The organism is Pseudoflavonifractor hominis (genome assembly GCF_014288125.1).
Classification (GTDB): domain Bacteria; phylum Bacillota; class Clostridia; order Oscillospirales; family Oscillospiraceae; genus Pseudoflavonifractor_A; species Pseudoflavonifractor_A gallinarum.
In genome coordinates this window covers 1-96271 of sequence record NZ_JACOPR010000010.1, presented here as the reverse complement: position 1 = coordinate 96271, position 96271 = coordinate 1, and the positions used below count along the sequence as shown (strand labels likewise).

99 protein-coding genes and 1 tRNA gene are annotated in these 96271 nt (G+C 59.4%); 60 read left to right on the top strand and 40 right to left on the bottom strand.

Features of this window, described 5'->3' with window-relative positions; translation table 11 throughout:
• Window positions 1-138: 138 nt before the first annotated feature.
• The 20 genes from recN to H8S34_RS13570 form a co-directional block, all read right to left on the bottom strand.
• On the bottom strand, window positions 139-1839 hold the full coding sequence (recN, locus tag H8S34_RS13665; RefSeq protein WP_186964283.1) for a DNA repair protein RecN: 1701 nt from the start codon (window positions 1837-1839) through the stop codon (window positions 139-141).
• Window positions 1840-1867: 28 nt separating this feature from the next.
• On the bottom strand, window positions 1868-2320 hold the full coding sequence (locus tag H8S34_RS13660; RefSeq protein WP_101693051.1) for an arginine repressor: 453 nt from the start codon (window positions 2318-2320) through the stop codon (window positions 1868-1870).
• Between the two features lies 1 nt (window position 2321).
• A complete protein-coding gene (locus H8S34_RS13655; RefSeq protein ID WP_186964282.1) occupies window positions 2322-3185 on the bottom strand; it encodes an NAD(+)/NADH kinase in 864 nt (287 codons plus the stop codon).
• Window positions 3182-3991, bottom strand: a complete 810-nt coding sequence (locus H8S34_RS13650; protein WP_101693049.1) for a TlyA family RNA methyltransferase — start codon at window positions 3989-3991, stop codon at window positions 3182-3184. Before H8S34_RS13650 ends, H8S34_RS13655 begins: the two co-directional genes overlap by 4 nt.
• Window positions 3972-5882 (bottom strand): 1-deoxy-D-xylulose-5-phosphate synthase, encoded by a 1911-nt coding sequence (gene dxs, locus H8S34_RS13645; RefSeq protein ID WP_243208033.1) that lies wholly within the window; start codon window positions 5880-5882, stop codon window positions 3972-3974. Before dxs ends, H8S34_RS13650 begins: the two co-directional genes overlap by 20 nt.
• Before the next feature lie 29 nt (window positions 5883-5911).
• The gene (locus tag H8S34_RS13640) at window positions 5912-6379 is read right to left on the bottom strand and encodes a divergent PAP2 family protein (protein WP_101693048.1); all 468 of its coding nucleotides are present in this window, start codon (window positions 6377-6379) and stop codon (window positions 5912-5914) included.
• A gap of 17 nt (window positions 6380-6396) precedes the next feature.
• Window positions 6397-7275, bottom strand: a complete 879-nt coding sequence (locus H8S34_RS13635) for a polyprenyl synthetase family protein (RefSeq protein WP_186964281.1) — start codon at window positions 7273-7275, stop codon at window positions 6397-6399.
• Window positions 7272-7511 (bottom strand): exodeoxyribonuclease VII small subunit, encoded by a 240-nt coding sequence (gene xseB / locus H8S34_RS13630; protein WP_101693046.1) that lies wholly within the window; start codon window positions 7509-7511, stop codon window positions 7272-7274. Before xseB ends, H8S34_RS13635 begins: the two co-directional genes overlap by 4 nt.
• Window positions 7493-8731, bottom strand: a complete 1239-nt coding sequence (xseA, locus tag H8S34_RS13625) for an exodeoxyribonuclease VII large subunit (protein ID WP_101693045.1) — start codon at window positions 8729-8731, stop codon at window positions 7493-7495. The genes xseB and xseA overlap by 19 nt, the downstream gene beginning before the upstream one ends.
• Window positions 8728-9675, bottom strand: a complete 948-nt coding sequence (locus tag H8S34_RS13620; protein WP_243208032.1) for a Kae1-like domain-containing protein — start codon at window positions 9673-9675, stop codon at window positions 8728-8730. The genes xseA and H8S34_RS13620 overlap by 4 nt, the downstream gene beginning before the upstream one ends.
• On the bottom strand, window positions 9672-10163 hold the full coding sequence (gene nusB, locus H8S34_RS13615) for a transcription antitermination factor NusB (RefSeq protein ID WP_101693044.1): 492 nt from the start codon (window positions 10161-10163) through the stop codon (window positions 9672-9674). Before nusB ends, H8S34_RS13620 begins: the two co-directional genes overlap by 4 nt.
• Window positions 10164-10341: 178 nt before the next feature.
• Complete coding sequence (locus tag H8S34_RS13610; protein ID WP_101693043.1) at window positions 10342-10725, bottom strand: Asp23/Gls24 family envelope stress response protein; 384 nt, start codon at window positions 10723-10725, stop codon at window positions 10342-10344.
• A 109-nt stretch (window positions 10726-10834) separates the two neighbouring features.
• A complete protein-coding gene (locus H8S34_RS13605; protein WP_186964280.1) occupies window positions 10835-11437 on the bottom strand; it encodes a SpoIIIAH-like family protein in 603 nt (200 codons plus the stop codon).
• Window positions 11438-11448: 11 nt separating this feature from the next.
• Window positions 11449-11973 carry a SpoIIIAG-related protein gene (locus H8S34_RS13600; protein WP_186964279.1) on the bottom strand — a complete coding sequence of 175 codons (525 nt, stop codon included), beginning with the start codon at window positions 11971-11973 and terminating at the stop codon, window positions 11449-11451.
• Entirely contained in the window at window positions 11970-12464 is a 495-nt protein-coding gene (locus tag H8S34_RS13595) for a stage III sporulation protein AF (RefSeq protein WP_101693040.1), read from the bottom strand. The genes H8S34_RS13600 and H8S34_RS13595 overlap by 4 nt, the downstream gene beginning before the upstream one ends.
• Before the next feature lie 2 nt (window positions 12465-12466).
• Entirely contained in the window at window positions 12467-13636 is a 1170-nt protein-coding gene (locus tag H8S34_RS13590; protein WP_366485993.1) for a stage III sporulation protein AE, read from the bottom strand.
• Entirely contained in the window at window positions 13579-13965 is a 387-nt protein-coding gene (locus H8S34_RS13585) for a SpoIIIAC/SpoIIIAD family protein (RefSeq protein WP_101693039.1), read from the bottom strand. The genes H8S34_RS13590 and H8S34_RS13585 overlap by 58 nt, the downstream gene beginning before the upstream one ends.
• Before the next feature lie 6 nt (window positions 13966-13971).
• Window positions 13972-14166, bottom strand: coding sequence for a stage III sporulation protein AC (gene spoIIIAC / locus H8S34_RS13580; RefSeq protein WP_101693038.1), 195 nt, complete (start codon window positions 14164-14166; stop codon window positions 13972-13974).
• A gap of 24 nt (window positions 14167-14190) precedes the next feature.
• Window positions 14191-14703: a stage III sporulation protein AB gene (gene spoIIIAB / locus H8S34_RS13575; RefSeq protein ID WP_101693037.1), complete on the bottom strand. Its 513-nt coding sequence runs from the start codon at window positions 14701-14703 to the stop codon at window positions 14191-14193.
• Window positions 14697-15635, bottom strand: coding sequence for a stage III sporulation protein AB (locus tag H8S34_RS13570; protein ID WP_101693036.1), 939 nt, complete (start codon window positions 15633-15635; stop codon window positions 14697-14699). The genes spoIIIAB and H8S34_RS13570 overlap by 7 nt, the downstream gene beginning before the upstream one ends.
• 272 nt (window positions 15636-15907) lie before the next feature.
• Between H8S34_RS13570 and yfmF the strand changes: the two genes are divergently transcribed.
• From yfmF to H8S34_RS13550, 4 genes are read left to right on the top strand one after another with little or no spacing between them, the layout of a single operon-like run.
• Window positions 15908-17188 carry an EF-P 5-aminopentanol modification-associated protein YfmF gene (yfmF, locus tag H8S34_RS13565; protein ID WP_101693035.1) on the top strand — a complete coding sequence of 427 codons (1281 nt, stop codon included), beginning with the start codon at window positions 15908-15910 and terminating at the stop codon, window positions 17186-17188.
• 5 nt (window positions 17189-17193) lie between these two features.
• Window positions 17194-18477, top strand: a complete 1284-nt coding sequence (gene yfmH / locus H8S34_RS13560) for an EF-P 5-aminopentanol modification-associated protein YfmH (RefSeq protein ID WP_186964278.1) — start codon at window positions 17194-17196, stop codon at window positions 18475-18477.
• Entirely contained in the window at window positions 18474-19370 is an 897-nt protein-coding gene (gene lgt, locus H8S34_RS13555; RefSeq protein ID WP_101693034.1) for a prolipoprotein diacylglyceryl transferase, read from the top strand. The genes yfmH and lgt overlap by 4 nt, the downstream gene beginning before the upstream one ends.
• Window positions 19357-19797 carry a hypothetical protein gene (locus tag H8S34_RS13550; protein WP_186964277.1) on the top strand — a complete coding sequence of 147 codons (441 nt, stop codon included), beginning with the start codon at window positions 19357-19359 and terminating at the stop codon, window positions 19795-19797. Before lgt ends, H8S34_RS13550 begins: the two co-directional genes overlap by 14 nt.
• 89 nt (window positions 19798-19886) lie before the next feature.
• Here the strand turns inward: H8S34_RS13550 and H8S34_RS13545 are convergent, their stop codons facing one another.
• The 3 genes from H8S34_RS13545 to H8S34_RS13535 form a co-directional block, all read right to left on the bottom strand.
• Window positions 19887-20573 carry a YetF domain-containing protein gene (locus H8S34_RS13545; protein WP_186964276.1) on the bottom strand — a complete coding sequence of 229 codons (687 nt, stop codon included), beginning with the start codon at window positions 20571-20573 and terminating at the stop codon, window positions 19887-19889.
• A 71-nt stretch (window positions 20574-20644) separates the two neighbouring features.
• Window positions 20645-22621 carry an MATE family efflux transporter gene (locus H8S34_RS13540; protein WP_186964275.1) on the bottom strand — a complete coding sequence of 659 codons (1977 nt, stop codon included), beginning with the start codon at window positions 22619-22621 and terminating at the stop codon, window positions 20645-20647.
• A gap of 3 nt (window positions 22622-22624) precedes the next feature.
• On the bottom strand, window positions 22625-23083 hold the full coding sequence (locus tag H8S34_RS13535; protein WP_186964274.1) for a MarR family winged helix-turn-helix transcriptional regulator: 459 nt from the start codon (window positions 23081-23083) through the stop codon (window positions 22625-22627).
• Between the two features lie 300 nt (window positions 23084-23383).
• Between H8S34_RS13535 and H8S34_RS15490 the strand changes: the two genes are divergently transcribed.
• Complete coding sequence (locus H8S34_RS15490) at window positions 23384-26314, top strand: S-layer homology domain-containing protein (RefSeq protein ID WP_186964273.1); 2931 nt, start codon at window positions 23384-23386, stop codon at window positions 26312-26314.
• Between the two features lie 174 nt (window positions 26315-26488).
• Here the strand turns inward: H8S34_RS15490 and guaA (H8S34_RS13525) are convergent, their stop codons facing one another.
• Window positions 26489-27778 carry a glutamine-hydrolyzing GMP synthase gene (gene guaA, locus H8S34_RS13525; RefSeq protein ID WP_186964272.1) on the bottom strand — a complete coding sequence of 430 codons (1290 nt, stop codon included), beginning with the start codon at window positions 27776-27778 and terminating at the stop codon, window positions 26489-26491.
• An 82-nt stretch (window positions 27779-27860) separates the two neighbouring features.
• Window positions 27861-28424 carry a biotin transporter BioY gene (locus tag H8S34_RS13520; RefSeq protein ID WP_101693026.1) on the bottom strand — a complete coding sequence of 188 codons (564 nt, stop codon included), beginning with the start codon at window positions 28422-28424 and terminating at the stop codon, window positions 27861-27863.
• A 174-nt stretch (window positions 28425-28598) separates the two neighbouring features.
• Between H8S34_RS13520 and H8S34_RS13515 the strand changes: the two genes are divergently transcribed.
• The 11 genes from H8S34_RS13515 to H8S34_RS13460 all read left to right on the top strand — a co-directional run bounded on the left by H8S34_RS13515 (window position 28599) and on the right by H8S34_RS13460 (window position 41439).
• A complete protein-coding gene (locus H8S34_RS13515) occupies window positions 28599-28961 on the top strand; it encodes a PadR family transcriptional regulator (protein ID WP_186964271.1) in 363 nt (120 codons plus the stop codon).
• Window positions 28952-30199: a DUF2812 domain-containing protein gene (locus tag H8S34_RS13510; protein ID WP_186964270.1), complete on the top strand. Its 1248-nt coding sequence runs from the start codon at window positions 28952-28954 to the stop codon at window positions 30197-30199. The genes H8S34_RS13515 and H8S34_RS13510 overlap by 10 nt, the downstream gene beginning before the upstream one ends.
• Window positions 30200-30496: 297 nt before the next feature.
• Window positions 30497-31210 carry a GntR family transcriptional regulator gene (locus H8S34_RS13505; RefSeq protein ID WP_186964269.1) on the top strand — a complete coding sequence of 238 codons (714 nt, stop codon included), beginning with the start codon at window positions 30497-30499 and terminating at the stop codon, window positions 31208-31210.
• A gap of 36 nt (window positions 31211-31246) precedes the next feature.
• Window positions 31247-31735: a (2Fe-2S)-binding protein gene (locus H8S34_RS13500; RefSeq protein ID WP_101693022.1), complete on the top strand. Its 489-nt coding sequence runs from the start codon at window positions 31247-31249 to the stop codon at window positions 31733-31735.
• 20 nt (window positions 31736-31755) lie between these two features.
• Entirely contained in the window at window positions 31756-34005 is a 2250-nt protein-coding gene (locus H8S34_RS13495; protein ID WP_101693021.1) for a xanthine dehydrogenase family protein molybdopterin-binding subunit, read from the top strand.
• Window positions 34006-34206: 201 nt separating this feature from the next.
• Window positions 34207-34827, top strand: coding sequence for a flavodoxin family protein (locus H8S34_RS13490; protein ID WP_101693020.1), 621 nt, complete (start codon window positions 34207-34209; stop codon window positions 34825-34827).
• A gap of 174 nt (window positions 34828-35001) precedes the next feature.
• A complete protein-coding gene (locus H8S34_RS13485) occupies window positions 35002-35235 on the top strand; it encodes a hypothetical protein (protein ID WP_101693019.1) in 234 nt (77 codons plus the stop codon).
• 103 nt (window positions 35236-35338) lie between these two features.
• Window positions 35339-36622, top strand: coding sequence for a metalloregulator ArsR/SmtB family transcription factor (locus H8S34_RS13475; RefSeq protein ID WP_346728014.1), 1284 nt, complete (start codon window positions 35339-35341; stop codon window positions 36620-36622).
• Between the two features lie 16 nt (window positions 36623-36638).
• The gene (locus H8S34_RS13470; RefSeq protein WP_101693018.1) at window positions 36639-36881 is read left to right on the top strand and encodes a thioredoxin family protein; all 243 of its coding nucleotides are present in this window, start codon (window positions 36639-36641) and stop codon (window positions 36879-36881) included.
• A gap of 165 nt (window positions 36882-37046) precedes the next feature.
• On the top strand, window positions 37047-37646 hold the full coding sequence (locus tag H8S34_RS13465; RefSeq protein WP_186964268.1) for a Crp/Fnr family transcriptional regulator: 600 nt from the start codon (window positions 37047-37049) through the stop codon (window positions 37644-37646).
• 163 nt (window positions 37647-37809) lie between these two features.
• Window positions 37810-41439, top strand: coding sequence for an S-layer homology domain-containing protein (locus H8S34_RS13460; protein ID WP_186964267.1), 3630 nt, complete (start codon window positions 37810-37812; stop codon window positions 41437-41439).
• A gap of 137 nt (window positions 41440-41576) precedes the next feature.
• Here H8S34_RS13460 and guaA (H8S34_RS13455) read toward each other — a convergent pair whose 3' ends face one another.
• A complete protein-coding gene (gene guaA, locus H8S34_RS13455) occupies window positions 41577-43118 on the bottom strand; it encodes a glutamine-hydrolyzing GMP synthase (RefSeq protein WP_101693015.1) in 1542 nt (513 codons plus the stop codon).
• 195 nt (window positions 43119-43313) lie between these two features.
• Between guaA (H8S34_RS13455) and H8S34_RS13450 the strand changes: the two genes are divergently transcribed.
• Window positions 43314-43997: a DUF421 domain-containing protein gene (locus H8S34_RS13450; RefSeq protein WP_101693014.1), complete on the top strand. Its 684-nt coding sequence runs from the start codon at window positions 43314-43316 to the stop codon at window positions 43995-43997.
• Window positions 43994-44374, top strand: coding sequence for a DUF4363 family protein (locus H8S34_RS13445; protein WP_186964266.1), 381 nt, complete (start codon window positions 43994-43996; stop codon window positions 44372-44374). The genes H8S34_RS13450 and H8S34_RS13445 overlap by 4 nt, the downstream gene beginning before the upstream one ends.
• A gap of 57 nt (window positions 44375-44431) precedes the next feature.
• Here H8S34_RS13445 and trxA read toward each other — a convergent pair whose 3' ends face one another.
• The 3 genes from trxA to H8S34_RS13430 all read right to left on the bottom strand — a co-directional run bounded on the left by trxA (window position 44432) and on the right by H8S34_RS13430 (window position 45973).
• Window positions 44432-44749, bottom strand: coding sequence for a thioredoxin (gene trxA, locus H8S34_RS13440; protein WP_101693012.1), 318 nt, complete (start codon window positions 44747-44749; stop codon window positions 44432-44434).
• Window positions 44750-44811: 62 nt separating this feature from the next.
• Window positions 44812-45681 (bottom strand): NAD(P)/FAD-dependent oxidoreductase, encoded by an 870-nt coding sequence (locus tag H8S34_RS13435; RefSeq protein ID WP_186964265.1) that lies wholly within the window; start codon window positions 45679-45681, stop codon window positions 44812-44814.
• The gene (locus tag H8S34_RS13430) at window positions 45671-45973 is read right to left on the bottom strand and encodes an ArsR/SmtB family transcription factor (protein WP_101693010.1); all 303 of its coding nucleotides are present in this window, start codon (window positions 45971-45973) and stop codon (window positions 45671-45673) included. Before H8S34_RS13430 ends, H8S34_RS13435 begins: the two co-directional genes overlap by 11 nt.
• A gap of 183 nt (window positions 45974-46156) precedes the next feature.
• Here H8S34_RS13430 and H8S34_RS13425 point away from each other — a divergent pair, with 183 nt between their 5' ends.
• The 36 genes from H8S34_RS13425 to H8S34_RS13250 all read left to right on the top strand — a co-directional run bounded on the left by H8S34_RS13425 (window position 46157) and on the right by H8S34_RS13250 (window position 79916).
• Entirely contained in the window at window positions 46157-47770 is a 1614-nt protein-coding gene (locus tag H8S34_RS13425) for a potassium/proton antiporter (RefSeq protein ID WP_101693009.1), read from the top strand.
• A gap of 103 nt (window positions 47771-47873) precedes the next feature.
• Complete coding sequence (locus H8S34_RS13420; RefSeq protein ID WP_101693008.1) at window positions 47874-48818, top strand: L-lactate dehydrogenase; 945 nt, start codon at window positions 47874-47876, stop codon at window positions 48816-48818.
• Between the two features lie 129 nt (window positions 48819-48947).
• Window positions 48948-49023: transfer RNA gene (locus H8S34_RS13415), tRNA-Thr, on the top strand.
• Window positions 49024-49373: 350 nt separating this feature from the next.
• Window positions 49374-50714, top strand: coding sequence for a D-serine ammonia-lyase (gene dsdA / locus H8S34_RS13410; RefSeq protein WP_101693007.1), 1341 nt, complete (start codon window positions 49374-49376; stop codon window positions 50712-50714).
• A gap of 34 nt (window positions 50715-50748) precedes the next feature.
• The gene (locus tag H8S34_RS13405) at window positions 50749-52071 is read left to right on the top strand and encodes a GntP family permease (RefSeq protein ID WP_366485984.1); all 1323 of its coding nucleotides are present in this window, start codon (window positions 50749-50751) and stop codon (window positions 52069-52071) included.
• Between the two features lie 123 nt (window positions 52072-52194).
• Entirely contained in the window at window positions 52195-52749 is a 555-nt protein-coding gene (locus H8S34_RS13400) for a cupin domain-containing protein (protein WP_101693005.1), read from the top strand.
• Window positions 52750-53422: 673 nt separating this feature from the next.
• A complete protein-coding gene (locus H8S34_RS13395; RefSeq protein WP_186964263.1) occupies window positions 53423-54538 on the top strand; it encodes a hypothetical protein in 1116 nt (371 codons plus the stop codon).
• Window positions 54539-54552: 14 nt separating this feature from the next.
• Window positions 54553-55935: a DUF6138 family protein gene (locus H8S34_RS13390; RefSeq protein WP_186964262.1), complete on the top strand. Its 1383-nt coding sequence runs from the start codon at window positions 54553-54555 to the stop codon at window positions 55933-55935.
• 10 nt (window positions 55936-55945) lie between these two features.
• A complete protein-coding gene (locus tag H8S34_RS13385) occupies window positions 55946-56788 on the top strand; it encodes a DUF2262 domain-containing protein (RefSeq protein ID WP_186964261.1) in 843 nt (280 codons plus the stop codon).
• An 18-nt stretch (window positions 56789-56806) separates the two neighbouring features.
• Window positions 56807-57040: a UbiA prenyltransferase family protein gene (locus H8S34_RS13380; RefSeq protein ID WP_006572423.1), complete on the top strand. Its 234-nt coding sequence runs from the start codon at window positions 56807-56809 to the stop codon at window positions 57038-57040.
• A 13-nt stretch (window positions 57041-57053) separates the two neighbouring features.
• Window positions 57054-57266: a hypothetical protein gene (locus H8S34_RS13375; protein WP_055270385.1), complete on the top strand. Its 213-nt coding sequence runs from the start codon at window positions 57054-57056 to the stop codon at window positions 57264-57266.
• Window positions 57263-57667, top strand: a complete 405-nt coding sequence (locus tag H8S34_RS13370) for a hypothetical protein (RefSeq protein WP_186964260.1) — start codon at window positions 57263-57265, stop codon at window positions 57665-57667. Before H8S34_RS13375 ends, H8S34_RS13370 begins: the two co-directional genes overlap by 4 nt.
• A complete protein-coding gene (locus H8S34_RS13365; RefSeq protein WP_186964259.1) occupies window positions 57648-58235 on the top strand; it encodes a hypothetical protein in 588 nt (195 codons plus the stop codon). The genes H8S34_RS13370 and H8S34_RS13365 overlap by 20 nt, the downstream gene beginning before the upstream one ends.
• Window positions 58236-58251: 16 nt before the next feature.
• Window positions 58252-59331, top strand: a complete 1080-nt coding sequence (locus H8S34_RS13360) for an ankyrin repeat domain-containing protein (protein WP_186964258.1) — start codon at window positions 58252-58254, stop codon at window positions 59329-59331.
• 4 nt (window positions 59332-59335) lie between these two features.
• The gene (locus H8S34_RS13355) at window positions 59336-59956 is read left to right on the top strand and encodes a hypothetical protein (protein ID WP_186964257.1); all 621 of its coding nucleotides are present in this window, start codon (window positions 59336-59338) and stop codon (window positions 59954-59956) included.
• A 12-nt stretch (window positions 59957-59968) separates the two neighbouring features.
• Entirely contained in the window at window positions 59969-60562 is a 594-nt protein-coding gene (locus H8S34_RS13350) for a hypothetical protein (protein WP_186964256.1), read from the top strand.
• A 13-nt stretch (window positions 60563-60575) separates the two neighbouring features.
• Window positions 60576-61415 (top strand): DUF2262 domain-containing protein, encoded by an 840-nt coding sequence (locus H8S34_RS13345; protein WP_186964255.1) that lies wholly within the window; start codon window positions 60576-60578, stop codon window positions 61413-61415.
• A 13-nt stretch (window positions 61416-61428) separates the two neighbouring features.
• A complete protein-coding gene (locus H8S34_RS13340) occupies window positions 61429-62064 on the top strand; it encodes a hypothetical protein (protein ID WP_186964254.1) in 636 nt (211 codons plus the stop codon).
• A 26-nt stretch (window positions 62065-62090) separates the two neighbouring features.
• The gene (locus H8S34_RS13335; RefSeq protein ID WP_186964253.1) at window positions 62091-62645 is read left to right on the top strand and encodes an SUKH-3 domain-containing protein; all 555 of its coding nucleotides are present in this window, start codon (window positions 62091-62093) and stop codon (window positions 62643-62645) included.
• Window positions 62646-62668: 23 nt separating this feature from the next.
• The gene (locus tag H8S34_RS13330) at window positions 62669-63523 is read left to right on the top strand and encodes a YwqG family protein (protein WP_006572369.1); all 855 of its coding nucleotides are present in this window, start codon (window positions 62669-62671) and stop codon (window positions 63521-63523) included.
• 4 nt (window positions 63524-63527) lie between these two features.
• The gene (locus tag H8S34_RS13325; protein WP_186964252.1) at window positions 63528-64532 is read left to right on the top strand and encodes a DKNYY domain-containing protein; all 1005 of its coding nucleotides are present in this window, start codon (window positions 63528-63530) and stop codon (window positions 64530-64532) included.
• A gap of 16 nt (window positions 64533-64548) precedes the next feature.
• Window positions 64549-65094, top strand: coding sequence for a hypothetical protein (locus tag H8S34_RS13320; RefSeq protein ID WP_186964251.1), 546 nt, complete (start codon window positions 64549-64551; stop codon window positions 65092-65094).
• A gap of 16 nt (window positions 65095-65110) precedes the next feature.
• Window positions 65111-65437, top strand: a complete 327-nt coding sequence (locus H8S34_RS13315) for a DUF5713 family protein (RefSeq protein WP_186964250.1) — start codon at window positions 65111-65113, stop codon at window positions 65435-65437.
• 221 nt (window positions 65438-65658) lie between these two features.
• The gene (locus tag H8S34_RS13310; RefSeq protein WP_436277855.1) at window positions 65659-66390 is read left to right on the top strand and encodes a DUF4241 domain-containing protein; all 732 of its coding nucleotides are present in this window, start codon (window positions 65659-65661) and stop codon (window positions 66388-66390) included.
• A 14-nt stretch (window positions 66391-66404) separates the two neighbouring features.
• Complete coding sequence (locus H8S34_RS13305; protein WP_186964248.1) at window positions 66405-67364, top strand: NTF2 fold immunity protein; 960 nt, start codon at window positions 66405-66407, stop codon at window positions 67362-67364.
• A 22-nt stretch (window positions 67365-67386) separates the two neighbouring features.
• The gene (locus H8S34_RS13300) at window positions 67387-68868 is read left to right on the top strand and encodes a hypothetical protein (RefSeq protein WP_186964247.1); all 1482 of its coding nucleotides are present in this window, start codon (window positions 67387-67389) and stop codon (window positions 68866-68868) included.
• A gap of 12 nt (window positions 68869-68880) precedes the next feature.
• Window positions 68881-69480 (top strand): hypothetical protein, encoded by a 600-nt coding sequence (locus H8S34_RS13295; protein ID WP_087290214.1) that lies wholly within the window; start codon window positions 68881-68883, stop codon window positions 69478-69480.
• Between the two features lie 31 nt (window positions 69481-69511).
• Window positions 69512-70111, top strand: a complete 600-nt coding sequence (locus tag H8S34_RS13290; RefSeq protein WP_186964246.1) for a hypothetical protein — start codon at window positions 69512-69514, stop codon at window positions 70109-70111.
• 2 nt (window positions 70112-70113) lie between these two features.
• A complete protein-coding gene (locus H8S34_RS13285; RefSeq protein WP_186964245.1) occupies window positions 70114-70356 on the top strand; it encodes a hypothetical protein in 243 nt (80 codons plus the stop codon).
• An 18-nt stretch (window positions 70357-70374) separates the two neighbouring features.
• On the top strand, window positions 70375-71244 hold the full coding sequence (gene ybiA, locus H8S34_RS13280) for a riboflavin biosynthesis intermediates N-glycosidase (RefSeq protein ID WP_186964244.1): 870 nt from the start codon (window positions 70375-70377) through the stop codon (window positions 71242-71244).
• Window positions 71232-71690: a C-GCAxxG-C-C family (seleno)protein gene (locus tag H8S34_RS13275; RefSeq protein ID WP_243208031.1), complete on the top strand. Its 459-nt coding sequence runs from the start codon at window positions 71232-71234 to the stop codon at window positions 71688-71690. Before ybiA ends, H8S34_RS13275 begins: the two co-directional genes overlap by 13 nt.
• 136 nt (window positions 71691-71826) lie before the next feature.
• Window positions 71827-76989 carry an immunity protein Imm33 domain-containing protein gene (locus tag H8S34_RS13270; RefSeq protein ID WP_186964243.1) on the top strand — a complete coding sequence of 1721 codons (5163 nt, stop codon included), beginning with the start codon at window positions 71827-71829 and terminating at the stop codon, window positions 76987-76989.
• 15 nt (window positions 76990-77004) lie between these two features.
• On the top strand, window positions 77005-77868 hold the full coding sequence (locus tag H8S34_RS13265; RefSeq protein WP_186964242.1) for a CbrC family protein: 864 nt from the start codon (window positions 77005-77007) through the stop codon (window positions 77866-77868).
• Window positions 77869-77887: 19 nt separating this feature from the next.
• Window positions 77888-78997 (top strand): hypothetical protein, encoded by a 1110-nt coding sequence (locus tag H8S34_RS13260; RefSeq protein WP_186964241.1) that lies wholly within the window; start codon window positions 77888-77890, stop codon window positions 78995-78997.
• Between the two features lie 125 nt (window positions 78998-79122).
• On the top strand, window positions 79123-79674 hold the full coding sequence (locus H8S34_RS15225; RefSeq protein ID WP_243208030.1) for an SMI1/KNR4 family protein: 552 nt from the start codon (window positions 79123-79125) through the stop codon (window positions 79672-79674).
• A gap of 71 nt (window positions 79675-79745) precedes the next feature.
• Entirely contained in the window at window positions 79746-79916 is a 171-nt protein-coding gene (locus H8S34_RS13250; protein ID WP_186964240.1) for a hypothetical protein, read from the top strand.
• Window positions 79917-80096: 180 nt separating this feature from the next.
• Here the strand turns inward: H8S34_RS13250 and H8S34_RS13245 are convergent, their stop codons facing one another.
• The 5 genes from H8S34_RS13245 to H8S34_RS13225 all read right to left on the bottom strand — a co-directional run bounded on the left by H8S34_RS13245 (window position 80097) and on the right by H8S34_RS13225 (window position 84863).
• Window positions 80097-81326 (bottom strand): tyrosine-type recombinase/integrase, encoded by a 1230-nt coding sequence (locus H8S34_RS13245; protein WP_186964239.1) that lies wholly within the window; start codon window positions 81324-81326, stop codon window positions 80097-80099.
• A 119-nt stretch (window positions 81327-81445) separates the two neighbouring features.
• Window positions 81446-81664, bottom strand: coding sequence for a helix-turn-helix domain-containing protein (locus tag H8S34_RS13240; protein WP_087188798.1), 219 nt, complete (start codon window positions 81662-81664; stop codon window positions 81446-81448).
• Between the two features lie 69 nt (window positions 81665-81733).
• On the bottom strand, window positions 81734-83674 hold the full coding sequence (mobP3, locus tag H8S34_RS13235) for a MobP3 family relaxase (protein ID WP_186964238.1): 1941 nt from the start codon (window positions 83672-83674) through the stop codon (window positions 81734-81736).
• Entirely contained in the window at window positions 83662-84096 is a 435-nt protein-coding gene (locus tag H8S34_RS13230; RefSeq protein WP_186964237.1) for a hypothetical protein, read from the bottom strand. The genes mobP3 and H8S34_RS13230 overlap by 13 nt, the downstream gene beginning before the upstream one ends.
• A gap of 179 nt (window positions 84097-84275) precedes the next feature.
• Window positions 84276-84863 (bottom strand): helix-turn-helix domain-containing protein, encoded by a 588-nt coding sequence (locus H8S34_RS13225; RefSeq protein ID WP_186964236.1) that lies wholly within the window; start codon window positions 84861-84863, stop codon window positions 84276-84278.
• Window positions 84864-85081: 218 nt separating this feature from the next.
• Here H8S34_RS13225 and H8S34_RS13220 point away from each other — a divergent pair, with 218 nt between their 5' ends.
• From H8S34_RS13220 to H8S34_RS13205, 4 genes are all read left to right on the top strand, one after another.
• A complete protein-coding gene (locus H8S34_RS13220) occupies window positions 85082-88159 on the top strand; it encodes an RNA dependent RNA polymerase (protein ID WP_243208029.1) in 3078 nt (1025 codons plus the stop codon).
• Window positions 88149-89018, top strand: a complete 870-nt coding sequence (locus tag H8S34_RS13215) for a hypothetical protein (RefSeq protein ID WP_186964235.1) — start codon at window positions 88149-88151, stop codon at window positions 89016-89018. Before H8S34_RS13220 ends, H8S34_RS13215 begins: the two co-directional genes overlap by 11 nt.
• Before the next feature lie 410 nt (window positions 89019-89428).
• Window positions 89429-89902: an RNA polymerase sigma factor gene (locus H8S34_RS13210; RefSeq protein ID WP_186964234.1), complete on the top strand. Its 474-nt coding sequence runs from the start codon at window positions 89429-89431 to the stop codon at window positions 89900-89902.
• Window positions 89899-90558 carry an anti-sigma factor family protein gene (locus tag H8S34_RS13205; RefSeq protein ID WP_366485978.1) on the top strand — a complete coding sequence of 220 codons (660 nt, stop codon included), beginning with the start codon at window positions 89899-89901 and terminating at the stop codon, window positions 90556-90558. The genes H8S34_RS13210 and H8S34_RS13205 overlap by 4 nt, the downstream gene beginning before the upstream one ends.
• 56 nt (window positions 90559-90614) lie before the next feature.
• On the opposite strand, the gene H8S34_RS13200 is transcribed toward H8S34_RS13205, so the two are convergent.
• The 6 genes from H8S34_RS13200 to H8S34_RS13175 all read right to left on the bottom strand — a co-directional run bounded on the left by H8S34_RS13200 (window position 90615) and on the right by H8S34_RS13175 (window position 94195).
• A complete protein-coding gene (locus tag H8S34_RS13200; protein WP_366485976.1) occupies window positions 90615-90929 on the bottom strand; it encodes a DUF6809 family protein in 315 nt (104 codons plus the stop codon).
• A 54-nt stretch (window positions 90930-90983) separates the two neighbouring features.
• On the bottom strand, window positions 90984-91952 hold the full coding sequence (locus H8S34_RS13195; RefSeq protein ID WP_186964232.1) for a tyrosine-type recombinase/integrase: 969 nt from the start codon (window positions 91950-91952) through the stop codon (window positions 90984-90986).
• Entirely contained in the window at window positions 91949-92659 is a 711-nt protein-coding gene (locus H8S34_RS13190; RefSeq protein WP_186964231.1) for a tyrosine-type recombinase/integrase, read from the bottom strand. The genes H8S34_RS13195 and H8S34_RS13190 overlap by 4 nt, the downstream gene beginning before the upstream one ends.
• A gap of 169 nt (window positions 92660-92828) precedes the next feature.
• Window positions 92829-93209: a rhodanese-like domain-containing protein gene (locus H8S34_RS13185; RefSeq protein WP_186964230.1), complete on the bottom strand. Its 381-nt coding sequence runs from the start codon at window positions 93207-93209 to the stop codon at window positions 92829-92831.
• Complete coding sequence (locus tag H8S34_RS13180) at window positions 93206-93739, bottom strand: GDSL-type esterase/lipase family protein (RefSeq protein WP_186964229.1); 534 nt, start codon at window positions 93737-93739, stop codon at window positions 93206-93208. Before H8S34_RS13180 ends, H8S34_RS13185 begins: the two co-directional genes overlap by 4 nt.
• Before the next feature lie 60 nt (window positions 93740-93799).
• A complete protein-coding gene (locus H8S34_RS13175) occupies window positions 93800-94195 on the bottom strand; it encodes a (deoxy)nucleoside triphosphate pyrophosphohydrolase (protein WP_186964284.1) in 396 nt (131 codons plus the stop codon).
• A gap of 525 nt (window positions 94196-94720) precedes the next feature.
• Here H8S34_RS13175 and H8S34_RS13170 point away from each other — a divergent pair.
• Window positions 94721-95065 carry a helix-turn-helix domain-containing protein gene (locus tag H8S34_RS13170; protein WP_186964228.1) on the top strand — a complete coding sequence of 115 codons (345 nt, stop codon included), beginning with the start codon at window positions 94721-94723 and terminating at the stop codon, window positions 95063-95065.
• On the top strand, window positions 95055-96107 hold the full coding sequence (locus H8S34_RS13165) for a DNA cytosine methyltransferase (RefSeq protein ID WP_186964227.1): 1053 nt from the start codon (window positions 95055-95057) through the stop codon (window positions 96105-96107). Before H8S34_RS13170 ends, H8S34_RS13165 begins: the two co-directional genes overlap by 11 nt.
• Window positions 96108-96271: the final 164 nt, after the last annotated feature.

Genomic DNA, 96271 nt, shown 5'->3' with positions numbered 1-96271 from the left:
GTCTAGCGGCTATGGGTTTGATTGATGAAGATGATGCCGATTGGATGAAATAAAAGAAGGCCACGCTTACGCATGGCCTTCACTAAAAAATTTTTTATCTGTTACTTTGCGAATTGAAGTTCCGCGTGCGGCGGACGGTCAGCGCCCCCGTCTGGCCGCCTTGTACCCCTCGGCGGCCGAGAGCAGCTCCTCCGCTCCGGCCAGGATGGCCGGGGTGATGTGGGCCCCGCCGGTGAGCCGGGCCAGCTCCTCGGTCCGCCGGGTGCGGGTCAGGAGCTCCACCTCGGTGTAGGTCCGCCCCTTCCGCTCCCCCTTCACCACGGAGAAGTGGGTGTCCGCCATGGCGGCGATCTGGGGCAGATGGGTCACGCAGAGCACCTGCTTGTGCCCCGCCACGTCGGCCATCTTCTCGGCCACCTTCTGGGCCGCCCGGCCGGACACACCGGTGTCCACCTCGTCAAAGATCAGCGTGGCCACCGCCTCATTTTCCGCCAGCACGTTCTTGAGGGCCAGCATGATGCGGGAGAGCTCGCCGCCCGAGGCGATGCGCTGGATGGGCTTGAGGTCCTCCCCCACGTTGGCCGACATGAGGAACTGCACCTCGTCCATGCCGGTCTCATCCATGCCAAACTCCCCGCCCTTGGGAGAAAAGTCCACCTGGAAGCGGACCTTGGGCATGTCCAGCTGGCGCAGCTCGGACTGGATGCGCTCCCGCAGGGCCTCGGCCGCCTCCCGCCGCCGGGCCGAGAGGGCCTCGGCCTGGGTCTTGGCCTTGGCCAGGACGGCTGCCTTCCGCTGCTCCAGCTTGGCGATGGTGTCGCTGGAATACTCGATCTCAGAGAGCTCAGCCCGGCATTTCTCCAGATAGGCCAGCATCTCGCCCACGCTGTTGCCGTACTTCTTTTTGAGCCGGTAGAGCACGTCCAGACGGCTCTCGATCTCGTCCAGCTCCCCCGGCTCAAAGGAAAAGGACTCCCGCAGGTCCCGGACCAGCTCGGCCGCGTCCTCGGCAGCGGAGCGCAGCTCCACCAGACGCTCGGTCACCCCGGCGATCTCCTCGCTCATCCCGGACACGCTGGAGAGGGAGCCCTCGGCAGCGGCGATGAGGGAGGCCGCTCCCTCCCGCTCGTCGTCCCCGGAGAGGGCGAAATGGGCCCCCTCCACGGCGGAGATGAGCCGCTCGGCGTTGCGCAGCAGGGTGCGCCGCTCGGTGAGGCTCTCCTCCTCGCCCTCCTTCAGGTCGGCCCGCTCCAGCTCGCCGATCTGGAAGTGGAGGCTGTCCATCCGCCGGGACTTGACCGCGTCGTCCATCTGGAGGGAGGCAATCTCCCGGCGGATGGCGGTCAGCTCCCGAAAGGTCTCCTGATAGGGGGTCAGAAGGGCTTCGGTCTCCCCGAAGCTGTCCAGATAGGACAGGTGGCAGCTCTCGTCCAGCAGCTGCTGTCCGTCGTGCTGGCCGTGGATGTTGACCAGCTGCTGCCCCAGCCCCCGCAGCTGGCTCACATTGAGGAGCCGTCCGTTGACCCGGCAGATATTCTTCCCGTCGCTCTGGATCTCCCGCTGGATGACAAGGCTCCCGCTCCCATCCAGGGAGAGGCCGTTCTCCTCCAGCCAGGGCATGGGCTGGACCTGGGTGAACTGGGCCTCCACCCGGGCGCTTTTCGCCCCGGTGCGGATGAGATCCCGGCTGGTCCGGGCGCCGATGATGGCGCTGATGGCGTCGATCACAATGGATTTGCCCGCGCCGGTCTCGCCGGTGAGGACATTGAAGCCGGAATCGAACTGGATATCCACCGACTCAATGACCGCAATATTCTCGATGTGAAGCAGAGAGAGCATGGCATACCTCCAAAGGGATGGCGGCGGATTATTTCAGCATCTTGTGGATCTCGTCGCAGAATTCGATAGCCGCCTCGTTGGTGCGCATGATGAGGATGGCAGTGTCGTCCCCCGCCAGACTGCCCACCAGATCGGCGATCTCCATTCCGTCGATGGCCGCGCCGGCCGCCGAGGCGAGACCGGGCATGGTCTTGAGCACCACGATGTTCTGCGCCACATCAAAGGAGGTCACGCCCTCCTTGAAGATGGTGCGCAGGCGTCCGGCCAGATTCAGGGACACCTTGCGCTCGGACACGGCATAGCGGTAAGTACCAAAGCCGGTCAGCTCCTTGATGAGATGGAGCTCCTTGATGTCCCGGGAGATGGTGGCCTGGGTGGACTGCACCCCCCGCGCCCTCAGCTCGGCCAGAAGCTGGTCCTGGGTCTCTACGTCGTGCTCTTCAATGATACGAAGGATCTCCTGTTGACGCTTTCCCTTCATATTACATCCTCCCCAGTTTCTGCGTGATGATTTCGTAAAAGCTCCGGCCGGTCAGCCGGACCAGGTTGGTCTTGGTGTCGGCCTGCCGGATGTGCATGATGTCGCCCCCGTTGAGCTTGAAGGCCTTTCCGCCGTCCACCGAGAGGTAGGCGGTCTTGCGGCTCATGCAGCGCATCCGGACGGTCACGGCCCGGCGGTGGTCCAGCACGAAGGAGCGGGCGTTGACCACGTGAGGGCAGATGGGCGTGACGATGATGTTTTCCGCCGTGGGCTCCACGATGGGTCCCCCAGCGGACATGGAGTAAGCGGTGGAGCCGGTAGGCGTGCTGATGATGACGCCGTCCCCCGAGAAGGCGGTGATGGGCACCTTGTCGCTGCGCACCTCCATCTCCACCACCCGGGCCACCGCGCCTTTGGTGATGACCGCGTCGTTGAGGGCCAGGTCGGAGAAGACGGTCTTTCCGTCCCGGCGGATCTCCACCGTGAGCATCATACGAGACTCCACGGTGTATTTTCCCACCGCCAGCTTGGAGAGAAGGGAGAGCTCGCTCTGCTCCACCTCGGCCATGAAGCCAACGCTTCCCATGTTGACCCCCAGGATGGGGATGCCGAAGGCGTTGGCGTCCTTGGCGGCGTGGAGGATGGTCCCGTCCCCGCCGAAGCAGATGAGGATATCGGCGTCGGGCAGCTCCTTCTGCATGTCGCAGCACTCCACCTGCCGGGGAAATTTGATGTCGGTCCCCTCGGTGGAGAAGGGCAGGCAGATCCGGGTATCCACCCCGGCGTTGTTGAGAATGCGGGCGGCAGACTGGGCCGCTTTCAATCCCTTATCCCGGAATGGATTGGGGCTGAGTACAATCTTCACGGCGTATGCTCCTCCAATGTCTCATGAGATTCGGCCACCAGAGCCTTCAGATCTCCGCTCCAGTCCTCACCCGCGCCCACCGTCAGATAGCCCAGATATTCGATGTTCCCCTCCGGTCCCTTGATGGGAGAGTAGGTCATGTCCCGCACGGTGAAATCCGCCTCTCTGGCGTGCTCCAGAAAATGCTCCAGGACCTCCAGGTGGACCTTGGGGTCCCGGACGACCCCCTTCTTGCCCACCTTGTCCCGGCCGGCCTCAAACTGGGGCTTGACCAGGCAGACCACGGAGCCGTCCTCCTTCAGGACCCCCCGCAGGGCGGGCAGGATCAGGCGCAGGGAGATGAAGGAGACGTCCACCGAGGCAAAGTCCAGCTCGTCGGGCACCTGCTCATGGGTCAGGTACCGGGCGTTGGTCCGCTCCAGCGCCACCACCCTGGGGTCGCTGCGGATCTTCCAGTCCAGCTTTCCATACCCGGTGTCCACCGCATAGACCTTGGCCGCGCCGTTTTGCAGCATACAGTCGGAAAAGCCGCCGGTGGACGCGCCGATGTCGGCACAGATCTTGCCGTCCAGGCGGACGGGAAAGACCTTCATGGCCTTCTCCAGCTTCAGCCCGCCCCGGCTCACATAGGGGATGGCCTTCCCCCGTACTTCGATCTGGGCATCCTCCGCAATGGAGGCCCCCGCCTTGTCCACCCGCTGGCCGTTGACAAAGACCAGGCCGCTCATGATGGTGGCCTGCGCCTTCTGCCGGCTCTCAAAATATCCCTGTTCCGTCAGCAGCACATCAAGTCTCTTTTTTGCCATGCCGCAGAACCTCCTCCGCACGTTTTGTCAGTTGTTCCGCCCGCAGTCCGCACAGCTCGCGCAGCTGTTCCACGGTGCCGTGGGGAATGAATCGGTTGCCAAGATTCTGTAAAGCAATTCCCTTTACAGGTATGTTTTGCAGCAGCAGATCGGCCGCCAGACGCTGGCCGATGCAGTTGGAGGCATTGCTCTCCTCCGCCACCAGAAGGTAGCCGGTTTTCCGGACGGAATCCAGGATGGGAGTGGGGTCAAACGGTGTAATGCGTCCTACCTTTACAACCTCTGCTTCTATGCCCAATTCCGCCAGCTGCGTGGCGCTCTGGAGCACCTCGTTGATGAGGGTGCCGTACCCCACCAGCGTGAGGTCCCCGCCGGTGCGCAGGATCGCGGTCTCCGGTCCGGCGTCGCCCCGGTACTCCCCTTCGCCGCCCCGGGGATAGCGCAGAGCCACCGGGCCGGTACACTGGAAGAGGGCGTAGCGGAGCATGGAAGAGACCTCCGCAAAGCTGGCCGGGCACAGTACCGTCATCCCGGGGATGGTGTCCAGAAAGGCGGGGTCCAGAGTGCCGTGGTGGGTCTCGCCGTCGGCGCCCACCAGGCCGGCCCGGTCCACCCCAAAGACCACATGGAGTCCCTGGATGCCCACATCGTGGACCAGCATGTCATAGGCCCGCTGCAGGAAGGAGGAGTAGACGGCAAAGACCGGGAGCATCCCCTGCTTGGCCATGCCGGCCGCCATGGAGACCGCATGTCCCTCCGCGATCCCCACGTCAAAGGAGCGCTCCGGAAAACGTTCAAAGAAGTCGTGGAGCCCGGTCCCTGGGACCATGGCGGCCGAGATGGCGCATACCCGCTCATCCTCTTCCGCCAGGGCGCACATGGCCTCTCCAAAGGCCTTGGAGAAGTCACGCTTGGAGGGCTGGACCGGCTCACCGGTCTCCAGACAGAACCGGCTCACGCCGTGGAACCGGTCCGGATTGCGCTCGGCAGGTGCATAGCCTTTTCCCTTTACAGTTCTGATGTGGAGCAGGACTGGACCGTCGATGTCCTTGGCGTACTGGAGCAGACGGGTGAGCCGGCGCACATCGTGGCCGTCCACCGGCCCCAGATAGGTGAAGCCCATCTCCTCGAACATACTGCACGGGAGAAGGGTGCCCTTGATGGCCGTCTTGAGCTTGTGGGTGAACCGGTAGATATGCCCTCCGCCGGGCAGCTTCCCCATCAGCTTCCGGTAGCCCTTTTTAAAGCGCAGGTACTGAGGCTTGAGCCGCTGGCGGGCCAGGTGCTCGGCCACGCCGCCCACATTTTTCGTGATGGACATGCCGTTGTCGTTGAGGATCACGATGAGGGGCTCCTTGCTGTCCCCGGCGTTGGAGAGGCCCTCATAGGCCAGCCCCCCCGTGAGCGCACCGTCACCGATGAGGGCCAGGACATGGTACTTCTCCCCCATCCGCGTCCGGGCATGGGCCATGCCCACCGCCACCGACACAGAGTCGGAGGCATGCCCCGCGATGAATGCGTCGTGGACGCTCTCCGACGGCTTGGGAAAACCGGCCAGACCGCCAAATGTACGCAGGGTCTTCATAGCCTCCCTGCGGCCGGTCAGCATCTTATGAATGTAGCACTGGTGTCCCACATCGAACAGGATGCGGTCCCGGCTGGTGTCAAAGACCCGGTGGATGGCCACCGTGATCTCCACTGCACCCAGGTTGGAGCCCAGGTGTCCTCCGGTCTGTGAGACGATTTGCAGCAGATCCCCCCGAAGACGGGCGCACAGCGCCTCGGCCTCGGCATCGCTGATATGATGCAGATCGGGAATGTTATCCTCGAATGTAATGATACTACCGCCTCCATATGCTCGGTGTGAGATGCACCGCGCTCTATTACTCAACAAAAATTTTCTTTTGTGGAGTAATTCGGTCAACCCCACAGCCAGACGCCGCCCAGACCGATGGCAATGCCCAGCAATCCGCCCATCAGTACCTGGAACGGCGTATGTCCCAGCAGCTCCTTGAGTTCTTTACCGAAAAACTCCGGCCGCATTTCCTTCCAGTGATCCATCATGTAGTTGAGGATCTTGGCCTGCTCTCCCGCGGCCCGCCGGACGTTGGACGCGTCATACATCACGACGATGGCCACCACCGCGGCAATGGCAAAGGTGACGGTGCTGAAGCCCTCCACCATGCCCACCGAGGCCGCGCAGGAACAGACAAAGGCCGAATGGGAGCTGGGCATCCCTCCGCTGGAGAGGATGTGGCGCCAGTCCCAGCGGTGCTTGGTAATGAGCACCGTCAGGACCTTCAGCACCTGCGCCATCGCCCAGGCCAGGATGGAGAGATTCAGGATCAGATTTCCGGTCAGAACATCGGTCACATTCTTTACGTTCATGGACAGCGCCCCGTTTCTCAGTTCTTGCGTCCCACCAGGGACTCCGCCAGCCAGCACAGGAAAGACGGATCGGGGAAGGCAGAGAGCGCCTCCATCGCCTCCTGTGTCAGCTTTGCCACCAGCTCCCGGCAGGTCTCGACTCCCTTGAGGGTGACAAAGGTGGTCTTTTCATTCTCCTGATCGGAACCGAGGGGCTTGCCCATCAGGGTCTCGTCCCCCTCCACGTCCAGAATGTCGTCCTGAATCTGGAAGGCAAGGCCCAGCTTCTGGGCGTAGCGGCGGACCGCGGCGCGCTGTTCCTCGCTGCCCCCGGCCAGGATGCAGCCCATCTCGGCGGCCGCGGAGATGAGCGCGCCCGTCTTGAGCTGCTGCAGTTCCTCCACTTCCGCCAGGGCCAGGGCATGTCCCTCGCCGGCCATGTCCAGCACCTGTCCGCCCACCATGCCCCGGGCGCCTGCGGCGCGGGCCAGGCAGCCCGCGGCGGCCACGATGCGCTCGGCAGGCAGGTCTACCTGGGCCTCCAGCATGGTCTCAAAGCAGGCGGTGAGCAGTCCGTCTCCGGCCAGCACCGCCGTGGCCTCACCGTAGACCTTGTGGTTGGTGGGCCGGCCCCGGCGCAGATCGTCATTGTCCATGCAGGGCAGGTCGTCGTGAATGAGAGAATAGGTGTGAAGCATTTCTACTGCACAGGCAAAGGGCAGCACCGCTTCCGCGTCGCCGCCGCACATCCGGCAGGTCTCCAGAAGCAGGATGGGGCGCAGCCGCTTCCCGCCCGCCAGGAGGCTGTACTCCATGGCGTCATAAATATCTCCATGGGGCTCTCGTCCCGCAAAGCACTGCCGGAGCCAACGCTCCACCTGTTCCCGGTCCTGCTGCATTCTCTCTGCGTGGGTCATACCGTCCCCTCCTTGTCCATGGGCTCCTCCACCGGAGCGCCGTCCGGCCCGGCGGTCAGCTTACGGACCTTCTGCTCCGCCCGGTCCAGCATGGTGGTACATTTTTTCATGAGCGCCGTTCCCTCTTCAAAGAGGGTCATGGATTCCTCCAGCGGCGCGTCGCCCTGCTCCAGCTGGCGGACGATCTCCTCCAGCCGGGCGGCAGCCTGTTCAAAGGTCAGCTTTTTTTCCGCCATTGCGATACTCCTTTTGTATGCGTCGTCTGCTCTACCCGGCAGTCGATGGAACCGTCCGCCACCGTCAGCGACAGCCGCTGTCCGGGCTCTACCGCCCGGCTGGAGCGCAGGATATGCCCGTCCTCCGTCTTGGGGATGGCATAGCCCCGGCCCAGCACCTTCAGCGGGCTCATGGCGTCCAGGGCGGCGGCCAGCCGGGCCAGGCGTTCCCGCTCCCCACTCAGGGCGGCAGAGAGACCGTGGCCCAGCCGCTCTCCCTGATAGCCCAGCCAGGTCCGGCGGTCCATAATCTGCGCCATGGGATCCCGGAGGACCCGGCGCTCAGCCATGCGCTCCAGCCGGGTACGGGAGAGCTCCAGCTTGCGCTCCATGGCGCGGTTCATGCGCCGCTCCAGCTGAAAGAGGGCGGCGTACACGTCGTTTTGATCGGGGACGGCCAGCTCCGCCCCGTTGGAGGGCGTGGCTGCCCGCACATCGGCCACAAAGTCGGCGATGGTCACGTCGGGCTCATGCCCCACGGCAGAGATCACCGGAATCTCCGAGGCGAAAATGCTCCGGGCCACGTCCTCGTCGTTGAAGGCCCACAGGTCCTCCATGGACCCGCCGCCCCGGCCGGTGATGATGAGGTCGGCCACCCGGTGGCGGTTGGCCCAGGCCAGGGCGGCGCAGAGCTCGCCTGGGGCCTCGCTCCCCTGCACCCGCACCGGGATGACCACCACCTCGGCCATGGGCCAGCGGGCGTTCAGGATGCGCAGCATATCCCGCACCGCCGCCCCGGCAGGCGAGGTGATGAGGGCGATTTTCCCGGGAAATTTGGGCAGCGGCTTTTTCCGGGCAGGGTCAAAGAGTCCCTCCCGGTAGAGCTTTTCCTTGCACTGCTCAAAGGCCAGATGGAGGTCGCCGATGCCGTCGGCCGTCAGCTGGCTGCAATAGAGCTGGTACTGCCCGTCCCGGGGGAATACCGTGATGCGGCCGTAGGCGATGACCTTCATGCCGTTCTGGGGGCGGAAGCGCAGGTTGACCGCCTCCCGCCGGAAGAGGACGCACCGGATGGCCCCCTCCGCGTCCTTCATGGAAAAATAGTGGTGTCCCGAGGGGTAGAGCTTGTAGTTGGAGATCTCCCCCCGAATAAAAACGCCGGACAAAAGCTTGTCGCCGTCCAGCATGCTCTTGATATACTGGTTGACCTGGGTCACGGTATAGACCGGCGTCCCGCTCACGGCGCATCCCCTCCGTTCCGCAGCCGGTGGGCCAGGATGGCCACGCCCATGGCGTTGTCGGTGGAATAGCGGGGCTCAGCAAAGGCGGCCTGACAGGCGCGGGTCATCACGTCCCGCAGGATGCGGTTGGAGGCCACCCCGCCCGAGCAGAGCACGGGCAGGCCGGGATAGGCCTTCTGGGCCTCCAGCGTTGCCCGGCGCACCACGTCGGAGACGGTGTTCAGGACAAAGCGGGCGATGTCGGCCCCCTCTCTCCCCTGCTCCGCCATGGCGCGGCTCTTGTTCTCCATCCCCGAGAGGGAGAAGGTCAGGCCGTTCAGGCGCACGGGGAACCGCTCCTTGCTCTCCGAGGCAGCGGCCAGGGCGTCCAGCCCCTTCCCCGCCGGGAAGGGAATGCCCAGCAGGACCCCGGTCCGGTCAATGAGCTGTCCGGCCGAGATGTCGCTGGTGCCCCCCAGCTTTTCTGCGTGGACGTTCACCCCATCGGGGGTCACATGGAGCAGCTCCGTGGTGCCGCCCGACAGGTGCCACGCCAGGAAGGGCTTGTCCAGCAGCTCCATCCGCCCGGCCGACCACGCGGCGGCCGCCAGGTGCCCCTGCTGGTGGGAGACGGCATAGAACGGGACCCCCAGCGTATCCGCCAGGGCCCGCCCCTGCCCCTCTCCAGCCAGGAAGCAGGGCATGTAGGAGCCCTCTACCGCCCGGGGGCGGGTACTGGCCGCCACGGCGGCGATGTCGTGCAGCTCCCCCTGCTCCCGCAGGGCGGCAAAGAGGGCGGGCAGACGCTTGACATGCTGAAAGAGCGCGTCGCTCTGCCGCAGGCCCAGAGAGCCCTCCTCCACCTCCAAAAGCCGTCCGGCATTGGTGCCGCTTGTCCCGTCAAAGATGGCCACTGAGGTGGTATAGTTGCTGGTATCCAGCCCTAGGCAGCGCAGCGTGCTCATCCTTCCGCGCCGTTCTGCTTGGCGGGAGCGGCCCCCCGCTCGGGCGGGCACTCGTTGCGGACAAAGGAGCCCAGAATGCCGTTGACAAAGGAGACCACCTCGGGCTCCAGATAGTGCTTGGCCATCTGTACGGCCTCGTTGATGGCCGCAGCGTTGGGGATATCCTGCATATAGAGGATCTCATACATGGCCACGCGCATGATGGAGACGGCCACGCGGGGGATGCGGGCGTACTTCCAGCCGATGGCATAACGGGAGATATACTCGTCCAGCTCGGGGCAGTGGTCGTATACGCCCTTCACCAGCGTGCGGATGTAGGCCTGCTGCTTGTCGTCGGGAAACTCCGCATAGAGCGGCTCTTCCTCCCCGATCTGAGCAAAGACCGGACGGGTCAGCATATGTTCCAGCAGCTCATCGGCGGTCTCGTTGGAAAATCCAAGCTCAAAGGAGAAGTGCACCGCGATTTCCCGGGCATTGGTTCTGGTCATTCGTGATTCCTCCAATCCGGGCGCCTGGCCCGGTCAATAAAATTTCGGTTCATATCCATAATATCCACTCTATTATACACAGGAACCCTCAAAAAGAAAACCCTTTCTTTTCCTCCGGCGCAGAAAAACACGCGGAAGAGATCCTGGGATCTCACCCGCGTGTCTTTGCTCTGGATATTTAGGCCTTTTTCAGCTCCCGCTCGAAGGCGATGCCGCCCACATTGATATTCACGCACTCCACATGCAGTCCGCTGGTATTTCCAATGGCGCTGAACACAGCCTCCTGTACGGCCTTGGCCACCTCGGGGATGGTATAGCCGTATTTCAGGAAGATGGAGACCTCTACACTGACGCTGGACTCATTCACAGCGATATGGACACCCTTGGACAGGTTCTTTTTGCCCAGAAGCTCCGCCAGGTCGGAGCCCAGATTGGGGGCCAGGCTGGCCACGCCCTCGGTCTCCAGGGCGGCGGCGGCGGCAATGACAGCCAGGACTTCCTCCGATATATGGATATTTCCCAGCTCGTCCGGACGGGAAACGTATTCTCTTGCATCGGCCATTGCAGGTCACGCTCCTTTTTTGTACAACTCCAAAGTTGCTGCTCTTTTTGGTATTGTACCACAGAAGCCGGAAAATACCAACAGATTTTTTTGAAACTGTGCCGGTGCCTTAGGGCTCGGCCTCGATGATCTTGATCTGGCTGGCCGCCAGACCGGTCTCCCCGGTGACGATCTCGGTGATCCGGGCCACGTCGGCGTCGGTGAGGCCCTCCTCGGTGGCGGCCACGACGATGCTGGCGCTGTTCTCGTTGAGGAAGGCCACGCAGTCGGTATACCCCTTGGCGGTGACCAGATTCTCCACCTGGGCCTCGGAGACCGTGAAGTCTGCCATGGTCTCGATGGCGGCGGTCATCTCCTGCTTCATGGTCTCGTCCGCGGTCTCACTCTCGGCCGACTGCTGGAGGATGGACAGCGCGCTGTCCCGGGCCTGCTGGCGGTTGAGCCGGGCGGAGGCGAAATACCCGCTCTCCTCCTCACTCACGGTGGGGGCGGCGCTGGCGCTGGGGGCGGGAGAGACGCTGTGCTCGGCGGTCTCCCCCTCGGTTCCGGCTGAGAGGAGCGGGTCGTTGGTCTGTCCGCCCACCAGAGCCGCCTGTCCCAGCACCTTCCCCGTGTCGGCGCTCTCCTGATTATAGGACCAGTTCAGATAGACCGCCACACACACAAAGAGGACGATGGCGGCCACCACCGCATTGCGTTTCCACAGTTTCATACTCATTTTCCTCACTTTCCATTACAAATCGAAATTTTATCGGAACCCAGCCCCGTCAGGGCGGAAACCGCCTCCACCAGGGAGAGGCGCACCTCTGGATCCCCGCCCCCTGAGCATACCACCAGCGCGCCCCGGAATCGGGGCGAAATCTGCTGTACCGGGACGGCCTCCTCGCTCCCGCTGCCCCGGGAGAGGACCACGGTGCTCTCCTCCTCGCTTCGGGATTGGGCGTCCACCTCGGATTTCCGGTCTTCCGCCCAGATCTGCTTGGTCCCGGCCTCCACCGAGAGCACCACGGTCACCTCTCCCGCCCCTTCGATCTGGGAGAGGGCCTGCTCCAGCTTGTGCTCCAGCTCCGCGGTAGTATCCAGGCTCGCAGTCACCCCCGCACCGGAGGTGGGCACGCTCTCCTTCTCCTCCCCGCCGGGCAGAAGCAAAAGCAGCACGCCCGCCAGGATCACCAGCAGCACATAGCGGTATTTGCTCAGCAGGCCGGGAATCCGCTTTCCCCAGCCCGCAAGATCCAGCTCTCTCATGTCACTCCCTCCGCTTTCTGGTAGATCTGGCGCTCTGCCGGGATGGCAAAGTCCGCCTCGATGCGCCGGGTCAGCGCCTGGCGCTGCTGCTGGCTGAGCGCTCCCGCCACGGTGACCTGATAGGGGACGGGATAGCCGTCCTCCCCCGCCCGGGTCTCCACGGCGACGGAGCATGCGATGCCCAGGTCCTCCGCCTTGTCCGAAATATATGCGACCGCCTTCTCCTCTATGAGTGCTTGGAGCACATCGGCGCTGTTGTTCTGAAAGGCCTCCACCTCCTCCACCGGGAGATGGTATTCGCTCAGCGCCCGGGAGAGGGCGTCCTGGTCCAGCGTCAGCACCGGACCCAGGGCGGCCAGCAGCAGGACCAGTCCGCCGGTGAGCCGTCCCACCCGGCGGACGGCGCCGCCGGGCATCAGGCTCTGGGCCGCCGCCACCAGCAGGGCCGCGGCGGTGATACCCAGAAGCCAGGCTTTGATCCATGCCAGCACCGCTATCCACCTCCCATCGTAACGGTGATGGCCGAGACCAGCGACACCAGCAGCAAGAGTGCGCTGGCTCCGGTCATCCCCAGCACCAGTCCAAAAGCGCCGCCGATCCGGTCGATGAGCGCGGACATCCGTCCGCCCGACACGGTAGCGGCCAGCGCCGCCGTCAGTTTGTAGACCAGGTAGTGGACCCCCAGCTGCAAAAAGGGCACCACGCACAGGGCCAGCACCCCCAGCATCCCGAAGACCCCCACCGTATTGCGCAAAATACCTGCCCCGGCCAAAACCGTCTCGGCCGCGTCGGAGAGGATGCCCCCCACCACCGGCACCATGCCGGAGATGGTCAGCTTGGCCGCCTTGAGGGTCATGGCGTCGGCACTTCCCGCGATGACGCCGCTCACGGTCAGATAGCCCACAAAGGTCAGCAGCACCCCGGTCAGAATGGACCGCACCGCCCATTTCAGAAGGTCGGCCACCCGTTTGAGCCCCTCGTTCCCCAGGGCGGCATAGGCGGTGCAGGCCGCCACATAGGCGTATACCATGGGCAGCAGGAGCCGCTCGATCAGGGTGAGGAGCACATCGGAGAAGAGCATGGTGGCCAGCTGCCGGGCGGCTGCACCGCTCGGTGCGCCGCTGGCGGCCGCGGCCGCCGTGATGGTGGGGAGCAGCACCTTGGAAAAGCCCCCCATCTGCTCCAGCGCCTCCCGGCCCATGCCCACCAGGGCGTGAACGTCGGCCACCGCCACCGCGGTCACCGCCAGAGCGCCCACCAGGGCCCCGGCATCCAGCTCGCCCGATGAGCCCACGCTCTTGGAGAGCTCCTCCACCAGGGCACACAGCACCACCACCGCCAGCAGCAGCACGCCGCTGCGCACCGCCTTGCGGAGAATGCCGGGCACCGCGCCGCTCCCGGTATCCAGGATTTTCGTCAGCCCCTCATTGAGGTCCACCCCCTCCGAGAGATCCAGGCCGGAGAGCTCGGAGGACGCGGCGTCCTGGAGCTCGTCCAGCTCCAGTGCGGCCGCCTGCTGCTCCAGCACCTCCTCCGTGTCGGCCGCCCGGGCCGCCGGAAGCAGGGAGAACAGCAGGGTCAGACAGAACACCGTCACCAGCAGCTTTAAAAGAGCCCGCTCAGCGTGTCCAGCACGGAGCGCAGCAGCGGGACCGACACGCACAGGGCCATGGCGGCCCCCGCCGTCTCCACAAAGGAGGCGATGCCCCCCTCCCCCGCGTCCCGGCACAGCTCGGCGGTGATCTTGGTGAGAATAGAGATCCCCACCGTCTTGAGCACCGGGGAGAGCACCGCCGGAGAGAGCCCGGCCAGCCCGCTCAGGCTGTCCAGCAGCATCCCCAGACCGGACAGCGCCCGGAAGGCCATCCCCAGAATGAGGGCGCCCGCCGCCAGAGCCAGGACCAGCCCAAGCTCCCGCACCTGCTTTTTGACCACGCAGGCGCACAGGGCAGCCGTGATGGCCAGGGCTGCCACCTTTACCATATCGTCCATGGGCCATCACAGTCCAAACAGGGTCTTGACCAGGTCGAAGAGGGCGCTGATCTGCTGCACCACCAGCATCAGCACCACCACCAGACCGGTCAGGGTCACCATGGTCGCCTGCTCGTCCCGCCCGGAGCGGATGAGCACCTGGTTGAGCACCGACACCAAAATGCCGATGGCCGCGATTTTAAAGATCAAATCCACATCCATGCAGTTCTACTTCCTCTCTCCCCGTCAAAGCAGCAGGATGACAAAAAAGGCTCCCGCCGTCACCCCCAACGCTCCATAGAGCCTCCCGTGGCTGTCCCGCTCCCGTTCCGCGCCCTCCAGCTGATGGGAAAGGCGCAGGCGGGCCTGTCCCACGGCCTGCCCCTGTCCATCTCCATCAAAACGGCCCAGCACCTGGCCCAGCTCGGCCAGGATGGCCCGGTCCTCTCCCCGCAGGTCGGGAAGGCTCTCCTCCACCGCAGCGGTCCAGATCTGCCCCAGACTCTCCTCGCCCAGGCGGTCCAGGCCCCCGAGGCACCGGGCGAACAGGGGCCGGGCGGGGAGGGGTGTGCGCCGGGACAGCTCGTCCAGTAATTCCGGGATGGGGGTCAGGCGGAAGGAGAGCTCCCGCTCCATCAGCTCCAGCGCCGTGACCATGGCCCGCAGCTCCCCCACCCGTCGGCCCAGCTGAGCCGCCGCCCCAAAGCCGATGGCCCCGGTCCCCGCGGTCACCAGCGCCGCGCCCAACAGACTTAGCATAGCCCGTCCCCCAGGGGGAGCACCTCGTAGCTGCGCCCCGACCCATTGCGCCGGATCAAAATGACCTGCGAAAAAATGTTCCGCTCCAGCATCCCCCGGTAGAGGGGGCGGCGGCGCAGATCCTCCAACCCGCTGCCGTGGGCGGTGGCCAGGAGGGACACGCCGCAGTTGGCCGCGTGCTCCAGGGCCGCCACATCGGCGGGGGCGGTGATCTCATCCACCGCCAGCACCTGGGGGTTCATCCCCCGCAGGAGCATCATCAGAGCCTCGGCCTTGGGGCAGCCCTCCAGCACATCGGTGCGGCGGCCCACATCCAGCTGGGGGATCCCCTCCCACAGGGCGGCCAGCTCGCTGCGCTCGTCGGCCACCCCCACCCGGATTGCCGTGCCGCCCTCCCCGTCGGAGAGGGCGCGGATCAGGTCCCGGAGCAGGGTGGTCTTTCCGCCCCCGGGGGGCGAGAGGATGAGGGTCCCCTTCACACCCTGCCCGTCCCGCACCTGCCCCAGCACCTCCCGCGCCGCGCCGGGGACCGACCGGGCCACCCGGATACACAGGGAGGAGAGCTGCCGCAGATTATGTACTGCTCCCTCCCGGAGAACCGCTGTCCCGCACAGGCCGATGCGGTGTCCCCCGCGGACGGTGACGAATCCGTTCTGGACCCGGTCCAGGGCCGTGTGGGCCGAGGCCCGGGTCGCCACTTCCAGAATAAGAGAGAGGTCCGCCGGACGAACCGCCTCCTCCGCGCCCGGAACGCTCCGCTCCCCGGCGGGACCGGAGACCGTCACCGGCTGTCCCGCACGGAGGCGGATCTCCTCAATGCGGGCCTGCTCGCTGCGGGGCAGGCGCTCCAGGGGAGTGCGCAGCCACGCCGGAAGCAGCGCCGCTGTCTGCCCAAACCGCTCGGCGGGGTCCTGCTGATGCTGTGCCGCCATCTTGTTCACGCTCCTTGTCTTTGGAATGGAGTTCTGGCACATTCTATGAGGGGGAGCGGACCAGTATGACAGCCTGTCCGGATTTTTTGTTTCTCTGCGCGCTCCTCCCCAGAGGGGAAAAATAGAAACAAACCGTAAATTTTCCGGAATGGAGGTGTCAGCCCCGCTAAAATATGGTATGATAAAGTGCTGATCTCTGTGAGAGCCTAAGAGGAAGACGGGAATCTCCCGCCACGCCTCTCTCCGGCTCCCAAAGAAAGGAATGGTGGCCTATGGCCGAATTGACACGAAGTGAACTCTTTCCCGGCGTCCATCTGACGGCGGTCCATACCGAAAAATTCAAATCCTGCGTGCTGGGGGCGTCCTTCCTGGCCCCGCTGGACCGGACCACGGCGGCCTGCAACGCGCTGGTCCCCTCGGTCCTCCGCCGGGGCACCCAGGAGCACCCGGACATGGAATCCCTGTCTGCCGCGCTGGACGAGCTGTACGGCGGCTCCATCGAGCCGGTGGTCCGCACCCGGGGCGAGACCCAGTGCGTGGGCTTCCTGGGGAGCTTCTTGGACGACGCCTACACCCTGGACGGCTCGGCCATCCTGGAGAAGGCCGCCGGTCTGCTGGGGGAGCTCCTCCTCCGTCCCTGCACGGAACATGGTGTGTTCCGCCGGGACTATACCGACAGTGAGCGGCAGAACCTGATCGACCGCATCCGCGCCCAGGTCAACGACAAGCGCAGCTATGCCCTTCTGCGGCTCAAGCGGGAGATGTGCGCCGGGGAGCCCTTCGGCGTGGACCGTTTGGGCGACGAATCTTCTGCCCGGGCCATCACGCCGGAGAGCCTCTGGGCGCGCTACCAGGATCTGCTGCGTACCGCTCCCATGGAGCTCTATTACTGCGGTTCGGCCAAGCCGGAGCGTGTGGCTGACGCCCTGCGTGCCGCGCTCTCCCAGCTCCCCACCGATGGAGTGCGCACTCCCCTGCCCCGACCCGCCGCCAAGGAGGCCCCCGCGCAGCCCCGCGAGGTGGTGGAGTCCCTGGACGTCACCCAGGGCAAGCTGACCATGGGCCTGCGTACCGGCTCCACCGTGTGGAGCGAGGACTACCCCGCCCTGCTGCTGGCCAACGCCATTTTCGGCGGCACCACCACCTCCCGTCTCTTCCTGCATGTGCGGGAAAAGCTCTCCCTGTGCTACTACGCCAGCTCCCAGCTGGAGAAGCTCAAGGGCGTGATGCTGGTCTCCTCCGGCGTGGAGTTTGACAAGGTGGGCGAGGCACGGGCCGAGATCCTCTCCCAGCTGGAGGCCTGCCGGAAGGGCGCATTTGAGGACTGGGAGCTGGAGGGTGCCCGCCGCTCGGTGGTCAGCGCCCTCCACAGCGCCATGGACGCCCAGGCCCGTCTGGAGGATTTCTGGCTGGGACAGGCGGTGGCCGGTCTCACCGAGGACCCGGAGGCCCTGGCCCGCCGGGTGGAGGAAGTCACCCGGGAGCAGGTGGTGGCGGCCTTCTCCTCCCTTCAGCTGGACACCATCTATTTCCTGAAAGGCAGAGAGGCGTGATGCACATGGAAAAAACGATCTATTCCCGGGTGGGAGAGACCCTCTTCCACACCCGGCTCGAGAATGGCCTGCCCATTTATGTGAATGTAAAGCCCGGCTTCCGCAAGGCCTTCGCCTTCTTCGCCACCAACTACGGCGGGATGGATATGCGCTTTCAGCTGGACGGGACCTGGCAGGAGACCCCCGCCGGTGTGGCCCATTTTCTGGAGCACAAGATGTTCGACACCAAGGAGGGCAATGCCCTTCAGGATCTGGCGGCCAACGGCGCCTCTCCCAACGCCTTCACCAGCTCGGCCATCACCGGGTACTATTTTGAGTGCACCGAGAAGTTTGAGGAGAATCTGAAGACCCTCCTCTCCTTTGTCTCGGTCCCCTGGTTCACCCCCGAGAGCGTGGAGAAGGAGCAGGGCATCATCGGCCAGGAGATCCAGATGATCGAGGACGACCCTGAGTGGCAGGTCTTCATCCACCTGCTCTCCGGCCTGTATGAGCACCATCCCATCCGTGTCTCGGTGGCGGGCAGCCGGGAGTCCATCTCCCACATCACCGCCGACACCCTCTATGCCTGCCACAAGGCCTTCTACAATCCCGCCAACATGGTGCTGTGCGTGGCGGGCGATGTGGACCCGGAGCAGGTGGAGCGGCTCGCCCGGGAGATCCTTCCCAAAGATGGTCTCTCCGACATCCCCCGGGATTACGGCGGACCGGAGCCCACCCACGCGGCCCACAGTGTGCAGGAGCTGCACATGGAGGTCTCCACCCCCATCTTCCAGCTGGGCTTTAAGGCCGACCCCCTCCCCCAGGGGCCGGAGCACCTCAGGGGGGAGCTGATCGGCACTCTGGTCAGCGAGGTCCTGGCCGGTTCCTCCAGCCCCCTCTATGCCCGGCTCTACCGGGAGGGGCTCATCAACAAGAATTTCGGCAGCAGCTTTGAGGCCTATCCGGGCTGTGCCTTCCTGGCCGCGGGCGGCGAGAGCCGCTCTCCCGAGGCCGTGCGGGACGCCCTTCTGGAGGAGGCCCGCCGCCTGAGCGAGGAGGGGGTGGACGAGGCCCTCTTCCTGCGGCTGAAAAAGGCTCTCTACGGCGCCATGGTCCGGAGCCTCAACTCCTTTGAGCACGTCTGCATCGAGCAGGCCCAGAGCCACTTTGCGGGCGTGGATTACCTGGACTTCCCCGCTGTGTTTGACTCCATCGGCAGGGCCGACGTGGAGGAGGCGCTGCGCACCTGGTGCGTCCCTGCCCGCTCCACCCTGGCCGTGGTCCGGCCCAAGGAGGAAGCGCAGGCATGAGTCAGATCGTCACATTCCCGGGATTGGGGCTCTCCTTTGACCTCAATCCCATCCCCTTCTCCATCTTCGGCTGGCCCATCCACTGGTACGGGATCATCATCGCCGCGGGCTTTCTCCTGGCGGTGGCCTACTGTACCCGGGCCAGCAAGCGCTTCGGCATCCAGGAGGACGACCTGCTGGACATGCTGTTCTTTGCCGTTCCCCTGGGCATCCTGGGGGCGCGGCTCTACTACATCATCTTCTATCTGGACCTGTTCCGCACCGCCGACGGCTCCCTGGACTTTGCCAAAATGGTCCGGATCTGGGATGGAGGCCTGGCCATCTACGGCGGCGTGATCGCCTCGGCCCTCACCCTCCTGGTCTTCTGCAAGAAACGGCACATCCCCTTCCTGGCCTTTGCCGACCTGGGCGTGTTCGGCCTTCTGATCGGGCAGGCGGTGGGCCGCTGGGGCAACTTCGTCAACGTGGAGGCCTACGGCGGCGAGACCACCCTCCCCTGGCGCATGGGGATCACCGAGGTGGTCAATGGCGTGGAGGTCTACAAGGAGGTCCACCCCACCTTCCTCTATGAGTCCCTCTGGAATCTGGTGGGACTGGTCCTGCTCATTCTCATTGCCCGGAATTGGCGCAAGTTTGACGGGCAGATGTTTTACAGCTACCTGGCCTGGTACGGCGTGGGCCGCGGCATGATCGAGGGCCTGCGCACCGACAGCCTCTATTTCTTCGGCACCGGCATCCGGGTCTCCCAGATGCTGGGCTTTGCCTCCGCGCTGGTGGGTATCGCCCTGCTGGTCTGGAATCTGAAGGTGCGCCCCCATACCCCGGAGGAGCTGTGGGTCAACCGCTCCGCCGCGGTCAAGGCCGCCGGGGAGGGCGAACATGGCGGAGATTGACCGAAACGCTGCCGCCCGGGAAGTCCTCTCCTGGGTGCGCGGGGAAGCCGGACGCCTGGAAGTCCGGCCGGGTCTGGCCCTCCTCCTGGTGGAGGACGGATGGGACAGCCGCGCCTTCTCTGCCCAGCTGGAGCGTGAGGGCGAGGAATGCGGCATCTACTGCGAAGCGTACACCTTTCCCGCCCCGCTGCGGGAGGAGGCCGAGGAGCTTCTCCCCCTCCTGGAGACCCGGGGCGACCTCCACTGGGCGGTGCTCCTCCGGCGGGATGGGCTGGATCTGAGCGGCCACCTCTCCGCCTCCCTTCTGGAGCGGCTGGAGGGCTGGGGTATCCTGCCCGAGACCATCGCCCGCCTGACCCCGGAAGAGGCGCTCTTCCGCGCCCTTCTGCTGGCCGGGGCCATGGAGCGCGCCGGACAGGGTAACTGAGAAATATAACCGATAAGATAAGGGAGCGGCACGGTTGAATCAACCGTGCCGCTCCCTTTTTCCGCACTGTATAGGGGCCGTGGGCCCCATTATTTTTTTCCGGGATTCTGCTCAAAGAGGACCAGATTCAAATCCGGATCACAGAGGGCCAGAAACACATCCTTGGCCGAGTGTATCCGGCGCTCCTTTAACTGTTTTTCCAGCCAGGTCAGATTCAGCCCCATACGCTTCAGGTTGTCCTCCAGAATTCGGCCGTCCATGATGAGCTCGGTAAAGAGCTGCTCCTGCTTTGGGGACAGGTTCATGTCGTTTGGCGTGGCCGGGCGCTGGCTGCTCACCGGCAGGATGGTGAGCTTTCCATTGTACTCAAACACCGCGGTTTGGATGCTCGTAAGGTCAAAGTATCCCTGCTGGCGGCACATGACCATGAATTCGCTCAGATCCAGCTTGGCCTTCTTCAGATTCTCACGGTAGAGCTTTCCGCGATCCATCAGAATGGTGGGCGTGCCGTTGAGGTACTTCCGGGCCCTGGGAAGGCGGTTGGACAGAATGCTCAGCAGCACGGTCACCCCTCCGTACAGGAGCATGGCAACCAGCGGCTTCCACGGCTCTTCCAGCTCGGTGGCCATCTCGGCCGCGATGGACCCGACCGTGATTCCGGTGATATAGTCAAAAAAATCCAGCTGGGCGATCTGCTTGTGTCCGATCAGCTTGGCAATCAGAAACAGTGCGCCGAACGATCCGAGCGAGGTGAGGCAGAGAACCAAGAAGCGCATAACATTCCCCCTTTGGGGTAGTTTGCCCACAGCTTCTGCCAATACCCATTCCAAATGCTCCCACCGATCAGCTAACTTGCGTACAGATCACAGATAATGCTGACACACTTGTCGATCCCAATTTTTCCGCTGTCCAGGCACAGCTGATAGCTGTCGGCATTGCCCCACTCGGTACCCGTGTAGAGCTCGTAATAGGCTTTCCGCTTCCGATCCTTTTCGTGGAGACGCTGGGCGGGAGACTCCTCTCTCTGCCCATAGACCGACACGATGCGCGCGGCCCGCTGCTCATCCGAGGCGTGGATAAACACGGTCAGGCAATCGGCAAGATCCTGCAAAATGGAATCGGCGCAGCGTCCCACAATGACGCAGGGACCCTTTTCGGCCAGATCGGTAATGACTTCCTTCTGGGCCAGCCAGATCTTATCCATGGCAGACTGCCCGTCCCGGCCGCGGCTGGACAGGGCGTTTTCATAGAGCTTATCCGACAGGGCGTACTCACCGTATTTTTCCACGAACTCCTTTGCCAGACCGCTCTGCGCCGCGATTTTGTCGATCAGCTCACTGTCATAGCAGGGAATGCCCAGGGTTTCGGCCACCTTTTTGCCGATCGTTCTGCCGCCGCTGCCAAACTCCCGGCTGATGGTGACGATCCGGCTGCCAGATACCGGCGCGGCGGCGGGCGCCTGCTGGTGCATGACTTCCTGCATCACCGATTGCTTGAACCGGGCATACAGGGCCATTGCAATCAGGCAGGAGGCGGTATCGGTGATGGCCTGCACCCACATCAGGCCGTTGACCCCAAAGAGCGCATCCATCAGGAAGCACAGCACGGAGAAGATCACGCCCAGCCGGAGCACGGCCAGAAACAGAGAGGTCTTCCACTTGCCCACCGCCTGGAAAATGGAGTTGTACATATTGAAGAGGCTCATGCCCACCACACACCAGGACCAGCGGGCCAGGAAGACTCCGCCCACCTCAATGGTCTGGGCATCCGGGGTAAAGATCCGTACGATGGTCTCGGGCATGACCTGCACCAGCGCCAGGAAAATCAGGGAGAAGACCAGCAGGATCCGGAAAGAGAGATTGCAGACCTGATGGACCCGCTTGTGGTTCTTTACCCCGTAGTTATAGCCGATCAGAGGCATCACGCCCTGGGCAATGCCGATGCTGATGTGCAGGGCGATGGTACCGCACTTGGAGGCCACGCCATAGGAGGCCGAGAGGATGTTGCCGCCCTCATGGCTGAGGAGCAGTCCGTTGAGCAGGGAGATGGAGACCGACACCAGCAGCACCGAAATGGCCGCCGGGAAGCCAACCGCCAGGGACGCCCAGCAGACATTTTTCTCCAGAGAAACATATTTGGGCGAGATGGTCAGGACCGTTGTCTTTCGGATCTTGGCCAGTACGGCAAAAAAATACAGCATGGAGATGGTATTGGAGAGCATGGTAGCCAGCGCCGCGCCGGCCACATCCATCTGAACGACAAAAATAAAGACCGGGTCCAGGATGATGTTCATGACCCCGCCCAGGGTGAGACCGATACTGGCCTCCTTGGTCTTGCCGACGGCGCGCACCAGATGTCCCAGCACCAGGCCGGCCACCGTGGGAATACCGCCTATGACAAAGACCCAGCCCAGATAATCGCTGGTATAGCCAAAGGTCAGGTTATCCGCGCCAAAGAAAAAGAGAACCGGCCGCATGAAAATGGCCAGCAGAATGGACAAAACGGCAGTCAGTGCGAGAGAGCCCCAAAAGCTGAAGGAGGACGCCTTCTTCGCCGTGGCCTCATCGTTTTGGCCCATGCTGCGGGCAATGACGCTGTTGGCGCCGATGCCGAACAGATTGGCGACCGCCGTGAGCAGCGTATAGATGGGAAAGGTGATCGAGAGAGCGGCCAGCTGGTTGGGGTCTCCGATCTGTCCAATAAAGAAGGTATCCGCCAGCGAGTAGAGAATAACGATGATCTGGCTGACCACCGTAGGTACGGCCAGCTTGGCCACTGCCCTGCCTACCGGCATGGTGGTAAAGAGTTCCTTATCTTTTTTCATCGCTTATCTTCCTCCGGACGGCTGCGCCTGACGGACACGGTTCATGTTCTCCAGAGCGATGTCCAGCAGGCGGATGAATTCCTCCTGCTCCGCCTCACTCATCCCCTCCACCAGGGACTGCTGGGTCTCCAGGGCGATCTCTTTCAGAGGCATCTCCAGGGCCAGCCCCTGGTCCGTGGGCGTCAGGATGGCTTTCCGCGCATCCTCCTGATCTGCCTTTTTCTCGATCAGGCCCTTGCTCTCCAGACGGGAGAGAATGCCGGCCACCGTGGACTGGGAGAGCTGGAGCTGCTCTTTCAGACGGGCGGCGGTGATCCCCGGGTTCCGTAAGGCGGCGATCAGGGCGTCACTCTGCACGGAGGTGAGCCCGATGTGCTCCATCTTCAGGTTTCGATAATAGGTCACGGCGTTCCCCAGCTGTACGATCAGAGAAGCCGCGCGGAATTGTGTATTCTGAATCATATTCTCCCTCCATATTGAATCGCATAAGATGCATCGTATGCGATTTAATATACTCCTTTTCCGAGGAAAGTCAACCGTCTTTCCTTCGAAAAAAGAAAAGGATATCCATTCCGTAAACGTTGGACAGAGAAAAGCATTACACATGTGAATCTTTACCGGAGAGTAAATATTTTCTTGATTTTTGTGATATTGCGGCGATATATGCAGAATTTTTGTAACAGCTTTTGATATTTTTCCATCTTGTTTGGTTACAAAAATTTTATTAAAATGAATAAGATAACGATTATTGTTACTTTCTGTGTGTGTAAAGCTGTCTCCGACGATTGGAAGGACAACGCCGATGTAGCTTGGTTTACCGGGTCCGAGACTCAGTACATCCTCTCTACCCCTGAGGAACTTGCCGGATTGGCCCAGTTGGTCAATCAGGGGGAAAGCTTTCAGGGTAAGACTATCCTGTTAGGCGCTGATATGAATCTGGGCAACCGGGAGTGGACTCCCATTGGCGGAGGCGGATCTGGAAAGCAGTTTCAAGGTACCTTTGATGGAGATGGTCATACCATTTCCAACCTGAAGATTACCCGCGGACTGTCTTATACAGATAAGAATATTAGCATCGGATTTTTTGGCGCAACCCAGGGCGGCGTAGTGAAAAACTTCACGCTGCACAACGTGGATGTGACTGGCAGCGGCCGTGTAGCCGCAGTGGTAGGTGGGGATGCGAATGTAGAGTCCGGTATCACCAATGTCCATGTTACCGGCAGCATACAGATCTCCGGCTACTGGTATGTAGGGGCTATTTTAGGCAATGGCTATACTTCCATCTCGGACTGCTCCGTGGTGGGAGATGGCGCTGAAACCTCCTTTGTTTCCATCACCGGCGGATATGCCGGAGGAATTGTAGGTTTTATGGGGGAAGGAAATTGTGTTACTTCCGGCTGTACGGTCCGGGACCTTACGGTCCAGGGCGCCCATAACGGTATTGGCGGTGTCAGCGGCATCCTCCACTACGGCAACACCATCCAGGACTGCACTGCAGAAAATGTAGTGGTGTGGCAGACCGTCACCCCCGAGGAGGATGGCCGCATCTATGCCGGCGCCTTTGCCGGCACCTTTTTGGACAACGGCGGCAAGACTCCGCCCACCCTGGAGAACTGCGAATTCACCGGCGAAATTTACAGTGGCCCGGACCGGCAGGATATTCTGGAGGCAGAGCGCTATGTCGGCAGCCTGTGGTATGGCGCCCACCCCCCTGCCACGGTAAATATTGCGGGCTGCACCATCCATATGCCCGCTGTGGCCCAGGTCAACGGTCAGTCCTACTCTGATCTGAGCCGAGCCGCCGAGGCTGCCAAGCCCGGCGATACCATTTCTCTGCTGCGGGACATCACTTCCAGTACTTGGAGTACCATCCGCAATCTCTCCGGCATCACGCTGGAGGGCAATGGCCATGTACTGACCCTCAACACCCAGGCATTCCAATCCAATGGCGGCAACACCTTCCGCAATTTTACATTGGACCTTACCGGCAGTGCAGACGGGTACGGCATCGGCGCAGCTTCCGGCGACGTCTTCCAGAACGTGTCCTTTTTGAGCGGCAAAGATCTCTCGTATGGCATTTTTATCAGTGGTACCGACAACGACCATGAGACCGTCACAGTGGACAACTGTACCTTTGACGGCATGTCCCATGCCATTTATGATGATAAAGAGGGAAAACTGGAGTCCCTCATCGTCACCAACTCCACGTTGAAGGGCGGTGCCTGCCTGATCCTCTGCGCTCCCCAGGGCCAGTTCACTGGCAACACCCTGGACGGGACCAAGCTGAGTATCGCAGGCAATGACCAGAACGTCACCGGCAACACCCTCCGCAACGGCAGCAGCATTTCCTTCTATCAGGACGGCTCTATTTTTACCGGAAACCATATCCTGTCCGGCAGCTATCTGGAGTTTGTCCAGGACAACGACCAGAACTGGGACCTCCGGGACAATGACTTCGGCGAGGAGATCATCCTCACCACAGAAGTCGAGACGGTCTCTGTGATCCTCCCCACTCTGGAGAAAACGGGCTACACTTTTGCCGGTTGGCGTGAGGGAGAGACCACTTTCCTGGGGGGCGTCCCCTGCTCCCTCACCCAAAGTATGACGCTCACTGCCCAGTGGGAAAAGACCTCCTCTGCTGGGTCCGGCGGGGGCTCCAGCAGCGGGACTTCCGGCTCGGACCATAAGACAGAAACCACGGTCCATCCCGATGGCTCCATCACCACGATCGTGACCCAGCCCAACGGTACCGTCACCGAGACCACGACCGATCCCCAGGGCAACAAGACTCAGACCGTCACCAAGCCGGACGGGTCCAGCCAGACAACGGTATCCAATCAAAACGGTGCTTCCTCTGTGGTCACCACCGATAAAACCGGCCAGGTGGATGCCCAGGTGACCCTGCCCTCTACCGTGGTGGAGGATGCCGCCCAGATGGGGGAAGCCGTTGCGCTTCCCATGCCCGGCGTATCCGCCACCAACGACCGTGAGAATGCCCCCACGGTATCCGTGATTCTGCCATCCGGCACCTCGGCTAAGGTGGAGATCCCCGTCTCCAACGTGCCCCCCGGAACAGTGGCCATCATCATCAAGGAAGATGGGACCGAGGAGATTGTGAAGAACTCCATCCCCACCCAGACCGGTGTGACCATCACTCTGGAAAATGGGGAGACCGTAAAAATCGTGGATAACAGCAAGCGTTTTGAGGATGTAGAGGACAGCTATTGGGGCAGTGCGTACATTGACTTTACTTCTAGCCGGGAGATCTTCTCCGGTACCAGCCAGACTACTTTTACCCCTGAGCAGCCCATGACCCGGGCTATGCTCGTCACTGTGCTGGCCGCCTACGATGGCGCGGATATCTCTGTTTCTTCGGGCAGTTGGTATGAGGCCGGACAGCAGTGGGCTGTGGAGAAGGGTATCTCCGACGGCAGCGATATGGAAGAGATCCTTACCCGAGAGCAGCTGGCCGTGATGCTGTGGAACTATGCGGGCAAGCCTGCATCCAGCGGCGATGTGAGTGCCTATGCCGATGGCAGCGACACCAGTGCCTGGGCGACACAAGCTATGGCTTGGGCTGTGGAGCAGGAGTTGATCTCCGGTATGGGCAACGGAAGCCTGGCACCTCAGGGCAGCGCTACTCGCGTCCAAGTGGCGGCTATCCTCTATCATTTCATCAGCCGCATGGGCTGATTGATTCCATTCAAGCCCCATACGATTTGAAACAGAATTTATGACAAAAAAGAGAGCGAACTGACCAAGCAAAATCAGTTCGCTCTCTTTTTATAAATCATGAAAAGAGGTTGCCAAATCGTTGCCACAGAGGGAATCCGGCCTCAGAAAACCAGTGTCTTCCAGTTGCCTGGGTTACTCCCACTCGATGGTCCCGCTGGGCTTCGGCGTCAGATCGTAGAGCACCCGGTTGACCCCCTTGACCTCGGAGGTGATGCGCTGGGTGATCTTCTGCAGCAGAGCAAAGGGCACATCCTCCACAGTGGCGGTCATGGCGTCCACGGTATTGACCGCACGCAGGATCACCGGCCAATCAAAGGTGCGCACATTGTCCCGCACGCCCACCGACTTGAAGTCGGGCACCACGGTGAAATACTGCCACACCTTGCCCTGGAGGCCCGCCTGGGCAAACTCCTCCCGCAGGATGGCGTCGCTCTCCCGGACGGCCTCCAGCCGGTCCCGGGTGATGGCGCCCAGGCAGCGCACGCCCAGGCCGGGGCCCGGGAAGGGCTGACGGTATACCATGGAATCGGGCAGACCCAGCGCGGCGCCGCAGGCGCGCACCTCGTCCTTGAAGAGCATCTTCAGGGGCTCCACCAGTTCAAACTTCAGGTCCTCCGGCAGTCCGCCCACATTGTGGTGGCTCTTCACCGCCTTCACGGTCTTGGTGCCCGACTCGATGATGTCGGGATAGATGGTGCCCTGGGCCAGGAAGTCGATACCGTCCAGCTTGCGGGCCTCCTCTTCAAAGACCCGAATGAACTCCCCGCCGATGATCTTCCGCTTTTCCTCGGGGTCGGCCACACCGGCCAGCTTGTCCAGGAAGCGGTCCACCGCGTCCACATAGATGAGGTTGGCGTCCATCTCATCCCGGAACACCTTGACCACCTGCTCGGGCTCCCCCTTGCGCAGCAGGCCGTGGTTCACATGGACGCAGGTCAGCTGCTTGCCGATGGCCTTGATGAGCAGCGCCGCCACCACCGAGGAGTCCACGCCGCCGGAGAGGGCCAGCAGGACCTTCTTGTCCCCCACCTGCCGGCGGATGAGCTCCACCTGATCGGCGATGAAGTTCTCCATATTCCAGTTGGCCTGAGCGCCGCAGACCCCAAAGACGAAGTTGGAAAGAGCGGCCTTCCGCTCCTCCGGATCGGCGGGCCAGGGGGCGTCTCCCCCGTGATCGGCCAACAGGACCGGAACAGGGGCATTGTAGATCTCTTTGGAGACGTCGATCTCCACGCCGTCCACCACGCGGTTGGGGCCGCCGTTGAGAATGACGCCCTTCACGTTGGGGAGCGCGGCCAGCTCCTCCGCCGTGATGTCATGGGGATGGATCTCACTGTACACGCCAAGGGCACGGATCTCCCGGGCCAGTCGAGGGTTCTCTTCACTGCCCAGATCCAGAATGACGATCACGTCCTGCTTCATCGCAGTCCCTCCTATGTCAGATTCTGGTCTTATCCTACCATACCGGCGCACGGGCCGCAAGAGATTTGGTCGAATTCCGCCGTTATCCCGCCCGGCGTTCCAGTGCCTGACCCACCCGGCGGCCCACCAGTAGGGCCAGGGCGATCTTGATGGCGTCCGGGAGCACAAAGGGCAGCACGCACAGTCCCAGCGCCGCCGAGAGGCTCATGGGGCCGGAGGTCCGGGTATATACCGCCAGGAACCAGGCCGTCCCAAATGCATAGCAGACCACCAGACCCAGCACCATGGACAGCGCCAGGACCCATCCGCGGCGGCCCAGGAGCCGCTCCATCCCCCACACGGTCAGGGCAGAGCCCAGAAAGCCCAGGATATAGCCGCCGGTGGCCCCCAGGAGAACGCCGATCCCTCCTTTAAATCCCGCAAAGACCGGCAGGCCCACCATGCCCATCAGCAGATAGACGGCCACCGCCGCGCTCCCCCGCTTTCCGCCCAGGATGGCCACTGCCGCGAAAATACCGAAGGTCTGCAAGGTAAAGGGAACCGCCGCGGGAATGGAGATCCAGGCGCACAGCGCGATCACCGCCGCCATCAGTGCACACTCGGCCAGCGCCCGGGTCCTGCCCCGGGAAAGAGTCTTTGTATCCATGTCACATCCTCCTATGTTCGGTATGATTCTGCCTGGAACTTTACCATATCCCGGATTGATTGTCAACTTAATTTTATTACTGGTTTACAATCAAGTGAGAGCGTTGACAATATCGAGGCGCGATATTATAATATCAATAGACGATATCGACTCTTGATATTAGAGGTGAGATTTATGGCAAAGAAAGCTCTGGAGGCCCTGAGCGAGCCCATGTTCTATGTCCTGATGGCCTTTCAGCCCGGACCCCGCTGCGGCACAGAGATCGCCTCCTCTGTGGAGAAGCGCACCCAGGGGCGGGTGAGGCTGGGCCCGGGCACCCTCTATACCATTCTGGCCAAATTTGAGGAGGAGGGCCTCATCCGGGAGCAGTCCATCCTGGGCCGGAAGCGCACCTATTCCCTCACCGAGCTGGGGGAACAGCGCTACCAGGAGGAACTCCGCCGCCTGAGCGCCTGCCTGCGGGACGCGGCCGAGACCGAGCGTGAGCTGAGTGCCACCCCGGTTCCGACGGGAGAGGAGGGGGCGCAATGGGCCTGAGCTCCTCCCGGCGTCCCCGGCTGGTCCCCCGGCTGAACTACGTAGACCCCTGGGACATCCCCGCCATGGAGAGCTGGCTGGTCCAGATGGCCGCCCAGGGGCTCTACTTCGTCCGCTGTTCCAAGGGTCTGCTCTGGTTCCGGCGGGACACCCCTGGGGTGGTCCGCTACCGGCTGGATGCCATCTCTCCGCTCTCCCCCACCCCGGACCTGGAGACCTTTCAGCAGGCCCGGGAGATGGGCTGGCTCTATGTGGGAAAGCTGGGGCAGTTCTCTCTCTACCGCTGTGACGACCCGGACGCTCCGGAGCTCCACACCGACCCTCTCACCCAGAGCATGACCCTGGAGCTGCTGGAACAGTCCATCCGGCGGAATGTGAGCCTGTGTACCCCCCTCTTTCTGCTGGGCATTGGTATGATCCTTGCCGGATTTCTGGGCGGCCGCCCTCCCGTGCTTCAGTTGGTGGAGAGCTCCGCCGCCTTCTCCATGCTGGTCTCCCTTCTTCTGGACCTGATCGTCCTCGCCTGGCTGCTCCTCCAGTGCCGCCGGTTCTGCCGTCTGCGCCGCAGCCTCCGGGAGGGCAACCCCATGGAACACCGGACCGGCCGCTTCCGGGGACAGGTGGCCCGGAGCCGGTTCCTGATTCTCTTCGCGCTGCTCTTCGCAGTGCTCTCGGCCGGTATCTCCGTCCGCTCTATCTCCGGGCGGGAGCGCTGGAACATCACGCCGGAGCAGCCCTCTCCCCTCTCCTTTCATCTCACCCACATTGAGACCGATCCCGCCTTCACCTACCGCCACCTCTATCTCTCAGACCGGGACATGGAAAATCACGTACAAGCGGCGTGGTCCCTCTTCGCCCCCGCCCAGTATGAGATCGAAGAGGGCGGCGAGGTCCCCGGTCGGAACTGGCCGGATAACAGCGGGACCTATTCCCCCTCCTTCCGCCTCTCCTACTACCGGCTCACCCTGCCCTTCCTGGCAGAACCCCTCCTCCGGGCGCTGATCCAGGAGGAGTACGACGACTGGTATGCCTATGAGCTGGAGCACGAGCCGGGGCGCTACCAGTTCCTCCGGGTGGACCAGCCCGGCCTGGACGAGACCGCCCTGGTCTACGACGCGGTGGAAGATACCTGGGAGATGCTCTTTGCCCGGCGGGGCGCCCAGGTGGTCGTCCTGCGCTACTACGGCCTGGAAGATCTGTCCGCCGCACTGCCCGCCCTGGCCCAGGCCCTCGCCTGATAATCCACAAAAAGACCGCTGCCTCTCTCCCGGAGGTCGCGGTCTTTTTGTGTTTCTCTTCCGGTACATGGGATTCTGCACAGGTGTTTCTCGGTTTTAGACTCTAAAGTTCAGTCTTTTTTACCAATCCATTTCAGGCAAACAAAGCACTTTGTACAAATTTCAAGATCAAAAAGAATTGCTCTTGTATTTGTGATACAAACGATGTAGAATAATGCTGTAAACTTATAAGGACAGCGTACAACTTATAAGGATTGTGAGGATGTCGGAATGGCTGCAACCAATCTTAGCTCGTATATGGCGGTGAAACGCCGCCTCCTGGACATGTTTCGCAGTGAGACCTTTCCAGGCAACAAACTCCCGCCCGAGGATCAGCTGGCCAAGCGCCTTGGCATCAGTCTGGTCACCCTGCGGGAGGCACTGATGATGCTCACCCTGGAGGGGTATCTCACTAAGCGGCACGGCGTGGGCAATTTCATCCACCCCAGCGCGCTGGACCCCACGAACCGGGTGGACCAGGGTTTCTCCTTTGCCGACACCTTCCGGCGCAACGGCCGCACCCCCGGGATGAAGATGCTCTTTCTGGGGATCGAGCCGGCCTCCCCTGCGCTGGCGGAGCGGCTCCAGGTCCAGCCGGAGAGCCTGCTCCAGCGCTACGAGACCATTTACACGGCCGATGATCACCCGGGCGTCTTTACCATCAGCCGCCTCTCCCTGGATCTGGTCAAGCGCCCCTTCCGGCCGGAGGAGCAGAACTGGTACATCCATGAGTGCATCTGGGACCACTGCGGGAAAAAGCTGGCCCACTCCCTCAACGATTACCAGGCCGTGGCCGCGGACGAAAAGGTCGCCGCCCTCTTTGAGCTCCCCAAAGGAACTCCCCTTCTCTACTGCGAACAGCTCTTCTATGATGTGCAGGATGTGCCCGTCCTGCTCAACGTCCACTACTTCCATCCCCAGCACTATGGGATGCGCGTGCTCCAGAACTGGAACATCGGCGCACAGTCATAACCCAACCGGATTTTGGAGAGAAAGGATGCATTGACGATGCGAGACATTACCCTTCACATCAACGGCACAGACCACGCCCTTCAAATCGAGGACAACTGGACCCTGCTCTATGTACTGCGGGAGGTTTTGAACCTGACCGGCACCAAGTACGGCTGCGGCACCAACGACTGCGGCGCCTGCAAGGTCCTGGTGGACGGCGTGCCCAAGAACTCCTGCGTGCTGCTGGCCCGCAACCTGGAGGGCGCGGACATTCTCACCATCGAGGGCGTCAGCCACGACGGCCACCTCCACCCTGTCCAGCAGGCCTTTGTGGACGCCGGAGCCATCCAGTGCGGCTACTGCACCCCCGGTATGGTCATGACCTCTCTGGCGCTGCTGGCCAACAACCCAGACCCCAGCGAGGATGAGATCCTCACCGCGCTGGAGGGCAACCTGTGCCGCTGCACCGGATACAAGAAGATCGTGGAGGCCGTTCAGCTCACCGCCCGCCGGATGCGGGAGGACGACGGCGCCCAGCAGGGTTAAATGAGGAGGGAACCAGTATTATGAAGTACATCGGACAGCCCACCCCCACCATTGACGCCGTGGCCAAGGTCACCGGCGAGGCCGTTTACACCGACGACCTGCGCTTCCCCGGTATGCTCTGGGGCAAGGTCCTGACCAGCCCCGTGGCTCACGCCCGCATCCGCTCCATCGACACCAGCAAGGCCGAGGCACTGCCCGGCGTGCGGGCCGTCATCACCTATCAGGACTCCCCCAAGACCTGCTTCAACCGCATCATGCGCTGGGCCAAGGACGGCATCCCCGCCACCGAGCGGGTGCTGGACGACGTGGTCCGCTTTGTGGGCGACGAGGTGGCCGCTGTGGCCGCCGACACCGAGGCCATCGCCCAGAAGGCCATCAAGCTCATCGAGGTGGACTATGAGGAGCTCCCCGCCGTCTTTGATCCCGAGGAGGCCCTGAAGGAGGACGCTCCCCACATCTACCCCGAGGGCAACCTGCTCAAGGCCCAGCGGGCCGAGTGCGGCGACGTGGACGCCGCTCTGGCCGAGGCCGACGTGGTGGTGGAAAACGCCCTCTCCACCCAGATGATCCACCACGGCGCCATTGAACCCCACCAGTGCATCGCCCGCTGGAACCGGGGCGACTATCTGGAGGTGTGGGAGCCCCAGCAGGGCGTCCACCGGGTCCAGATCATGCTGGGCCAGATCTTCGGCCTGCCCTATACCAAGATCGCCATTCACGGCGGACTCATCGGCGGCACCTTTGGCGGAAAGGACGGCGTCCTGCTGGAGCCCATCGCCCTGCTGCTCTCCAAGAAGGCCGGCGGCAAGGTGGTCAAGATCCGCTACAACCGCACCGAGTCCATGGTCTCCACCTACACCCGCCATGCCATCAAGCTCTACGGCAAGATGGCCGTGCAGAAAGACGGCACCATGACCGGCTTTGAGATCCGCTCCTTCATGAATTCCGGCCCCTACTGCGGCGGCAGCATCAACGTCCAGGCCGCTATGTGCGGAAAGATGTTCAAGGTATACCAGGCCCCCAACCAGCGCTTTGACGGCAAGGCGGCCTATACCAATACCCCTGTGGGCGGCGCCATGCGTGGCTTCGGCTCCCCCAAGGTCTTCACCACCCTGGAGCTTCTGGTCAACAAGGCGGCCAAGGCAGTCCATATGGACCCCGTGGATTTCCGCGAGCGCAACCTGGTCCGCCCCTACGGTCTGGATCGGGGTGCCAACGACACCCTGGGCAACGCCCGGGTCCACGACTGTCTGGTCAAGGGCGCAGAGCTCTTCCGCTGGAAGGAGAAGCTGGCCGGCAAGGCCGCCAAGGAGACCGACCGCTATGTCTACGGCTACGGCGTGGCCACCGCCCTGCACGGCAACGGCGTGGCTCCCTTTGCCCCCGACATCACCGTGGCTGAGCTGATGGTCCATGAGGACGGCTCCGTCCTGCTGCGCACCGGCCTCACGGACCACGGCGCGGGCACCTATACTCTGATGAAGCAGATCGTGGCCGAGACCCTGGACATTCCCTTCGATCAGATCGAACTGACCCACTCGGATACCCACAGCTGCCCCTATGACATGGGTTCGGGCGCCAGCCGGAACACCTGGTCGGGCGGCGCCGCGGTGGAGACGGTCTCCCGCCAGATGGAGCAGACCCTCCGCGCTGTGGCCGCCGACGCCCTGGGCTGCCCGGTGGAGCAGGTCCAGCACAGCGACGGCGCCTACTGGACCGAGGGCAGCGACACCCGTCTGACCCGGGCGGACCTGGCCTGCTACGCCTATGACCACCAGAAGCGCAAGCTGCTGGAGACGGTCTCCTACTGCTCCGACCACAACGCCGGCTCTTACGGCGCCCATTTTGCCGAGGTGCGGGTGGATAAGCAGACCGGCGAGGTCAAGGTCACCGACTATCTGGCCGTGTGCGATGTGGGCACTGCCCTCAATCCCATGCTGCTGGAGGGCCAGATCGAGGGTGCCGTTCTGATGGGCATGGGCATGGCCCTCTTTGAAGGCCTCCAGCTGGACGAGAAGGGACGCCCCATCAATGCCAATCTGAAGAAATACCGTCTGCCCCGCTCCACCGACCTGCCCCCCATCTCCATCCACTTCGTGGAGGAGTTCGAGCAGGGCGGCCCCTACGGCGGCAAGAGCATCGGCGAGGCCTCCATCGTCCCGGTGGTCCCCGCCATCGTGGGCGCGGTCAACGACGCCCTGAACGCCGACCTCCACGTGCTGCCCCTGACCCCCGATCGGGTCAAGGCCGCCATGGAAGGCCGTAGCTGATTCCCCACGACTTTGGAGGGCAGAGCTTCCGCCTCTGTGCGGTAAGGCCGTCTTCCGCATCCATTTTCCTCTTGACGGCCCGTCAAAAACATCCTACCATAAAAGGCAGAAAAGAAGGATTTTATCTCGTTGTTTTCTCTGTCAGAATGCCGTCAGGCAGTTTCCCGGTATAGACCGATCAACGAAAGGAGCGCATCTCTCATGGTAAAAATTCTTGGTATCTGTGGTAGCCCCCGCAAAAAATCTGCCTACACCGCCCTGAAGGCCGCTCTCGAGGCCGCCGAGGCCACCGGCGACGTGGAAGTCGAGCTGGTGGAGCTCCGTGGCCGCAAGCTCAATTTCTGCATCCACTGCAACCAGTGCACCAAGCAGGGGGTCACCTACTGCCCCGTCTATAAGGACGACGGCATGACCGAGCTCTATGAAAAGTTCTATAACGCAGACGGGTACATCATCGCCACGCCTGTGTATGAGATGAATATCACCGCCCAGCTGGCCACCTTCTTCAACCGCTTCCGTCCCACCTGGACCATTCTGAAGGACAACCCCGACTTCTTCGCCCGCAAGGTGGGCGGCGCCATCGCCGTGGGCGGTACCCGCAACGGCGGCCAGGAAATGGCCATCAACGGGATCCTGGGCTTCTATCACACCCAGGGCATCACTGTCTGCAACGGCGGCGTCTGCGTCTATGCCGGCGCCAGTCTGTGGAATCCCGGCGACGGCTCGGGCACCATGGACGATCCCGAGGGTCTGGAGAAGGCCCAGGGCATCGGCCGCAAGGTGGCCATGCTCACCAAGCTCCTGGCCCCCGCCAAGGAGTAATACAAGGATGAAATGCCCGGCCTGCACAAGCAGGCCGGGTTTTCTCTTGCCGGCGGGAGGGCGTACGGGACTTGCCGCCCGGTGCTCCTCCCATTATAATAGGGTCTGCCGGAGCACTGCACTTCGGCCCATGTAAGGATGTTCTGTCCGAGCGACAGAGGAAAGGAGCTTTTTATGGCCGACATCATCGACATCACTTCCTTCCGCTCCCCCGCCGCGCCGGAAGAGGAGCGCAGACAGGCCCTTCTCGCCCAGCTGGCCCAGGTAAAGGAGGAAATTGCCCGGCTGGATCTGGAGGAACCGGAGGATATGGAGAGCGAGGCCTATGAGGTCTGGGGCGACCGCCGGGAAGCGCTGGAGGACCAGGCCGACGATCTGATGGACCAGCTGGATGAGCTGGACTCCTGATCCTGTCTCTCATCATATATTGACGTTCTTCTATCTGTATGGTATAATCCGTTTATAACATATCGATATTTTTCTATTTATTCAGGTAAGAGGAGGGCCGTGTATGACCCACGAAGAATTGGCCAAAGTATGCAAAGCGCTGGCTGACCCCAAGCGGCTGCAAATTCTCTCCATGCTCTCCCAGCAGCCCTTGTGCGCCTGCAAGATTCTGGAGGCCTTCTCCATCACACAGCCCACCCTCTCCCACGATATGAAGCTCCTGTGCGGCGCAGGCCTTGCCATCCCGGAGAAGCGGGGCCGCTGGACCCACTACACCCTGAACCGCGACACTCTCCACAGCGTCCGCCAGGCCATCGACGGCCTGATGGACGCCCTGGAGTCGGCCGCATGTCCCGCCGGACCGGAGGCCCCTGCCCCAGGCACCACTTTGAAAGGAGATCCCGCCATGCAGACAGAACACAGCACCAAGCTCTATGTCCTTACCGGCTTCCTCGGCGCCGGAAAAACCACCCTGCTCCTCCGCCTCCTGGACGCGCTCCAGGGCCGCCGCATCGGCGTCATTCAGAACGAATTCGGCAAGCTGGGAATCGACGGCACCATCCTCCGCAATGACAATATCCAGATGGTGGAGGTCAACCGCGGCTCCATCTTCTGCTCCTGTCTCAAGCTCCAGTTTGTCCAGGCGCTGGCCGAGATGGCCGCGCAGAACTTGGAGTACCTCTTTGTGGAGAGCTCCGGTCTGGGCGATCCCTCCAATGTGGAGGAGATTTTGCAGGCGGCCCAGGTGGCGGCCGGCGCATCCTACGAGTTCCGGGGCGTGATCTGTCTGGTGGACGCCGTAAACTTCCTGGAGCAGCGCGGCGACCTGGAGACCGTCAACCGGCAGCTCAAGCACTGCCACCTGGCAGTCATCACCAAGACCGACCTGGTCTCCCCCGCTCAGCTGGAGGAAGTGGTCCGGGCCATCCGGGAGATCAACCCGGTCTGTCCCATCGAGCAGAGCCAGATGGGCTCCCTCTCGCCCCAGTTCCTCCAGGACGACCTGCTCCTCTATCAGTGGGCAGAGGGCGAGGAGACCACCAACTCCGCGGAGACCAAGCCCAAGACCCTCTTCATGGATTTCTCCGGGACCGTGACCCGGGAGCAGCTCACCGCCTTCCTCCGGGAGATCCAGTCCGATCTCTACCGCTGCAAGGGCTTCTTCCACCTGGCAGACGAGGGCTGGAACCAGGTGGACCTGGTAGGCTCCCGCATCGACTGGAAGCCCTGTGAGGAAAAGGAGCTCTCCCAGCTGGTCTTTATTTCCCGGATCGGTCCGGCCGTCATCAAACATATCTTCTCTGCCTGGGAGACCTGTGTCGGGCAGGAGATGAAACTGCGCAACTGATCAGGAGGTCATGGATATGGATATCAAGGTAATCGGTGCCGGATGCGACAAGTGCGGCAAGCTCTACACCAACACGCTGGAGGCCCTGTCCGAGCTGGGCGTGGAGGTCCCGGTGGAAAAGGTGGAGGGACTGATGGAGATCGTGTCCCTGGGCGTGATGTCCTCCCCTTCCCTGATGGTGAACGGTAAGCTTCTCATCGCCGGACGTATCGCCAGCAAGGGCGAGATCGTGGATCTGCTGCGCCCGTATCTGTCGTAAGTTCCCCTTTCACGAACCATTTTATTTCCAACTTTCAAGGCTTTTCGGTTTCTACCGGAAAGCCTTCTTTTTATTTCACCAATTAACCTGCTAAATTGACCTGTATCAATGCATCTGTTCCTAAAAATGGTATAATAAAAGCAAAAACAATTGGGAGGGATGCACATGGATATGAAGGGCTATGTGGCCGATATTCTGCACGTTCCCGCCAGCATTTTAACCGATGATTTGCTCAATGAGATCGAGATCCACGCACTGCCCAAAGGCTCCTTTCTCATCCGTCAGGGAGAGCCTCAAGTCTATGTCTCATTTCTGATCGACGGTATCATCCGCGGATTTTTTCTGGACGCCAACGGCCAGGAGGTCACCGACTGTTTTGCCTTCCGTACCGGGGCGCCTGCCATGCCCGGGCCAGATATTACGGGCCCGTCCCCCATCAGCATCGAGGCCCTGACCGATTCGACGATTTTGACCATTCCGCTCTCCATTGTGTCCTATCACCTGGAGACCAGTATGGAGCTGCTGAAATATGCCTACAACCTGCTGATGGAGTCCACAAAAATGCACTGGGAACTGAAAATCGCCATGTATCAGTACACCGCCCGGGAGCGGTATCAGTGGTTCCTGCAGACCTACCCGGGCCTGATCCAAAAGGTCAGCAACAAGTACATTGCCTCGTTTCTGGGCATGAATCCATCCACACTGAGCCGCCAGCGGACCGCGCTGCGTGAAAAACTGGTGTCCGACTCATATCCGGAGCGTTGATCCCTGTGCGGCCCCCGCCGCGGCTCAGTCCCCACGGCCGGCATATTTCATCGCCGTGGGAATCCGGATATGCTGCCCTGACCAGATGCAAGGAGCTGATTGCAAGGTATGATCGCACCCCCTTCGCGTGTCCCATTCTAAACCAGTAAGAGGAGTTGGAGAGATGAAACCACAAAAGACAGATCTCCGAAAGGGACTGGCCTCCCTTCTGACCACAGCCATGCTGGCGGGTATCCTGCCCACCGGCGCCCTGGCGGCGGAAGCGGTCTCCTTTTCGGACATTCAGGGCCACTGGGGCCAGCAGGCCATCACCGATGTGGTCAATGCCGGACTGTTCAGCGGTATCGACGCGGACACTTTTGATCCCGACGGGAGTATGACCCGTGGTATGTTCGTGTCCGTGCTCTACCGTCTCTCGGAAAAGCTGGACGGTCCCGCGCCCACCGGCGCCGATGCCTCCTTCCAGGATGTGAGCGCCGACGCCTGGTATGCCCAGGCCGTCTCCTGGGCCGTCAAGTCCGGCGTCACCGCCGGATACAGCGACACCCGTTTCGCCCCCGATGAGCTGGTCACCCGGGAGCAGATGTGTGCCTTCCTGATTCGTTTCCTGAACTACATGGGCTATGACCTCAGCGGCTATCAGGCCTCCGGCAAGTTCGATGACGACGCCGCCATCAGCGCCTGGGCCAAGGATGCGGTCTATCTGTCCCAGGCCCTCGGCCTGGTCAAGGGCGTGGGCGGCAATGTCTTTAATCCCAGCGCCACCGCCACCCGTGCCTCCGTGGCCGTCATCATGGACGAGCTGATGGACAAGACCGACGAGCTGGTCCAGCCGGCCAAGCCCACACCCACCACCAAGCCCTCCGGCGGCGGCGGTGGAGGCGGCGGCGGAAGCACCACCACTGCCCTGTCCGGCATCTACATCCTGCGCAATGAGGTGGATGTCACCGGCGCTGCCCTGCACTCCGGTGATGAGCTCTACACCTATGTCTCCCCCAAGGATTCGGTCTATTCCATCCGCTGGCTGGTGGGCGGTGTAGAGAAGTCCTCTGAGAACGTCTACACCGTGTCCTCCCTGGATGTGGGCCAGACCATTACCGCTGAGGCCACCGGCACCGGCAGCTACTCCGGCACCGTGACGAGTGCCGCCACCGGCAAGGTGGTCGCGCAGGTGAATCCGGGCGAGACCGATCCCGACAAGTCCCCTGTTGTCGTGGATGAGGGCGCCAAATTCGTCAACGAAAGCGGCGAAACGATCGAAATCCCCGCGGATGCTGTCCTCTCTCTGGATGTCACCCAGTCGGACGAGGCGGTCCCGGAAGAAGAGTCCGTCAAGATCCAAACTGCCATCACCAATGCCTACCCCGAGGCTGAGGTGACCCCCGAGCTGGTGACCCTGGATGTGGATCTCTCCATGACCACGGAGGACGGCGCTGAGCAGAAGGTCCACCCCGTGGGCGAGACCACCGTCACCCTGTCCCGGGAGGCCCTGGGCCTGGCGTCTGACGCCGACCTGAGCCTCTATTCCTTCTTTGCCAGCCACACCAATAAAGAAGGAACGGAAGAGGCCGTACCGGGCGAGGTCGTCACCATCGAAGGTGCGGAGTATATCCGCTTCACCCTCAATGGTCTGAGCCGGATCTACATCGGCAACGTGCCTCCCCTTACCGTCACCTTTGACACCGACGGCGGCACTGAGATCCCCTCGCAGAAGGTCAAGCTGGGCGGCTATGTGAAGGATGTCCTGCCTCCCGTCAAGGACGGCTGGCTCTTCGCCGGCTGGGACCATGACCTGGCCAAGGAGAACATCATCAAGGACATCAAGGTCACTGCCATCTGGGTCAAGGGCGAGCTGGCCGCCAATGAGCAGCTCTCCGGCACGTGGAGCACCGGCGTGAAGCCCGAGGAGATCGAGGAGCCCACGGTGGCCAACGGCACCGTGACCATCTATGTGGATCCCACTGTGACCTATGCAGCCAATCTCAGCTACACCCTCGCCGTTTCCCCGGTGGAGGGCGCGGTCAAGGCCGCTGTGGCTCCCACCGCTGAGGCTGCCATGGCTTCCACCGAGTACAAGGAAGTCTCTGACGCCTTCCCCGGCATCGTGGCCCAGGTGTCCGATGCTGAGGGCAAGCCCCTGACCTCCAACGAGGTCCTCTACATCAAGTGGGCCGACGCCGAGGGCAAGGTCCTGGGTCTCCAGTCCGCCCGCCTGGTGGTGCGCACTGCCCAGGATGTCCCCGGTGACTACGACACCCAGACCCGCCTGGAGACCAAGGACGTCAACCGCGGTCTGGGTACCGTGGAGTACTACCTCACCGGCGGTAAGGCCGGCGAGACCGTTCTGCCCGACTTTGTGGGCACGGTCAACGGCTATCTGAACAGCAACTGGGTCGACGGCGTCGAGACCTACGAACTGCACACCTACGGCAGCTTCTATGACATCTTCCAGGTTTCCGGCAGCAATGTCACCGAAAAGAACTATACCGGCCTCAAGATCGTAGTCACTCCCTTTGCGGGTGAGACCTTCTCCGGCGTGCCCGAGGTATCTGCGGAGATTTATGACAACCAGACCGACGAATATGAGACATATCCTGTGTCGGCTGCTCTGGAGGATGGCAAGGTAGTTCTCACCGCGGCGAAGCCCGCTTCCGAGGATATCGCCACGGTGGACATCACCCTCACCCTCAACGGGGTAAGCCAGATGCTCAGCGTGGACTTTGGCGGCACCTCCTATACCCGTAAGCACTACAACACCGCCGTGTGGAGCGAGGCATTGGAGATCCTCCGCGGCAACGAGTACACTGCGGTCACCTATACCGGAACTGAGGATGTGGTTCTTACTGAGGACCTTACCCTGCGTCCGGGTCAGTATCTGGATCTCTCCAGTGCTTCCCTGACCGTCTCGGCCCGTCTCACCCTGGAGGGTGACGCCAATCAGGCCGCCAACCTGTCGGTGGACAACGGTTCCCTCATCGTGGCCAAGGGCGGCGTCCTGTCCACCAACAGCCAGAGCGAGCAGCAGAACCGTTATTACAATACCAATGTCAATGCGGAGGATGGCATCACCGTTCGCTCCGGCGGCAAGGTGGAGGTACCTCAGTATGGCTACCTCCGCCTCCACAGCGAAAAGGGCGGTATGCATCTGGACGAGGGCGGCTCCATTTCCAGCGCATGCATGCTCTACCTGGACCGCAACCCGGAGAGCCAGGTTCCCAACGTCTTTGCCGGTACGGTCACCATTTCCGACACAACGAGCCACCAGGCCAGAGTGGAAGTCAACGACGGTCTGACGCTGGAGCCCACCGCCCGGGTCTTCGTAGAGGGTACCTATGCCCGCTTCGATGTCTACGGCGGCATGACTACCCAGCAGGGCGCCGTGGTGGAGAGCAGCGGCCGGGTCAACATCAACGGCCGGAGCGAGAACTACGGCAGCTTCAACGTCAACGGAGGCAGCTTCTCCTATCAGAACACCGGGTACTCGACCTACAACATGGGTACCATCACGGTGGCCTCCAGCGCCCGGCTGGTCGCCTCGGGTACTGTTCTGGTGAACTCCGGCTCCATCACCGGCGGCGGTGTGCTCCAGTGCGGCGAGTTCAATGACGTTTCCAGCTACGATAACGGCATCGAGTATGTGGAGACCGGCTTGGATTGGAACGAGCGGACTCCGGCCAACTACGACCGCTATCAGTTCGTCCGCGATCCCTCCGCCACGGTGGATGTGATCTACTTCATCGGTGAGCTGTCCAATCTCAACGACGGCAGCTGCGACCTGACGATCACCAAGTAAATTCCCACAGCATAACAAAGGGAGGACTGCTGAAAAGCAGTCCTCCCTTATATTTTAAAAATAGTTGCCAAATCGTTGCCGCAGAGGGCACCAAGCCTTCCAAAAGGGGTGTTTTCAGGCTTTTCAGGACGCCCGGGTTACTCCCATTCGATGGTGGCCGGGGGCTTAGACGTGATGTCGTAGCAGATGCGGTTGATGCCGGGCACCTCGTTGACGATGCGCACACTGATCTTGTCCAGCACCTCATAGGGGATGCGGGCCCAGTCAGCGGTCATAAAGTCGGAAGTGGTCACGGCGCGCAGAGCCAGAGTATAGTCGTAGGTGCGTCCGTCGCCCATAACGCCCACGCTGCGGGTATTGGTGAGCACGGCGAAATACTGGTTGATGGAGGTATCCAGTCCCGCGTTTGCGATCTCCTCCCGGTAGATGGCGTCGGCATCCCGCAGGGTGTCCAGTTTCTCCTTGGTCAGGTCGCCGATAACACGGATGGCCAGGCCAGGTCCGGGGAAGGGCTGGCGCATGACCAGATATTCGGGCAGTCCCAGCTCCCGGCCCAGCTGACGGACCTCGTCCTTGAAGAGCAGGCGCAGAGGCTCGATGATCTCCTTGAAGTCCACATAGTCGGGCAGACCGCCCACGTTGTGGTGGCTCTTGATGACCGCCGCATCACCCGCGCCCGACTCGATGACGTCGGGATAGATGGTGCCCTGAGCCAGGAAATCCACGGTTCCGATCTTCTTGGCCTCTTCCTCAAAGACGCGGATGAACTCCTCACCGATGATCTTGCGCTTACGCTCGGGCTCATCCACACCGGCCAGCTTCTCCAGGAAGCGGGCCTCGGCATCCACCCGCACGAAGTTCATGGCCCACTTGGAGAAAGCAGCCTCCACCTCGTCGCCCTCGTTCTTGCGCATCAGGCCGTGGTCCACGAACACACAGGTGAGCTGCTCCCCCACCGCCTCGGCCAGCAGGGCCGCGCACACGGAGGAGTCCACGCCGCCGGAGAGGGCCAGCAGGACCTTGCCGCTGCCCACCTTCTCCCGGATCTGGGTGATGGCGGTGCGCTTATAGTCGTCCATGGTCCAGTCGCCCACCGCACCGCACACCTCATAGAGGAAGTTGCGGATCATCTTCACGCCGTTCTCGGAGTGGTTGACCTCGGGGTGGTACTGCACGCCGTAGAAGCCCCGCTTCTCGTCCGCGATGGCCACGTTGGGGCAGTTGTCGGAATGGGCCACCAGAGCAAATCCCTCGGGCACCTTTTCCATATAGTCCCCGTGGCTCATCCAGGAGATGCCCCGCTCGGGGAGGCCCTGGAAGAGCTTGCAGGACGTGTCATAGTAGGTCTCCGTCTTGCCGTACTCGCGGGCCGAGTCGTCCTGAGCGGCGGTCACCCGTCCACCCAGAGTATGGGCCATGAGCTGGCAGCCGTAGCAGATGCCCAGCACGGGCACCCCCATCTCAAAGATGGCAGGGTCCACATGGGGCGCCTTCTCCTCATAGACCGAGTTGGGGCCGCCGGTAAAGATGAATCCGATGGGCTGCTGGGCCTTGAGCTCTTCCAGCGGCGTGGTGTAGGGCTTTACCTCGCAGTACACGCCGCACTCACGGACACGGCGGGCAATGAGCTGATTGTACTGGCCGCCGAAATCCAGTACGATGACAAGCTGATGGGACATACGCACTTCCCTTTCTGGATATAAGTTTTGAAGCATTTACGTTTTATTTTACCTCATATCCGCCGTCCTGACAAGTTCTTCGGCTTGTCTTTCTCCTCGGCTGGCCCATTTTTGTGTGCTTGTGCAAAGCGCACAGGGATATAAAGTACACCACTCGGTCATACTGATAGGGATTTCAGGAGAGGAGGATGCGCTTTGGTCATTACCTTTCTGCGTACCATTATCCTATATCTGCTCATCATCATCGGCATCCGCCTGATGGGAAAGCGCCAGGTGGGCGAGCTGGAACCCTCGGAGCTGGTCCTGGCGCTCATCATTGCCGACCTGGCGGCCGTCCCCATGCAGGATCTGGGCATCCCGCTCCTGGCGGGGATCGTGCCCATCCTGACCCTGCTCTCCCTCACCATGGTGATCTCCATGCTCAATCTGCGCAGCATCCGGTTCCGGGCCCTGCTCTGCGGACGTCCCAGCATCGTGGTGGAGGACGGCGTGATCGTGGAGCACGAACTGCGCCGCAACCGCTTTACCCTGGATGAGCTGATGGAAGAGCTGCGCCTCCAGGGGGTCACCGACCTCAGCACCATCCGCTATGCCATTTTGGAGACCAACGGCCAGCTCTCGGTCCTCCTGCGGGCCGAGGAGCTCCCCCTCACGCCCAGGCAGATGGGACAGCAGCCGGAGGACGCCGGACTCCCCCTCCCCATCATCAACGACGGGCGGATCATGGAGCGCAATCTGCAGGCCCGTGGCCTGAGCCGGGAGTGGCTCACACGCCAGATGGCCGAGCACAACATCACCCGGGTGCAGGACGTCTTCCTCCTCTCGGTGGACGAGGCGGGAGGGGTCTATTTCCTGGCAAAGGAGGCGCGCAGTTCTTGAAACGGCTTTGGATCGCAGCGGCCCTGCTCTCGCTGACCCTGGGTGCCTCCCTGTGGCACTCCCACCACCTGGAGGCCTTTACCTCCGCACTGGCCGACCAGCTGGCCCAGGCCGAAACGCTCGCCCTCTCCGGGGAGAACCGCCGGGCCGAGGAGTTGATCCGGCAGGCCAGAGAGCAGTGGCTGGCCCAGAATACCTACCTCCACGTGACCCTCCGGCACGGGGACACCGATCAGATCCAGATCGGCTTTGACGAGGCCCTTCAGCTTCTGCGCACCGGGGAGCTGGGCGAATACGCCGCCGCCAGCGCCCATCTCATGGCTGACCTGAAGCTCCTCACCGAGGCTGAGCAGCTCACGCTGGAAAATCTCTTTTAACGGCAAACGGGCGCTCTCCGACTGATACCCGGTCGGAGGGCGCCCTTGTTTTTCTTATTACAGGTTGGCGTCCAGCACGGCAGTATAGGCCTGGGCGGGCATGAGGCCCACCTTCCGGTCGATCTCCTTGCCGTTCTTGAAGAAGATGACACAGGGAATGCTCATGATCCCCAGCTGCATGGCCAGCTGCTGGTTTTCGTCGGTATTCAGCTTTCCGATGATCGCCTTCCCGTCGTACTGCTCAGCCAGCTTCTCAATGGTGGGGCCCAGCATCCGGCAGGGGCCGCACCAGGGCGCCCACATATCTACCATGACCAGCTCTCCAGAGCTGACCGCCTTTTCCAGTCCCTGCTGATTGAAATGATAGAGTGCCATATCGCTTACTTCCTTTCTTCCTGTGGATGAATCGTTCTATCGTTCTATTGTTTCAAATAATCTCACACATTGCGGCCCGATTCCCGGGTCCGGTCCAGATATTCCGCCGCCCGGTGGCCTGCGATGAGGCCTTCCCCTACCGCTTTGGAGATCTGGAGGGGAAGCCCGGTGCAGTCTCCCGCCGCAAATACCCCCGGGATGGAGGTTGCCATGTTTCGGTCCACCGCGATGTACCCGTCCCGGAACTCCAGACCGGGCAGCAGCTCCCCGGGCGCTACGGAGGGACGCAGCAGGAACACGCAGGCGCAGGGGATCTCCTCCCCCTCCACCCGCAGAGCGGACACATTGCCCTCCCCTACGACCTCCAGCTTGACGCCCCGGCGGAAGGGGATGGCCTCGTCCAGGGTATCCGGCCGGGTTTTGGCCACATAGGTGACCTTGCAGCCCAGGCCGTGGAGGTAGTTGGCCTCCTCGGGCGCCTCGGCCGACTGGCCCACCACGACCACATCCCGTCCTCGGTAGAACATGCCGTCACAGGTGGCGCAGTAGCTCACGCCCATGCCCAGGTGCTCGGCCTCGCCGGGATACTTCGTCCCGTGGGCCGTGCCGGTGGCCAGGATGAGGGCGTCCCCCTCCACCACCTCGCTGCCCACGGAGACCAGGAACCCATCCTCTACCGGCATGGCGTTGAGGGCCCGGCCGTACATCCGCTCCATGCCCAGCGCCGCGGCGTGGGCCTCGAACCGCTCCAGCAGCTCCCGGCCGGAGACCCCCGGCATACCCAGATAGTTGTCGACCTGTCCGGCCTTCCAGAGGGGAATGTCCTCCGTCCGGGCACCCACCACCAGCACACGCTTGTTTCGGGTCTTGGCCTGGATCGCGGCGGAGAGTCCCGCCGGTCCCCCACCGATGACGATGATATCATAACGCAAGGTGATATTCCTCCTTACAGTCGTCCAGGAGGGCGGCCACCACGGCCGCCGCCCTGGGATCAGCCACTTCATAATAGACCTCGTTCCCGCTGCGCACCGCGCGCACCACACCGGCCGCCTTCAGCTTGGCCAGATGCTGGGAAATGCAGGACTGGGACTGCCCCGTCTTTTCCTCCATGCAGCGCACGTTCCGGCAGCCGCACTTCAGCAGTCCCCGCACCAGCTTCAGCCGCAGGGGATGCGCCAGGGCCTTGAGCAGTTCCGCCCGCTCCTCAAATGGACATTCGCTCATTCGTCGTTCCTCCCCTTCGGTTAATTCTAATATTATTATATTCTAATATTCGAATTTGTCAAGACTTTTTTCCGTCCCCCCAGCAGGAGGTGCTCTCCCCCCTGCCGCACCCTTGCCCCCGTTCCGGTCTCTATGGTAGAATATCCATACCTTCCACCTCATATTCCAAGAAAGGAGCCCGTTTTGACGCTGCTTTTACTCTTCATCGCCACCATTCTTCTGCTCAGTGTGCTGCTGAGCAAGCTCTCGACTCACGTAGGCATACCGGTACTGCTGGCCTTCCTGTTCCTGGGTATGCTGTTCGGCTCGGATGGCCTGGCACAGATCTCCTTTGAAAACTATGATTTTGCCAATCAGATCAGCACCGTGGCCCTGCTCTCCATTATTTTTTACGGGGGCTTCGGAACCAATTGGAAGGCCGCCCGCCGGGTCGCCCTGCCCTCTATCCTGCTCTCCACCCTGGGCGTACTGCTGACTGCCGGTCTGACCGCCCTGTTCTGCGCCCTGGTGCTGCGTTTTCCGTGGCAGGAGAGCTTCCTTCTGGGCGCGGTGCTCAGCTCCACCGATGCCGCCTCGGTCTTTTCCATTCTGCGCTCCAAGCGCCTGAGCCTGCGCTTCCACACCGCCTCTATGCTGGAGCTGGAGAGCGGCAGCAACGACCCCTTTTCCTACACGCTGACCTGTCTGGCGCTGGCCCTCCTGGGCGGCGGTCTCACTCCGGGCATGGCGTTCCGCCTCGCCGCCGGTCAGATCCTCTTCGGCCTGGCCTGCGGCGCAGGACTGGCGGCTCTCTCGGTCTGGTTCCTCCGCCGCCTCCCCCGGGGCACCTCCGGATACGGCCCTCTGGTCATTGTGGGGATCGCCCTCTTCTCCTATGCCCTCCCCACCGCCATCGGCGGGAACGGCTATCTCAGCGCCTACCTGGTGGGCATCATCCTGGGCGGCGAGAAGTGGCCGGAGAAAAAAGAACTGGTGCACTTTCTGGACGGCGTGACCAGCCTGATGCAGCTCACCCTCTTCTTCCTGCTGGGCCTGCTCTCCTTCCCCTCCCGCCTGCCCGCCGTGCTGCCCACCGCCCTTGCCGTCACCCTCTTTCTCACCCTCCTGGCCCGGCCCGCTGCGGTGGCCCTGCTCCTCGCTCCCTTCCGGGCGCCCTTCCGCCAGCAGATGCTGGTGGCCTGGTCCGGCCTGCGGGGGGCCACCTCCATCGTCTTTGCCATTCTGGCCGTCATGGACCAGGCCAGCCTCTCCCGGGACCTGTTCCACATCGTATTCTGTGTGGTGCTCCTCTCCATTGGCGTCCAGGGCACCCTCCTCCCCTGGTGCGCCAAGCGGCTGGACATGATCGACGACCGGGAGGACGTCCTCAAGACCTTCAGCGATTACAGTGAAGATACCCCCATCCAGTTTATTCAGCTCTCCATCGGTGCGGAGCACCCCTGGAAGGGCATCCCCCTGCGGGAGGCCCCTCTTCCCCCCGATACCCGGGCCGCCATGGTCCTGCGGCAGGGCGAGCGCATCCTTCCCCGGGGGGATACCGCCCTGGAGAGCGGCGATATTCTGGTTCTCAGCGCCCTGGCCTATGCGGAGACCGCCCAGCTCTCCCTCTCGGAGGTCATCCTCAGCCCGGAGCACGACTGGACCGGCCAGCCCATCTCCGCGGTGGACTGGGGCGGCTCCTCCGTCCTGCTGGTCCTGCGGGGCGAGGAGACCCTGATTCCCACCGGCGACCTGGTCCTGCAATCCGGGGACCTGCTGGTGCTGGCGGACGATCCCCTCCCCGGACCGTCTTTTTAACTTTTTTACTAAAGGCTCCTTTCTTTGGATATGCTAAGAGCAGTCATTCCCCGCCGCTGTCTCGAAGCGGGATCCATTCTCACCTTTGGAAAGGAGCATTCCCATGTTGAACCCCCGCAAAGTAGCCGTGATCGGCTGTGGTTTTGTCGGCGCATCCATCGCCTTTGCGCTGATGCAGCGCGGCCTGTTTTCTGAAATGGTCCTGCTGGATGTGGACCAGGCCAAAGCAGAGGGCGAGGCCATGGACCTGAGCGATGGTCTCCCCTATGCCGCATCTATGGATATTTACGCCGGAACCTACGACGATGTGACCGACTGTGCCCTCATCGTCCTCACCGCCGGCGTCAACCAGAAGCCGGGCGAGACCCGGCTGGACCTCATCAGCCGCAACATCCAGATCCTCCAGTCCATCGTGCCCCAGATCCGGGCGCGGAAATTCGATGGCATCCTGCTGGTGGTCACCAACCCCGTGGATGTGCTCACCTATGCTGCCTGGCGGCTCTCCGGCCTGCCCGCCCAGCGGGTCATCGGCTCGGGGACCGTGCTGGACACCGCCCGCCTCAAGCAGCTGCTGGGGCAGCACCTCCAGGTGGACAGCCGCAACGTCCACGCCTTTATCATCGGAGAGCACGGCGACAGCGAGCTGGCCGTGTGGAGCGGTTCCAATGTCTCCGGGCTGAACCTGGATGACTTCTGCCGCCTGCGGGGTATGCAGAACGACCCCGCCGCCATGCAGGCGCTCTATGAGACGGTGCGGAACAGCGCCTATGAGATCATCCGGCGCAAAGGGGCCACCTACTACGGCATCGCCATGGCGGTCAGCCGCATTGCGGAGTGTATCGTGAAAGACGAGCACGCGGTCCTCCCGGTCTCGGTGGTCCTCCACGGTGAGTATGGCCTGGAGGAACTCTCCCTCAGCATTCCCGCTATTCTCGGCTCAAACGGTGTGGAACAGGTGCTGGAGATTCCTCTGAACAGCAGCGAGCGCATGGCTCTCACCAATTCCGCCGGACAGCTGCGCGACATCGTGCAGCGCCTTCCCCTCTGATCCAGTCCTGTCTGCCCGGGTGTGCCCCGGGCAGACTTTTCTTTGAAAATGCGGAGGAAAACAGTTGACGGGATGGAAAATATATGGTATTATTTCTATTCGTCAAGGACATATTTCTTTCTTCGCAATGCTGGAATAGCTCAGTCGGTAGAGCAGCTGATTCGTAATCAGCAGGTCGCGTGTTCAAGTCACGTTTCCAGCTCCAGAAAGCCTCAGAGCCGCAATGGTTCTGAGGCTTTCTTTTTTCTTCTCCCCCGCCCCTTCCGGAGATTTTGGGGGAATCTTCGTAACATGGAACCGCAAGCAAACGCGGGAGCGCTGCCCGAAACTATGGGCCTGCGCTCCCGCGTTTTTTGCTTTTGAATCAAGTCTAAGCGCCCGTTCTCCTCCCCGGGCGCTCCATCATCTTGTATGAGTTAGACAAAAAACCAGCTCCGTTCGTGTATATTGTAACAGATATTACAGTTACCGCTTGACAATGAACAGGTGTTAATATATACTTAACGCACAGTTGAACAGGAGTTAAATAATACTGAACAACGGGAGGAAATGAACATGGTAGACGCACAGAAATACATTCAGGCAGACCCTACCGTCCGAGCGGTCGCGGAGCAGAAGGAGACCGTTTGGATCAACCCGGACTATCTCCCCTTCGCCGTCACCGACGGGCTGTGCCAGCTGGTGGTCTCGGATGCGGACATTGCTGACGCGGAAGCGCGCTTGGCCCGCTTCGCGCCCTTCATCCAGCGCTGCTTCCCCGAGACTGAGGAGACCCAGGGCCTGATCGAGTCTCCCCTGGCCGACATTCCCCAGATGCAGAAGGCACTGGAGGAGACTTACGGCTGCGCCATTCCCGGCCGGCTGATGCTGAAGATGGACAGCCATCTCGCCATCGCCGGTTCCGTCAAGGCGCGGGGCGGCATCTACGAGGTGCTCAAGCATGCGGAGGAGCTGGCCATGGCCGCCGGTAAGCTCTCCGTGGAGGACAACTACGCCAAGCTGGCCGATGAGGACATGAAGCGCTTTTTCAGCCAGTACACCGTCCAGGTGGGTTCCACCGGAAACCTGGGTATGTCCATCGGGATCATGAGCGCGGCCCTGGGCTTCTGCGTTAAGGTCCACATGTCCGCCGATGCCAAGCAGTGGAAAAAGGACCTGCTGCGCAGCAAGGGCGTGGAAGTCATCGAGTACGCCGACGATTACTCCAAGGCGGTGGAAGAGGGCCGGAAGCGCTCCGACGCCGATCCCATGAGCTATTTCGTGGATGATGAGAAGTCGGTGGACCTCTTCCTGGGCTACGCGGTGGCTGCCAAGCGGCTGAAGCACCAGCTGGATGAACTGGGCATCACGGTGGATGAGGAACACCCCCTCATCGTCTATATCCCCACCGGCGTGGGCGGCGCCCCCGGCGGCGTGTCCTACGGCCTGAAGCGGCTGTTCAAGGACGCGGTGCACTGCTTCCTGGTGGAGCCCACCCTCTGCCCCTCTGTGCTCCTGGGCATGGCCACCAAGGAGTATGAAAAGGCTAACGTCCATGACTTCGGTATCTCCGGCATCACCGAGGCGGACGGCCTGGCCTGTGCCAGCCCCTCCAGCTTTGTCACCCGCATCCTGGGCAATCTGCTCTCCGGCGATTTTACCGTGAAGGACGGCAAGCTGTACGACTATCTCCGCCTGCTGGACCGCTCCGAGCATAAGCGCATCGAGCCCTCCAGCTGCGCCGCCTTCGCCGGTCCCTGCGGTCTGCTGGAACTGGAGGGTTCCAAGGACTACTGCGCCCGGCATGGCCTAACCCAGGAGAAGCTGGCCAACAGCGTGCAGATCGCCTGGGCCACCGGCGGACGGCTGGTACCCGCCGAGATCTGGGATCAGTATCTCAGCACGCACATGGATTGATGGGGGGATATGGGATATGTCACCGAATGTACTTGTGATACTCGGACTCGTCCTGTCCGTTGTCGTCCTGGTCCTGTGTACCGTGAAGCTCAAGATCCATCCGTTTTTCGCCCTGATCGCCACCACCGTCACCTTTGCCGTGGTCTCCGGCATGGGGATGGAGGAAATGCTCTCCGCCTTCACCAGCGGCATGGGCGGCACCGTGGCGGACATCGGTCTGGTCATCGCCCTGGGCACCGTCACCGGCGCGCTTCTGGAGAAGTCCGGTGCTGCCGAGACCATGGCCAAGACCATCCTGAAGATCACCGGCGAGAAGCACGCCGCCCTCGGCCTGGCCATCACCGGCTACTTTGTCTCCATCCCGGTGTTCTGTGACTCGGCCTTCGTGCTCCTCAGCCCCATTGCCAAGCGTCTGAGCAAGGACACCCGGATCTCCATGACCACCATGGCCATCGCCATGTGCATGGGCCTGCACGCGACGCACATGTTTGTGCCCCCCACGCCCGGTCCCCTGGCCGTTTCCGGTATCCTCAGCGCCGACCTGGGTCAGGTCATCCTCTTCGGCGCTCTGGTCTCCATTCCGGTCATGCTGGTGGGCTACTTCGGCGCCCAGCTGGCCGGCAAGAAGTACTACTATCTGCCCAAAGAGGTGGGCGAGACCCAGGAACAGCAGAAGCTGCCCAGCCCGGTCATGGCCTTCCTCCCCATCCTGGCCCCCATTGCCCTCATGCTGATCAAGACCATCGGCGACATGTGCACCTGGCCTGAAGCCGTCATGGGCGTCATGGACATCCTGGGCACCCCCGCTGTGGCCCTGCTGGTCGGCCTGATCATTGCCGCTATTGGCTACCATGAGATCTTCCCCGAGGACAAGACCGCCTGGGGCTTCGACGGTGTCTTTGCCGAGGCTCTGCGCACCGCGGGCCAGATCGTCCTGATCGTGGGCGCCGGCGGCGCATTCTCCAGCGTGCTGAAGGCTTCCCCCCTCCAGGACATCCTGACCGAGACCTTCTCCGGTCTGGCCATCGGCATCCTGGCTCCCTTCCTGATCGGCTTCCTGTTCCGCACCTGCGTCGGCTCCGCCACCATCGCCATGGTGACTGCGGCCACCATGATCGTGCCTCTGCTGGATATCCTGGGCTTTGCCTCCCCCATGGGCCGCATCATCGCCATGCTGGCCTGCGCTGCCGGCGGCCTGATGGTATTCCACGGGAACGACGACTTCTTCTGGGTCACCGCCACGACCTCTGAGATGGATACCTCGGTCGCCTATAAGACCATTCCTCTCATCAGTGTTCTGCAATCCCTGACTGCGCTCGTGTGTGTGTTCCTCCTGAGCCTGATCTTCCTGCATTGATTGCCTGTCCTGCGTCCGGCGGGAAATTTTACGGGCCCGGTTTTATACCGGGCCCGTTTGTGTTATAATGGTACCTACGCGTGGAACGATCGCAAATAAACACACGATAGGACGGAACGACTTATGGCGGAAGAGATCAATATTGGCATCAAAGTGCAGGAATTCCGGAAAAAGAGCGGAATGAGCCTGCGTGAGCTGGCAGCACAGGCGGAACTATCCCCCTCCATGCTCAGCCAGATCGAGAGCAATACGGTCAATCCCTCGATCAATGCCCTGAAGAATATTGCAGAGGCGCTCCATGTGCCCCTGTTCCAATTTTTTAAGGACGATGTGCAGGCCGACCGTCTCATCGTGCGCAAGGGCGAGAACCGCATCATCGGACGCATCGGTGAAGAGGTCATGTATAAGCTCCTCACGCCGGACATCAGCGGCGCCATCGAATTCTGCCTGATGGAGATTCCGGCTGGTGTGTCCTCCTCCGATGTGCCCCGGGAGCACACCGGCGAAGAGGTCGCCTACATCATCAGCGGAGAGATTGATCTGCACCTGAGCGGGACCGTACACCATCTGGAGAGCGGAGATTCTGTCCGGATTCCTCCCATGAGTCCCCACCGCTGGGTCAACTGCTACGACTCTGATTTCAAAGCGGTGTTTGCCATTACACCGCCAAGTTTTTGAGTTGTCTTGCGGGACAACCGATCCGTTCAGAGCCGCCGCGTGAAATCTTACGCGGCGGCTCTCAGCGTCTCTTTCTCCGGAGCCCCCGCATGGATATTTTTTATCCAAGTCCCCCTCTCCCCTGTTTGTGGGTTGTCTTTTTTTCCGGGTGTAGCGCAGTTGGTAGCGCGCTTGCTTTGAATCGTTTCAGGCAGCAGAAACGAATAATTGTAAAAAGATGACCAATAAGATTCTAAAGCGAGGATAACGCTCCCAAAGATTGGTACCCCCTTTGTCAGCCATCACCTATGCGTTTTCCTACAGAGAACCGTTTCTGGGATTTATTGATGCAAGTTTTAGTTGATAATTTCCATGTAATTAGGTATGATGGAAAGGAACCATCTGACCTTATGGTTTGAAAGAAGCAACTAACCATATATAAAAGTATCACAAGCAACTTACACTGTACGCATGGAATCATGCGTGATGTAGGCGGAAGTTTTTGGGAGATGCACACGAATCAGTTAAAGACACCTTTGATTCTATATAAAAAATGGATTTTGCCTGTGGAGGAAACCACATCTGGGGGTAGATGTGGCTTCTTTCTTGCGGCCTTTTCACGCCCTGCGTCAGCCTGTCCAAGTGACAGGGTGTCGCAGGGCGTCTTTCTATCTTTGGAAAGGAGTCAAAGAACATGAGCCTGAAATACACCTGCCCCGGCTGTGGGATCTCTTTGGGCTATGAGGGATTGTGCTGGAAATGCAAATGTGAGCAGGATCGACAAGCTGCTCTGGCCTGGACGCCGGAACAAATGGCCGAAAAGCAAAGAAACCTGGTACAGAACATCCAGCGGCTGGCGGAGATGGAAGACCCGGAGTTCACCGACTTTTGGCAGCTGCTGGGGTACCGGGATGCCATCGCCCCGGAGATCCAGCGGGGGGCACTGTCTGCAGAGGTGTTCTGGCCCTGTGAGATCTATTATCACGCTCCCGTCGATGTGCGGGATGGTCTGATTCATGCGCTGTTGTCCGCGGAATATTCCAGCGAGGCATCCAACCTGATGAGCTGCCTTGCTATGCAGGGAGATGATAAGGCAATGGAGACTCTGCTGGAGCTGGAGCGAAATCCCCGGCCCTGGCGCAAGGGCCTCTATGTGGACCCATCCAGCTATGCGCAAATCGGAGGCTGGACCTTCAACAAGGAGGGCCAGAAAATCCAACTCAACTTCGACACCTGCTATCCTATGGTTAAAGGAACCGCCGGTGAGAAATCTCCCGTCCGCATTGGCCAGGCGAGGGAGGACACATGCCCCCACTGCGGCGGGCGCATGGTGGACATGCTGGTATTGGACGGCCTGGATGATCGGCTCCGGTTCCTGGGACTGGACGGCATCCTGACCGCCACCTGTTGCCCCAGCTGTGTGGGTTTTCTCAAGGGCCCTGCATTCAACCGCTTTACTCTGAACGGCGACGTGGAGGTCTTCCCCTCCGAACTCTTTGACGGGGCGGAGAAGACGGATTGCTATGTCAGTCCTGAGGACTACAAGGCCCTCACGGAAAATCCCTTTGTGCTGGGTAAGGCGCCTGTTCCCCTGTTTTACGGTGCGGCCTGCCAGGATGTGAACACCATCGGCGGCTTTGCCAACTGGGTACAGGACGCGGGATATACCACCTGCCCCCACTGCGGGAAGCCCATGAAGTATCTGGCTCAGATCCAGTGGGATACGGTGTTTGACTGTGCGGAGGGCACGCTCTATGTGGAATTCTGCCCGGACTGCCATATCGTATCCATGCAGCATCAGCAAACCTGAGAGGAGACCTTGCCATGAGTTTGCCAAAGCGTGATGGCGTGCATGACCGCTACTATCTGATCCACAAGCCGGACACTTCCCCGGAGGTACTGGCGGAGGCGGATCTCTGCATTCAGGATGTGCTGAACGGCACCGCCCGTGAAAATCACTCCGCCTACCCGACTGTGGTGCGAAATCACAACGGGACACCCTTTCTTCCGGATCAACTGCTGGAGCGGTATCTGACCGGGCTGCCGTTGAAAGGATTTCCCTGTGAGGATGCCGTCACTCTCTGCGACGCCATGCGGCGGCTGGTGGGCTGGCAAGAGATCCGCTATGAGTTGGAGAAGTACATAGAAAAGCAGGTGCAGGAACGCTACTTCCTTGTGGGAGAGCGGGAAGATGGGTTTACCGTCTTTCCGCCCTGCACAGTACTGCCGGAATTGCGCCCGGAGGATGTGGATGAAGGTCTGCTGCGCTTTGCCTGCTATGTGGCGGTCTGCCATACGGTGTATGGGCAGAGTTTTGAATCCCTCACCACTGAACACATCCTTGGCCTGGTTTCCCAGCTTCGCCCAGATATGGTGAAGCAGCTGAAAACAGCCGGCAGCGGCAAATTACCAAAGGAAATCCAGCAGCGTAAGACGGAGCATTTCACCGCATCGGCCAATGATGCGTTTGCTACTATCCGCATCACCGCCAGGGACTCCACGGAGGAGTGCTATGCTGAAATCCTGGACTACCTGTGTGCGGTGCTGGAGCAGGAGGAATTCCCCTGCAGTTACTCAGTGGAGTTCAGAGGAAAGGAGAAAATCTATCTGCCCATTCCCGGCTTGCCCAAGAAAGGAGTCAATCAGCTCTTTGCCTGCGCTGTGCAGCACCCCAATCTGCATCCAGCTATGGAGCGATACGCTCGTCTGGCTATGCGGGAGTATGAGTGGTACCAAAACCTCGCGGATGAAGCCTGTGCGATGCCCGGTACTTTCGCTGTGTTCGCTCTGGGGTTGGAGGGAGAATCATGGGCACCGCTGGTGACGGAGTATCTGGATCTCTGCGACGACGAGCACTCCTCCCTGCAAGGGAAATTCCTTCATGCCTTGATCCGGAAGTTTGGTTTCCAACCGTGGACACTGGGGGTATTGGTTCGGGGTGCATTATCTATGCAGTGGCTGGAGCCTGCCAAGGAATTCCGCAGCCTGATTACCAATGCGGAAAGCCTGGATGCGCTGCTGGCAGTCAAGCGCCGTTTTTCCGCTTATCTCCTGCCGGAAGAGGACAAGGACCCGAAATTCCGGGCCATCGCCTGGCGGAGCCTGCTCTGGGCCATCTGGGGTCCGTCCTCCGAAAACGGCGGTAGCAAAGTCATCAAGTCGGCGCCGAAGGAACTGAAAGAGAAATACCAGCAAGTATTTGCGTAAGGAGAACGCCATGAAAAAGAGAACGGTCAAGGACTTTATTGCCCTGTACGCCCCGGAAGATGAGGAAAAGCTGGTACTAATTCAGGACGGTGTCAGCGCGGGCAAAACCTTTCTGGATACTTTCTGGACGGCGCATACCCATGCCCTCGCCATGGCAGATGTCCAGACCGGGCAGGTGATCTCCGGCCAATGCTACCTGAGCTGGCCGCTGACGGACAAGGAGCGGGAAGCCGGCGAATATTCCAAGCGGTTTTCCAAGGGCCAGATCTACCGGATCAAAGCCCGCAGCTGGAAAGGTGATGCCCTCTACGAACCTCAGTGGTATGTCACGGAGGTACTGGAGGAAGGCGTACCCTGTCCGGCACTGGAGGAGATTTGGACGGAGTACACAAAGCCCATTCTTCTGGAGGACGAAGTGCTGGGGACCCTCACGATGGATCGTGAAATGAGTATGTTCAACGGGACTTGCCGGTGGATGGGAAAAGACATCCAAATCTCACTGGATGTGGAGATTGAAAAGAAAGCATCCTGGACCCGCGTTACCAATGTGATGAAAAAACTGCTGGCAGATCAGGAAGCCTGGGATAAGTCCCTGCGAGCGATGGCTGCCCAGAAGCTCACCGCTCAGGCCAACGAGTGGCTGGCGGACAATGACCAGACCAACCGAGACCCGGAGAAAGACCCCATCACCGAGGATGAGTTTGCCCATCGCATCCTGCTCACTGAGTTTACAGTATCTCCTGGTGGGCGTTTTACCGCCTGGTATGAAGACGACGATATGTTCTGGGGCCATGTGGTCACGGTGAATGGAACGCTGAAAAAAGGCCCCGTTGACGCTGATATACAGGGATAAGGATAGGAGGAAACCTAAATGAACAGCGAGCAGATCACGGTTTTTTTACAGGAACATTGGAACTGGGTAACCCTGATCATCGGCGCTGTCCTGCTGATTGGGGCCATCATGAACTGGAACTGGCTCTGCGACCCCACCGGTAAGCCGGACTCTCACCGCTATGGCCGTGGCTCCAGGCGGGTGATCTTCTTCCTACTGGGAATCGTGCTGATCGTGGTCAGCATTTGGAGCCTTGTAATGGCACTGAATTAGGAGGCTGTGTCCCATGACCCAAGAAGAACAAATCCGCCTCTATCGGCTGATGGAAAAGCTCAACTGGTTTTTCCACCAAGAGATGCACTACCTGGATCGGGAAACGGCAGAAAAGACCGCGCGGGAGTGTTACCCGGAGATTCGGGATTTTACATACGACATTTTATGGAACGATCTGCCCAAAGAGGTCCAGGAGCAGCTCATGGACGAAGAGGAATCCCTATGAGTACGCTGATTTGCTCTTTTGATGGCCTGCATGACAACAGAGTCCTGCGCTACTGCGCTGACTTTGAAGCCCATACCCTGCACATGGATACCCAGACCGAGGCCGGAGAGAAAGTATCCGTTCACTTCACCGGCCTGCTGGCCCACTGGTTTGAGAATGTGGTTCAGGACAATATCCTCTTTGGCATGGACGAAATCACTGTGGACGGTTTTTTTGAACAGTACAAAGACCTGCTGGACGGGACCATCTCTTACGGCTTTCCCGCCTGTTGCAGCATCGAGGAACTGCGGGAGCGCATGGATCGGGAGCACATCCGGGTATTTATCATTGACTCTTGCCTTGGGCTGTGCGGATTTGTACTGGCTCAGGAGGTGAACTGCAATGTCTATAACTGCCTATAAAGTGGAAGCCGTCGGTCACGACCGAACCGGCAAGGACTTCGGTTATGTGAATATCATGTACCGATACGGCAACAAGCAGCCCTGTCCCCGGCCGGATCAGTGCGAGAAAATGGAGGTCATGTGGGCGGATGAGAGTGTCTATGGGCCGCCTGCCCCCGGCAGCAAGGTGGGCGACTTTATACAGACATGGCTGATGGGCTCCTGGAACTGCGGGGTATTTACCCACCGGGAGATTGCCCAGCAGCTCATGGATACCTTCACCGGTCTGAAACTCAAGGAACTGGCGTGGTTTGAGAACCCCAGAGAAAAGACTCTGAAAAACGGCAAACCGCGTGCGCGCCGGGCCAAGTGGCTGCCGGAGCGAGAGGTGGATCTGGTGTATCTCTACTCCGACTACTATATTGACGCAAGAGAACCTGCTTCTGCCCAAACTGACTTCTTCACCGTCACAAGGGTGGACGCCTGGGGCGTGAGCACCTGGTTCATGTGTACCCCGGAGGCCGCCGAGAAGCTGATCGCCATGGATTATGACAATCTGGCTGTCAAGGAAACCACCATTGTGGGATAGAGAAAGCAGGTGCCTTATGTACGAGATCGGATATATTGGCCGCTGGGAGACTCTCCCGGAAACGGCTGCCGCCATCTGTGACCATGACACTCCCAAACTGGAGGCTTTGCTCCAAGGCGGTCTGGATTTGGATGTTCCCATCCAGCTCAGCGAATACATCAAGCTGATGCCATTGGAGATCGGGGTTTTTCGGAATGATGTGCCCATGATTCACTTCCTACTGGAGCATGGAGCTGATCCCGGTCTAGCAGAGGAACAGCCCCTGCTGCTCACCGCTGCCCGCTGTTGTGGGCCGGAGGTGGTGGTGCTCTTTGCTGGACAGGCCGCAAAACTCAGCCCGAAGCAGAAAGAGCGGGCCTTCCAGGAAGTGCGCTGGGGCAAGCGCCCGGAGAATATCCCGGTGCTGGAGCAAGCCGGGATCACAGTGAACCAGTTCGGCGGCGAGGCGTTCTGTGCGGCTGTGTCCGATGGACAGGCCGAGCTTGCCAAACTGCTGTTGGAAAAAGGGGCGGATATCAATTACCACAAGCCGGACATGGTGTTCCCGTATGCCTCGACCCCTGTCACCGAGGCCGCCCGCTCCAACAATTTCCCCATGGTGCGCTGGCTGGTGGAACATGGGGCGGACATCACCATTGTTGACAAATACGGCGACCGTCCCTACAGTGTGGCAGTTCAGAACAAGAATCAGGAGATGGCCGACTACCTGAAGGCCCTGGAACCGGAGGAATGGCACAATGAGCAGGAAAAGATCCGGCAGCTCATGCCCTACAAGCTACCTGCCAAGCTGGTGGAATACTTGAAGACCGGCCCCCTGCGGCTGGAGTTCCCGGATCAGGAATGGGTGAAGTGGGCGGAGCTCTACTCCTTCATGGATGTGCAGGAGATGACCTGGAAACGGAAGAAGCTGCTCTCCCTCATGGTGCAGATGGACAACTACAGCGACTATCTGCTGCTGTGGAGCCTCAGGGATAAAAAGCTGTGGTATCTGGACATCGAGCATGAGGAATTCCACCCTCTGGCCAAATGGGATGACTTCATCGCAGATCCCGGCCGGTATCTGAACGGGATGATCGAGGGCGAGTTTGAGGAGTAAAGCCATGACATCAATAGATTTTCTGAACAAGGTACATAAAAGCCTGGACTCGCAGGAATATAGCCTCTCTTATTCTCCGGCCAAGTCCAAGAATTATATGTTGTACTGCAACGGCAACTTCATCGGCGGCCTGTTCGATGAGGAGCTGTGCTTCGTCTACGCCGACAGTGTGAGTGAACTCCTGGGGCAGCCGGAACCCGTCTACCGTGGCTACTCCAGCACCGCCCAGCACAGGATGCTGGTGATCCCGGAGGAACACTGGGCGAAGGCGCTGAAACTGCTCTATGCTGAGAAATTTGACTGGAGCCGTTTGGTGTACGACATCACATACACCAGCATTGGCGCGGCTGTGGTGGAGGACTTCTACGACAAGAATGTGGTCTTCCTGCGCTTCTGCTTTGAAAAGGAACTGCTGAAAAAGAATCCTCTGGACCGGCAGGGCCGTATCCTGCGGATGGTCTATCTCAATCAGGATCTGACAACAGCGGGCAAATATCTATTCCCCAGACTGATGCAAAAGTTCCTTGTTTTTACAGACCGAGGTGGGAAAACCAGCCTGGAAACCATGCTGAATCGGTGGTACACCGCGCTGGAGAAGGAGTACCGCAGCCAGATAACGGGATAAGGGGGCGACAACATGACAGAAGAAAACAGGACCTACATCACCCATCTCAAGGTCACGGATGTCCCGTGGCACCGGCTCACCACCGCCTATGGCCGGGGGACAGATTTTCCCGCCCACCTGACTGTGCTGGAGCAGATGCGTGATTTAGCGTCCGCCAAAGAGTCTCTCTACGAGCTCACCACCAACATGGAGCATCAGAGTACCCTGTGGCACACTACCCCCTTTGGCATGGTGTTCCTGTGCCGAATTCTGGAGAAGGCCCTCGCAGACAGCGGGCAGAACCCTGTGGCCCATTTCCTGGCCGGGGAACTGCTGGACTTCTTTACCTGCATCCTCCAGTGCTTTCACGATGGAGACGAGATGGAACATGCCTCTCCCCTCCCCTGCTTCTCCGATTTGCTGAAGGAAGAATACCTGTGGTCGGAGGAATACGACGAGGAAGAAGATGAGATGCGCTACGAGGAGGACGAGGTCTTCTCTGCAGAAGAGTTCTACAGCTTCTATTACTACTCCTGGCAGGCGGTGCTGGCCTATCGAGGTGTACTGGAGCGGGAAGTTTCCACGGAGTTTGGTCCCAAGATCGCGGCAGTTCTGGAAAGGCTATAACGGAGGATACGCAATGTTTGAAGAATTCTATGAGATGTACGAGCCCGAGGAGCAGGAAGTGGTCGCTCTGATCAATCGCTGCATTGGGGGCGGATATAACTGGAAAGGCAGTTTTTGGGAAATGACCGTTGTGACACTGGGCATGGTGTTCTGTGACACCGGCAAGGTCAGCACCAAAGAGGAGCATCTGGAATGGCCGGTCACCGACGAGGAGCGTAACAGCGACAAGGGCTGGGGACGCTTTCAAAGCGAGCAGATCTGCCGCCTGAAGATCCGCCGGATGAAGGAAGAATGGGCAAAGGACCTGGTGGTGCAGCCCTGGTGTATCTCCCAGGTGGTCAAGGCCCACGAGGACTGCCCGGAACTCCAGGCCGTTCTGGAGGAGTACCACAAGCCGGTGGTGATTCAGGACCAGGTGCTGGGAGAACTGACACTGGACAAGGACTATGATACCTTCGAGGGCGAAATCCAGTGGTGCGGAAAGGATGTGAGCCTTTCTCTGGAAGTCAATGCCGAGAGCAAGCCCTCCTGGACCCGCGCTCGCAGTGCCGCCAAGAAGCTGCTGGCCGACTGTGACACCTGGGACAAAGCCATGCGGGAGCTTGCGGCAAAGAACCTGACCGAGCTGGCCAACAACTGGCTCTCCCAAGATGAAGAAAATCTCCGTGACCCGGAAACAGACCCCATCACAGAGGAAGAATTGGCCCGTCGGATCAGCATGACGAGCCTGTCCGTCACCTCCGGCGGCAGCTTCACCGCCTGGTTTGACTGCGACGAGATGTTCACCGACCATGCGGTGACGGTCTACGGCTCCTTGAAAAAGGGCCTCAAAACTGCCAATATTGAGGGGTAAGGAGGATAGCGTAATGATTTCCACAAAAGATTTATCTGGCCTTCCCAATGCGGAGCGCCTGAAAAACTTCTGCAAAGGGCTGGCGGCTCTGGACATCATCATGGTGGAGGAGGAATGGAGCTTCATCCGCCACTATACATACAACCCCGCATGGCGAAAAGGCAAAGAGGCATTCTTTGCCACTGATGGCAGTGACCAGAGCATGATCGTCATGTTTGCGCCGGAAGGCTGTGTAATCAACGGTGTGGATTCCGAACTCTACGACTGGGAGGAAAAACTTCCTCGTATCGAAGACCTGACGGATGGAATGCCCTCTGCTTTGCAAAAGCTCATGGGCAGCCGTGAAGTCAAAAAGATGAAAAGCACCTTCTGCGTCTGGACGGAAGATGGCACCACATGGCACTGCAATCCCATGGACGGCGAGGACGCATCCAAGGATCTGCTCTCCACGATTGATGGTAATCCACAGAGCTATGTGGATTACGGGAAGTGGTTTTACCCAGCAGACCTGCCTTTGGAGGCTGTGCGCCAGCTTGCTGATGGGGTTCCGGTAACAAAAGAACTGGTCGCTGTGTTGAACCCTAAGCGCAATGAATGGGAAGAAATAAAGGCGGGTCTGGACAAGATCGGGTATCCAAATGAACTTTGATTGGCAGCCGACAGGAGAGGAATCGAATGATCAAAGAACGCATCCCCATCTCCGGCGATCTCAAAAGCAAGGTCAAGCAGCTGATGGAGTACGCCGGATGGCAGGAAGGGCGAAAAGTGGACATCTCCATTGCGGAGAAGTATTACGCCGATCATGGTGTCCCTATGATGAAGACCACCCAGCGGTTTTACCGCAAGTATTTCGGCCTGTGCTGTGAGTGGTACCTGGAGCAGAAAAGACTGAGCTGGGCGGCTGACTTCCAATTCGCTTTGTTCCCTTACCTGGTCAATGGAATCAAAAACCATTTGGAAGAAGCCTATTTTCGGGATATGTCCGGCTGTGAACTGGCAGAGATCGAACAGGCTGCCGGTGAAAAATGCCAGCCCATCGGTCATATCGGCTACTACTACCCGGCGGAGGTTTGGATCTCCGAGTACGGGAAACTGTATGCGAAATATGAGTATCAGGATGAGATCGAGTGCTTTCCAGATGTGTTTGCCCTGATCGAACGGGACCTGCGGCAGTGTAAATTTGATTCCGCTGCCATGAAAACGGTTGAGGCACTGGATGGAAAGCTGTAAGAACTCTTCAAGGAGGAACTGACATGAGCATCAAAGAGAAACTGGAGTCGTTGGGCAGAAACAGCATTCAGCTGAAAATTGCCAGAAAAGAAACATACAAACTGGGCGCTACCCGCTTTGGCGGGAAGCCGGATGTGCCGCCGGACTTCGTTTGGCCCACCTATGAGGGCGAGAGCTATGACCATGTGGTGAAGGATCGTCCTCTCACTTTCCTGGCTCAGTTCAACTGTGCGGAGCTGGCCCAGTTTGACAAAGAGCATCTTCTGCCTGATCACGGCCTGCTCTCCTTCTTCTATGAGACGGATACCCAGTGCTGGGGCTATGACCCCAAGGATCAGGGCTGTGCCCGCGTCTACTGGTTCGAGGACATGTCCGCGCTGTCCGCCGCTGACTTCCCGGCGGATATGGAGGAAGACTTCAAATTTCCTATGGTCAAAATCAAGATGGACTCAAAATACTCCTATCCTTCCTGGGAGGACTTCAGCGAGGTGTTCCCGGATGAGGAGGATGACGACGCTTTCGACGAGGCTTGGGAGGAACTGACCGGCGAGGACCCCGAGGACCCGGAGGATCGCTCCCAGCTGCTGGGTTGGCCCGATGTGATCCAGAACAGTATGTTCGACGAGTGCGACCTGGTATCCCAGGGCTATCGCCTGGGGAATCCCGAAAACTGGAATAGAATCCCGAAGGATATCCGCCAACAGGCGGAAGAAACGGCCCGTGACCGCTGGATGCTGCTGTTCCAGCTGGATACCGTGGAGCAGGGTGACTTCGAGTTGATGTTCGGAGACTGCGGGCACATCTATTTCTATATCACCAAAGAGGATCTGGCCGCCCGCCGCTTTGACCGGATCTGGCTGGTCCTCCAGTGCTGTTAAAAATATGAAACAGGACTTTACTATTTGGCGCAATCAAATATTGCAGAATCCCCAGAACATTTCACCGCTGAAATTTGGTATGTCACAGGATGAGGTGATAGAAATTTTCGGGAATCCCGATGCCGTTTCCACCATGAGAAGCCACGGGAAACCTTTGATCCTCAAATATCATGACATTGAACTGCATTTCGATAGAAAGGCCCCTCATGGACTCTACTTAGTTTACAGCGACGACGAGATCGAGCTGAGCATAACAGATCATCACGAAGAACTGCTGCAGCCGATCACCAGCACAGAGCCGGTGGACAATGAGTTTTTCCTTCAAGATGGAGCCGTCTATTTCTCCGGCCTATATGAAAACGGCTTGTTGAAGGGTGTTTCGCCCAAAGACTTCTGCTGCTGGCATTACTGGGGCAAATCCTCTACGGCCTGCTTTCTCGGTGGGATTCGCCTGCGTGGAGCAGACCCGGCATCGTTTCGGGTGTTAAACTATGCCTACGCGATGGACAAAACAGCCGTCTACACTACCAGCGGGAGAATCCCAGATGTAGAGCTGACAGCCTTCCAGGTGTTGGACAATGGCCAGAACGATTCGGGTGCGCCCCAGGGATATGCAAAGGACAGCCGGCAGGTCTACTTCCACAACGGAGACGGCAAGGTGAAGATCATCAAAGGCGCGGAAGTTTCCTCTTTCCGCTCGTTGGGCGATACCTATTTTGCCAGGGATGAGAAACGAATCTATGCTTACGGTAAGCAGCTTTCCAAGGCGGATCTGCCCTCATGGGAATTGCTCGGTCACTGGTATTCCCGCGATGCCAGGCGGGTGTACTACCTCAACCGGGAGATTAAGGGGGCGGATCGGGACAGTTTTGCGGTATGCACCCCGTTGGACGCACCACCGCTTGCCGATCATCTGGCCCGTGACAAGGAACATTTTTACCAAAACGATGAGATGATTGAAGAACCGCTGTGGCTGGAAAGGCTGTATGAGTTAAAACCAGAACAGTAGACGGAGGAAAACGGCTATGGATTATTTGAAAGCACTGCGTGATGACCCTGATCTGGCAGAGGAGTTTGATTCCCTTTTTGACTTCTTCCTGCTGGATGAGTTGTCTCCGAGGGATGAGGCGGATGGTCGAGCAACCTTCACACTGCCCGGTATGGCTTTTGCCAGAGATGGCTCCGGTGGAGAATACCACCTGTTGGAAGATGGCTCCATCGGCTATTACAGCAGCGAAGGTGAGGCAGGCCGTCTGGCTGAGAGCATGGATGACCTTTTTTCACTGATTGTGAGCTGCATCTGCTGGCACGACTGCTGTGACGCAAAGGAGTATGCGGACTCCAAAACACTGGAGGAATACGGACAGAGGCAGCGCAACATCAACTTGGAAGATATGGATATGGACAGCTGGCGGCGGGTAGCTGATGCTCTCGGCATCCCTACCGATGAGCCGCTGGCTCCGGTTCTGGAGCGGTTCCGCAAAGCAACACAGCGCCAGCCTCTGTATCAGTGTATTTTCCATGAGGATGATGGCAGCCTGACCGAATCATACGGCCTGATGTTTGAATGAGAAAGGAGCAATCCCTATGAAAGCATTTGATCCCAACTACAAACTGCTGGACGAGATGTATCAGGACGATTACTATCCTGCCTTTCTGGTGGACAAGGTAAAGGACGAACTTCAGAAGGTCATCGACCTGCTGGAGAGCGGCGAAACCGACACCGAAGTGGTGCAGGAGACGCTGGACGAGGCGGTCTGCGGCATCAATGATCTCCAAGAGGAGTTTGACGAGAACGACAGCGAGATCGAAACTGTGGCACGGGAATGCATTGCAGCAAATGTGGCCTACATTCTGGAGTGGTTCAACATCCCCATTGATACCGAGGAGGCCATCCGGGAACGGGACTGGTGAACCTCATGGCAGAAAAAGAACTGGCCGTCTGTGATGAGTGCGGCAGCCTGTTTTTCAAAGGCTCCTCACAGATGATGGGACTGTGCCCGGAATGTGCTCATGTTCTCTATGGCTACCCAAATTGTCCCCATCGTTTCCTGAATGGCCGGTGTGTGAACTGCTACTGGGACGGCTCTAAGAGCGAGTACATCCAGAAACACGACAAACAGGAGGAAACTACCATGCCGACAACAGAATGGCTGAACAAATATGAATCCGTTAAGAACAAACTGGCCTGCAAAACGGATCTGGACGCTCATTTCACAGAGAAAGTGATCGGGACCATGGGCGTGGATGTGCTGAACATCGGCGCCGTCCGTTTTCCCACAGGAATGATCTTCGCCTGCGATCCGATGGTGGAGCTGGAGGACACGCCGCCCTTTATCCAGACGATCCCCGCCGGGACTTATCCCGTGAAGATCTGCGTGGTGCCCAGTGAGAAATACGGCGACCGCTACGCCTGCGTCAAGGTGGAGGTCAGCCGGGAGAAGCCTGTCCGCTATGAGCTGGGCATGACCGGCAAAGAGGATCTGGACGAGGAAGTGGGCGAGGACGAGTATTTTGGTTTTGGCGTAGACGCCGGGATGGGCTGTGTGGCGGACATCCAGACCCAGGCGGCCTTCAAGACATACTGGGCCAAGCGGTTGGAGGAAGACCCGGACATCGACCCCTACAACGATCTGTTCTGCGATCTTCTGGAGGAAAACGCCAAAGCCCACCCCAAATATCAGGGGGACTGCGGCGACTGGCTCAACTGGACGGTGCCGGACACGGACTGCAACCTGCCCATCTTCGCCTCCGGCTGGGGGGACGGTTACTATCCCGTCTACTTTGGCTATGACGCCAAGGGCGAAATCTGCGCCGTGTATGTGCGCTTCATCGACATTGAAGCCAGCTACAAGGAGCAGGCGTAAGGAGGGAAACAGCGATGGAATGGCCGAAACGGGTGCGGACAGCGGACTGGGTAAGTGGTGTCCTGACCTTAGACGGAGAAAAGCAGTTTGAAATCCCGGAGCTGACCGCAGAGATCATGGAACGGCTGGCCGGTTACACCCTGGTGGGCTTCCATGTGAAAGGCTATCCGGTGACCGATGACCTGCTTGCCCCCTTTGCCGGGCATAAAAGCATGGCCAACTTCGGCGTGGAGGACGGTGCGCTCACTGACGCCTGTTTCCCCGTTTTTTCCACTATGCCCAAGCTGCGCTATCTGCTGCTGGACGGCAATGCCGCCATCCACGGCAGCGGCCTGTCCGCCCTGAAAGGCTGCAAGCTGGACCTTCTGACACTCAACCGCACCGGGCTGGATGATGCCGGTCTGCTCCAGGCGGCCTCCATTCCCAAGCTCTCCCACATTCAGATCGACCATACCGCCGTTACCTATGAGGGCCTGCTGGCCATCGCCGGCAACAACCGCATCGAGCCGGTGGCCCATGTGCAATTCACCAGGGAGCAGATGGAAAACTTCTCCCAGCTCCAGCGGGAAAAGGCCAAAAAGCCCGTCCAGCTGGATGAACAGGCGGCGGCGGAATGCCGCAGGGTGTTGTCCACTTTCTTTGCGGAAATGACAGAATGGGAGCAGTACATGGAGCAGGCCGGGTTTGAAGATGCCCAGGCTGTGCCCCGCCTGCTGGCGATCTGGGAAAAGTATGTGAGCGAAAAGCCCCATCCGGGCTATCGGCCTCTGGGCCTCTCATACAGTGCCCAGGGCACCTACAACGGGGAAGAATTCCTTGACGCGGAGCAGATCACCAAGAACAAACTCTACATCTACACCAGAGAGAAAAACACCGGCTTTGACCGCCGCTTTCTCATGAAGCGCGTGGGCGAGGGCTGGATGATCGACGGGGTGCAGGAGCGGCTGGACGGCTGGCAGCGAACCGGACTATAAGATATCAGAGAGAGGCGCAGGTATGAGAGTACAAGCCGGAGAGGTCTATACAGTCTACAACCAATATCTGAAACGCTACACCGCCTGTCAGGTGGCCTATATTGCGCCGCCGGACACGGTGAGCAAAGAGTCTTGGGCGGTGATCCTCTCTCTGGATTGGGTGGGAGACGCCCCTCTAACCGCGGACGAACTGCCCCATCTCCGCCCACTCTACAAGGACTTCATGTACTGGTCCCGCGACCTTCATCTGCTGCGGGTGCCGTTGGAGGTCCCGCCCCAGTATAAGCTGGTGGGCACACTTCCGCCTTTCACCGACCAGCCCTGCCGCTCCTACGGCGGCTGGAGTGACGGCTATGATGTGTACCTCCAGATCCGGTGGCAGGCCATCCCTGAGGAACGGCGGCGGGCCTTCAAGGAGGCCATGGAGAGCGACGAGCAAACAGAGATCGGCGGCATCCCGCTGAAGGTCAGCAGCCATCGGGTGATGGACCAGTACGAACCATTCGATTCGGCGCTGGAACTAAAGGCGCTGCCTTGCCTCTCCACCCTCATCTGCGAGCGGTGGCACCCGAATCTGCTGGAGTTTTTGCGGGAAACCCCCTTTGTTAATGAAGTGACTTTGCTGAACCACGGTCAGAGGACACTTGATCTGCGGGGCACCAGCATCAGAAAGCTGATGCTGGACATGACCGGCCTTCAGGAGCTGTGGCTGTGTGAGGGAACAGAGCAACTTCTGTTCCAGAACAAGGGGCCGGACGTCTGTACCATCCATGCCCCCGAAGATGGCGGCGGTCTGACCCTCCAATTTATCGGGGAATACCGCCCGCATACGGAACTGCCGAACCTATGGGGGCTGCATGGCATCCAGCTGAAGGACTTTGATCTGACCGGACTGGCTGCTGTCCATCCCCACCTGAAGGAGCTGAGGCTCTGGGGTGCGCCGGGAAACCTGGGGAACTTCTCCGCTGTGCGAGGGTTCCGGGAACTGACGAACCTCTCCACCTTCGACCTGTTCGGTTTCGGGGCGGACGACATCCCCACCCCGGAACAGATGCCGGAACTTCGCTGGTTCTGGATGACCAGCATGCCGGAAACGGCGGCAAAAGCGGCAAAACAGCTTTGGAAAGGCAAGCTGGGCATGGATCTGCGCCTCACCAAACCCCGGAAACCGGAGTGGCTGGCGCAAAACCTGGACAATCCCTTCCGAGGCTGGGACGGTGCGGAGCATATTCCTGCCGCTGCTGCGAAAAAGGCAGCCGATCAATACCGCAAGACCCGTTCCCAGCTGATGAAGTTGGCCGCTGAACCGGGTGAGGACACCCAGGCCCAGGCACTGGAGGCGGTGGCAGCCTACACTCAGACCTTCAACCAGATGGGCTTCATTGAAACCGAGGAACGGGATGAAATTTACATGGCCCTGCGGGGTATCCTGGATGCCCTGCCAGGCGACACGCTCCAGAAAGATTCCCTGATTGAGAAGTTTGATCATGTGCGAGATTTTTGAAAGGGGCATCACATGAGCTACACGAAATTCAGCAAGGCAGTGACCAAGTGGCTGAAAGCCAATGGTCTGCCCTGCTATGGAACAGCCTATGATAGCCCCGAAGAAACAAAAGCCCGACTGGACGCATGGATGCGCGGGAGCAAAGAGATACTGCGCCAGTGGATCGCAGATAAGCGTTACCGTGAACTGATCTCCTGCGCCCACGGAGGCTGGTATCAGGATGATGTAATTTTTGAGCCCTTGGCTGAACATTTTGTGGCGAACCACCTGTTTGATGAACTGCGGTTTCTCTGCGAGCGCGGCATCCGTTTTTCCGCGGAAGATATGCTGGCCACCATTAAATCTGAGAAAGAGGAGCATGGGGCGCTTGATATAGAAACAATTCGGTCTATCGATGTTCCAAGCTATGTGTCAGGCCGCAGTTATTCCCATTTGGGGGAAATCGCAAAATACAGGAAACGGGCGCTGGATCAGATTATCCGCTATGCAGGCTATCTGGAGCAGATCCACGCACCTGCGGAATATTTGGAACAGGTAAAGCTCCTGCAAGAGAGCGTTTCGGATCTGACAATCAAAACAAAAGATTTGAAATCATTCCGGTTTCGGCTGTGAAAGTAATTACCTGAAAGGAGTGTGTGGGCGCATGAGCCGAATCGTTGATGAACCCTATTTTACATATAGTGCCTACAGCGCCCTAACCACCGGCATCCAGGTGAAATGCCCCAAGTGCCACGGCGTAGGTGTGGTGACAGCGGATGATGACAACGCCTATTTCCGCTGCCTGAGCTGCGGCCACCGGATGACGCAGGATCGGACGGTCTACCGCTACGATGTCCATAACCAGTGCAAAAACTGCGGAAGATACTACCGGGTGGATATTGAAGATGAGGCAAAACAACACTTTCCCGTCCTCCGTGTGGCCTGCCCCTATTGCGGGGCAACCATGCCGGGCGAGGTACACAAGACGGCGGAGGCTTTCTCCTATGGCGCGGAGATTCAGGGCGGCAAGGACCCCTGGTTCGGCCTGGAACTGTGGTTTTTGACCTCCTTCCAGGGTAAGCCAGTCTGGGCTCTCAACCGGGAGCACCTGGCCTATCTGATTGGCTATCTCAGCGCCGACCTGAGGGAAAAGCCATCGGGAAGGCAGAAAAAGACCCAGGCTGATCATCTTCCCACCTTCATGAAAACCGCAAAGAATCGGGAGCGGATCGTGAAGCTGCTGAAGAAACTACAGGAGGGATGAGGATGGATCAGAATGTCCTTTATCGTGGTCAGCGTCTTACCCTGACGCAGTTTTGGGCGACGGGAGAGCCTTGCCTGTGGATCACCGATCCGGAGCAGATCGGGATGCCTAAAATGGAATTTGTGGGAGGCCACCCGGATGAATACTGCATTTTCCTGAAAAATCTGACGGAAACAGAGCTGACACAGATCACATCCCTGGACGGCGCTCCGCTGGATGTAAAAAAAGAACTGAGCGATATCTGACAGGAAAGGACGAACCCTATGGCACTGCAAGACAAAAGCATCATGCCTCCCCCCTGGCTGGCCCACCGGGAGATCGAGCGATACTCCATTGGCTGGCGCATGGGCTATGGGGAGGATTACATATACCGATTTGGCGATTGGCTGGACACCCTCTCCCCGGAGGAGCGGGCGGAATACCGCACCCTCTTTCCTGAGCCGGTGACCTGGAAGGGCTGGTGGGAGGACGAGGACACTGGTGAAGTGCTGGTACACGGCGACTTCCTGGTGGAGGCATGGCAGCCGGAGGGCCGGCCCAAGTACACCCGCCAGTGGCTCCATCAGGAGTTTGCCGCCGGGCGGAAGCGGGAGCTGTGCCTGTTCTGGGGCCATCAGCCTTCCGAGGACGGCCAGCTGACAAAAAGCTGCCTCAGCCAGTGGTGGATGGAGGACTTCTATACGACGGCTGACTCCTACCTCTGTATGGAGCAGTATATGATGGCTGCCAAGGCCGAGCTGTTTGGTGACGAGGAGATCCGCAAGGAGATCCTCGCGTGCAGTAATCAAAAGCAGATCAAGGCCATGGGCCGCAAGGTGCGGGGCTTCGACCAGAAGGTATGGGACAAGTTCAAATACGCCATTGTGCTGCTTGGCAACTGGTACAAATTCAGCCAGAACCGCGATCTGCAGGAGTTTCTCCTCTCCACCGGGGACAGCGTGCTGGTGGAGGCCAGCCCCTACGATGCCATCTGGGGCATCCGCCTCGCGGCCAGTTCGCCGGAGGCCCAGGATCCGATGAAGTGGCGCGGACAAAACCTGCTGGGCTTTGCGCTGATGGAGGTGCGGGACGAGCTACGCCGGGTGACAGAGAACGAAATGCTTTGCGATTGGAGTACAGTATGGCAACAATGAAACTCTATGAACTGGTCAACCACTACCACATCGGCACGGAACTGACCTGCGCTGAGGCCATGTTCATGGCCTGCAATGAATATTACCATCTGAATTTGTCCGAGGAGACCCGGAAAATGTTCTCCGTCATGGGCCTTGGGATGCAGACCGAGCATTCCTGCTGCGGTGCCTTTACCGTGGCGGTGGGGATCATTGGGCTGATGACCGCAAAAGAAGGTCAGACGGATATGAGCAACATGGAAGGCTACCAGATGATTGCTGAATTGACGGACTTCATGCTGGGCTTCTATGGAACGCTCCGCTGCGTCGAGCTGCAAAGGCTGGAGATCGTTGGCTACGAAAATCCCTGCCACGCCATTGTGGAGGCGCTGGCCAAAAAGCTGGAGGAGGTGCTGACAGGCCGCAGGATCTTCCACCCGGTAAATGCGGGACAGCTTGGTTCATGAAATCTCAAGGAGTGGTATCAGGATGGAGTATATCAAGCTCTTTTGGGAGGGCGCACCGGAGGGAGAACCGGCGGCCTCCTATACGAAGTGGACCCCGGCCATGAGCGATTGGCCGGAATAAAAGGAGGCGTGACAGATGTATACCAAAAAATACTGGGGCAATTTTATTGGAGGCTCGGATGACAGTCTGAACCTTGTGGCGTTTTTGGAAGACCAAAAGAAAGAGGAGATCTCCCTCAGCGAGATTTTTACCAAGATCGGACTGGACAAACAAAACTGGGACTTCCACCAAACTGTGGAGTATCTGGAGTTCACCCACTCCAATGGCGTGGAGATGGACTTTCACTTCGCCATTGATGTGGTCACCGACCTGGCCGCCATCCTGCTGGAGTGCAGTGTCAGCGGCAGTGTGAACCTCCAGGATCTGGACGAGTACAACACCCCCTCCCGCCGCATCCGCATCACCGCCACGCCAGAGGAACACGACGCCATGAACAAGGCCCTGGCGGATTTTGCCCATGATCCCCTGTCCTATGACCTCCATGAAATGATGGACGACGAGGAAATCCAAGAGATGGCTTGGGATGTAGAGGCGCTGCGGAAGGAGCTGTACGAGGCCGCCGGCCGTAACCGCAGCTTCCATGTGAAAGCAGAGGACATGAAGATTCTGCTCCCAGACTGGGAGGAAGCCAATGGTTGTATCGCCACCAACCGCATCACGGTGGAGGGCTGCAAAGTCGGATACTGCTACCGGGAGGAGCCGGACGGCGACTGGGACAGCGGCTGGCGCTTCACCGCCGGTGACGAGAGCGACGAGTACATGGACGACCCAAACAACGCTGGAATCTACGGCCTCAACACCATCTGCAACGACGACCCCGACATTATCCCGCTGCTGCATACGCCCGCCCCCTGCGTCTTTGAGCGAGATGAAAATGGCGTGTTCCAGCAGATCAAAGACTGGAAACCGGATGAGGACGAGGAGGAATCGGATATGGACATTTTGGAGCAGTGCCAGAAGTGGAATGAAAACAACGAGTACCAGAAGATCCTTGATGCGCTGGAGGCCATCCCTGCCCAGGAACGCACCCCGGAGATGGACAGTGAGCTGGCCCGGGCCTATAACAATCTGGCAGATCCATACAAAGCAGGCGGCAGAGATATGCTCAAAAAGGCCATCTCTCTTCTCAAGCCCCATGAGGAATACTTTGAGGGCGACCACTGCTGGAACTTCCGCATGGGTTACGCTTACTTTTACCTGGATCAGGAGGGACGTGCCCTGCGGTATTTTGAAAAGGCATTGGAGGCCCGCCCTGGTGACGAGGATACCATGCAGCTGATCGACTGGTGCAAGAAGGGGATTTCTCTGCCACAGTTCTCGGAGTGCTTCCGGGAAAGGACAGAGGACTGGTGGGAAACCTTTGCCGAGATGGAAGCAGAATTGCGCCAGATGATGGATGAGGACAAAGATCACACCCGCGGCGCAGAACTCGTGGCCCAAATGCAGGAAACGTTGAATCTGGTTTTTGATGAAATCTCTTTCGAGATGGGCTTCAACGGCGAGAAGTACGAGCTGATCCTCACCCCGGAGGGTGACAAGGTCAAGCTGTTTGAGCTGATCTACTTCCAGAAGCACGCCCCCAAGGAGGTGCTGGAGCACTGGAACATCCTGGTGGGCCGTCAGTCCATCCAGAACATCGGTCTTCGGACTGATGATGGCTATGAGGTTTCAGGGGAGGATGTGCAGATCTGGTTGGAGGAACAGGGCGAAAACAGCTTTGCCATTTCCGCCTACTGCGAAAAGCTGCTGCCCATGCTCCGGGAGGCGGAAGGCCGAGTCTGGTGGATGCTCACCACCCTCACCGACCAAGTGCTGGGCGAGATCTCCCACATGCGGTACATTGACGATTTCGATGTGCTGGAGGAGCCCAAGGCAGAGCCCTCCATCTCCATGTCCCAACTGCCGGACAAGCTGAAGGAGCGGGGTCTGGAACTCTCCACCGCCCCGGAATCCTATCTGGAGAGCTACCTTGGCTACGAAATGAAACCCAATGAAGACCCGGACGCCGACTGGCGGCTGGATACCATAGTGGGCTCCACTTGCTGTGCGCCCCTGATCAACGGCTATCTGAATGCCGACAATGACTTCATGGACGCTCTTCATGCCGACGGAGCGGTAGCGGGCTTCTTCTGCTATCCCCTGGATACCTTGCGGGAGGAGGAAGGAACGGAGAAGATCTTTGACTTCCGGGACAAGCTGGAAGAATTGTTCACCACCGGTGACGGCCCGGAGGTGCTCACCCTCACCGGCGGAGCCACCGGCCTCTTTTGCGGCTATGTAGACTTCATCGCCTGGGACATCCGTACGGCGCTCCAGATGGCAAAGAAGCTCTTCGAGGACAGCGACCTCCCCTGGGCCACTTTCCATACCTTCCGCCGGGAGGCAGGCACAGTAAACCTGAAAACGCCGCCCGTGGAAGAGTCGGATGACGAGGAGCGAGTCAGCGAGCTGGACCCGGCAGATGAGGGCGAGAGTGACACGGATCACACAGACGTCTTCACTGGCTTTGTGCTGCTGTCCAAGGGAGAATGGGACAAAGAGCAGTTCATCCGGGACATGAAGGAAAAGTGGGACGTCGCCGTGGAGGAATACGACGCCAGCGAGGAGAAGGACGACGACGCGCTGGTCTTTGAAGTAGGCGATATGCTCGCCGCCGTCAGCCTGAATAGCTATCCCATCCCCGGCGGCGAGGCCGAGGCCAACGCGGAAAACAACTATATGTGGAAGGATGCGGTCAAGGTTGCCAAGGAGCACAGCGCCCACCTGATGGTAGCAGTGCTGGGCAAAGAGGAGGATCTGCTGGAAAAGGGTAAGCTGTTCACCAAGATGGTGGCCGCCTGCTGCCGCCAGAAATATGCCACCGGCATCTACACCAGCGGTGTGGTGTTTGAACCCCGATTCTATGAGGGCTTTGCCAACATGATGCGTGAGGACGAGCTGCCCATCTTCAACTGGATCTGGTTTGGTCTCTGGCGGGATGAGCATGGCATGAATGGCTACACCTACGGCATGGATGTGTTCGGCAAAGACGAGATAGAGGTGTTGGGCGTCGATGCCGACCCGAACAGTCTCCGGGACTTCCTGGCCAGCCTTGTGTCCTATGTGCTGGAGAATGATGTGGAACTTCATGACGGAGAGACCATCGGTTTTGCGGAGGATGATAAGCACACCATCACCCGTAGCCCTGGTGTCGGACTGCCGGAGGAACAGATGACCCTGAAAATCTCCTGGGCGTCATCGGATGGCAACCCGGATGGCGGCGATGAGGACAGAGAGTCCCAGGATGAGGAATTCGGTGTTCCCGAGGTCTACACTGAGGAGGAGATGGAAGGCGTCGAGGGGCACATCCAGCAGTATTTCGGCAAATTCGAGAATGTGTTCCACGAGCTAGTCTCCCCGGACATCCATGTGGACATCTGCGTTGTTCCGCCTTCGGAGGAAAGGGACTACTACACGCTGGTTACGATGGGCATGGCTACCCACCGGATGAATGTACCGGAGGAACTGGCCGAATATAAATTGGAGCGGGCGGAGCTGGCCATCGCTCTGCCGAAGGACTGGAAGCTGGAGCATGAGGATCTGCAGAATGAGCGGTGGTACTGGCCCATCCGTCTGCTGAAAACCCTGGCCCGCCTGCCCATTGCCAGCGATACCTGGCTGGGCTTCGGCCACACCATGGACAATGAGGAGGACTTTGCGGAAAATACAAAGCTCTGCGCCGCCATTCTGACCGGTCCTCAGGACACGGAAGATGGCAGCGAAGTCTGCATCCTGCCGGGCGGCGAGGAGGTCAACTTTTATCAGGTGGTCCCCCTCTACCGAGACGAGCTGGAATATAAACTGACCCATGATGCGGAAGCCCTGCTGGGCAAAATGGACGGCGTCAGCTTTGTAGTGGAGCCTGATCGTCAGGATGTCATCACCAGAGGCCCCCTTTGCAGCGGGGATGATGAGGACGACTATGTGGTGGAAATGGACGATGCGGACTGGCACCTGGAATCCATTCAGGAAAAAGAACTGCCGGTGGATGAGATCACCGCCTATAACCACATGGCCATTTACCTGCGCTGGTGCATGGAGCATGACCTGATGGGCGAAGAATTCCTCACAGAATACAGCGAGGTGGTACAGAAAATCAAGGTTGATCCTGCCAGTGTGGACCTGCGGGCCTTTCTCCGGGACGAGCTGGATGGGCAGCTGGTTGGCTCTCTATTCAATCAAAAGGGCCGGGCGTTTGCCTCCTACTACTATGGAGAGCCGGACAGCCCATACTTCCCCAGTGACATTGATAACTATGCCTTGGAATATTTCGGCTCAGAGCAGTATCACTCCGGCGAGTTCCAGGATGAAGCCTATCTGTTTATCCCCTTTGACGAGGACTACTATCAGGCCATGGCAGAGGTGATCGAAGAACGCTTTGCCAACTGGCAGGGACAGGACTTCGACGAGGACACGTTGGAGCCTTCTGAACTGGCCAAGGCTTTGATGGAGTATCTGGACTGTGAATGCACCTATTTCCCCACTATGAAGGACGATGACCCCATCATGGCAGCTTACAGCTATGCCAAGCGGGACAGCGCCCAGGAAGGCTTTGTGCCGGTGCTCATCAAGGCGGACGATGAAATCCTGTGGGAGTGCCTGATTATGAATTCCGACCCGGACAGCGATGGAGAGGATGACTATGCCTTTGACCCGGACAAGGTGGCCGAATACCGGAAGAAGATGCTCTCCGCCCCCATTAAGGACGGAAAGGCGGTTATGGAGAAATTGACCGTCCAGCGCAAGGAAGAAGCCGAGGATGACGATATGGACTGGGATGAGGAGATCCTGGGCGAGATGGAGGGCGGCCATGATAATGACCGTTTCTCCTGCTACTGGAATTCTGACAACGATATGACCTATCCCCTTATTCTGGCCAAGATTCCGGTGAAGAATCCCTGGGAGATCTTCGCCTACCTGCCCTTCGGAAACTGGAATGACTGCCCCGACACACCAGAGCTGATGGCTGCGGCCAAATACTGGTTCGAGCAGTATGGCGCGGTGCCCGCCGCCATAACCCATGACGAATTGGAATTTGCCCTTCCCTCCCCTGTTCCTGAGGAGAAAGCCATGGATGCGGCAGTGGAGCTGTACGGCTTCTGTCCCGATGTGATCGATCAAGGGCCGGAGGACGCCACCATAGGTGCTTTGGCGGATGCGCTGCGGCAGTCCACCGTCTGGTGTTTCTGGTGGGATTGATGGGAGATTGTGACCATGAACGAATATCGGAAGCGATATATTGAACTCCAAAAACAGTTTCGGGAGACAAAAGGAAATCCGGACAGTGTCCGCGCTCTCTATACTTTTAAGGAGAAACTGGAGCTGTCGGAAGACAAGCAGGCCAAGGAAGTGCTGGTGGATGTGTATGATCTGCTGGACTTTAAGAAGGATGCCTACGAACTGCTCTGCCAAATCGGAAATCGTTCCGATAAAAAGACACTCAAGCGGCTGGGCACGCTGAAGGACTATGCAGAAAGATGGGGCAATCATTATGCTCTCCCCAATCCCAAAACGCCGGAGGAAAAGCAGAAAGAGAAGGAGCGGCAGGCCCAGCTGGGTCTGCCCACCTTCCGGTATCACCCCAACCCTCTGGAAACCGGCGCTTTTGAGGAGTCCGCGGATGGCGTTGCCTGCGACTGCTGCGGCAAGACGACCCATATTTTCTATACAGGCCCCTTTTACGCTGTGGAGGATATTAAGTATCTGTGCCCGGAGTGTATTTCCAGCGGCGAGGCGGCCCGAAAATATGACGGTAGCTTTCAGGACGATTTCGCACTGGATGATGGCGTAAACGATCCGGAGAAGCTGGACGAGCTCATCCACCGAACTCCTGGCTACTGTGGCTGGCAGCAGGAATACTGGCGCGCCCACTGCGGCGACTACTGCGCCTATCTTGGCCATGTGGGTGCCAGAGAACTGCGGGCGCTGGGTGTGCTGGAGGATGTGCTGGACGATCCGATGTGGGATGATGAGCAGAAGGAAATAATTCAGGAATCCGTCAACGGCAGGCATCTGCAATGCTATCTGTTCCAGTGCCTCCACTGCGGGAAACACCTGGTCTGGATGGATTTTGATTGAGAAGGAGGTGTCTGCGCCAATGAAAAAAACCTTTCTCAACCCCACTACAAATAAACAGTGGCGGATCGAAATTGACGGACATACCATCCGAACTTGCTTGAATGGCGGGAGGGTCAAGGAGACCCTGTGCGACTCCGCTTACCAGGTCAAGAGCAAGGCGGCCAGCGCCATGATGAGCCAGATGCGGAAAGGATTTGTCTATCAGAATCCGGATGCCGCTGTTGGGCAGGCGCGGTGCCACCGGTTTGTCGGCAAGGACAGCAACGGCTTCATGCCCTTAGCTGCCACCTTCACACGGGACGACTTCTTTCTGACGAGGGTGGTCGGAGATTTTGAGGACGAGACCCTCTATCACTTCGATGGCAGCGGGGAGATCCTTGAAACGGTCTCTCTGGGTGCCAAGCGGATGACCTACGAGCAGGTTCTCTGCCCCAATGATACTCTGTTGCTGAACAACAGCTATCTTTTGGAGCAGTTCTCTCTCCGCACCCATGAAATCACACCCTTTGCCAACAAGAAAAACAGCATGAAAACCATGCTGGATGCCAGCGGCGACCTGGCCCTGTGGTACACAGGCGAGGAGATCGTCGTCTTTGACTTTGGCAGCAACACAGAGGTGTGGCGGGAAACGGTAAAATGCAAGAAGTCTAAGAATCCGAATTTTGCCTATTACTGCTTCGGGATGCTCTCTCCCCGGCAGAGCAAAGCGGCCTACCGCGTCACCGAGGGTGAGTATGTGCTGGTCGATCTGAAATCCGCCCAAAAAGTAGTGATCCCCAATGAGGGCTGGCATCCCTTCTTCTCCCCGGATGACCAGTGCTTCTCGGTGGGCGGCAAGTTCTATATGACCCAGACCGGAGAGGAAACGACCACTCCCCTCCCCTTCCCTGTCCGGCATGGGCTGAGTTTTTCAGACACATGTATTGTGCGGACAAGGGGCAGCCTGATGGCCGTTCAGCAGGATCGTGGCAGCTCCCCCATAGAGCTGTGGGATACCAGTAGCGGCCAGCTGCTAGCCACCATTGATGACCCCTTTGTGGTGCGGCAGGTGAATTTTGCCTTTACCAAGAGCGGACTTGTCCTGCACACCGATTACGGGGCCATGAGCCTCTATTCCTGCGACCTCTGAAACGGAGAAGTGACCTTATGGATAGTGAAGTATTAACAGTAAAACTCCTGGACTTGGTCGAGTGGCGGGAAACTCCCGAAACTTGGCGGAGCTGGTAGAACGAGCATGAGTCCGAACTGGAAACCTTGCTCAATCGAGGTGAATTCCTGAAACTGAAACCCTGCCGGCATGACTTCCCGTGGGTCCCGGTGCTTACCAGCCAAAAGGGGGCCATTGCCATTCTGGAAAAGAGCGGCACAGCATTTGAGGCCAGCAATCTCTACCAGGAGCGGTATCTGGCCGAGCTGGAGGCTTTCTGCAAAGAGCAGGAGCGAGTACAGCGGGAAAAGCAAAAGGAATTCAAGCCCAACAACCCGGAGTTGTTTGGCAGATACCCCAAGTTCTCCAAGGCGTTGGCAAAGGTGCTGGACCCATCTGATAAGATCCAACCTGCCGCCACGGAGGAGCAGATTGGGAATCAAGAAAGTGCGCTGGACTTCACACTCCTGTCCCAGGTGCGAGAGTTCTTCCTGCTGACCGCTGGCATCCACAGGCGTGATCCTTTCCCTTTCCGGGATATTTACTCTGACCATCCATGGAGAGCGGTATTGTGTACTGGGCGAGTTCTGGAAAGAAGCGGACGGCGACCAGCTCCTGCTCCGCCCCGGAGAGGAAACCATTTGATACTACACCCATGAGCAGGAGAAAGTAAAGTGCCTCTGCAATGATATGACAGACCTGCTGGGGAAAAAATTGGCGAGGTATCTCAATGAACACTGAAAACATCGCCCATGAAAAACGCTATCGGGACTGGTGGGCGCAGGATCATGCCATGTTTGCGCCGGAGAACCGATTTCCTCAGCAAGACGAGCAGTTTCCGCTGACGGATGGATATTCCATCTGCTCCAAAGCCTACATCTATCAAATTGGCACAGGATAACTGTGTGGACTTGTCTGATGGTGAATTGTGCCCATCTGGCACAAATCGTAACGGAGCGATTATCAATTTACAGCAGTATCTCCAGGTCCAGAAAAAAGTTTTTGAAACCACAGCATAAAACTGAGAACGAAGGTATAAATACCCAGGGGACATAGCTCTGTCCCCTGGGCTTTGTTTCTTTCACCCCACTCTCTCGAACGGGATCACCTTGCACCGGCTCTCCTCCGGCGGGTCGGGCGGCTCGGGTTCCGGCTTGGCCGTAGCCGTTTCCATGAAGCCGCCGATCTTCTCCGCCGCGCCCCTCTGCATCTCATTGGTGATATGCGTATAGGTGTCGAGGGTGAACCCGGCGCTGAAATGGCCCAGCATGCTGGACAATGTCTTCACATCCACGCCGCTGGAGAGTGCCATGGTGGCGAAAGTATGCCTTAAATCATGAAAGCGCACATGCTCCTCGATGCCGGCCATTGCCAGCAGTTTGCGGTTGATCCTAGACACCGCGTCCGGACTCCAGTAGCCGCCGGTGCGGGGTGATGGGAACAGGATGGGATTGTCGGGGTGCTGTTCGTGCTCCCGCACCAGGATATCCACCGCCTGCTGGGACAGCGCCACCCTGCGGATGGAGTTCTTGGTTTTCGGCTCGGTCACCACCAGCTCCCCGTCGATGCGGGTGACCTGCTTGCTCACCGAGAGGATGCGGTCCTTCACGTTCAGGTCGTCCCACAGGAGCGCCAGCAGCTCCCCCCGCCGCAGGCCGCTGGACAGCTCCAGGAAGAACATGGGCAGGACGCCGTACTTCTCCGCCTCGCGGAGATACGCCCCCAGCTTCTCCGGCGGAATGATGGTCATCTCCCGGTGCTCTTTGCGGGGGATGCGGCAGTTGTCGCAGGGGTTGTAGGGGATGATCCGCTCCTTGACCGCCTGCTTGAGCGCCGAGGACAGCACCATGTGGATGCGGCGCACCGTACTGCCGGACAGGGCCGTGCTGGCCTGCGTTTCAAACCGCTGCACCCGCCCCTTGGCCTTGGAATTGTTGTACATCTGCTGGATCTGGATGGCGGTGAGCCGCTTGAGCTTGACCATCCCGATGGCCGGCACGATGTGGTTCTCGATGATATTCCTGTAGTTCTTGGCGGTGTTGGGGCGGATCACCGGCTTGCTGTAGGTCTCGAACCACAGCCTGCACCACTCCGCCACGGTGTAATCCTCGTTGTGGTCCATCGGGATGCCCCGATTGTCCCGGATGGCACGGTCCAGCTTCTCCTTGCACTCGGCCCGTGTCTTGGCGGACACGCTTTTCTGGATGGCGCGGCCGGTGGCGGGGTCGATCCCCAGGGTGTATCTGCCCTCCCAGCGGCCGTTGGGCTTTCTGCGGATGCTGCCCTCGCCGTTTGCTCGTTTCTTTGCCATTCTTCATCCCTCCTTTGCGACTCGCTAAGAGCCTCGTTTCACTCGGTTGCTCGCATGCATTGCGCCTGCGGGCGCTTATGGCAACACAAACAAATACCACAGAATCCCGGAAATAGCTACTAAAATATTTCCGTCTTTTGAGCCGCCTGCTCCTCGATCCACGCCATGAACTTATCCCGGGGGACGATGATGCGGCTGCCCAGGGTGATGGTGGGGAAGTCTTTCCGGTGGGCCACCTCGTAGGCGTGGGCCAGGCCGATGCCCAGCACATCGGCCACATCCTGCACGGTCAGCATCAGGGGAAGTTCGTTGAACGAGTTATACTTGGATCGTTTCATCAGATTCCTTTCTACCCTTCCTGCGGAAGGGATTTTATTCTTTGTTTTGAGGCGCATTTCTTGCGCCGCTCACATGGTCATTTGCGGCCACTGTTCCTCGTGGTCGTCCGGCTTGTGGCCCTGGGCGATCTTCTTCTCCCGCAGCTTTCTGAGCCGCTTGCGGTCGATTTGGATGCCGCCGGGGCGGGATTTGGGCAGGGAGTTGTCCTGGAACACCCGGCTCATGTGATAGAGCAGCTGCGTCACCGCCAGCATCACATCGGGTGGGCGCTGTTCTTCCCTGTGATCCAGAAGGTACCGGGCGTATTCGTTCCCCTGCTCCGCCGACCAGGTCAGCCACTGAACGGCCTGCTCCTCGTCCCGGGGCACTTCCTTTTCCATGAGGTACAGCTTGCCCAGCAGGTACTGGGCATAGGGATTTCCTTGCTCGGCGGAACGGGTGAACCACTCCACCGCACCCGCCGTGTCCTGTCTTGTGATCTCGCCGCGGAGCAGCTCTTTGCCCAGGCGGTACATGGCCCAGCGGTTTCCGCCCTCCGCGGCGGTGCGCAGCCAGTCCATGCCTCGCGCAGTGTCCCGCACCTCCAGATCGTCCGAGAGATACAGCTTGGCCAGGGCGTACTGCGCCGCCAGATGCCCCTGTCGGGCGGCCTGCTCGAACCAATACCGGGCCTCCACTCCGTCGGGGATCAGCAGAGGGCCGTCCCGCCAGAGCTTGCCCAACAGGTATTGGGAGTAACGGTCGCCGCCCTTCGCCAGCTTCTCCAGCTCCGATACCGCGCCGCTCCGTTCCTCCAGCGTCAGCTCTTCATTTCGGATGACCTCTTGCAGTGTCCAGTACGCATAGGGCGCATTTCGGAACTGCTCCGGCTCGTCCCGCTGGCCCATGTCCTGGTCCTCGAAGGTGACTTGGCCCAGACGCAGCCGTTCCGCTTCCCGGATGACGGCGTTTTTGATCTGCCGAAACTCCTTTTCCTTGGACAGCGGGAGCCGCTCCCGGGGCTTGTCGTGGTAGTAGCCGTCCACCTTTCCCTGGAGCAGGAGCCACTGGTCGTAGCACTGGCGCACGATGGGAAGCCGCTCCATCTGATCCACGATCTCGTCCACCAGCCCCTTGAGCCGTTTGGGAAGATAGCCGTAGGTTTTCTTTCCCTTGACCGTCCCCAGCCCCGCCGCCAGCTCCTGCATGAGCCGCTCGGCCTCCGGGTGGTCGCACAGACCGCCCTGCATCGCCTGCACCAGCTCCAGCATGGCCCGCCGCGCCTGCCGCACCAGCTCGTCCCGGGACTCTGACTTCTGCTCGTAGAGGTGGAGCATCTCGTCCCGGAAGATGTCGTTGGTCAGCCTGGACTTGATCTGACGGATGCCCTCTTTGGAGAGATAGGCTTGTCCGGGTTTGGCCGACCAGGCCATCATGTGGACGTGCGGATGCTCCCCCTCGTCGTGGAAGGCCGCGTACCAGCGGAAGTCCGCGGGCGGTATTTTCATCGCCGCCGCGATCTCGTTGCGGTGGGCGCGGAGGAGATTTCTCCACGCCGCGGCGTTGTCGAAGCCCAGACGCGCCGCATCCTCCCGCTTGAGAGAGAGGATGTGCGTCCACACATTTCCGGTGTACTGCTCCAGTTCCTCCATCGCTTTTTCCAGCGACACGCCGTCGCTGTCGCCGAACAGCCCGTGAGAACCCAGCCGTTCCGCCCGGGGCCGGGTGGCGATATACTTCAGATACTGCTCCGACTGACGGAGCGCGTCCCAGTTGGATTCCAGCGCCAGGGTGAGGAAGGCAGAGGCCGCCGCCTTGGTGGGCTTGGCCTGGCAGCTCGCATACTCATAGAGGGTCTTGGTGTCCGGGAAGTCCTTCACCAGCTTGGCGATAAGCTGCTCCTGCCTGCGGGTGGGCGGGCGGTCATCCGGCAGGATCTCCACCCGCTCCCGGGTTGCGATGTAGCGAAGGTACCCGGCCGCGCCGCCGGTGCTTTTGATATAGGGGCTTTTCAAGATCAGTCTTGCCATGGGTCACCATCCCAGTTCGGCTCCTCGGCGGCGCGCGCCCGCTTCTCCAGCGAGATGAGACCGTTGGTGGCTTTCACGTTCCGAACGCTCTCCGCCCGTCTGCGTTTCAGATCGTCCCGGTCGATCTCCATCGCGTCCGCGATGATCCCGATGACCATATCCAGCTCCACCTCCCGGGTGTACTCCCGCCTGGCGATGAGATCCTCCAGCCGGCCCAGCCTGCCGTCCAGCACGGCCAGCAGCGCCGTGGGCAGCAGGGATCGGTCGTCCCGCATCTCCAGATAGTCCACATAAAAGTTGACGGCCTTTTCCACGAACTCATTTTTGCTCCGGCAGTTGTCCGCGGCGTACCACTGCTCCAGCCTGCGGCTGGTCTCCGGTTTCATCCGCAGCGGGAGCCGCTCTTTCGTTTCGTTACCCATGAAAACTCTCCTTTCATCCAAACAGACATCGGCAAAAAGCCTGCAACACGGGGCTTTGTGGGAAAGCTGACGCCAACGTCCCTTTTTCCGCCCGTCAAAGACGCCAGCTTTCGCACCCCGAAACTGCCCGCACTGCGGGCAGACGTGATTGCCCGGGCGGCGCTTGCGGCGCCCGGGTTTTATCCTGCTTTCTCCTTCGTCCCCGCATTTTCCCCCACCCCCGGAAGCGATTCGGGAGGCAGTTCTGGAAACGCCCCCGAAAGCGGCCCAAATCCGCCCTCCAAACCCGAGGGGGTATTCACTCCCGCACCCTCTCCCAAAGGCGCACACAGGGCGTTCTGGGGGCTTCTGCGGGTGGATTCCGCCAGACGCTCCGCCGCCCTCTGACGTGCGGCATCCTCGTCCAGCTGCCGGAACTGCCGCTCGTAGAACGATTCCATCGCCGCCTGAATGGGGCGGATGGTGTAGAGCAGGTTTCCGTTGAGCGGCCGACCGTCCTTGCTTCGTATCATGGTCGGCTCGGTACGGATAAGATCTTTCTCCTCCAGGCTGCGCACATACTTGCTGACCGTGTTTTCGCACATGCCCAGCGCCTTGCCGATGGTCTTGTAGCTGGGCCAGCATTGATAGGTTTCTCTGTTCTCGATGCTCAGCAGGTAGCAGTAGATCGAGATCTCCGGGTGGCTGAGCCCGATGTGAAACACTTCGTTGGGAACCAGAAAATAATTTTTGCGGGGATCGCGTTTGGGCCACTGTTGAAACTTCATTTTGCACCACCTTTCTTTTTCATCTCCACAGAACGGATTTCTCTTTGAGCGCCGCCGCGCAGAGCGGCGGCGGCAGACCGGCACAGATTCAAATGTTCACCGCATCCATCCTCCTTTCTCACACAAAATAAAACGCTCCCGCAAAATTTGTGGGAGCAGTGTCTATATTTCTTTTTTCACTTCTCTGTGATAGAATGAGACCATCCGGAGGTGAGATGATGGGCCAGAGCAAATACCGTATTTTTGAACTGTCCGCCCGGGCAGTGATGAGTTATGCCGCGCAGGAAAACGGGCAGTGGCACTTTGCCCTTGACCGGGCGGCGACGGAAAAGTGCAAGCGGGTTTCCGCCCTTCACGAGCAGGACGGCAACGCGCTGTTCTTTCAGATCATGTGCGTCGTGCAGGGAGATGACTTTTCCGAGCCGACAGACGACCGGCCCATCGAAGGATTATCCGATGTGATTTTTTACATGGACTTCTCCGGGATCTTCGACCGCAGCAGCACACTGCCCCGCCAGCAGATCCGCCAGGAGAAGGCCCGGGATATGTTCCGCCCGGAGGGCGTGTGCCTGGATCTGGGATCGGGGATGCACCGCTATCTCGCCTTCGAGCGCTCGGGCAGCATGAGCCGCCAGAGCAAGCTGTCCTTTCTCCGGGCGGATGTGTATGACCAGGTGCGCCGCCGCATCCAGATGGACATGACCATCGGCGACTGTCAGCTCAGCAAGCTCTACGCCTACAACGGCCTGATGCTTTCCAGCGGCACACGGCTGGACAGGATCGACATCGACAAGCCCCACCGCGTCATTGTAGTGGACAACCCGGTGGTGATGACCAGGGGCGTCCCGGTCGTCACGGTGGAAGACGACGGCACCCGGAACAGCACCCGGAAGTATCACCGGGTGGAGCGCCGGATGGACATTCCCATCACCTGCTTTGACGGAGAGGGGCTTATCTCCAAGCAGTACGCCAAGGTCATCGACCGGGCGCTCTGCGGCGCGGTCGTCCACACTTCTTTTCAGATCCGTCTGCCCTATATCAAGGGGATGGTGCATCAGGTAGACTTCCAGGAGATTCTGGACCTGTGCGGTCAGACCGTGATTCGGGACAGCTGGGGGCAGGAGCACAACGTCAAGGACGTGGACATCATTCTCACCAAGAGCATGTTCAAGGGGTTTGGCTGGCTGAAGGACAGCGGGATGACCTGGGCGGACTATTGGGATGCGTTCCGGCGCTACCGCCACGCTCTGTACATCACCAATGTGAGCAAGGTGAAACCGGAGACCCACACCGAACTGAACTACCAGTTTTTGAACACGGTATCCATCCGGGAGGAGGAGTTCCGTCCCCGGGATCTGCCCGACGGCTGGGATCACAGCCCGGAGGAGGACGAGCGGAACTGGCTCACCAAGCAGACCGAGGTAGCCTACTACAATTTTTGCGCCAACAGGGCCTTCCAGCAGAAATACTTTCTGCAGCGGATGAACCGCTGGGGCATCCTGCCCTTTCGCAAAAACCGGGAGCATCTGCTGGGCGAGATCCTGCGCAAAAATCCGCGCATGATCGGCGAACCGATCTACCAGCAGGAGCTGGCCGGCAGGGCGAAACAGATTTTGAAGAACTACTCTCTGGGACGGCTGATCGTGGCCGGGGACAACCGCTATCTCTCCGGCGACCTGATGGACTTTTTAAGCTATCTGCTGGAGACGCTTCCGCAGAAGAAGCGGAACAAGGCATTTTATGATGTGACCAAAAGCTTACGATTCAAAACCAGCGCCTTCTACGCTCCCGGCGCGGCCTATCAGCCCGGAGACACCTGCACCCTGCTGCGCAATCCTCATATTGCGAGAAATGAGGAACTGCAGCTCTCCTCCTACGACGCCAAGAAAGAAAAGCGGCAGATGCGGCATTTCTATTTCCGGCATCTCACCGATCTGGTCATGGTGGACTCCACCATGCTGGCGGCGGAGCGGCTGGGCGGCGCGGACTATGACGGGGATATGGTCAAGACCATTGCCGACCCCATTTTGAACGAGTGCGTCCGCCGGAACTATGAAGCATCGCGCGGTAGCGCGGACGACGCGCTTTCCAACGAGGCCAACATCCCGCTGCTGATGATCCCATCCGCAACACCCCTGATCCGCAGCGCAGAGGATTGGGAAGCCCGGTTTGAAGTGGTGCGCGGCACCTTCTCCTCCCGGGTGGGGCAGATCTGCAACGCCGCTCTGGATCGCAGCATCATCGCCTACAACGAAAACTCAGACGCAGAAGAGCGCAAACGCCTTCAGGACGAGACCGAAGTGCTGGCCATTTTGACCGGGCTGGAGATCGACTCGGCCAAGAGCGGCATCCGCCCGGATCTGGATGAGTATCTGAAAAAGCGGCGGGTGCGGCGGACGCCTTTCCTCCAGTATAAGAATCTGGTGGAGGACGCCGAGGAGACACGCCGGGCCTGGTATGAGGAGACCCACCAGCAGCGCATCAAAGCCTTTTTCAAAAAAATCGACTGGGACAAGGTAGACTCCAATCTGGAGCGCCTGCCCTATTTGGCGCTTCAGCTGAAAAAGCACACGCCGGCCGCCAGAGCCAAGCCCGCCAGGGATCACGAGCTCTTCACCTTTGCCCAGCAGCCCGATTGGAAGGAGCATCTCGACCGGGAAATTTTAGAACAGATCTCCGCTCTGCTGCGTGACTATGAAGCCTGCCTGTCCCGCATCCGGGCCTGCCGGGTGGAGCCCAGCGAAAAGAAACGAAAGAGCGACATCGCCCGCATCCTCTTTGCCCGGGGGCAGGAGGAGCTTTGGGACACGGATGAGCTGTACGCCCAGCTGGGGAGCCTGCCTCCCGAACGGGTGGCAGAGATCTGGGCGGCGCTGAATGAAGCCAAATGGCAGTTCCTGCGTGAAGATGAACGGATGCAGTTCCTCCTCACCTGGCTGCCGGAGTTTGAACCGCTCTTTGACCTGTTTTCTGATTTCCGCAGCGGCGGATATCGGGTGCTGAGCGACCTGCTCTTTGATATCCAGCAGGAGAATGAACAGCAGAAAAAGCGGCAGCTGCACCGCCCCGGAGACTCAGCTACATTTGATGAGCTGATGGACGCGTATCTCAGCAAGCGGAATTCCCAGCATTGCCGGGAGGCGGTATCCGCCCGGTGCCGCCAGCTGATGAACAGGATCGTTCGTCCGCAGACTGCGGTGCGCTATGTGGAGGCCCTGGGCAAGCGGAATCTGCTGTGGGATCTGCTGCTGGATGCACTCGAGCCCAATGTGTTGGAGGTGCGCCATGCTGAATGAATGGCAGGAGTTTTTAGACTATACGGAGCCGGTGGCATATCGGGCTTCCGGCAAAAAGGACACCGCCTGGCTGGGGCGGTTTACCTTCGAGGCCCTGCGGGACTTCAGCGGCATGAACCGCATTCTGACCATCCTGGCCCGCGGTTTTTTATTTCACGCTCCGGACGGCACGCTGTTGCCCGGCGACCCGAGGGATAAGATCGGTTTTGCTTACGACGGCCTGTGCGCTTGGTGCAGCATTCCCGAGCGCCGCGGTGCGCCCCGTGAGGAGTGGCAGCACCGCACCGATTTCGCGCCGCTCCACGAACAGTTTCCCAAGCTGGTGGACGAGGAGGGCTGGGGCTGGTTCAGCCGTCACTTTCGCAGGGCCATGCAGTTTGCGCTGGCGCACCCGGATTTGGTCCATAAGAACTATGCGGCTTCCGCCGGGAAGCTGGACAAGCTGTTTGACCATGAGTGGCGCAGCAAAGTGCTTCAGTATCAGACGGAGCGCCTCTCCACCCTGACAGAGGGCGCGTGGACGCTCCGCTTTGACGATATGATCGCCGACGCCCTGGAGCTGGGCCCCCTGCGCTGTACGGAGCCGGAGCTGCCGGCGGAGCTGGCAGAACGGCTTGAACAGGTCCGCCCTGAAAAAATGCCTACCAACATCCTCCCCACCCTGGTGGCCTACTACCTGGCCAACCGCCCGGAGGACGGCGACTGGGTGGTGCTCCCTGTGACCAATTTCGACTGTTACTTCGGCAACACCAACTTCGGTCGGAAATATCTGAACCAGCTTCCCCAAGAGGTCATCGAGCGAAGCAACAGTTTCGGCATCAGCCGCTACCGGGTCAGGGAGGAATATCTGCCGAAATAAGCGACGGGACTGGCCAGTTCGGCCAGTCCCGTATTCTTTGTTTACAGTGTACTAAATTCGTTCTGTGAAGATCAAATACGAGCCGTGTAGGGCGTCTTCAGGCACTCTGCTCTGACCACATTTTCAGCCACAGTGCCGCTCGGAGCACACGGAAACAGTCCATCCGAAGAGTGCCAAAGAGCAAGCGGAATGGAGCAAAAACGGCTATATAACATCAAAAACAACACAAAAAAGGTAATTCCATCTCTTTGTTTAGGCGGCGCATTTTTGCAAGCGGACACTCCTTGCAATCCCATGCCAAATCTTCGGCACTCGCGTTTATCGCCGACAGTTATCACCGATTTTTATCGCCGATTTTGTAACAACCCTCATCCATGTGCGTCATATAGGCAGAAAGCGAGGTGGTGTGGATGGATTTTGACCAACTGTACAAGGAGCAGTTCCCCATGGTGTACCGCTATCTGACCGGACTCTGCGGAAACCAGGCGCTGGCGGAGGAGCTGGCCCAGGAGACCTTCTGCCGTGCCATTGAACACAGCGCCTCCTTTCAGGGGAAATGCCGGTTGTCTGTATGGCTATGCCAAATCGGAAAGAATTGTTGGCTCTCCTACTTGCGAAAGGCAAAGCACCAAACCGGAGACGAAACCCTGGAGCAGATGCCTTCCCCACAGAATGTAGAAGAGGAGCTGCTCAGCCAGGAAAGCGCCCACCAGATCCATCAGCGGCTCCACGCTCTGCCGGAGCCATACCGGGAGGTGTTTACTCTGCGGGTCTTTGCGGAGCTGCCCTACGGGCAGATCGGGGAGTTGTTCGGCAAATCTGAAACCTGGGCCAGAGTGACTTACTATCGCGCGAAGCAGAAAATCAAGGAGGGATTATTGTGAAATGTGAAATCATCCGTGACCTGCTGCCCCTGTACTGTGACGGGCTGTGCAGTGAGGCCAGCAGGCAGGAGATCGAGGCCCATGTGACGCAGTGTGAGGGGTGCCGCGCCTGTTTGGCAGAAATGAAGGAGGAGCCGCCCTCCCTCACGCTCTCCCACGAGTCGGAAACGGAAGCCCGTGTTTTGCAGGGGGTGAAGAAGAAGTTCTCCCACAAGCGCCGGCGGGCGGTGCTGCTTGCTGTGGCGGTTATGCTGATCTTCTCCATCGTTCTGGTGGGTGCGGCCGATGTTCCGCAGCCAGTGGCCTATACGGACGGCCTGGTGACGGCAGAGCTTGCGGTGGATGAGGTGATCGACCTGTACTATCACGGAGAGAGCTACGATTCTTTCCACGGCTTCAGCCGGGAAGTAAATGGACGGACTGCGGTGTTCCTCTACTTTGACCACACCCTTCGCTCGGATGTAATGCCGGACCGGGAGGGGCATTTGTGCATCGGCAACGGGCTGCTGACTGACTTTGAGACAGCCACCTATCAGGTCAGCCGGGAGGTGGATGCAGTCTACTATCTGGTGGGAGATTATCTGGAGCTTCCCGGTCTTGCTCAGACTGAATTCGAGCAGGCCATAGCGGACGCAGTTCTTGTGTGGGAGCGTTAAAACACGACTCTGCAAGCAGAATACCTTGGCACCCTTTAGGGCTGCCCAGGCTGCTCCTATTGTTCCGGTTCTTCTATAAAACGAGCGCCCGCTCTCCTGGGTCGACAGGAGAGCGAGCGCTCGTTTTCGTCATTATGCACTTCCGCCGAAAGCCTCCACGCCAGCTCAAATCCGGCGATAAAGCTGTCGAGGGAGGTTTGTTCTCTGATAGAGTCCTGGGCATCAATGATCCGCAGTACCAGCTTGCGCTCCGGCTTTTCCAAAGCCGCGATCAATGCTTTGTGGCACTCATCCACCTCATTCTCCTGTTCGTCCAGCTCTGGGCGGACATAAAAGTGATCATACAGCTCTTTGAGCAGTTTGTTTTCCATCGTCATCATCTCCTTGCGACCCAAACATATACCACACTTTCCGCACAATAGCCATCAAAATTTCAGGAGGTTGTCCAGAATGTCTGCCGCTTGCCGCAGTTCCTCCTGAGATGCTTCGTTGGGATTGTTTTCGCTTTTGGCGGCGGGGTTTGTCAGGTAGGGGGCGTAGTTCTGCCGCGTCATGGAAGTGCGGAAATGGCCCAGCATCTGCGATACCTCTCCGGCGTCCATCCCATTTTGCAGGGCGAGGACGGCACAGGTGTGCCTGAGATCCGCGAAGCGGATATGGTCCAGCCCGGCCTCCTTGATGATTTCATTGTGCATACGGCGCACCATCTGGGGCGAGTAGGGCCTCTGTGTGGCCGGGTGCATAAACATGAGCGGACTGCTGGGGTGCCTGGCGTGTTCCGTGCGCAGAAGCTCTACAACTTCTTGGGTCAGGCTGACGGTCCTGGTGCCGCCTTTGTACTCCACCAGTTCCCGCCGCTCCACCGACAGGCTCTCCGAGATGGTCAACGTCCGCTCCTTTGCATCCAAATCGCTCCATTTCAGTGCGATCAACTCTCCTTGCCGAAGCCCTGCCGTCAGCGCCAGCAGGAACATGGGGAGGCAGCCCAGCCGCTCGGCTGCGTCCAGATAGTCCTCCACCTCTGTTGGCGTCAGCACATTGGCGCTGACCTTCTTGGGCTTTGGATAGCGGAATGCACGGGCGGGATTGTCCGTTATCAGGCAGTCCCGGATGGCCTGATCCAGGCATTGCTGGAGCAATCGGTGAATGTGCCGCATGGCGTGTTCGCCCAGCCCTGGGTATTCAGGGCTTTCCGGGCGGTGGCCGCCAAAGTGTCTCCGCTCATCCAGAAAATCGCCCACCTGCTTTACGGTCAGATCCTCCAGCGGGATCTCACCCAGCCTGGGAATGATGTGGTTCTTGAAGAGATACCCATGGGCGGCGTAGGTGGTCGGGCGGCTCTGGTTCTTGTCGTAGGCTTCCTGCCAGTGGAGGATATACTCTCTCAGCGTCATATCCCCACCTCCACGCATTGGCGCTGCAGGTTCCGGAAGGCTACCCATGGAAGCCCCGCCTGTTTGAGTATCCGCTTGTGGAGGTAATAGAACTCGTGGAGCTGATACGGCACTCCGGTCTTGGGGTTGAGGAACACATAGCAGCCGGTTTCCGGTATGCCCTCCAGAAGATGCTCCGCCTTTCGGTTGAGGGCCAGCAGGCGCTGGCCCTTGAGAATGTACCGGCAGCGGATATGAAAATCGGCCCACGACAAGGTGATGAGTTCACATTGCCGCAGGCCGCTGGAGAGTCCTGTGTAGATGAGCGGGAGCACACCAAGCTGTTCCGCCGCGTTCAGATACCGCTGGAGCTGCCCCAGGCGCAAGGGGGCCGTTTTATATTCCTCCGCCTGCGGTTCCGGGCAGAGCCGTACCGGATTGTAGGGGATAAGCTGGTCACGGGCCGCTTCGTCCATACAGCGCCGCAGGAGCAGGTGGACGCACCAGACACTTCTGGCGCTGAGTCCCTGGCTCCGCAGGCTGTCATAGAAGCCGGTGACAGTGTTTTCCGACAGCTCCGCCAGCGGGATGCCCCCGATTCCGGGGAGGATGTGGCGGTAGATCAGGTTGCGGTATCCGCCCACGGTGCTGCCGCCCCATCTGCTCTGGTTCTCGCAGAACCAGCGGTCGCACCACTGGCCTACGGTGCAGCTGTTTCCTTTCTGCATATCGTCGCCTCCCTTCGGCAACCGAACAATACCACAGAAAGAGGGAAATAGCTACTACTTTATTGCCCCATGGAGGTCACATCTGTCCCCATAAGCTACGGAGCCTGCCAGTCCCATATTCCTTGTTTAGGCGGCGCATATTTTGTGTCGCTTGCGGCTTCTGCCTGCCTTACGGCTCTGTTTCATAGGGCCAGGTGTTGATGCCGCCGAATTCGTAGATGCCGGTGTAGCCCAGCTCGGCCAGTGCGGAGGAGGCGGTCTTGCTGCGATTTCCGCTGCGGCAGTAGACCAGCACCGTGGAATCCTTCTCGGGGATCACCTCAGCGGCGGTAGTTTCATCAATGGTACCCACCGGCAGCAGCACAGCGCCGGGGATGTGGCCGCTGTCGTACTCGTCCTGCTCGCGCACATCCAGGATGATGACCTCCTGGGTGTCCATCATCTCTTTCGCCTCTTCCTGGGTGATCTGCTGGTAGGCATCGCTCGCGGCAGTCCCGCCGCATCCGGTCAGCAGGAAAAGGGCAAGCAGGAAAGGAATGATTCGTTTCATTTGAGTTCCTCCAAAAGTCCAGCAGCAAAGGCCTTGTGGCCCTGCTCTGTGAAGTGTACGCCGTCATAGGCCAGGGGGATGTCCCACTTCCCGGCGTCGGCAAAACGGATGTTCAGCCGCTCTGCCAGTGCCTGGCAGAGCCGTGCGAAGGTGCGGGAGTCTTCAATGAGCTGCGGGCTGGGGACCCACTCGCCCATAGCCATTGGCGGCGGTGCAATCAGCATGATCTTGCTTCGATCCAGAGAGATGCCGGCAAGGAACCGCTCCAGCCGCTCGGTAGCCTGCTCCGGACTTCGTCCCTGGAGCAGGTCGTTGGTTCCAAGCATGACGATCAGCAGGTCGGTGTCATCCGAGAAGGCAGGAGCGGCAGAAGGGATCTCCCGGCCGTTCTGCCCCATGTTGGAGATCACCCATCCGGTCTCCACGGTCAGAATATCCACCCACCGGCAGTCCGCGCCATAGCGTCCGCCGAAATAGCCCCGGGGATCGTAGCCATAGGTGTTAGAGTCGCCGAAGCAGATGACGTTCATGCTATGCATTTCCTTTCTCTGTATGTTCGCATTCTCCAAAGTAGAGAAGGATACTTTCACCTAATCTCTCTGCCCCTTCGATCGCTTTAGCTTTATTAAAATCTCTTCATCCGCTGGGCAGAAAGCAAATTGATTGATCTCATCCACCGTAATCCAACAGATGTCATTATGCTCCAGTTTCTTGGGGACGCCCTCCCGGATAGCAGCATGAAACAGCGTCAGATGGACCGTCAAATCCGGATATTTGTGAACTACATCCATGAATACCTCGCCCACATCCAATGTGACCGCCAGTTCCTCCTGACATTCCCGGATGAGAGCCTGCTCCTTGGTTTCTCCTGGCTCTACCTTACCGCCCACAAACTCCCACAGCAGCCCTCTGGCCTTGTGGGCCGGGCGCTGGCAAATCATAAACTTGTCCTGATTCCAGATCAGGGCCGCGACTACTTCAATCATCCGCTTCACCTATTTCATAATTAGGCAGGCATCTATATGCTTCTGCCGATCTTTTGTGCTATAGCATTCAGTATATCTATATTCATAATGTTCGACAAGCATTTTCTCTTTTGCTAAGACGAAATGCTTTCGGATTTGTATTTGTGCCCCAGTTTCTGCAGGGATTTATATTTTTACCACAAGCCAAAATGGAGGCCCAACCATATCTATCTCTCGTCAGGAAGCATTGTGAGCAAAACACATAACCCAATCCCCCCAAAAATGTACGGAGGAGCTCTACGCCTTTTACCGCTCCAAAGGTATTAACACTGTTTTCGGTTGAACCCAGGTAATCACCAAGACCACATTTTAGAGTGTTGTGCGGCTGGAATCGGCTGGCTGCCTGAGAGATAAAAGAATACAGTTTCCTGCTCACTTGCCATTTCATATCGGACCGCTGCAAATTCGCAGCGTCCTAAAATAAATATTGCAAAAATGCAGCGCTCATGTTATAATAAGGGTCAATTTGAAGCAGAGGGGCTTAAGATGAATGATTTAGGGACTTACTTGAAGGAGCTGCGGAATAAACTGCACCTCAGTCTCAAGGATGTACAGGAGCGCTGCGGGGTAACAGATTCTAAGCTTAGCAGGCTGGAACGCGGTGAAGGCAGAGATTTTTCTCCACTCGAATTAAAAAAACTGGCACAGCTCTATGGCGTTAATGTTATCCCTCTTTATATCAAAGCAGGCTATTTGGATGAAAGCGATCTATCAGAATATCAGCTTATCTTTGAAAATGCTAATCTTCTGAACGAAGAAGAACATTCAAGCATCCAAACGCAAATCAACTTGTTTACCAAAGGAAGGCAGGTATCTGATAATGATTTTTAAATTAGGTGAGCTTTTCTGCGGGCCGGGAGGCTTGGCATGGGGAGCTATGAATGCAGAAATTGGGGATCCCAATTTTGGGATTGTGCATGCCTGGGCAAATGACTATGATGAGAATACCTGTAAGACTTATCGCCGGAACATCTGTCCTAATGCCCCCACAACAGTGTATCATGCAGACATTCGGAAATTCGATCTCACTAAACTGGCTCCCATTGATGCATTTGCATTCGGTTTTCCATGCAATGATTTCAGTGTTGTTGGCGAGCAGAAAGGGATTGACGGCGTCTATGGTCCATTGTACTCCTACGGTGTCAAAGTCTTGAAAATGTATAAACCGCAATGGTTTTTGGCAGAGAATGTGGGAGGACTTCGCAATGCGAATGATGGAAAGGCGTTCTCAGTAATTCTTGATGCTATGCGTGATGCCGGATATAAACTCTATCCCAATCTATATAAGTTTGAAACCTATGGCGTCCCTCAGGCACGGCATAGAATTATTATTGTTGGCATTAGAAAAGATATTAACGTTGAGTTTAAAGTACCGTCAAATGAACCTTATGCAGAAATAGACAATACCTGCCGAACCGCAATCGAAGTGCCGCCTATTCCAAAAGATGCTCCCAACAATGAACTTACCAAGCAGTCTTCCACCGTTGTTGAGCGACTTGGCTTTATTAAGCCTGGTGAGAATGCATTTACTGCGGACCTGCCTGAGCGTCTGAAACTAAATGTTACCGGGGCAAAGATAAGCCAGATTTACAAACGCCTCGATCCAGACAAGCCTGCATATACAGTGACAGGCAGCGGCGGCGGCGGCACTCATATTTATCATTGGAGCGAGCCCCGTGCTCTGACAAATCGTGAGCGTGCGAGACTTCAGACTTTCCCGGATACTTATATTTTTGAAGGTAATAAAGAAAGCGTTCGGAAGCAGATTGGCATGGCTGTGCCATGCATGGGAGCAAAAATCATTTTTGAAGCTATTCTAAAGACTTTCGCTGGTATTCCTTACAAATCCATGCCTGCAAATATCGAAGAATAAAACTTTATGAAGGGAGACTCCGTGCTTGTACGCGGAGTCTCCCTTGGGGCAATCCCAAATTCTGTGTAACCGCCAAAAGCGGTGCAAATAGAGTGAAATTTATCATGGGCGGCAGACGGGTAAAACGGCTGCCGCCTTGTTTACAACATAACGCCAGTGGGACG

Excerpts from the sequence above, each read along its gene's own strand:
- recN (WP_186964283.1), bottom strand. The coding sequence starts at position 1,839 with ATGCTCTCTCTGCTTCACATCGAGAATATTGCGGTCATTGAGTCGGTG.
- H8S34_RS13660 (WP_101693051.1), bottom strand. The coding sequence starts at position 2,320 with ATGAAGGGAAAGCGTCAACAGGAGATCCTTCGTATCATTGAAGAGCAC.
- H8S34_RS13650 (WP_101693049.1), bottom strand. The coding sequence starts at position 3,991 with ATGGCAAAAAAGAGACTTGATGTGCTGCTGACGGAACAGGGATATTTT.
- H8S34_RS13640 (WP_101693048.1), bottom strand. The coding sequence starts at position 6,379 with ATGAACGTAAAGAATGTGACCGATGTTCTGACCGGAAATCTGATCCTG.
- H8S34_RS13635 (WP_186964281.1), bottom strand. The coding sequence starts at position 7,275 with ATGACCCACGCAGAGAGAATGCAGCAGGACCGGGAACAGGTGGAGCGT.
- xseB (WP_101693046.1), bottom strand. The coding sequence starts at position 7,511 with ATGGCGGAAAAAAAGCTGACCTTTGAACAGGCTGCCGCCCGGCTGGAG.
- H8S34_RS13620 (WP_243208032.1), bottom strand. The coding sequence starts at position 9,675 with ATGAGCACGCTGCGCTGCCTAGGGCTGGATACCAGCAACTATACCACC.
- nusB (WP_101693044.1), bottom strand. The coding sequence starts at position 10,163 with ATGACCAGAACCAATGCCCGGGAAATCGCGGTGCACTTCTCCTTTGAG.
- H8S34_RS13610 (WP_101693043.1), bottom strand. The coding sequence starts at position 10,725 with ATGGCCGATGCAAGAGAATACGTTTCCCGTCCGGACGAGCTGGGAAAT.
- H8S34_RS13605 (WP_186964280.1), bottom strand. The coding sequence starts at position 11,437 with ATGAAACTGTGGAAACGCAATGCGGTGGTGGCCGCCATCGTCCTCTTT.
- H8S34_RS13600 (WP_186964279.1), bottom strand. The coding sequence starts at position 11,973 with ATGAGAGAGCTGGATCTTGCGGGCTGGGGAAAGCGGATTCCCGGCCTG.
- H8S34_RS13585 (WP_101693039.1), bottom strand. The coding sequence starts at position 13,965 with ATGGACGATATGGTAAAGGTGGCAGCCCTGGCCATCACGGCTGCCCTG.
- spoIIIAC (WP_101693038.1), bottom strand. The coding sequence starts at position 14,166 with ATGGATGTGGATTTGATCTTTAAAATCGCGGCCATCGGCATTTTGGTG.
- spoIIIAB (WP_101693037.1), bottom strand. The coding sequence starts at position 14,703 with ATGCTAAGTCTGTTGGGCGCGGCGCTGGTGACCGCGGGGACCGGGGCC.
- H8S34_RS13570 (WP_101693036.1), bottom strand. The coding sequence starts at position 15,635 with ATGGCGGCACAGCATCAGCAGGACCCCGCCGAGCGGTTTGGGCAGACA.
- yfmF (WP_101693035.1), top strand. The coding sequence starts at position 15,908 with ATGGCCGAATTGACACGAAGTGAACTCTTTCCCGGCGTCCATCTGACG.
- yfmH (WP_186964278.1), top strand. The coding sequence starts at position 17,194 with ATGGAAAAAACGATCTATTCCCGGGTGGGAGAGACCCTCTTCCACACC.
- lgt (WP_101693034.1), top strand. The coding sequence starts at position 18,474 with ATGAGTCAGATCGTCACATTCCCGGGATTGGGGCTCTCCTTTGACCTC.
- H8S34_RS13550 (WP_186964277.1), top strand. The coding sequence starts at position 19,357 with ATGGCGGAGATTGACCGAAACGCTGCCGCCCGGGAAGTCCTCTCCTGG.
- H8S34_RS13545 (WP_186964276.1), bottom strand. The coding sequence starts at position 20,573 with ATGCGCTTCTTGGTTCTCTGCCTCACCTCGCTCGGATCGTTCGGCGCA.
- H8S34_RS13540 (WP_186964275.1), bottom strand. The coding sequence starts at position 22,621 with ATGAAAAAAGATAAGGAACTCTTTACCACCATGCCGGTAGGCAGGGCA.
- H8S34_RS13535 (WP_186964274.1), bottom strand. The coding sequence starts at position 23,083 with ATGATTCAGAATACACAATTCCGCGCGGCTTCTCTGATCGTACAGCTG.
- guaA (WP_186964272.1), bottom strand. The coding sequence starts at position 27,778 with ATGAAGCAGGACGTGATCGTCATTCTGGATCTGGGCAGTGAAGAGAAC.
- H8S34_RS13520 (WP_101693026.1), bottom strand. The coding sequence starts at position 28,424 with ATGGATACAAAGACTCTTTCCCGGGGCAGGACCCGGGCGCTGGCCGAG.
- H8S34_RS13515 (WP_186964271.1), top strand. The coding sequence starts at position 28,599 with ATGGCAAAGAAAGCTCTGGAGGCCCTGAGCGAGCCCATGTTCTATGTC.
- H8S34_RS13510 (WP_186964270.1), top strand. The coding sequence starts at position 28,952 with ATGGGCCTGAGCTCCTCCCGGCGTCCCCGGCTGGTCCCCCGGCTGAAC.
- H8S34_RS13505 (WP_186964269.1), top strand. The coding sequence starts at position 30,497 with ATGGCGGTGAAACGCCGCCTCCTGGACATGTTTCGCAGTGAGACCTTT.
- H8S34_RS13500 (WP_101693022.1), top strand. The coding sequence starts at position 31,247 with ATGCGAGACATTACCCTTCACATCAACGGCACAGACCACGCCCTTCAA.
- H8S34_RS13495 (WP_101693021.1), top strand. The coding sequence starts at position 31,756 with ATGAAGTACATCGGACAGCCCACCCCCACCATTGACGCCGTGGCCAAG.
- H8S34_RS13490 (WP_101693020.1), top strand. The coding sequence starts at position 34,207 with ATGGTAAAAATTCTTGGTATCTGTGGTAGCCCCCGCAAAAAATCTGCC.
- H8S34_RS13485 (WP_101693019.1), top strand. The coding sequence starts at position 35,002 with ATGGCCGACATCATCGACATCACTTCCTTCCGCTCCCCCGCCGCGCCG.
- H8S34_RS13475 (WP_346728014.1), top strand. The coding sequence starts at position 35,339 with ATGACCCACGAAGAATTGGCCAAAGTATGCAAAGCGCTGGCTGACCCC.
- H8S34_RS13470 (WP_101693018.1), top strand. The coding sequence starts at position 36,639 with ATGGATATCAAGGTAATCGGTGCCGGATGCGACAAGTGCGGCAAGCTC.
- H8S34_RS13465 (WP_186964268.1), top strand. The coding sequence starts at position 37,047 with ATGGATATGAAGGGCTATGTGGCCGATATTCTGCACGTTCCCGCCAGC.
- H8S34_RS13460 (WP_186964267.1), top strand. The coding sequence starts at position 37,810 with ATGAAACCACAAAAGACAGATCTCCGAAAGGGACTGGCCTCCCTTCTG.
- guaA (WP_101693015.1), bottom strand. The coding sequence starts at position 43,118 with ATGTCCCATCAGCTTGTCATCGTACTGGATTTCGGCGGCCAGTACAAT.
- trxA (WP_101693012.1), bottom strand. The coding sequence starts at position 44,749 with ATGGCACTCTATCATTTCAATCAGCAGGGACTGGAAAAGGCGGTCAGC.
- H8S34_RS13430 (WP_101693010.1), bottom strand. The coding sequence starts at position 45,973 with ATGAGCGAATGTCCATTTGAGGAGCGGGCGGAACTGCTCAAGGCCCTG.
- H8S34_RS13420 (WP_101693008.1), top strand. The coding sequence starts at position 47,874 with ATGTTGAACCCCCGCAAAGTAGCCGTGATCGGCTGTGGTTTTGTCGGC.
- dsdA (WP_101693007.1), top strand. The coding sequence starts at position 49,374 with ATGGTAGACGCACAGAAATACATTCAGGCAGACCCTACCGTCCGAGCG.
- H8S34_RS13400 (WP_101693005.1), top strand. The coding sequence starts at position 52,195 with ATGGCGGAAGAGATCAATATTGGCATCAAAGTGCAGGAATTCCGGAAA.
- H8S34_RS13395 (WP_186964263.1), top strand. The coding sequence starts at position 53,423 with ATGAGCCTGAAATACACCTGCCCCGGCTGTGGGATCTCTTTGGGCTAT.
- H8S34_RS13390 (WP_186964262.1), top strand. The coding sequence starts at position 54,553 with ATGAGTTTGCCAAAGCGTGATGGCGTGCATGACCGCTACTATCTGATC.
- H8S34_RS13385 (WP_186964261.1), top strand. The coding sequence starts at position 55,946 with ATGAAAAAGAGAACGGTCAAGGACTTTATTGCCCTGTACGCCCCGGAA.
- H8S34_RS13380 (WP_006572423.1), top strand. The coding sequence starts at position 56,807 with ATGAACAGCGAGCAGATCACGGTTTTTTTACAGGAACATTGGAACTGG.
- H8S34_RS13375 (WP_055270385.1), top strand. The coding sequence starts at position 57,054 with ATGACCCAAGAAGAACAAATCCGCCTCTATCGGCTGATGGAAAAGCTC.
- H8S34_RS13370 (WP_186964260.1), top strand. The coding sequence starts at position 57,263 with ATGAGTACGCTGATTTGCTCTTTTGATGGCCTGCATGACAACAGAGTC.
- H8S34_RS13365 (WP_186964259.1), top strand. The coding sequence starts at position 57,648 with ATGTCTATAACTGCCTATAAAGTGGAAGCCGTCGGTCACGACCGAACC.
- H8S34_RS13360 (WP_186964258.1), top strand. The coding sequence starts at position 58,252 with ATGTACGAGATCGGATATATTGGCCGCTGGGAGACTCTCCCGGAAACG.
- H8S34_RS13355 (WP_186964257.1), top strand. The coding sequence starts at position 59,336 with ATGACATCAATAGATTTTCTGAACAAGGTACATAAAAGCCTGGACTCG.
- H8S34_RS13350 (WP_186964256.1), top strand. The coding sequence starts at position 59,969 with ATGACAGAAGAAAACAGGACCTACATCACCCATCTCAAGGTCACGGAT.
- H8S34_RS13345 (WP_186964255.1), top strand. The coding sequence starts at position 60,576 with ATGTTTGAAGAATTCTATGAGATGTACGAGCCCGAGGAGCAGGAAGTG.
- H8S34_RS13340 (WP_186964254.1), top strand. The coding sequence starts at position 61,429 with ATGATTTCCACAAAAGATTTATCTGGCCTTCCCAATGCGGAGCGCCTG.
- H8S34_RS13335 (WP_186964253.1), top strand. The coding sequence starts at position 62,091 with ATGATCAAAGAACGCATCCCCATCTCCGGCGATCTCAAAAGCAAGGTC.
- H8S34_RS13330 (WP_006572369.1), top strand. The coding sequence starts at position 62,669 with ATGAGCATCAAAGAGAAACTGGAGTCGTTGGGCAGAAACAGCATTCAG.
- H8S34_RS13325 (WP_186964252.1), top strand. The coding sequence starts at position 63,528 with ATGAAACAGGACTTTACTATTTGGCGCAATCAAATATTGCAGAATCCC.
- H8S34_RS13320 (WP_186964251.1), top strand. The coding sequence starts at position 64,549 with ATGGATTATTTGAAAGCACTGCGTGATGACCCTGATCTGGCAGAGGAG.
- H8S34_RS13315 (WP_186964250.1), top strand. The coding sequence starts at position 65,111 with ATGAAAGCATTTGATCCCAACTACAAACTGCTGGACGAGATGTATCAG.
- H8S34_RS13310 (WP_436277855.1), top strand. The coding sequence starts at position 65,659 with ATGCCGACAACAGAATGGCTGAACAAATATGAATCCGTTAAGAACAAA.
- H8S34_RS13305 (WP_186964248.1), top strand. The coding sequence starts at position 66,405 with ATGGAATGGCCGAAACGGGTGCGGACAGCGGACTGGGTAAGTGGTGTC.
- H8S34_RS13300 (WP_186964247.1), top strand. The coding sequence starts at position 67,387 with ATGAGAGTACAAGCCGGAGAGGTCTATACAGTCTACAACCAATATCTG.
- H8S34_RS13295 (WP_087290214.1), top strand. The coding sequence starts at position 68,881 with ATGAGCTACACGAAATTCAGCAAGGCAGTGACCAAGTGGCTGAAAGCC.
- H8S34_RS13290 (WP_186964246.1), top strand. The coding sequence starts at position 69,512 with ATGAGCCGAATCGTTGATGAACCCTATTTTACATATAGTGCCTACAGC.
- H8S34_RS13285 (WP_186964245.1), top strand. The coding sequence starts at position 70,114 with ATGGATCAGAATGTCCTTTATCGTGGTCAGCGTCTTACCCTGACGCAG.
- ybiA (WP_186964244.1), top strand. The coding sequence starts at position 70,375 with ATGGCACTGCAAGACAAAAGCATCATGCCTCCCCCCTGGCTGGCCCAC.
- H8S34_RS13275 (WP_243208031.1), top strand. The coding sequence starts at position 71,232 with ATGGCAACAATGAAACTCTATGAACTGGTCAACCACTACCACATCGGC.
- H8S34_RS13270 (WP_186964243.1), top strand. The coding sequence starts at position 71,827 with ATGTATACCAAAAAATACTGGGGCAATTTTATTGGAGGCTCGGATGAC.
- H8S34_RS13265 (WP_186964242.1), top strand. The coding sequence starts at position 77,005 with ATGAACGAATATCGGAAGCGATATATTGAACTCCAAAAACAGTTTCGG.
- H8S34_RS13260 (WP_186964241.1), top strand. The coding sequence starts at position 77,888 with ATGAAAAAAACCTTTCTCAACCCCACTACAAATAAACAGTGGCGGATC.
- H8S34_RS13250 (WP_186964240.1), top strand. The coding sequence starts at position 79,746 with ATGAACACTGAAAACATCGCCCATGAAAAACGCTATCGGGACTGGTGG.
- H8S34_RS13245 (WP_186964239.1), bottom strand. The coding sequence starts at position 81,326 with ATGGCAAAGAAACGAGCAAACGGCGAGGGCAGCATCCGCAGAAAGCCC.
- H8S34_RS13240 (WP_087188798.1), bottom strand. The coding sequence starts at position 81,664 with ATGAAACGATCCAAGTATAACTCGTTCAACGAACTTCCCCTGATGCTG.
- mobP3 (WP_186964238.1), bottom strand. The coding sequence starts at position 83,674 with ATGGCAAGACTGATCTTGAAAAGCCCCTATATCAAAAGCACCGGCGGC.
- H8S34_RS13230 (WP_186964237.1), bottom strand. The coding sequence starts at position 84,096 with ATGGGTAACGAAACGAAAGAGCGGCTCCCGCTGCGGATGAAACCGGAG.
- H8S34_RS13225 (WP_186964236.1), bottom strand. The coding sequence starts at position 84,863 with ATGAAGTTTCAACAGTGGCCCAAACGCGATCCCCGCAAAAATTATTTT.
- H8S34_RS13220 (WP_243208029.1), top strand. The coding sequence starts at position 85,082 with ATGGGCCAGAGCAAATACCGTATTTTTGAACTGTCCGCCCGGGCAGTG.
- H8S34_RS13215 (WP_186964235.1), top strand. The coding sequence starts at position 88,149 with ATGCTGAATGAATGGCAGGAGTTTTTAGACTATACGGAGCCGGTGGCA.
- H8S34_RS13210 (WP_186964234.1), top strand. The coding sequence starts at position 89,429 with ATGGATTTTGACCAACTGTACAAGGAGCAGTTCCCCATGGTGTACCGC.
- H8S34_RS13200 (WP_366485976.1), bottom strand. The coding sequence starts at position 90,929 with ATGGAAAACAAACTGCTCAAAGAGCTGTATGATCACTTTTATGTCCGC.
- H8S34_RS13195 (WP_186964232.1), bottom strand. The coding sequence starts at position 91,952 with ATGACGCTGAGAGAGTATATCCTCCACTGGCAGGAAGCCTACGACAAG.
- H8S34_RS13190 (WP_186964231.1), bottom strand. The coding sequence starts at position 92,659 with ATGCAGAAAGGAAACAGCTGCACCGTAGGCCAGTGGTGCGACCGCTGG.
- H8S34_RS13185 (WP_186964230.1), bottom strand. The coding sequence starts at position 93,209 with ATGAAACGAATCATTCCTTTCCTGCTTGCCCTTTTCCTGCTGACCGGA.
- H8S34_RS13180 (WP_186964229.1), bottom strand. The coding sequence starts at position 93,739 with ATGAACGTCATCTGCTTCGGCGACTCTAACACCTATGGCTACGATCCC.
- H8S34_RS13175 (WP_186964284.1), bottom strand. The coding sequence starts at position 94,195 with ATGATTGAAGTAGTCGCGGCCCTGATCTGGAATCAGGACAAGTTTATG.
- H8S34_RS13170 (WP_186964228.1), top strand. The coding sequence starts at position 94,721 with ATGAATGATTTAGGGACTTACTTGAAGGAGCTGCGGAATAAACTGCAC.
- H8S34_RS13165 (WP_186964227.1), top strand. The coding sequence starts at position 95,055 with ATGATTTTTAAATTAGGTGAGCTTTTCTGCGGGCCGGGAGGCTTGGCA.